The sequence below is a fragment of the Curvibacter sp. Hmag1.1 genome, assembly GCF_059769165.1.
In genome coordinates this window covers 451,530-563,404 of sequence record NZ_JBMBGX010000002.1, presented here as the reverse complement: position 1 = coordinate 563,404, position 111,875 = coordinate 451,530, and the positions used below count along the sequence as shown (strand labels likewise).

102 protein-coding genes and 2 pseudogenes (2 of these 104 cut by a window edge) are annotated in these 111,875 nt (G+C 61.7%); 49 read left to right on the top strand and 55 right to left on the bottom strand.

The genetic code is table 11. The annotated features are described in order from the left end of the window. Nucleotides 1–2,286, top strand: partial view of an aconitate hydratase AcnA gene (gene acnA / locus ACOAP0_RS03080; protein ID WP_498375635.1) — the 3' portion only. 576 nt of this gene lie to the left of the window's left edge; only the last 2,286 of its 2,862 coding nucleotides appear in the window; its start codon lies beyond the left edge, outside the window; its stop codon occupies nucleotides 2,284–2,286. A gap of 18 nt (nucleotides 2,287–2,304) precedes the next feature. On the opposite strand, the gene ACOAP0_RS03075 is transcribed toward acnA, so the two are convergent. Then, a complete protein-coding gene (locus tag ACOAP0_RS03075) occupies nucleotides 2,305–3,192 on the bottom strand; it encodes an SDR family oxidoreductase (protein ID WP_498375636.1) in 888 nt (295 codons plus the stop codon). A 197-nt stretch (nucleotides 3,193–3,389) separates the two neighbouring features. Between ACOAP0_RS03075 and ACOAP0_RS03070 the strand changes: the two genes are divergently transcribed. Then, the gene (locus ACOAP0_RS03070; protein WP_498375637.1) at nucleotides 3,390–3,776 is read left to right on the top strand and encodes a winged helix-turn-helix transcriptional regulator; all 387 of its coding nucleotides are present in this window, start codon (nucleotides 3,390–3,392) and stop codon (nucleotides 3,774–3,776) included. On the opposite strand, the gene ACOAP0_RS03065 is transcribed toward ACOAP0_RS03070, so the two are convergent. After that, complete coding sequence (locus ACOAP0_RS03065; RefSeq protein ID WP_498375638.1) at nucleotides 3,773–4,390, bottom strand: cation efflux transmembrane domain-containing protein; 618 nt, start codon at nucleotides 4,388–4,390, stop codon at nucleotides 3,773–3,775. The genes ACOAP0_RS03070 and ACOAP0_RS03065 overlap by 4 nt on opposite strands. A gap of 89 nt (nucleotides 4,391–4,479) precedes the next feature. On the opposite strand from ACOAP0_RS03065, the gene cadR reads away from it, so the two are divergent. Continuing rightward, complete coding sequence (gene cadR, locus ACOAP0_RS03060; protein WP_498375639.1) at nucleotides 4,480–4,938, top strand: Cd(II)/Pb(II)-responsive transcriptional regulator; 459 nt, start codon at nucleotides 4,480–4,482, stop codon at nucleotides 4,936–4,938. Here cadR and ACOAP0_RS03055 read toward each other — a convergent pair. Continuing rightward, entirely contained in the window at nucleotides 4,935–6,389 is a 1,455-nt protein-coding gene (locus ACOAP0_RS03055; protein ID WP_498375640.1) for a sensor domain-containing diguanylate cyclase, read from the bottom strand. The two genes, cadR and ACOAP0_RS03055, sit on opposite strands and share 4 nt — an antisense overlap. A gap of 112 nt (nucleotides 6,390–6,501) precedes the next feature. On the opposite strand from ACOAP0_RS03055, the gene ACOAP0_RS03050 reads away from it, so the two are divergent. Further along, nucleotides 6,502–7,701, top strand: coding sequence for an FAD-dependent monooxygenase (locus ACOAP0_RS03050; RefSeq protein ID WP_498376107.1), 1,200 nt, complete (start codon nucleotides 6,502–6,504; stop codon nucleotides 7,699–7,701). Nucleotides 7,702–7,740: 39 nt separating this feature from the next. Then, nucleotides 7,741–7,881, top strand: coding sequence for a hypothetical protein (locus tag ACOAP0_RS03045; protein ID WP_157673055.1), 141 nt, complete (start codon nucleotides 7,741–7,743; stop codon nucleotides 7,879–7,881). 4 nt (nucleotides 7,882–7,885) lie between these two features. On the opposite strand, the gene ACOAP0_RS03040 is transcribed toward ACOAP0_RS03045, so the two are convergent. The 5 genes from ACOAP0_RS03040 to hutC are packed head-to-tail and all read right to left on the bottom strand — an operon-like array spanning nucleotide 7,886 to nucleotide 12,627. Next, nucleotides 7,886–9,265, bottom strand: coding sequence for a formimidoylglutamate deiminase (locus ACOAP0_RS03040; RefSeq protein WP_498375641.1), 1,380 nt, complete (start codon nucleotides 9,263–9,265; stop codon nucleotides 7,886–7,888). Next, nucleotides 9,262–10,083, bottom strand: a complete 822-nt coding sequence (gene hutG, locus ACOAP0_RS03035) for an N-formylglutamate deformylase (RefSeq protein WP_498375642.1) — start codon at nucleotides 10,081–10,083, stop codon at nucleotides 9,262–9,264. The genes ACOAP0_RS03040 and hutG overlap by 4 nt, the downstream gene beginning before the upstream one ends. After that, entirely contained in the window at nucleotides 10,080–11,309 is a 1,230-nt protein-coding gene (gene hutI, locus ACOAP0_RS03030; protein WP_498375643.1) for an imidazolonepropionase, read from the bottom strand. Before hutI ends, hutG begins: the two co-directional genes overlap by 4 nt. Continuing rightward, nucleotides 11,306–11,902 (bottom strand): HutD/Ves family protein, encoded by a 597-nt coding sequence (locus ACOAP0_RS03025; protein ID WP_498375644.1) that lies wholly within the window; start codon nucleotides 11,900–11,902, stop codon nucleotides 11,306–11,308. Before ACOAP0_RS03025 ends, hutI begins: the two co-directional genes overlap by 4 nt. After that, nucleotides 11,899–12,627, bottom strand: a complete 729-nt coding sequence (gene hutC, locus ACOAP0_RS03020) for a histidine utilization transcriptional repressor HutC (RefSeq protein WP_498375645.1) — start codon at nucleotides 12,625–12,627, stop codon at nucleotides 11,899–11,901. Before hutC ends, ACOAP0_RS03025 begins: the two co-directional genes overlap by 4 nt. A gap of 79 nt (nucleotides 12,628–12,706) precedes the next feature. Here hutC and hutU point away from each other — a divergent pair, with 79 nt between their 5' ends. The 6 genes from hutU to ACOAP0_RS02990 all read left to right on the top strand — a co-directional run bounded on the left by hutU (nucleotide 12,707) and on the right by ACOAP0_RS02990 (nucleotide 18,906). After that, entirely contained in the window at nucleotides 12,707–14,392 is a 1,686-nt protein-coding gene (hutU, locus tag ACOAP0_RS03015) for a urocanate hydratase (protein ID WP_498375646.1), read from the top strand. A 16-nt stretch (nucleotides 14,393–14,408) separates the two neighbouring features. Beyond that, nucleotides 14,409–15,956 carry a histidine ammonia-lyase gene (gene hutH, locus ACOAP0_RS03010; RefSeq protein ID WP_498375647.1) on the top strand — a complete coding sequence of 516 codons (1,548 nt, stop codon included), beginning with the start codon at nucleotides 14,409–14,411 and terminating at the stop codon, nucleotides 15,954–15,956. A gap of 43 nt (nucleotides 15,957–15,999) precedes the next feature. After that, nucleotides 16,000–17,658, top strand: coding sequence for a hypothetical protein (locus ACOAP0_RS03005; protein WP_498375648.1), 1,659 nt, complete (start codon nucleotides 16,000–16,002; stop codon nucleotides 17,656–17,658). A 156-nt stretch (nucleotides 17,659–17,814) separates the two neighbouring features. Continuing rightward, nucleotides 17,815–18,228 carry a hypothetical protein gene (locus tag ACOAP0_RS03000; protein WP_498375649.1) on the top strand — a complete coding sequence of 138 codons (414 nt, stop codon included), beginning with the start codon at nucleotides 17,815–17,817 and terminating at the stop codon, nucleotides 18,226–18,228. A 106-nt stretch (nucleotides 18,229–18,334) separates the two neighbouring features. Beyond that, complete coding sequence (locus ACOAP0_RS02995; protein WP_498375650.1) at nucleotides 18,335–18,568, top strand: BLUF domain-containing protein; 234 nt, start codon at nucleotides 18,335–18,337, stop codon at nucleotides 18,566–18,568. After that, entirely contained in the window at nucleotides 18,568–18,906 is a 339-nt protein-coding gene (locus ACOAP0_RS02990; RefSeq protein WP_498375651.1) for an HNH endonuclease, read from the top strand. Before ACOAP0_RS02995 ends, ACOAP0_RS02990 begins: the two co-directional genes overlap by 1 nt. Nucleotides 18,907–19,037: 131 nt before the next feature. Here the strand turns inward: ACOAP0_RS02990 and ACOAP0_RS02985 are convergent, their stop codons facing one another. After that, the gene (locus ACOAP0_RS02985; protein ID WP_498375652.1) at nucleotides 19,038–21,647 is read right to left on the bottom strand and encodes a bifunctional diguanylate cyclase/phosphodiesterase; all 2,610 of its coding nucleotides are present in this window, start codon (nucleotides 21,645–21,647) and stop codon (nucleotides 19,038–19,040) included. 171 nt (nucleotides 21,648–21,818) lie between these two features. Beyond that, a complete protein-coding gene (locus ACOAP0_RS02980) occupies nucleotides 21,819–21,989 on the bottom strand; it encodes a hypothetical protein (RefSeq protein ID WP_157673054.1) in 171 nt (56 codons plus the stop codon). Nucleotides 21,990–22,091: 102 nt separating this feature from the next. Between ACOAP0_RS02980 and ACOAP0_RS02975 the strand changes: the two genes are divergently transcribed. From ACOAP0_RS02975 to ACOAP0_RS02945, 7 genes are all read left to right on the top strand, one after another. Continuing rightward, nucleotides 22,092–22,901, top strand: coding sequence for a phytanoyl-CoA dioxygenase family protein (locus ACOAP0_RS02975; RefSeq protein ID WP_498375653.1), 810 nt, complete (start codon nucleotides 22,092–22,094; stop codon nucleotides 22,899–22,901). A 5-nt stretch (nucleotides 22,902–22,906) separates the two neighbouring features. After that, the gene (locus tag ACOAP0_RS02970) at nucleotides 22,907–24,118 is read left to right on the top strand and encodes a LysR family transcriptional regulator (protein ID WP_498375654.1); all 1,212 of its coding nucleotides are present in this window, start codon (nucleotides 22,907–22,909) and stop codon (nucleotides 24,116–24,118) included. A 135-nt stretch (nucleotides 24,119–24,253) separates the two neighbouring features. Further along, nucleotides 24,254–25,426: an ABC transporter substrate-binding protein gene (locus tag ACOAP0_RS02965; protein WP_498375655.1), complete on the top strand. Its 1,173-nt coding sequence runs from the start codon at nucleotides 24,254–24,256 to the stop codon at nucleotides 25,424–25,426. Continuing rightward, a complete protein-coding gene (locus ACOAP0_RS02960; protein WP_498375656.1) occupies nucleotides 25,423–26,160 on the top strand; it encodes an alpha/beta fold hydrolase in 738 nt (245 codons plus the stop codon). Before ACOAP0_RS02965 ends, ACOAP0_RS02960 begins: the two co-directional genes overlap by 4 nt. Continuing rightward, nucleotides 26,157–26,600 carry an SgcJ/EcaC family oxidoreductase gene (locus ACOAP0_RS02955; RefSeq protein WP_498375657.1) on the top strand — a complete coding sequence of 148 codons (444 nt, stop codon included), beginning with the start codon at nucleotides 26,157–26,159 and terminating at the stop codon, nucleotides 26,598–26,600. Before ACOAP0_RS02960 ends, ACOAP0_RS02955 begins: the two co-directional genes overlap by 4 nt. A gap of 159 nt (nucleotides 26,601–26,759) precedes the next feature. Beyond that, nucleotides 26,760–28,055: an acetyl-CoA hydrolase/transferase family protein gene (locus ACOAP0_RS02950; RefSeq protein ID WP_498375658.1), complete on the top strand. Its 1,296-nt coding sequence runs from the start codon at nucleotides 26,760–26,762 to the stop codon at nucleotides 28,053–28,055. 69 nt (nucleotides 28,056–28,124) lie between these two features. After that, a complete protein-coding gene (locus tag ACOAP0_RS02945) occupies nucleotides 28,125–28,457 on the top strand; it encodes a FlxA-like family protein (RefSeq protein WP_498375659.1) in 333 nt (110 codons plus the stop codon). A 27-nt stretch (nucleotides 28,458–28,484) separates the two neighbouring features. On the opposite strand, the gene ACOAP0_RS02940 is transcribed toward ACOAP0_RS02945, so the two are convergent. Next, entirely contained in the window at nucleotides 28,485–29,525 is a 1,041-nt protein-coding gene (locus ACOAP0_RS02940) for a zinc-dependent alcohol dehydrogenase family protein (RefSeq protein WP_498375660.1), read from the bottom strand. Nucleotides 29,526–29,675: 150 nt separating this feature from the next. Here ACOAP0_RS02940 and ACOAP0_RS02935 point away from each other — a divergent pair, with 150 nt between their 5' ends. Together ACOAP0_RS02935 and ACOAP0_RS02930 are read left to right on the top strand one after the other, a co-directional pair. After that, on the top strand, nucleotides 29,676–30,149 hold the full coding sequence (locus ACOAP0_RS02935; RefSeq protein ID WP_313877668.1) for an Lrp/AsnC family transcriptional regulator: 474 nt from the start codon (nucleotides 29,676–29,678) through the stop codon (nucleotides 30,147–30,149). Nucleotides 30,150–30,187: 38 nt separating this feature from the next. Further along, nucleotides 30,188–30,694 (top strand): DinB family protein, encoded by a 507-nt coding sequence (locus ACOAP0_RS02930; RefSeq protein WP_498375661.1) that lies wholly within the window; start codon nucleotides 30,188–30,190, stop codon nucleotides 30,692–30,694. 81 nt (nucleotides 30,695–30,775) lie between these two features. On the opposite strand, the gene kynA is transcribed toward ACOAP0_RS02930, so the two are convergent. Together kynA and kynU are read right to left on the bottom strand one after the other, a co-directional pair. After that, a complete protein-coding gene (gene kynA / locus ACOAP0_RS02925) occupies nucleotides 30,776–31,615 on the bottom strand; it encodes a tryptophan 2,3-dioxygenase (RefSeq protein ID WP_498375662.1) in 840 nt (279 codons plus the stop codon). Nucleotides 31,616–31,730: 115 nt separating this feature from the next. Continuing rightward, on the bottom strand, nucleotides 31,731–33,038 hold the full coding sequence (gene kynU / locus ACOAP0_RS02920; RefSeq protein WP_498375663.1) for a kynureninase: 1,308 nt from the start codon (nucleotides 33,036–33,038) through the stop codon (nucleotides 31,731–31,733). A 122-nt stretch (nucleotides 33,039–33,160) separates the two neighbouring features. Here kynU and ACOAP0_RS02915 point away from each other — a divergent pair, with 122 nt between their 5' ends. Beyond that, on the top strand, nucleotides 33,161–33,637 hold the full coding sequence (locus ACOAP0_RS02915) for an Lrp/AsnC family transcriptional regulator (protein WP_313873466.1): 477 nt from the start codon (nucleotides 33,161–33,163) through the stop codon (nucleotides 33,635–33,637). Nucleotides 33,638–33,691: 54 nt separating this feature from the next. Then, nucleotides 33,692–34,183, top strand: coding sequence for a hypothetical protein (locus ACOAP0_RS02910; RefSeq protein WP_498375664.1), 492 nt, complete (start codon nucleotides 33,692–33,694; stop codon nucleotides 34,181–34,183). 51 nt (nucleotides 34,184–34,234) lie between these two features. On the opposite strand, the gene argF is transcribed toward ACOAP0_RS02910, so the two are convergent. Then, nucleotides 34,235–35,206 carry an ornithine carbamoyltransferase gene (gene argF / locus ACOAP0_RS02905; RefSeq protein ID WP_498375665.1) on the bottom strand — a complete coding sequence of 324 codons (972 nt, stop codon included), beginning with the start codon at nucleotides 35,204–35,206 and terminating at the stop codon, nucleotides 34,235–34,237. Beyond that, on the bottom strand, nucleotides 35,203–36,420 hold the full coding sequence (locus ACOAP0_RS02900; RefSeq protein ID WP_498375666.1) for an aspartate aminotransferase family protein: 1,218 nt from the start codon (nucleotides 36,418–36,420) through the stop codon (nucleotides 35,203–35,205). The genes argF and ACOAP0_RS02900 overlap by 4 nt, the downstream gene beginning before the upstream one ends. Before the next feature lie 243 nt (nucleotides 36,421–36,663). On the opposite strand from ACOAP0_RS02900, the gene ACOAP0_RS02895 reads away from it, so the two are divergent. After that, nucleotides 36,664–37,002, top strand: a complete 339-nt coding sequence (locus tag ACOAP0_RS02895) for a DUF3579 domain-containing protein (RefSeq protein ID WP_138514965.1) — start codon at nucleotides 36,664–36,666, stop codon at nucleotides 37,000–37,002. Nucleotides 37,003–37,125: 123 nt separating this feature from the next. Here ACOAP0_RS02895 and rpsT read toward each other — a convergent pair whose 3' ends face one another. Then, nucleotides 37,126–37,425, bottom strand: coding sequence for a 30S ribosomal protein S20 (gene rpsT, locus ACOAP0_RS02890; protein ID WP_087494412.1), 300 nt, complete (start codon nucleotides 37,423–37,425; stop codon nucleotides 37,126–37,128). 130 nt (nucleotides 37,426–37,555) lie between these two features. Here rpsT and murJ point away from each other — a divergent pair, with 130 nt between their 5' ends. Next, nucleotides 37,556–39,121, top strand: coding sequence for a murein biosynthesis integral membrane protein MurJ (gene murJ, locus ACOAP0_RS02885; protein WP_498391309.1), 1,566 nt, complete (start codon nucleotides 37,556–37,558; stop codon nucleotides 39,119–39,121). A 15-nt stretch (nucleotides 39,122–39,136) separates the two neighbouring features. Further along, complete coding sequence (locus tag ACOAP0_RS02880; protein WP_498375669.1) at nucleotides 39,137–39,991, top strand: SirB1 family protein; 855 nt, start codon at nucleotides 39,137–39,139, stop codon at nucleotides 39,989–39,991. Nucleotides 39,992–40,017: 26 nt separating this feature from the next. On the opposite strand, the gene ACOAP0_RS02875 is transcribed toward ACOAP0_RS02880, so the two are convergent. Next, entirely contained in the window at nucleotides 40,018–40,884 is an 867-nt protein-coding gene (locus ACOAP0_RS02875; protein ID WP_498375670.1) for a ParA family protein, read from the bottom strand. A 143-nt stretch (nucleotides 40,885–41,027) separates the two neighbouring features. Beyond that, entirely contained in the window at nucleotides 41,028–42,077 is a 1,050-nt protein-coding gene (gene purM / locus ACOAP0_RS02870) for a phosphoribosylformylglycinamidine cyclo-ligase (protein ID WP_498375671.1), read from the bottom strand. Nucleotides 42,078–42,161: 84 nt separating this feature from the next. Here purM and ACOAP0_RS02865 point away from each other — a divergent pair, with 84 nt between their 5' ends. From ACOAP0_RS02865 to ACOAP0_RS02840, 6 genes are all read left to right on the top strand, one after another. Continuing rightward, a complete protein-coding gene (locus ACOAP0_RS02865) occupies nucleotides 42,162–43,244 on the top strand; it encodes an AI-2E family transporter (protein WP_498375672.1) in 1,083 nt (360 codons plus the stop codon). 10 nt (nucleotides 43,245–43,254) lie between these two features. Further along, the gene (hda, locus tag ACOAP0_RS02860) at nucleotides 43,255–43,938 is read left to right on the top strand and encodes a DnaA regulatory inactivator Hda (protein ID WP_481872869.1); all 684 of its coding nucleotides are present in this window, start codon (nucleotides 43,255–43,257) and stop codon (nucleotides 43,936–43,938) included. Beyond that, the gene (locus ACOAP0_RS02855; RefSeq protein WP_498375673.1) at nucleotides 43,935–44,621 is read left to right on the top strand and encodes an HAD family hydrolase; all 687 of its coding nucleotides are present in this window, start codon (nucleotides 43,935–43,937) and stop codon (nucleotides 44,619–44,621) included. Before hda ends, ACOAP0_RS02855 begins: the two co-directional genes overlap by 4 nt. Nucleotides 44,622–44,651: 30 nt before the next feature. Further along, nucleotides 44,652–46,247, top strand: coding sequence for a polynucleotide adenylyltransferase PcnB (gene pcnB / locus ACOAP0_RS02850; protein ID WP_498375674.1), 1,596 nt, complete (start codon nucleotides 44,652–44,654; stop codon nucleotides 46,245–46,247). Nucleotides 46,248–46,250: 3 nt separating this feature from the next. Further along, nucleotides 46,251–46,727 (top strand): 2-amino-4-hydroxy-6-hydroxymethyldihydropteridine diphosphokinase, encoded by a 477-nt coding sequence (gene folK, locus ACOAP0_RS02845; protein ID WP_498375675.1) that lies wholly within the window; start codon nucleotides 46,251–46,253, stop codon nucleotides 46,725–46,727. Between the two features lie 71 nt (nucleotides 46,728–46,798). Further along, the gene (locus ACOAP0_RS02840) at nucleotides 46,799–48,397 is read left to right on the top strand and encodes a methyl-accepting chemotaxis protein (protein WP_498375676.1); all 1,599 of its coding nucleotides are present in this window, start codon (nucleotides 46,799–46,801) and stop codon (nucleotides 48,395–48,397) included. A gap of 87 nt (nucleotides 48,398–48,484) precedes the next feature. Here ACOAP0_RS02840 and ACOAP0_RS02835 read toward each other — a convergent pair whose 3' ends face one another. From ACOAP0_RS02835 to ACOAP0_RS02825, 3 genes are all read right to left on the bottom strand, one after another. After that, a complete protein-coding gene (locus ACOAP0_RS02835) occupies nucleotides 48,485–48,943 on the bottom strand; it encodes a RidA family protein (protein ID WP_313867043.1) in 459 nt (152 codons plus the stop codon). Between the two features lie 101 nt (nucleotides 48,944–49,044). Next, the gene (locus tag ACOAP0_RS02830; protein ID WP_498375677.1) at nucleotides 49,045–50,040 is read right to left on the bottom strand and encodes a transglutaminase family protein; all 996 of its coding nucleotides are present in this window, start codon (nucleotides 50,038–50,040) and stop codon (nucleotides 49,045–49,047) included. Then, a complete protein-coding gene (locus ACOAP0_RS02825) occupies nucleotides 50,040–52,661 on the bottom strand; it encodes a circularly permuted type 2 ATP-grasp protein (RefSeq protein ID WP_498375678.1) in 2,622 nt (873 codons plus the stop codon). The genes ACOAP0_RS02830 and ACOAP0_RS02825 overlap by 1 nt, the downstream gene beginning before the upstream one ends. 97 nt (nucleotides 52,662–52,758) lie before the next feature. Here ACOAP0_RS02825 and ACOAP0_RS02820 point away from each other — a divergent pair, with 97 nt between their 5' ends. After that, nucleotides 52,759–53,379 carry a flavin reductase family protein gene (locus ACOAP0_RS02820; protein WP_498375679.1) on the top strand — a complete coding sequence of 207 codons (621 nt, stop codon included), beginning with the start codon at nucleotides 52,759–52,761 and terminating at the stop codon, nucleotides 53,377–53,379. Between the two features lie 62 nt (nucleotides 53,380–53,441). Here the strand turns inward: ACOAP0_RS02820 and ACOAP0_RS02815 are convergent, their stop codons facing one another. The 4 genes from ACOAP0_RS02815 to ACOAP0_RS02800 all read right to left on the bottom strand — a co-directional run bounded on the left by ACOAP0_RS02815 (nucleotide 53,442) and on the right by ACOAP0_RS02800 (nucleotide 59,308). Continuing rightward, on the bottom strand, nucleotides 53,442–53,747 hold the full coding sequence (locus ACOAP0_RS02815; protein WP_087494398.1) for a high-potential iron-sulfur protein: 306 nt from the start codon (nucleotides 53,745–53,747) through the stop codon (nucleotides 53,442–53,444). Between the two features lie 140 nt (nucleotides 53,748–53,887). Then, nucleotides 53,888–54,595, bottom strand: coding sequence for a P-loop NTPase family protein (locus tag ACOAP0_RS02810; protein WP_498375680.1), 708 nt, complete (start codon nucleotides 54,593–54,595; stop codon nucleotides 53,888–53,890). 34 nt (nucleotides 54,596–54,629) lie between these two features. After that, on the bottom strand, nucleotides 54,630–55,721 hold the full coding sequence (locus ACOAP0_RS02805) for an AbrB family transcriptional regulator (RefSeq protein WP_498391308.1): 1,092 nt from the start codon (nucleotides 55,719–55,721) through the stop codon (nucleotides 54,630–54,632). A gap of 35 nt (nucleotides 55,722–55,756) precedes the next feature. Next, a complete protein-coding gene (locus ACOAP0_RS02800; protein WP_498375682.1) occupies nucleotides 55,757–59,308 on the bottom strand; it encodes a transglutaminase family protein in 3,552 nt (1,183 codons plus the stop codon). Between the two features lie 157 nt (nucleotides 59,309–59,465). On the opposite strand from ACOAP0_RS02800, the gene ACOAP0_RS02795 reads away from it, so the two are divergent. From ACOAP0_RS02795 to ACOAP0_RS02780, 4 genes are all read left to right on the top strand, one after another. After that, the gene (locus tag ACOAP0_RS02795) at nucleotides 59,466–61,970 is read left to right on the top strand and encodes a DNA internalization-related competence protein ComEC/Rec2 (RefSeq protein ID WP_498375683.1); all 2,505 of its coding nucleotides are present in this window, start codon (nucleotides 59,466–59,468) and stop codon (nucleotides 61,968–61,970) included. 59 nt (nucleotides 61,971–62,029) lie between these two features. Then, nucleotides 62,030–63,538, top strand: a complete 1,509-nt coding sequence (locus tag ACOAP0_RS02790; protein WP_498391307.1) for a circularly permuted type 2 ATP-grasp protein — start codon at nucleotides 62,030–62,032, stop codon at nucleotides 63,536–63,538. An 18-nt stretch (nucleotides 63,539–63,556) separates the two neighbouring features. Next, on the top strand, nucleotides 63,557–64,513 hold the full coding sequence (locus tag ACOAP0_RS02785) for an alpha-E domain-containing protein (protein WP_087494393.1): 957 nt from the start codon (nucleotides 63,557–63,559) through the stop codon (nucleotides 64,511–64,513). Nucleotides 64,514–64,603: 90 nt separating this feature from the next. Next, on the top strand, nucleotides 64,604–65,473 hold the full coding sequence (locus ACOAP0_RS02780) for an HDOD domain-containing protein (RefSeq protein WP_087494392.1): 870 nt from the start codon (nucleotides 64,604–64,606) through the stop codon (nucleotides 65,471–65,473). 24 nt (nucleotides 65,474–65,497) lie between these two features. Here the strand turns inward: ACOAP0_RS02780 and ACOAP0_RS02775 are convergent, their stop codons facing one another. Then, nucleotides 65,498–66,907 carry an SPOR domain-containing protein gene (locus ACOAP0_RS02775; RefSeq protein ID WP_498375685.1) on the bottom strand — a complete coding sequence of 470 codons (1,410 nt, stop codon included), beginning with the start codon at nucleotides 66,905–66,907 and terminating at the stop codon, nucleotides 65,498–65,500. A 3-nt stretch (nucleotides 66,908–66,910) separates the two neighbouring features. Then, a pseudogene (gene mltB, locus ACOAP0_RS02770) lies at nucleotides 66,911–67,860 on the bottom strand (lytic murein transglycosylase B). Nucleotides 67,861–68,190: 330 nt separating this feature from the next. Between mltB and ACOAP0_RS02765 the strand changes: the two are divergent. Further along, nucleotides 68,191–69,549 carry a DUF945 family protein gene (locus tag ACOAP0_RS02765; protein ID WP_498375686.1) on the top strand — a complete coding sequence of 453 codons (1,359 nt, stop codon included), beginning with the start codon at nucleotides 68,191–68,193 and terminating at the stop codon, nucleotides 69,547–69,549. 4 nt (nucleotides 69,550–69,553) lie between these two features. Here the strand turns inward: ACOAP0_RS02765 and ACOAP0_RS02760 are convergent. The 3 genes and pseudogenes from ACOAP0_RS02760 to ACOAP0_RS02750 form a co-directional block, all read right to left on the bottom strand. Continuing rightward, nucleotides 69,554–71,561, bottom strand: a pseudogene (locus tag ACOAP0_RS02760) (transglutaminase TgpA family protein). A 24-nt stretch (nucleotides 71,562–71,585) separates the two neighbouring features. Beyond that, nucleotides 71,586–72,554, bottom strand: a complete 969-nt coding sequence (locus tag ACOAP0_RS02755) for a DUF58 domain-containing protein (RefSeq protein ID WP_498391306.1) — start codon at nucleotides 72,552–72,554, stop codon at nucleotides 71,586–71,588. Nucleotides 72,555–72,654: 100 nt separating this feature from the next. Then, nucleotides 72,655–73,575: an AAA family ATPase gene (locus ACOAP0_RS02750; RefSeq protein ID WP_313877702.1), complete on the bottom strand. Its 921-nt coding sequence runs from the start codon at nucleotides 73,573–73,575 to the stop codon at nucleotides 72,655–72,657. A gap of 40 nt (nucleotides 73,576–73,615) precedes the next feature. Here ACOAP0_RS02750 and ACOAP0_RS02745 point away from each other — a divergent pair, with 40 nt between their 5' ends. The 6 genes from ACOAP0_RS02745 to ACOAP0_RS02720 all read left to right on the top strand — a co-directional run bounded on the left by ACOAP0_RS02745 (nucleotide 73,616) and on the right by ACOAP0_RS02720 (nucleotide 80,747). After that, nucleotides 73,616–74,569: a histone deacetylase family protein gene (locus ACOAP0_RS02745; protein ID WP_498375688.1), complete on the top strand. Its 954-nt coding sequence runs from the start codon at nucleotides 73,616–73,618 to the stop codon at nucleotides 74,567–74,569. Nucleotides 74,570–74,588: 19 nt separating this feature from the next. Next, nucleotides 74,589–75,875, top strand: coding sequence for a mechanosensitive ion channel family protein (locus tag ACOAP0_RS02740; protein ID WP_498375689.1), 1,287 nt, complete (start codon nucleotides 74,589–74,591; stop codon nucleotides 75,873–75,875). Between the two features lie 217 nt (nucleotides 75,876–76,092). Continuing rightward, nucleotides 76,093–76,842, top strand: a complete 750-nt coding sequence (locus ACOAP0_RS02735) for an electron transfer flavoprotein subunit beta/FixA family protein (protein ID WP_498375690.1) — start codon at nucleotides 76,093–76,095, stop codon at nucleotides 76,840–76,842. A gap of 2 nt (nucleotides 76,843–76,844) precedes the next feature. Continuing rightward, complete coding sequence (locus tag ACOAP0_RS02730) at nucleotides 76,845–77,777, top strand: electron transfer flavoprotein subunit alpha/FixB family protein (RefSeq protein ID WP_498375691.1); 933 nt, start codon at nucleotides 76,845–76,847, stop codon at nucleotides 77,775–77,777. 99 nt (nucleotides 77,778–77,876) lie between these two features. After that, nucleotides 77,877–79,667: an acyl-CoA dehydrogenase gene (locus tag ACOAP0_RS02725; RefSeq protein ID WP_498375692.1), complete on the top strand. Its 1,791-nt coding sequence runs from the start codon at nucleotides 77,877–77,879 to the stop codon at nucleotides 79,665–79,667. A 114-nt stretch (nucleotides 79,668–79,781) separates the two neighbouring features. Then, nucleotides 79,782–80,747, top strand: coding sequence for an NAD(P)H-dependent flavin oxidoreductase (locus ACOAP0_RS02720; RefSeq protein WP_498375693.1), 966 nt, complete (start codon nucleotides 79,782–79,784; stop codon nucleotides 80,745–80,747). A 98-nt stretch (nucleotides 80,748–80,845) separates the two neighbouring features. Here ACOAP0_RS02720 and ACOAP0_RS02715 read toward each other — a convergent pair whose 3' ends face one another. The 8 genes from ACOAP0_RS02715 to ACOAP0_RS02680 form a co-directional block, all read right to left on the bottom strand. Further along, nucleotides 80,846–83,245: a DUF1631 family protein gene (locus ACOAP0_RS02715; protein ID WP_498375694.1), complete on the bottom strand. Its 2,400-nt coding sequence runs from the start codon at nucleotides 83,243–83,245 to the stop codon at nucleotides 80,846–80,848. A 190-nt stretch (nucleotides 83,246–83,435) separates the two neighbouring features. Further along, complete coding sequence (locus tag ACOAP0_RS02710; protein WP_498375695.1) at nucleotides 83,436–84,086, bottom strand: glutathione S-transferase; 651 nt, start codon at nucleotides 84,084–84,086, stop codon at nucleotides 83,436–83,438. Nucleotides 84,087–84,104: 18 nt separating this feature from the next. Continuing rightward, the gene (trhO, locus tag ACOAP0_RS02705; protein WP_498375696.1) at nucleotides 84,105–85,046 is read right to left on the bottom strand and encodes an oxygen-dependent tRNA uridine(34) hydroxylase TrhO; all 942 of its coding nucleotides are present in this window, start codon (nucleotides 85,044–85,046) and stop codon (nucleotides 84,105–84,107) included. A gap of 108 nt (nucleotides 85,047–85,154) precedes the next feature. Then, a complete protein-coding gene (dnaJ, locus tag ACOAP0_RS02700; protein WP_498375697.1) occupies nucleotides 85,155–86,285 on the bottom strand; it encodes a molecular chaperone DnaJ in 1,131 nt (376 codons plus the stop codon). Between the two features lie 91 nt (nucleotides 86,286–86,376). Then, a complete protein-coding gene (gene dnaK, locus ACOAP0_RS02695) occupies nucleotides 86,377–88,323 on the bottom strand; it encodes a molecular chaperone DnaK (RefSeq protein ID WP_087494375.1) in 1,947 nt (648 codons plus the stop codon). 123 nt (nucleotides 88,324–88,446) lie between these two features. Further along, entirely contained in the window at nucleotides 88,447–89,007 is a 561-nt protein-coding gene (gene grpE / locus ACOAP0_RS02690; protein WP_498375698.1) for a nucleotide exchange factor GrpE, read from the bottom strand. Between the two features lie 128 nt (nucleotides 89,008–89,135). Beyond that, complete coding sequence (locus ACOAP0_RS02685) at nucleotides 89,136–89,495, bottom strand: FKBP-type peptidyl-prolyl cis-trans isomerase (RefSeq protein ID WP_087494373.1); 360 nt, start codon at nucleotides 89,493–89,495, stop codon at nucleotides 89,136–89,138. A 145-nt stretch (nucleotides 89,496–89,640) separates the two neighbouring features. After that, entirely contained in the window at nucleotides 89,641–89,952 is a 312-nt protein-coding gene (locus ACOAP0_RS02680) for a winged helix-turn-helix transcriptional regulator (RefSeq protein WP_087494372.1), read from the bottom strand. A 260-nt stretch (nucleotides 89,953–90,212) separates the two neighbouring features. On the opposite strand from ACOAP0_RS02680, the gene ACOAP0_RS02675 reads away from it, so the two are divergent. Then, nucleotides 90,213–90,500: a late competence development ComFB family protein gene (locus ACOAP0_RS02675; RefSeq protein WP_498375699.1), complete on the top strand. Its 288-nt coding sequence runs from the start codon at nucleotides 90,213–90,215 to the stop codon at nucleotides 90,498–90,500. 34 nt (nucleotides 90,501–90,534) lie between these two features. Here ACOAP0_RS02675 and ACOAP0_RS02670 read toward each other — a convergent pair whose 3' ends face one another. Both ACOAP0_RS02670 and rpoD read right to left on the bottom strand, forming a co-directional pair. Continuing rightward, complete coding sequence (locus ACOAP0_RS02670) at nucleotides 90,535–91,377, bottom strand: shikimate dehydrogenase (protein WP_498375700.1); 843 nt, start codon at nucleotides 91,375–91,377, stop codon at nucleotides 90,535–90,537. A 106-nt stretch (nucleotides 91,378–91,483) separates the two neighbouring features. Beyond that, nucleotides 91,484–93,787: an RNA polymerase sigma factor RpoD gene (gene rpoD, locus ACOAP0_RS02665; RefSeq protein WP_087494370.1), complete on the bottom strand. Its 2,304-nt coding sequence runs from the start codon at nucleotides 93,785–93,787 to the stop codon at nucleotides 91,484–91,486. Nucleotides 93,788–94,051: 264 nt separating this feature from the next. On the opposite strand from rpoD, the gene ACOAP0_RS02660 reads away from it, so the two are divergent. Continuing rightward, nucleotides 94,052–94,852, top strand: coding sequence for a substrate-binding periplasmic protein (locus ACOAP0_RS02660; protein WP_498375701.1), 801 nt, complete (start codon nucleotides 94,052–94,054; stop codon nucleotides 94,850–94,852). Nucleotides 94,853–94,858: 6 nt separating this feature from the next. Here the strand turns inward: ACOAP0_RS02660 and dnaG are convergent, their stop codons facing one another. The 3 genes from dnaG to ACOAP0_RS02645 form a co-directional block, all read right to left on the bottom strand. After that, entirely contained in the window at nucleotides 94,859–96,874 is a 2,016-nt protein-coding gene (gene dnaG, locus ACOAP0_RS02655; RefSeq protein ID WP_498375702.1) for a DNA primase, read from the bottom strand. A 136-nt stretch (nucleotides 96,875–97,010) separates the two neighbouring features. Beyond that, nucleotides 97,011–98,867 (bottom strand): gamma-glutamyltransferase family protein, encoded by a 1,857-nt coding sequence (locus ACOAP0_RS02650; protein WP_498375703.1) that lies wholly within the window; start codon nucleotides 98,865–98,867, stop codon nucleotides 97,011–97,013. Between the two features lie 25 nt (nucleotides 98,868–98,892). Beyond that, the gene (locus ACOAP0_RS02645; RefSeq protein WP_498375704.1) at nucleotides 98,893–99,477 is read right to left on the bottom strand and encodes a peroxidase-related enzyme; all 585 of its coding nucleotides are present in this window, start codon (nucleotides 99,475–99,477) and stop codon (nucleotides 98,893–98,895) included. Nucleotides 99,478–99,752: 275 nt separating this feature from the next. Here ACOAP0_RS02645 and pcaC point away from each other — a divergent pair, with 275 nt between their 5' ends. Continuing rightward, on the top strand, nucleotides 99,753–100,157 hold the full coding sequence (pcaC, locus tag ACOAP0_RS02640; protein ID WP_498375705.1) for a 4-carboxymuconolactone decarboxylase: 405 nt from the start codon (nucleotides 99,753–99,755) through the stop codon (nucleotides 100,155–100,157). A 22-nt stretch (nucleotides 100,158–100,179) separates the two neighbouring features. Here the strand turns inward: pcaC and ACOAP0_RS02635 are convergent, their stop codons facing one another. From ACOAP0_RS02635 to ACOAP0_RS02590, 10 genes are all read right to left on the bottom strand, one after another. Continuing rightward, nucleotides 100,180–100,482 (bottom strand): helix-turn-helix domain-containing protein, encoded by a 303-nt coding sequence (locus tag ACOAP0_RS02635; RefSeq protein ID WP_087494363.1) that lies wholly within the window; start codon nucleotides 100,480–100,482, stop codon nucleotides 100,180–100,182. Between the two features lie 79 nt (nucleotides 100,483–100,561). Continuing rightward, nucleotides 100,562–100,972, bottom strand: a complete 411-nt coding sequence (locus ACOAP0_RS02630; RefSeq protein WP_498375707.1) for a hypothetical protein — start codon at nucleotides 100,970–100,972, stop codon at nucleotides 100,562–100,564. Nucleotides 100,973–101,151: 179 nt separating this feature from the next. After that, nucleotides 101,152–102,051, bottom strand: coding sequence for a lyase family protein (locus ACOAP0_RS02625; RefSeq protein ID WP_498375708.1), 900 nt, complete (start codon nucleotides 102,049–102,051; stop codon nucleotides 101,152–101,154). Nucleotides 102,052–102,073: 22 nt separating this feature from the next. Continuing rightward, complete coding sequence (locus tag ACOAP0_RS02620; RefSeq protein WP_498375709.1) at nucleotides 102,074–102,976, bottom strand: sugar phosphate isomerase/epimerase family protein; 903 nt, start codon at nucleotides 102,974–102,976, stop codon at nucleotides 102,074–102,076. A 5-nt stretch (nucleotides 102,977–102,981) separates the two neighbouring features. After that, nucleotides 102,982–103,866: a 4-hydroxyphenylpyruvate dioxygenase gene (locus ACOAP0_RS02615; protein WP_498375710.1), complete on the bottom strand. Its 885-nt coding sequence runs from the start codon at nucleotides 103,864–103,866 to the stop codon at nucleotides 102,982–102,984. Nucleotides 103,867–103,899: 33 nt separating this feature from the next. Further along, nucleotides 103,900–104,652: an ABC transporter ATP-binding protein gene (locus tag ACOAP0_RS02610; RefSeq protein WP_498375711.1), complete on the bottom strand. Its 753-nt coding sequence runs from the start codon at nucleotides 104,650–104,652 to the stop codon at nucleotides 103,900–103,902. A gap of 3 nt (nucleotides 104,653–104,655) precedes the next feature. After that, the gene (locus tag ACOAP0_RS02605) at nucleotides 104,656–105,414 is read right to left on the bottom strand and encodes an ABC transporter ATP-binding protein (protein WP_498375712.1); all 759 of its coding nucleotides are present in this window, start codon (nucleotides 105,412–105,414) and stop codon (nucleotides 104,656–104,658) included. Further along, complete coding sequence (locus ACOAP0_RS02600) at nucleotides 105,414–106,397, bottom strand: branched-chain amino acid ABC transporter permease (protein WP_498375713.1); 984 nt, start codon at nucleotides 106,395–106,397, stop codon at nucleotides 105,414–105,416. The genes ACOAP0_RS02605 and ACOAP0_RS02600 overlap by 1 nt, the downstream gene beginning before the upstream one ends. A 19-nt stretch (nucleotides 106,398–106,416) precedes the next feature. Then, complete coding sequence (locus tag ACOAP0_RS02595) at nucleotides 106,417–107,292, bottom strand: branched-chain amino acid ABC transporter permease (protein ID WP_481872827.1); 876 nt, start codon at nucleotides 107,290–107,292, stop codon at nucleotides 106,417–106,419. Between the two features lie 119 nt (nucleotides 107,293–107,411). After that, nucleotides 107,412–108,611 (bottom strand): ABC transporter substrate-binding protein, encoded by a 1,200-nt coding sequence (locus tag ACOAP0_RS02590; RefSeq protein WP_087494354.1) that lies wholly within the window; start codon nucleotides 108,609–108,611, stop codon nucleotides 107,412–107,414. Nucleotides 108,612–108,832: 221 nt separating this feature from the next. On the opposite strand from ACOAP0_RS02590, the gene ACOAP0_RS02585 reads away from it, so the two are divergent. Then, nucleotides 108,833–109,639: an IclR family transcriptional regulator domain-containing protein gene (locus tag ACOAP0_RS02585; RefSeq protein ID WP_087494353.1), complete on the top strand. Its 807-nt coding sequence runs from the start codon at nucleotides 108,833–108,835 to the stop codon at nucleotides 109,637–109,639. On the opposite strand, the gene ACOAP0_RS02580 is transcribed toward ACOAP0_RS02585, so the two are convergent. Next, entirely contained in the window at nucleotides 109,636–109,902 is a 267-nt protein-coding gene (locus ACOAP0_RS02580) for a hypothetical protein (protein ID WP_087494352.1), read from the bottom strand. The two genes, ACOAP0_RS02585 and ACOAP0_RS02580, sit on opposite strands and share 4 nt — an antisense overlap. Nucleotides 109,903–109,971: 69 nt before the next feature. Here ACOAP0_RS02580 and ACOAP0_RS02575 point away from each other — a divergent pair, with 69 nt between their 5' ends. Both ACOAP0_RS02575 and ACOAP0_RS02570 read left to right on the top strand, forming a co-directional pair. Continuing rightward, a complete protein-coding gene (locus ACOAP0_RS02575; protein ID WP_498375714.1) occupies nucleotides 109,972–110,757 on the top strand; it encodes a substrate-binding periplasmic protein in 786 nt (261 codons plus the stop codon). Nucleotides 110,758–110,789: 32 nt separating this feature from the next. Beyond that, nucleotides 110,790–111,254, top strand: a complete 465-nt coding sequence (locus ACOAP0_RS02570; protein ID WP_498375715.1) for a hypothetical protein — start codon at nucleotides 110,790–110,792, stop codon at nucleotides 111,252–111,254. Nucleotides 111,255–111,302: 48 nt separating this feature from the next. Here ACOAP0_RS02570 and ACOAP0_RS02565 read toward each other — a convergent pair whose 3' ends face one another. Then, nucleotides 111,303–111,875: the 3' end of a methyl-accepting chemotaxis protein gene (locus tag ACOAP0_RS02565; RefSeq protein WP_498375716.1), read on the bottom strand. Its footprint extends 1,026 nt past the window's final position; the window shows 573 of its 1,599 coding nt (coding positions 1,027–1,599); the start codon falls outside the window, past its right edge; the stop codon is at nucleotides 111,303–111,305.

Here is a 111,875-nt window from a genome sequence, read left to right as displayed (position 1 = left end):
CACAAGGCCAAGCAGCCCCGCGCAGCGGACGGCAGCAAGCAAGCCGCCATCTACTACCCCGACACCCTGGTGGGCACCGACAGTCACACCACCATGATCAACGGCATCGGTGTGGTGGGCTGGGGCGTGGGCGGCATCGAAGCCGAGGCCGCCATGCTGGGCCAGCCCGTGTACTTTTTGACGCCGGATGTAGTGGGCTTTGAGCTCACCGGCGCGCTGTGCGAGGGCGTGACCGCCACCGACCTGGTGCTGCGGGTGACCGAGATGCTGCGCCGCGAAAAAGTGGTGGGCAGCTTTGTGGAGTTCTTTGGCGAAGGCACCGAAAACCTGGCCCTGCCGGACCGTGCCACCATTGCCAACATGGCGCCCGAGTACGGCGCGACCATGGGCTTCTTCCCGGTGGATGAGCGCACCCTGGATTACTTCAAGGGCACAGGCCGCACCAAGGCCGAGATAGCAGCGTTTGAAGCCTACTTCCGCGCCCAAGGGCTGTTTGGCGTGCCGGGTGGCAAGAGTGCATCTGCCGAGATGAAAGACATTGCCTACACCCGCGTCGTCAAGCTCGACCTGCGGGACGTGACCCCCAGCCTGGCCGGCCCCAAGCGCCCGCAAGACCGCATCGAGCTGGGCCATGTGGCCGACAAATTCACTGAGCTGTTCAGCCTGCCGGGCACGGCTAACGGCTTCAACAAAGACGCCGCCACCCTGCACACGCTATACCCCGCGCCTTTGGCTGTGGCTGCAGAAAAACCCGCCAAAAAAGGCAAGGCGGAGCCCACGCCGCTGCTGGTGCAAAACGGCGATGTGTTGATTGCCGCCATCACCAGCTGCACCAACACCAGTAACCCCAGCGTCTTGCTGGCCGCTGGCCTGCTCGCCAAAAAGGCGGTCAAGGCAGGGCTGACCGTGGCGCCACATATCAAGACCAGCCTGGCCCCTGGCTCGCGCATCGTGACCGAATACCTGACGGACACCGGCCTCCTGCCTTACCTGGAGAAGCTGGGTTTTTCGCTGGCGGGCTACGGCTGTACCACCTGCATCGGTAATGCCGGCGACCTGGCGCCCGAGCTCAACGCGGTGATCACCGAAAACGACCTCGTCTGCGCTGCGGTGCTGTCAGGCAACCGCAACTTCGAGGCGCGCATTCACCCTAACCTCAAGGCCAATTTCCTGGCCAGCCCGCCGCTGGTGGTGGCCTATGCGATTGCCGGCAACGTGACCCGCGACCTGATGACTCAGCCGGTGGGGCAGGGCAAAGGTGGCAAGGACGTGTACCTGGGCGACATCTGGCCCAGCAGCGACGAAATCTACAAGCTGCTCAAATTTGCGATGAACGGCAAAGCCTTCCGCGCCAACTACGCCAAGGTGAAGTCAGAGCCGGGCAAGCTGTGGGAAGAGATCAAGGGCGTGAGCGGCCAGACCTACACCTGGCCGGCCAGCACCTACATCGCCAAGCCGCCGTTCTTTGACACCTTTGCTATGGAAAAAGGAGCTGCTAGCGCAGATTCCACGGGCGCCAAGGGCTCAAAAGGCTCCAAAGTGTCTGCAGAGACGGTACAGGGCGCACGCATCATGGCGCTGTTCGGGGACTCGATCACCACCGACCATATTTCGCCTGCCGGCAACATCAAAGAGAGCTCGCCGGCCGGGCAATGGCTGGTGGCGAATGGTGTGCAGAAAGCAGACTTCAACTCCTACGGCGCGCGCCGCGGCAACCACGAGGTGATGGTGCGAGGCACCTTTGCCAATGTGCGCATCAAGAACCTGATGGTGCCGCCCAAAGAAGATGGTTCGCGTGAGGAGGGCGGTGTCACCGTGTACCAGGGCGCTGAAGGCAGCGTAGAAAAGCTCTCCATTTTCGACGCTGCCACCCGCTACCAGGCGGCCGGCATTCCCACGGTGGTGTTCGCGGGCGAAGAGTACGGCACCGGCTCCAGCCGGGACTGGGCGGCCAAGGGCACGCACTTGCTGGGCATCAAGGCGGTGGTGGCGCAGAGCTTTGAGCGCATTCACCGCTCCAACCTGGTGGGCATGGGCGTGTTGCCGCTGCAGTTCAAGGCCGGCGAGAGCTGGAAGAGCCTGGGGCTGACGGGTAACGAGACCATCAGCATCGTTCCGGATGCCGACCTCGCCCCACAAAGCGAGGCGCAGCTGCTGGTGACCCGGGCGGACGGCACCCAGACCCGCCACACCTTGCTGTTGCGCATAGACACTCCGGTGGAGGTGGACTACTACCGCGCCGGCGGCATCCTGCCCTTTGTGTTGCGGCAGTTGCTGGCGGGCTGAGTCCACCCCGTTTCCGGATTAGGCTGCGAAGGCGGCCTTGTTGGTTTCCAGCCATTGCGCAAACGGCAGGGGGGTCTTGCCGGTCAGCTTCCGGAAGTCGCTGGTCAGGTCCGCTACGCGGCCGGCCGCGGTGTTGGTGTCGAAAGACGCGAACACGGCTGCCAATGGCTCGGGGAAGCCGGCGCCCACCATGCCCTGAATCAGGCTTTCCAGAGGCACGTGCACCACTTGCAAGGCCTTGCCGGTGGCTTGGCTCACGGCAGCAGCGATGTCTTCGGTCGTGAAAGCTTGGGCGCCGCTCAGGGTGTAGGTGTTTTTGCCTTCGTCTTTCAGAAGTGCTGTGGCCGCCGCCAAGGCCAGGTCGTCACGGGCAATGTGCGCGACCTTGCCCTGGCCTGCGGCGGAGTACCACTGTCCGCTGGCCAATGCGGAAGGCAAGGACATGAACAGGTTCTCAAAGTACCAGTGGTTACGCAGAATGGTCCAACCGGCCAAGGGGCTAGCGGCAATGGCCTTTTCCGTGCCAGCGTGGTCAGGGGCGATCAAGAGGGGCGAGTTGTCCGGCAGGGGCATGGAGGTGTAGGCCAGGTGCTGCACACCGGCGCTCACTGCGGCAGACACAGCGGCTTGGTGCTGGGCTAGGCGGCGGCCGGGGCGGTCCAGCGCGTCGGTGCTGATGAGCAACACACGTTGTGCACCCGCAAACGCGGCTTGTAGGGAGGCCGCATCTTCAAAATCGGCTGCGCGAACGGTCACGCCCAAAGCCGCCAGATTCTGCAAGCTGTCCACTTTGCGGCTGGTGGCAATGATGCGTTCAGGCGCCACCTGGAGGGTGTTCAACAGATGGTGGATGACGCGCTGGCCGAGGTGTCCGGATGCGCCGGTAACGAGAAGTCTGGAGCTCATGGTTTTGTCCTTGATAACGATGGAAATTAACGAATGCACCCGAGTGACTAGGTATTTAATAAGTACCAACATTCACTTTTATCGTTGCTATTGGAATGGTACTCATGCGAAAATAGAGCACAAGTAGGGTGTGCAAAGTCACTTGGTTACTTAAAAGTAACCAACACAGCGGCTAGTGAGGCCATGAAGGAGAAACGATGTCCGTCCATAAATCCAAGGTTGACTGGGCCGAACGTTGCCCTATTCGTGATGTGCTGGAGCGCATGGGCGACCGTTGGAGCATGCTGGTGTTGCTGATGCTGAAAGATCACCAGACCATGCGTTTCAGTGTGCTCAAAAATGCTATCGGCGACATTTCCCAGCGCATGCTTTCGCAAACGCTGCGCCGGCTGGAGCAAGACGGTCTGGTGCTGCGCACGGCCCATGCGACGGTACCGCCACGGGTGGATTACTCACTGACTTCGCTGGGCGAGTCTTTCATGCAGCCCATGCGGCAGTTGCTGAATTGGGCGGATGAAAACCACCAGCTGGTGCGCGATGCCCGGGTGGCCTATGTGCCACCGCCCAAGCACGAAGCGCTTTAGCCCGCCAGTTCCCGGCGGGCCTGGCGCATCACCTGCCTGCCGCCGTGCAAGGCCAGTGCAGCCATGCCGGCGGCCACCAGCAAATCCGGCCAGCCGCTGCCGGTACCGAGTACCCCTGCCGCAGCCAGCATGACCAGCACATTGCCGATCGCGTCATTGCGTGAGCACAACCACACGCTGCGCATATTGGCGTCGCCCTCGCGGAAGGCATAGAGCATCCAGGCCACCGCCACGTTGGCCACCAGCGCCAACAGGCCGACTACCCCCATGGTGGTGGCATCGGGCACGGTGCCGGTGTACAGGCTCCAGATTGCGCGGCCCAATATCAGGGTGCCAAAGCCCATCATGCACAGCGCCTTGACCACGGCCGCGCGGGCCCGCCAAGCCAGGGCGGCAGACAGCACTGCGAGTGATACGCCGTAGTTCAGCGCATCGCCCGCAAAGTCAATCGAGTCCGCCAAAAGGGACAGCGAGCCCGAATGCCAGCCGCTGAACAGTTCCACGCCGAACATGGCCGCATTGATCCACAAGGCTGCCCACAAGACCCTTCTGTAGCGGGGCAAGTCAAGAATGCTGTGGGCAGCAGGGGTGTGGTGTTCGCAAGCGTGAGACATGGTGTTTCCTTTCAATGTTGACATTGGAAACCCTGTAGCCACTTCAGGGTCAAGCGCTACACTGCAGCAAGGTTATTGCATAGCACATCATGAAAATCGGCGATCTGGCCAAGGCCACCTCCACCCCGGTGGAAACCATCCGCTACTACGAGCGCGAGGGCTTGCTGCCCGCTGCCGCCCGCACTGATGCCAACTACCGTCACTACTCGGACGCCCACACCCGGCGCCTGCAGTTTGTCCGCCACTGCCGCAGCCTGGACATGAGTCTGGACGAGATCCGCGCACTGCTGGCGTTTCAGGATGCGCCGGGCGACAACTGCGCGGATGTGAATGCCTTGCTGGACGCCCACATCGGCCACGTGGCACAGCGTATTCGCGAGCTGCGGGCCCTGGAAAAACAGCTCAAAGGCTTGCGTGCACAGTGCCAGGGCGCACTTGATGCCGAGCATTGCGGCATTCTGGAAGGCCTCTCCATGCATGCGCCCAATCCGGCAGGGCACGGGCATATGCAAGGCACCCACCGCAAAGGGCAGGGGCGCAGCGCCTAGTTGCTGCGTCGCTCCAGCTTGGCTTCTTCGTAGAAGCGTCGCTTGGCGGCATACATGCGCTGGTCCGCCAGCTGAGCGGCTTCTTCCACCTCAGCCGCACTATGGCAACTCGCCACGCCAATGGACAGGCTGATCTTCTGGCCGGGGTAGAACTGGTTGTTCATCTCCAGCATGGAGTCAATGCGCTCTTTCAGGGCCTGGGCTGCGCGCTCGTCATGGCCTGCCATGAGGATCACAAACTCATCTCCCCCGGTGCGTGCCACACAGAGCGCCTGGCCTGCCGTGGCCTTGGAAAGTACTTCGCCCGTACGGCGCAGCATGGCGTCGCCGGCGGCGTGGCCGTGGTTGTCGTTCACATGCTTGAGCCCATTGAGGTCCATGGCCATCACGCTGAGTGGCCAGGGGCCTTTGCGGGAGATGCGGTTGAGTTCTTCGACAAAGAAAGCCCGATTGCGTAACTGGGTGAGTGCATCGTGCTTGCCCAAGTACTCCAGGTAGGCCTCAGCCTTTTTGCGGGCGGTAATGTCCACCAGCGAGACCAGCACCAGGCTCCAGTCGTGTTCATAGCCCGGAAGCACCGAGAACTGCATGTGGATGTTGATCAGCTCTCCGTTGAGCGAGTAGTTGATAACCTCGCGGGTTTGCACGGTTTTGCCGTTCCACAGGTCCAGCAACTGCTCTGCAAACGAGTGCTGCATCTCGTCCCGGAACACGCGCTCCAGTTGGCTCAGCAAGTCATGTCGGCTGCTGGCAGAAAACATCTGCAGGGTGTGCTGGTTGACATCCAGCACCCGGATGCGCTCCATACAGCGGTGCACAAACTCCTGATGCACGCTCAAAAAGGTCTTGAAATCGCTGATGCCGGAGACCCGCACCTCGTCCATCAGTGTCTTGACACCACTGAAATCCTCCACCCAGAGCGACACCGGTGAAAACTCAAACAGGTTGCGCGCATGGCGTTCGCTGCTTTCCAGCAAGCCTTGGGCCAGGGTGTGCTCGGTGATGTCTTCAATCGCCACCATGGCACGGCTCCAAGTGTCCTCGTGCCCTTCCAGGATGCGGATGCTGATGCGCACGTCCATGCGCCGGCCGTCCAGCGCGTAGTTCACAGTCACGCCGGAATACTGCAATTGCCCCTGCCAGAACGCCAGCAACTCGGGCAACATGCGAGTGTAAGTGTCCCCGCGCAGCACCTCGCCCAAGCGGTTGATCAATTCATCCTGGCTTTGGGCCGCAAATACTGACAAGGTCTGGCGATTGACGCGCAGCACCCGGTAGCAGTCTGCACAGGCTTGTACACGACGCGGGTCCGCAAACAGATGGGTTTCCAGCTCAGTGACTCCCTCAGAGCGCCACTGGTCGAACAGGTTTTTGAGCAGGCTGTAGTCTTCCAGCCAGAGAGATATGGGGGCTGAGTCGAAGAGCAACTCAAAATCGGTGTGGCTGGCCATGGTTTTTATGGATGAGTTCAACGACAACCCCACTATAGCGCTGCAAGCCGCCTGCACGTGATTTGCGCTGCCTCAGTGTTTTCGCGGGGGCAACACGGCAGAATCCATGCCCATGGAAGACAACATGGTCATCGTGGGTGGGGGCATAGGCGGCTTGGCAGCGGCGTTGGCGTGCGGCCGGCACGGGGCTTTCGGCCCACAAGGCCAAGGGCTTAGTCTCGTCGAGCAGGCTCCCGCATTCGGTGAAGTAGGCGCCGGTGTGCAGCTCGGCCCCAATGTGACCCGCATCCTCCATGGCTGGGGTCTGCAGCAGGCGGTGGCAGACGTCGCTGCTTTTCCGGACAGACTGGAAGTGCGCAGTGCCCTCAGCGGCCAATTGCTGGGTACCTTGCCCTTGGGCGAAAGGGCCTTGGCCGTCTATGGCGCACCCTACGCCACCATTGCAAGGCAGGATTTGCACGCTCTTTTGCGCGAGGCCGTGGAGTCCCTTGGAGGTATCGACATCGACCTCAACACCCGGATTGCCAGTGTGGCCCCCGTGGGCGAGCGGGTGCAGGTGCTCACCCATGACGGCCGCGAGCTGGATGCGAGCGGCGTGCTTGGTGCCGATGGCGTGTGGAGTGCACTGCGTCGCCAGCTGGTGGATGACGGTGCGCCGCGCGTCACCGGCCATCTGGCATTCCGGGCCATGGTGCCGCAGAGTGATTTACCCGCTGGTGTTCGCTCGCAGGTAGTCACTGCGTGGATGGGGCCGCACTTCCATGCCGTGCAATACCCGGTGCGCCGTGGCGAATGGCTGAACGTGGTCGTCATCGTGCACGGTTCGGTAGTGGGCGACCCATCGGTGTGGGACCACAGTGCCAACGCCGGCGAGCTGCGTGTTCGGCTGGCAAATGCCGGTGGCCCCTTGCTGGACCTGGTGCATGCGATTGACGATTGGCGCCTCTGGGCCCTGAGTGACCGTCCGCCGATGCGTAGCGCGCAAGAAATGGCGCTGGGCCGGCTCGCCCTGCTGGGGGATGCAGCGCACCCCATGCGCCCCTACCTGGCCCAGGGCGCAGGCATGGCCATTGAAGATGCGCAGCAACTCAGCTTGTCACTGCGAGCCCACGCGGGCGATGTGCCCGCAGGATTCAACCACTACGCTGCGGCGCGTTGGCAGCGCAATGCACGGGTGCAAGCCCGTGCCATCCGCAATGGCGATATTTTTCACCTTCAGGGACCCATGCGTGTAGCACGCGATGTATCGATGAAGTTGCTGGGCGACAAGCTGTTGGATGTGCCTTGGCTGTATGGCTACAACGCAGCCTGAAGACCGAAACCGCAGCTTCACTCCGTTAGCATCGCAGCCATGAAAACCAGCTTTATCTTTATTGCCATCCTGGTGTGCAGCGTTGCGGGCACACTCACCAGCAACCGCGCTGTCAAAACAGGCATGCTCGTGGTATGCGGTGCCTTGTCGCTTTACGGGATGCTGCGGTTTCTGGGCTAAGCGCTCAAGTCCCCCACAACTCCCGCATCGCGGCTTCAAAGTGTTGCGCCACGGCGCCTTGCGCGGGGTGCTGCCCTTGGCGGATCACGTGCTGGCCTGCCACATAGACATCCCGGATGGCCGGTGGGTGCGTAGCAAATACCAAAGCGTCCAGCAAGTGCGAGCCTGGCACGCCCAATAGGCCGGGGGCTAGCACATCCAGCACCAGAGCGTCGGCGCGTGCGCCAACTTGCAGGCCCCAGTTCGCATGGCCGCTGGCGGCCGCGCCTGCGTGTACGGCAGCGTCCAGCAAGCGCGCAGCGGTAGCCGGCTGATGGCCCGGCGCTGCCGCCACATTGCGCTGTTGCAGGCGCAGGCGTTGGCCGTATTCCAGCCATCGGATTTCTTCGTTCCATTGCCGGCCTACATGGCTGTCTGAGCCCAGCGCCATGGGCACGCCTGCGGCCAGCCAGCCGGGCAGGTCAGCAAAGCCGTCGCCGAGGTTGCCTTCGGTGCTGGGGCAGATCACGATGCCGGCACCGCTGCGGGCCACGGCGTCTATCTCAGTAGCCTCGGTGTGGGTGGCGTGCACCAGTTGCCAGCGGGAATCCATGGAAAAGCGTTGCGCCAGGTGAGCGATGGGGCTCTGGCCGGTGGCGGCCAGGCAGTCGCGCACCTCCTGCATTTGTTCGGCTACGTGAATGTGGATGGGCATATCTGCATCGCCCACCTGGGCCAGCAAGGCGTCAATGGATGCCGCTGACGCAGCCCGTAGCGAATGGATGGCCACGCCCGCATTCAGCAGCGGGCGGCCGCTGGCCTGGGCCTTGGCCTGCAGGCGGGCGATGAAGTCCGGGGTGCCGGCAAAACGGCGTTGGTCCGGTCGCAGATTCGGTTGTTGAAAGCCGGCCCGCTCATACAGCACGGGCAGCAGTGTCAGGCCCATGCCTGCGTCCTGTGCCGCGTCGGCCAGGGCCCAGGCCATGGTGGCCTCATCGGCGTAGGGCGCTCCGCTTTCTTGATGGTGCAGGTAATGAAACTCACACACCTGCGTGTAGCCGCCTTGCAGCAGTTCCACGTACAGCTGGGCTGCAACGGCCCGCATCTGAGCGGGGGTGATGCGCAGGGCCGCGCCATACATGCGGTCGCGCCAGGACCAGAAGTCGTCTCCCTCCGTCTCGCGCCGCTCCGCCAGGCCGGCAAAGGCACGCTGGAAAGCGTGGCTGTGCGCATTCACCAATCCCGGTAGCACCGGCCCCGGAAGCACGGTGGCGTGGGTGGGGGCTGGGGTGACGCCCGGCGTGATGGCCGCCCAGTGCCCGCGTGCGTCAACTTCCAGGCACACATCGCGCTCCCAGCGGCCATTCACCCAGGCTTGCGGGGCCCAAAAAACGTGCTCGCTCATGCGGGCCTCCAGTCGGTCAGGGTGCGCACCAGCGCGTGCAGCACGGGCAGCACGCGGGCTGCGCGGTCTGGTGCCAGGGTGTAGGGCGGTTCCTCGGCCATGTAGCAGCGCCAGCCCATTTCCAGCTGGATGGCGTGCACCTGCTCCGCTGGGCGTCCGTAGTTCCGGGTGATGTAGCCGCCTTTGAAGCGGCCGTCCACCACCTGGGTGAATTCAGATTGGTTTTGCAATACTTTTGATAGCTGCTCGCGCAGAGCTGGTGCGGCGCTGCTGCCATTCACGGTGCCTAGGTTCAGGTCCGGCAGGCGGCCTTCAAACAGCCAAGGCAGTACCGAGCAGATGCTGTGCGAATCAAACAGCACGGCGTGGCCGTGCAGCGTGCGCAGGCGCTGTAATTCGCCGTCCAGCGCGTCGTGGTACGGCCGCCAATAGTCCGTCACGCGCTGGGCGACTTCAGATTCGGTGGGCTCCTGGCCCGGCAGGTACAGCGGCTCACCACTAAAGAAGCGGCTGGGGCACAGCTCGGTGTTGTTCACGCCGGGGTACATGGGCGCGTTTTCGGGCGGGCGGTTCAGGTCCACCACATAACGTGCATGGCGCGGGACGAGGGTGCCGGCGCCCATGTCGCGCACAAAGGCGTAGAGGGCCTCCAAATGCCAGTCGGTGTCTTCCGCGGCATGGGCGCGGGGCACCAGGCGGTTGCGGATGGCGTCGGGGATGTCGGTGCCCACATGCGGAAAACTCACCAGCAGGGGGCTGCTGCCGGGCGTGAGAGTAAAGGTGGGGTGGTGAATGGGTTGGGGGTTGGCTTGTGTCACAGGGTGCGCTCCAGTCCGCCCACGATGGTGCGGCGGCAAGGGTTGTGGCCGAACCAATAGGCCAGTTCGCGGGGGTGGTCCAGGTTCCACACACAGAAGTCGGCCCGCTGGCCGGCGGCCAAGGTGCCCCGGTCGTGCAGGCCCAAGGCGCGTGCGCCGTGCACTGTGGCGCCACGCAGGGCTTCTTCGGGCGTCAGGCGGAAAAAGGTGCAGGCCATGTTGAGCATGAGCAGCATCGACAAGCCGGGCGAGGTGCCGGGGTTGTGGTCGGTGGCGATGGCCATTGGTACGCTATGGGCGCGTAGGGCCTCCATGGGGGGCAACTTGGTTTCGCGCAAGAAGTAATAGGCGCCTGGCAGCAGCACGGCCACGGTGCCAGCGGCTTGCATGGCGCGTATGCCGTTAACGCTGAGGTGCTCCAGGTGGTCGCACGAAAGGGCGCCGAACTCGGCCGCCAGCGCTGCGCCGCCCTGGTCGCTGAGCTGCTCGGCGTGCAGCTTGACGGGTAGCCCCAAGGCCCGTGCCGCTTCAAACACGCGTCGCGTTTGGGCAGGGCTGAAGCCTATGGTTTCGCAGAATGCGTCCACTGCATCGATCAACCCTTGGGAATGCAGCTCGGGCATCCAGGCGCAAACGGCATCCACATAGTCGTCGTTACGTCCGGCAAATTCGGGCGGTACGGCGTGGGCGCCCAGGTAGGTGGTTCGCACGCTCAAGGGCAGGCTCTCTCCCAAGCTGCGCGCCACGCGCAGGCAGCGTGTCTCGTCCTCCAGACTCAAGCCGTAGCCCGACTTGATCTCGATGGTGGTCACCCCCTCGGCCATCAGGCTGCGGGCGCGGCGGGTGGCGCTTGCTAGCAAGGTGGCTTCGCTGGCGGCACGGGTGGCGGCCACGCTGGAGCGTATGCCGCCGCCGGCCTGTGCAATTTGCTCGTAGCTGGCGCCTTGCAAGCGCATTTCAAACTCTGCTGCGCGGTCGTCACCATAAACCAGGTGGGTGTGGCAATCCACCAGGCCCGGAGTGACCAAGGCACCATCCAAATCTATCTCTTGCGTGATGCTTTGCTTGTGTTCGACAGGCAGCTCGGAGCGCGGGCCACACCAGAGGATGTGTTCTCCACGGGTCAGCATGGCGCCGTCTTCCAGCCACCCCCAGGGTTCGCTGCCATGCAGGCTGGCGATGCGGGCGTGGTGCCACAGCGTGGTGGCGGTGTGGGTAAGGCTCATGGTGTAGCTCCCTCAGTTGTGTCCGGGGTGAAGACCAGCCAGTACGCCGGTGCGCCCTTAATGGGCTCTGCGCTGGCGTCTGGCGTAAACGTCCACGGGGCGGTGCCAGGCGTCTCGTCCCACAGCAGGGTGTGGGCGCTGATATGTATTTGGCGTGCGCCGTCGCTCCATGTGCCGGCGCCGGTGCTGTACAGGCCGCGCATGGCCAGCGGAATGTGCGACGGTTGTCCCGCAATGGCTGCCTGCATGTAGCCTTGGCCTTGGCGCGCCATCAGGTTCAGGTCTTGGGTGGGGCCGTCCAGCAGGCGGCAGTCGGGCGCAGCGGTACCGTCAAATTCCAGCGGCGCATCGCCGGCACGTAATGTCTGCGGCATGGGCAACGCCAATTCCACCCCCGCGCCTCGCAATACGGCAAACCAGCGTTGCACACCGGGGAAAGCAGAGAAGGGGCCGTCCGCCGCAATGTCAGCCCGGCTGATGCGCAGCTGCCACTCGCCCATGGGGGGCCACACCAGCAACTCGCGGGTCTGGCCGCCGCCGTTGCGCCAGGGCTGGGGAGCACAGTCCTGCGCGTGGATGAGGCGGAGCGTCATGGCTTGAACTGCCCTTGAATCTGGTAGCGGGTGCCGGGGTGCACCAGGCGCGCCAGGGTGATGGGCACATCGCGGTTCATGGTGCGGCGCACGATGATGAGGCAGGGGTCCTGCGGCGTGATGCCCAGCAGCTCGGCCTCCTGGGGGCTGGGTGGGCCAGCCTCAATGGAGTACTGGGCCTCCCACAGGGGGGCGACTTCCAGCAGGTAGTGGGTGGGCGTGGTCTGGCTGAAGTCCACGCTCAAATAGTCGGGCGCGCAGGCGGGGTTCACGTAGCGGTCTTCGCACTGCAGCGGCACGCCATTCTCGGAGTGCACGATCAGGGTGTGAAACACCGGCGCCCCCAGCGGCAGGCCCAGCTGTTGGGCCAGGCCCTCCACCGCCAGCTCCTCGCGTGACAGCACGACCCGTGCCTGGTGCTGGTGGCCACGGGCTGCAATTTCTTCGTGCAAGTCTTTGATAGTCAGGGTGGACGACACCCGCGCCAGATGCGCCGCAAAGGTGCCCACGCCCTGTACCCGGGTCACAAAGCCTTCGGCCTGCAACTCGCGGATAGCGCGGCCCACCGTCATGCGGCTGACCTTGAACTGTTGCACCAGCTCGGACTCGGAGGGCATCTGGCTGCCCGGCGTCCAGCGGCCCTGCGACAGGCCTTCCATCAAAAAGTGTTTGACGTGGGTGTAGGGCGCCGCAGCGCCTGAGGGGGTAGGTGTGGTGGAAACCATCAGCAAATTGTAGTTGCATAGGCATGTCTAGACAAGTAGACTCCGCGACATTGCATTTTTGTTGAAAGCGAGTTTGAAGATGTCTGCACCCTCCCAAGCCCGGCCCGTGCGCGCACCCCATGGCACCACCCTGCATTGCAAGAACTGGCTTATTGAGGCCGCCTACCGCATGCTGCAAAACAACCTGGACCCTGAAGTGGCAGAAGACCCGGATGCGCTGGTGGTGTACGGCGGTATCGGCAAGGCCGCGCGCAACTGGGAGTGTTTCGATGCCATCCTCGAGAGCCTGCGCAACTTGAATGAAGACGAAACCCTGCTGGTGCAAAGCGGAAAGCCGGTGGGCGTGTTCCGTAGCCATGCCGACGCGCCCCGGGTGCTGATTGCCAACTCCAACCTGGTGCCCAAGTGGGCGACCTGGGAGCACTTTCACGAGCTGGATAAAAAGGGCCTGATGATGTATGGCCAAATGACGGCCGGCAGCTGGATCTACATCGGCAGCCAGGGCATTGTGCAAGGCACTTACGAGACGTTTGTGGAAGCCGGCAAGCAGCACTTTGGTGGCAGCTTGCAAGGCAAATGGATTTTGACGGCCGGCCTCGGCGGCATGGGGGGCGCGCAGCCGCTGGCGGCCAGCTTTGCCGGAGCCTCGTCTCTGAATATCGAGTGCCAGCAAAGCCGCATCGACTTCCGACTCAAGACCCGCTATGTGGACGAGCAAGCCACGGATCTGGACGACGCGCTGCAGCGCATGGCCCGTTATGCGGCTGAAGGCAAGGCGGTGTCGGTGGCCTTGCTGGGCAATGCCGCCGAGCTGCTGCCCGAGATGGTGCGCCGCGCCCGCGCCGGTGGCCCGCGCCCCGATATGGTCACCGACCAGACCTCCGCACACGACCTGGTGCACGGCTACCTGCCACCCGGCTGGTCGGTAGAGCAGTGGCGCGCAGCGCAGGCGGACGACACCCAACACGCTGCGCTGCGCCAGGCAGCTGCACAAGGCTGCGCAGTGCATGTGCAGGCCATGTTGGACTTTCAGGCCATGGACATTCCTACGGTGGACTACGGCAACAACATCCGCCAGGTGGCACTGGACCAGGGCGTGAAGAACGCGTTTGACTTCCCCGGTTTTGTGCCCGCCTATGTGCGCCCCTTGTTCTGCCGTGGCAAGGGTCCGTTTCGCTGGGTGGCCTTGAGTGGCGACCCGGAAGACATCCGCAAGACGGACGCGAAGATGAAAGAGTTGTTCCCTGAAGACGCGCACCTGCACCGCTGGCTGGACATGGCGGGCGAGCGCATTGCCTTCCAGGGTCTGCCGGCACGCATTTGCTGGATCGGCCTGGGCGAGCGCCACCGCGCCGGCTTGGCCTTCAACGAAATGGTGAAGAACGGCGAGCTCAAAGCCCCCATCGTCATTGGCCGTGACCATCTGGACAGTGGCTCGGTGGCATCACCCAACCGCGAGACTGAAAGCATGCAAGACGGCTCGGACGCAGTGAGCGACTGGCCTTTGTTGAACGCACTGCTCAACACCGCTGGTGGCGCCACCTGGGTGAGCCTGCACCATGGCGGTGGCGTGGGGATGGGTTACAGCCAACACAGCGGCGTGGTCATCGTGGCCGACGGCACAGACGCTGCTGCCAAGCGCCTGGAGCGCGTGCTCTGGAACGATCCCGGCACCGGCGTGATGCGCCACGCAGATGCGGGCTACGACATCGCCAAGCAATGCGCCCGCGAGCAAGGTATGAACCTGCCCATGTTGACGAAATAACCAGAAAGACGACGGAATGACTTCTCTCATCCTTAACCCCGGCAAGATCACGCTGGACGAACTCGGCCTCATCCACGCCGGCGTGTGCCAGCTGAGCCTGCCCGAATCCGCCCGCGTCAACATCCGCGCCGCCCATGCACTGGTCAAGGCCGCCGCTGATGGCGACGCGCCGGTCTATGGCGTGAACACCGGCTTCGGCAAGCTGGCCAACAAGCGCATCGACAAAGACGAGCTCGACACCTTGCAGCGCAACCTGATCCGCAGCCACAGCGTGGGCGTGGGCGAGCCGCTGGCGGCCCCCATCATGCGGCTGATGATGGCTACCAAGGCCGCTAGTCTGGCGCGCGGCTACTCGGGCTGCCGCGAGGTGGTGGTGGACACCATTTTGGCGGTGCACAACGCGGGCCTGGTGCCCTGCGTGCCCTCGCAAGGATCGGTGGGCGCCTCGGGCGATTTGGCGCCGCTCTCGCACATGACCCTGGCGCTGATGGGCGAGGGCGACATGCTGGTGGATGGCAAGCGCGTGCCCGCACTGCAGGCCCTGCAAGCCGCCGGCATTGCGCCGTTGACGCTGGAAGCCAAAGAAGGGCTGGCCCTGATCAACGGCACCCAAACCTCAACCGCGCTGGCCTTGCACGGCTTGCTGGCCTTCGAGCCGGTGCTGGAGGCCGCGCTGGTGATTGGCGCGCTCACGCTGGATGCCGCCCGTGGCAGCGACGGCCCGTTTGACCCGCGTATCCACGCCGTGCGCGGTCAGCCCGGCCAGATCGACGTGGCCCAGTACTACCGTGAACTCCTCAAGGGCAGCGCCATCCGCGCCAGCCACGCCGAGGGCGACGACCGCGTGCAAGACCCGTATTGCCTGCGCTGCCAGCCGCAGGTGGTGGGCGCCTGCGTGGACCAACTGCGCCACGCGGCCCGCGTGCTGCTGATAGAGGCGAATGCGGTCACCGACAACCCGCTCGTCTTCCCCGAAGACGGCGCCATGATTTCCGGTGGCAACTTCCACGCCGAGCCGGTGGCCCTGGCGGCGGACGGCATGGCCCTGGCCATTGCCGAAGTGGGCGCGATTGCCGAGCGCCGCATTGCCATGCTGATCGACAGCAGCGTGTCGCGCCTGCCGCCTTTCCTGACGGCCGATGCAGGCCTGAACAGCGGCTTCATGATCGCGCACGTCACCGCTGCCGCGCTGGCGTCTGAGAACAAATCGCTGGCGCACCCCGCCAGTGTGGACAGTCTGCCCACCAGCGCCAACCAGGAAGACCATGTGTCCATGGCCACATTTGCCGCGCGACGTTTGCAAAACATGATCCACAACACCGCGCACATCCTCGGGATTGAGTTGCTGGCGGCGGCGCAAGGCATCGAGTTTTTGCGCCCGCTGACCAGTTCGCCCATCCTGGAAGAGGTGCAAGCATTGCTGCGCAAGGACATCGCCGCCCACCATGTGGACCGCTACCTGGCGCCTGACATTGCGCATGCGACCCAACTGGTACAGGGCGGCGCGGTGGCCCGGCTGTTGAAGCCTTTGGGCGGCTTGCCGGCCCTCTGGATTCCGGGTTAAAGCCCGATTTTCAATGCGAGCGGCCAGTGCGATACTGGCCGCCATGCACACGCCTGAAGCCCCCCACTGCGTTCGCCATTTCGGTCAAATTTTGCTGTGGCCTCTGCGGCTGATGCCGGTAAGGGGGGCTGAGGCCCGGCATTCCAAGCCCTGGGAAATCTTGTCCGCCATGGGGGACGCCACGCCCTGGCGAGAAGTGGTGGACGAATACACCGGCGACGCCTGCAACTTTCATGAGCGGCACTACAACGAGTTCGTGACCTTCCTGCCGTATGTGCAGCGCTTTCTTTACGGCGAGGGCCATGTAAAAGGTGGAGGGCAGGTTCACGGCTCGCCCATGCGGGTGTTCCGCCGGCACGACGTGAGCGCGGTGCGCGTGGTGTTGCGCCCCGGAATGGAGGCCATCACCCTGAGCGTGGTGCACGTGGACCTGTATTTCTTTTTGGATCTGGACCTGGTGCTGCTCAATGTGGAGGTGGCGGGGGACAATTTGCCGCTCACGCATGCGCAAGAGTTGCTATACCGCTTCGGCCGCGGCTACCCCTCGGGCTGGGATGCGCAGGGGCAGGCACAGCATTGCTTGCACCAGGCCGAGTGGCTGGGCGCACAGGGCCAGGTGCTGGCGCAGTCCGACGCGGGGCAGCCCGATCTGTTCATGTCGCATGTGGCCCGCCACCGCGCACCCCGTATTGCTGCCCATTGGGATTGGCTGCTGCAACCCTTGGTGAGCGACCACTCCGATCAGGTGGGTGCACTGCGCTACCGGCAGATCGAGTACTACCGCATGCCCTTGCTGGGCTATTTGGCCGTAGACGACCCCCAGACCTTGAGTCGCAGTGACTTTGTGCGCCTCGGTTTGGTCACCGGTGCGGGCCGTGCCGATGGCGAAGCGGCGCTGCCTTTCGCCAACGACCACCTGCAAGACTTTGAGGAGCGCTATTGCTACGACCGGTTCTGGTCCGCCGGTGGCGCCGCGCCCCACACCCGCTACCTCTGCACCGGCCACTCGCTGGTGGTGGTGGGCGATGCCAAGAGCCCGTTTTATTCCTGCCGCGACCGGGGTGTGCTGGCGCAGTTCCGGCACCAGCATTTCCTGCTCTTTTTGATTGCGCACTTTCAGAAGGCTGCGCTCTTGATGTTTTCAGACCGGTTGGCCGAAACCCTGCGCAACCTCAACATCAGCGACCCCGGCAGCGTGCGTACCTTCAAGCGCAGCATCCGCAGCAGCTTTGCCAGCTTTTTGCGCTTTACCCATCGCTACTGGTTTCACGAAATCTCGGAGCAGGCCCAAACCCGCGCGCTGTTTGCCAAGAGCGCCCAGCACCTCGGGCTGGACCCGCTGTACGCCGAGGTGAAAGAGCGCATTGCCGACATGAACAATTACCTGGAGGCCGACAGCCTGCGTCGCCAGGCCAACACGGTGGTGCGCCTGACGGTGGTCACCATCCTGGGGCTGATCGGCACCATTACCACCGGCTTTTTGGGCATGAACCTGCTGTCCGAGGCAGACGCCCCCATGTCCCGCAAGGTACTGGTGTTTGCCGTGGTGTTTGTGGTCACCATTGCGCTCACCGTGTACACCATGGCCAAGTCCAAGCGCTTGTCAGATTTTCTGGATGTGCTGTCAGAAGAGCGCGTAAGCCCGTGGACCAAGCTGAAGGCCTTTGCTGCCATCTGGGCGCGCGATCGGGACCGCGACTGAGTGGCTTGGACAGACGTTTTGCTATCAAAATAGAAGCTGCTCCCGCATATTCCACGTGCGCTGGAGGCCTATTTGATACCGAAGGTGCCTGTGGAAGGCGGTAGCGGGTCACTACAGGCGGCAGAATGCGGCCCATGGATTCACAAGGAAAACGACATGTTGCTAACTGATATCGCCGTCGAGCACACGCTGGCGCCCCCCAAAGGAGGCCTCCGTGTGACCTTGGTGGTGCATCCCTTTACGAATACGCAGCGGGACTCGCTGGGAAAGTTCGAGATCGTTCGCAGCGTCCGTGAGCCGAACGGAAAAGACGTGAAGCGTTCCACCTTTGTGTCGTTTCAGCAATTGGCAGAGCTGTATGCCAAAGGGGTGCTTGAGGAATTCGGATTTGGTGTGCGCATGTGCCCCGCCGATAGCAAGCACCCCAATGTGACTCCCGTCAAAAAACTGCTCCCTGCCTGCATCAAGCCGGGCTCACCATTCGACCTCGCGGTGCAGGGCGTGGATGTTTCAATTCCAGCCACCCGCGAGTTGCGGACCGCATTGCTGCGCACGAGCGTCAAGGTGTAAGGGCCTGACGGGCCGGTCCGCAAGCACCTTCAGAGGTCACTCGGGTGTGACGGGCAAGAAGTGGAGTGTCTGGCTATCATGAATTGAACCAAGGACGCCAACACCCATGCTCATCCAGCGCACCTACGCAAGCCGCACTGCCGCCATCCTCGGCCCGGGCGATGTCAAAGACATCTTGCTGATTTCTGCCCGCAACAACCAGGCTGCGGGCATCACGGGCGCACTGTGCTTGTCCAATGGCATCTTCCTGCAGCAGCTGGAGGGGGACCGGACCGCCGTGAATGCGCTGGACCACCGTATCCTGAAAGACTCCCGGCACAAAGACCCTGCCATTCTGTAATGGGCCGGATCAGGCGCCTGCTTCAGCAAGAGCGGGTTCAGGAAGTGCCAGTGGATTTCAGGTGCCCGCTGTGTGAACGCAAGATTCCTCCGGCTCAGCGCGACGCACATCATTTGATTCCGAAGTCCAAGGGCGGCAGGCACACTGAATACCTGCACCGGATATGCCACCGCCAGATTCACGCGCTATTCACGGAAACCGAGTTGGCCAGACAGTTCAACTCGGTGGAAGCCTTGCTGGCTCACCCGGACATGGCGTCTTTTGTGGCCTGGGTCAGAACCAGGCCCGATGACTTCATGGAGCGCACGCGAAAAAGCCAACGCATCCGTAGCAAGTAAGGGGGCGGTTTATGCCTTGGGGGTCTATGCCTTCGGGGTGCCTGCAGCTGCAGGCTTATTAAGCTTGAACCTGGCTGCTGCAGCTGCCTTGTAGACGATTCGTTGTTGACGTGAATTGGTTGCCGAAAGCCTCACGCCAAAGGGCGCGATTCCAACAAACTGAGGGGAACAATGGATGAACGGAAGTTCTCAGCCGGTAAAGGGCGACCGTACAAGTAACCTTGAGCAAAATCGCATTGATTTCTGAGTAGCCAATCTGCCTGCTCATTAGTTTCAACACCTTCTGCGATCACAGGCAAGCCCAGACTATGGGCCATGGAAATAATGGCCAGGACCAAAGACTGGTCTTCCTTGTTCTCCGACTCGCCGGCGACCCCCCATACAAAGCTCTTGTCGATCTTCAGAGCAGCCGCTTGGAGGTGCTTGAGGTAGCTGAGTGACGAATATCCTGTACCGAAATCATCGATCATCAGTCGTATACCGAGGTTGCGGACTCCGCTGAGCCACTCTGCAACTGTGCCGGAGCCGTCCAGAAGTACAGACTCCGTGATCTCAAAACTGACCTGCGATCCATCAAGTCCGTAACGACTCAGTGTTTCCGTAATGCAGGCCAAAGAAAGCCCTCGGGGTACTTGCCTGCCTGATACATTGATGGCAACACCGACATGGGCGTCCAGTCCTGCCTTATGCCAAGCAGCCAATTGCCGGCAACTTTCCTCCAATACCCAAACACCCATTTCCACAATCAGACCAGTTTCTTCTGCCAAAGGGATAAACGTGTCCGGACTGATCAAGCCTTTTTGAGGATCGCGCCAACGCAAAAGTGCCTCGACATGCGAAACGGCGGCTGAACCCATAGTCACAATGGGCTGGTAGAAAAGCTCCAGTTCATTTTGGGCCAGTGCCCGTCTCAGGTCCACTTCCAAAGTTCTTCGGCTCTGAGTGTCTACATCCAATTCCGCAGAGTAGAAGGAAAACTCATCTTTTCCGAGGCTCTTCGCCTTGTACATGGCCATCTCGGCACGCCGTAGCAGGTCATTTGGAGTGCTTCCATCTGTGGGGAAAACTGATATTCCGATACTCGCACCGGCCCAGACGACATGCCCCAGAACGTTGAAACTCTCTGAAAACGCGTTCAACACTTTTTGCGCAATTTCTGCGGCTTCTGCCTGGTTTTTGCAGCCCCCAAGGCAGACAGCAAACTCATCGTTTCCAAAACGCGCCACCATGTTGGCCGGGCCGACGGTTGCGACGAGGCGTTCGTAGGCATATTTCAGCAACAAATCGCCCGTATCGTGCCCCATGGAGTCGTTGATCTTTTTGAAACCCTCAATATCGACCAGCATGAGGGAACCACTTTGATCACTGCCCATCACCATTAAGCAGTTGCCGACGTATTCGGCAAAGTAGTTCCTGTTGGGCGCGCCTGTGAGGGTATCGAAGTTGGCTTTCAGGTACAGCTGATCTTCAAAAAATTTACGCTCACTGATATCGCGGATACCAATGACACCGCCTCTGATCTTGTCGTTATAGCGAACGACCGTGCAGGAGACCTCTGCTGGGAACCGTCTACCGTTTGAATCAATCAAAGTCGACGATAGGCTGCTCCATCGCTGTCCGCTGTTCAATGAAGCCAATAAGGGACCGCTGTACTCCAACGGCAGCAGATCTTTGATTTCCAAGGTAAGGATGTCATCACTGGTCAGAAGCAGCAAGTTGGAGGCAGAAGGGTTCGCAAAGGTCACAGTACCGTTCAGGTCAATGCCAAGGATGGCGTCGTCCACTGCATTCAGAACGGATCGATTCCGCTCAGCCAGGGAAACTCGTTGGCGGGAGTCTTCCAGGATCTGTTTCATCAGCTTCTGAGCATGCAACCCCGCATAAATCACTGCCATCAAAGCCAGTATCAGCAGTCCCCCAACCCAGGGAAGGATGTCTTGAATCGGCTTTTGGGAGTGAGCCCGAGGTTGCCAGACCACGAAACCGAAACGAGTCGAATCCGCCAACGGAATGGGGACATCGGTAAATCCGGCGGGCACCTCTTGAACAATTTCAAGCCCCGGGAGACCCATGACGTCGGCAGTGATGGGGAGTACAGATTCGGCCACAGACTTTCCGAAGACCAATAGTGCATCCGGCTCCGGATTGGCCGGAGAGGTACTGGTTTCGGGTCGGAAGCGCACCGCAGCAACCGCATAAAGCTGGCCATTCAGTTGCACGAAGCCGGTGGCTGAAACGGTGGTGGCAGCACCCTCCAGCGGGCGAGACCTGGCTTGCGAGAGAACTTTCTTGAACGCATCACTTTTGCTCAATTGCTCAAGGTCAATGTCTCTGTCACTTTGCTTTGCGTCGAAAAGAATGCGGTTGTTGGCATCGAAGACCACACTGAATGCGAGTTCGAAAGTCGAAATCGCGTATTCGCCTGCATTTTTGCTCCACCACGCTCTATCTTCTCTCACGAGCAGGGCGGCTATGGACTCATCCCAATTGGAATAGTCCAGAGCTTGAACGGAGAGTTGACGGGATTGCAACTCCAACAAACTGGCGAACTGTCGGCGCGAGTCTTCGGCGGACAGGCGCGACTGGCTGCTTCCCATGTGCATCAGCAGCGCAATGACCGCAGAAACGCAAACAAGGATGACGACCCCGACGACGAGCGAAACTCGCTTCAAGGTGTCCGATGCATCCAGTTTTCCCGAGTGTGGAAAACGTTGTAATTTTCCAGATTCGAATTTGCTCACTGGCTGCGGGGAAGGGGGTGAGTCAATGAGCATTCAATTCCGAATAGGTTGTTTGCCAACTTGCTGAGACAGTACCACTTCCATTTTCGATTGAAAAGTGCGACGCCGAATACCCTTCCGGCAGAAAAAAATTCTATTCCAAGGCAGCGGCTACTGAGACGCTTAGTATGTTCAAGCCTTGGGGGTCTCTGCCTTCGGGGTGCTTGCAGCTGCAGGCTTCTTGAGCTTGAACCGGGCTGCGGCAGCTTCCTTGTTGCGGGCTCGCTCAGCCATGATGCGGTCCAGCTCCTCCCGGCTACCTTTTCGCTTCATGTTGGGGTCTTTGCCAAATACGCCGGCCATAGTGATGTTTCCTTTAGCCCAGTCTAACTGACGGTAGATTCGTTCCGGCAACGAAGGGTGGCAGATAAACTGCTTTCCATTCATCATTCGCCTCTGCATCCCATGCGCTACACCCTGCCGCCCGACACCGTTCACGATTACGCACGCTACGGCGCAGTGGTGCTTCGCGGTGTGCTCACGCCCACTGAAGTGGCGCAGCTGGAGCGTGGCATCGAGCACAACCTGGCGCACCTGAGCCCGCTGGCCTTGGTGGCCAGCCAGCCGGACGACCCGGGCCGCTTTGTCGAAGACTTTTGCACCTGGCAGCACAACCCGGACTACACCGCCGTCATGCAGCACAGTGCCTTGCCCTTGGTCGCCGCGCAGCTGATGCAAAGCGACACGGTGCGCATCTACCACGACCACCTTCTGGTCAAAGAGCCGGGCACCCGCCAACCCACCCCCTGGCACCAGGACCAGCCCTACTACAACGTGGCCGGCCGGCAGAACGTGAGCTTCTGGATACCCGTGGACCCTGTGCCCCTGGAGAGCACGCTTCGCTTTGTGGCTGGCTCGCACGCGGGCACCTGGTACATGCCGCGCACCTTCCGCGACCAGCAGGCCAAGTGGTTTCCTGAAGGCACGCTGGCCGAGCTGCCTGCCATCGATGCACACCCTGAAAAGTTTGAGCAACTCGCCTGGGCCTTGGAGCCCGGCGATGCCGTCGCTTTCCACATGCTGGCCCTGCACGCCAGCAGCGGGGTAGGGCCGGGGACGCGGCGCCGCGTGTTCTCTGCCCGCTATCTGGGCGACGATGCCCGCCACGCTGTGCGCAGCTGGCGCACCTCGCCCCCGTTTGCCGGGCTGGCAGATCGTTTGCCGGATGGCGCGGTGATGGACGATGCGCTGTTTCCCTTGCTAAACCTCGGCTAACGCTCATGGACTTGCTGCCCCACTGGCGTCTGCTGCGCGCGCTGGCTGCTGTGGTGGAGACCGGCAGCACCCAGCGGGCCGGCGCCCTGTTGCATGTGGCGCAGTCCTCGGTGGCCCGAGCTGTGCAGCAGCTGGAGGCGGTGGCCGGTACCGCCTTGTTCGAGCGGGCTGGTCGCGGCATGCTGCCCACGGCGGCGGGCCAACAACTCGCTCTGCGTGCGGCGCGAGCTTTGCAGCTCTTTGCGGAAGCGGACAAGCACCGGACCCGGCATGCAACGACGCGCTGGCACGAGAGCCCACTGGCCCTCGGGGTAGCGGCCCGCCATGTGGAGGTATTGCTTGCGGTAGCTGCGGGTGCCAGCGAGGCACGCGCGGCCCAGCAGCTCGGGGTCAGCCAGCCTGCAGTGCACCAAAGCCTGCAACAGCTGGCCCACTTGAGTGCGGCCACCTTGTTCGTTCGCACCCGTACCGGTTTGCGCTTGGAGGACGCGGGCGACGCCCTGGTGCGCGCCTGTCGCCTGGCTCTGGCCGAACTGCGGCAAGCCGCGGAAGAGTGGCCGCGCGCCGGTGCGACCCTGCAGGGGCGTCTGGTGGTGGGCACGCTCCCGTTCTCCACGACCATGCTGTTGGCACCGGCGGTAGAGCAGCTGTTGCACCGGGAGCCCGGTGTGGAGCTGGTGTTGATCGATGGCACCTTCGACGCCCTGGTCGCCCAATTGCGCAACGCCGAGTTGGACTGCATCGTCGGCGCCTTGCGCCATGCGCCGCCCCATGCGGATCTGCAGCAGGAGTGCCTTTTTGATGACAGGCTGGCAGTGGTGGCACGGGCAGGGCATCCGTTTGCGACAAGAAAACGCATAGCCTGGAGCGCGCTGCACAAGGCGCAGTGGGTGATGCCCATGCCCGACACCCCGGCCCAGAGGGCGTTTGACCACATGGTCCACGCCACCGGCTTGCCCGTACCCACTGCCCAGCTGCGCGCCAATAGCGCGATGCTGATGCAGGCGCTTTTGCAAGACAGCGACCGGCTTGCTTTGATGTCACCCCGCCAGATGGCCCGCGAAATCGCAGCCGGACTCCTGGTAGAGCTGCCACTGGCAGTGCCACAGGACGCACGCCATATCGGGGTACTGTGGCGCGCAGGCTACCTGCCAACCCCTGCCGCCGCTCAGTGGCAAGGCCTGCTGCGCGAAGTCGGGCGCAGTTTGGGGTCATAGTGCGGACATAAGCAAAATGCATAGGTCGGCAAGACTTTGCATTGGACGCAACCTACTCCGGATTGCACACTGCAGTGGCACCCCGCCTCTCAGGGGGTATGGCCACGCTACCCACAAAAATCCGGAGACATCACCATGCAAAAGCGTTCCTTCATCCGCGCTGCGGCGCTCACCACACTGGCCCTGAGTCTGGGCACTGCCTGGGCGCAGGACAACACTTTCAAAATCGGGTTGCTGTTGCCCCTGACCGGGCCCTTTGCATCTACCGGCAAGCAACTCGAAAACGCAGCGCGGCTTTACATCGCGCAAAACGGCGACACGGTAGCCGGCAAGAAAGTGCAGCTCATCATCAAGGACGACACCGGTGTGCCCGATGTGAGCAAGCGGCTGGCGCAAGAGCTGGTGGTCAACGACAAAGTGCAGGTGTTGGCCGGCTTCGGGCTGACCCCTTTGGCCATGGCCAGCGCGCCCATTGCTACCCAGTCCAAAACCCCCATGGTGGTGATGGCGGCAGCCACTTCCAGCATTAGCGAGGCATCGCCCTATATCGTGCGCACCAGCTTCACGGTGCCGCAGGTGGTCACCATCCTTGCGGATTGGGCTATCAAGAACGATGTGCGCAAGGTGGTCACACTGGTAACCGACTACGCACCCGGTGTCGATTCCGAGACCTGGTTCAACCAGCGCTTTGTGGCGCAGGGCGGTGTGGTGGTAGAGGCGCTGCGGGTGCCCCTGCGCAGTCCGGACTTTGCGCCTTTCCTGCAGAAGGTGCGTGACGCCAAGCCGGATGCGCTGTTCACCTTTGTACCGGCGGGTGTGGGCACGGCGCTGATGAAGCAGTTTTCTGAACGTGGCCTGGACAAAGCCGGTATCCGCGTCATTGCAGAAGGCAGCGTGACGGACGATGACATTCTGGAAGCCATGGGCGACGTGGCGGTAGGCATTGTTACCGCGCACCACTATTCTGCTGCGCACAACTCGGCCCTGAACAAGCGCTTTGTGGAAGCCTATGGCAAGGCCAATAACGGCTTGCGCCCCAACTTCATGGCCGTAGGTGCTTATGACGGCATGCGCGTGATTTACGAGGCCGCCAAGGCCACGCAAGCTGCGGGGGGTGAAGTGCTCTTGCAGGCGATGAAAGGCCAGTCATTTGAAAGCCCGCGCGGCCCGGTGCTGATTGACCCTCAAACCCGCGATGTGGTGCACAACATTTACGTGCGCAAGGTGGAAAAAACCGGTGGCCAACTCTGGAACACCGAGGTCCAGACCTTCACTGCGGTGAAAGACCCCGCCAAGGCGACCAAGTGAGCATTGCGGCCCGCACGCTGGTGCTGCTGCCCGGCTTGATGTGCGATGCAGCAGTATGGGCGCCATCGCTCTCCGGCCTGCCCGCCGGCTGGGAACCGTGGGTGGCGGATTACGGGCTCTGCAACAGTCTGCAGGCTATGGCCGGGGCGGTGTTGGCTGGAGCACCGCAGGGGCCCTTCGCGTTGGCCGGTCATTCGATGGGCGGCCGGGTGGCGCTGGAAGTGGTGCGGTTGGCCCCGCAGCGGGTCAGCCACCTGGCTTTGCTGGATACCGGTCATACGCCACGGGCTGCAGGCGGGTCTGGGGACGAGGAGGCCCGCAAACGCTACGCCTTGCTGGAGATGGCCCGCACACAGGGCGTGCGCAGCATGGCGCAAACCTGGGTGCAGGGTATGGTGGCCCCTGATCGGCTGATGGATGCAGAGTTGATAGAGGGCATTGTGGCCATGTTCGCGCGCAAAAGTGCCGAGGTGTTTGAGGCCCAGATCCAAGCTTTGCTGCACCGGCCGGATGCCGGCGAGGTGCTGCGCAGCGTAGCCGTGCCGACCTTGCTGCAATGTGGCGCGCAAGACGCGTGGTCCCCGCCTGCGCAGCACGAAGCCATGCGCGTTTTTGTGCCGCACGCGGCCTTGGACTTGATTGAACACGCCGGCCACATGGCACCCATGGAGCAGCCGCATGCAGTGGCGGCCAGCCTGTCACGCTGGCTGATGCAAACCGGGGAGGGCCCATGAACGCCATGGAACGCTACGCCGCAGAGGCCGATTGCCGTGCGCTGGTGCTGCAAGCGGCAGACGCGGTGGACCGTGCAGATGCAAATGCGTTCGCCGCACTCTTTGTGGCTGATGGCACCTTGGTGCGCCCGGATGGCAGCCTGTTGCAAGGCCGGGCCGCCATCGCAGCAGCCTATGCCGCCCGCGATCCGGACCGGCTGACCCAGCACCTGGTGTGTAACCAGTTGGTGAGGCTGCAGCCGGATGGCGCTGCGGCCTTGGTCCGCAGCAAGGTGCTGCTTTGGTCCGGCAGCCATAGCGCGCCGCTCACGCCCCAAGGGCGGGCGGCCGATGCGCTCAGTCAGGTGGGCGAGTTTGTGGATGCGATGGAGTTCAGTGCAGAAGGGTGGCGCATCCGCCGGCGGGAAGCGCACTTTGTCTTGTTCCGGCGTGAAGTTTGATGCTATCAATTAAGTAGCTGCTTGCGCATATTCCACAGGCGCCAACCACCTATTTGTCTTGCAACTGGTTGGTGTGATGTACCAAGGGCAAGCACTGTGTCAGTTACAGGGCCAAGAATGGGTAGATTCTAAAAATTCAACCCATTCGCAGGCCCCCCCATGACGCACCAGCAGTCTTACGAACACAAGCGCACATCTGCCGACCAAGCCATCCGGCAGGTGCGTGATGGCGACACCATCATCGTCCCTACCGGTGTGGGCGAGCCCCCCAGTTTGCTGACCGCGCTGTCAGAGCAGCGGCGCAGCTTTCGCGATGTGAAGGTGTGCCAGATTCTGGCCATGCGCAAGTACGGCTACATCGACCCCGCCACCACCGAACACGTGCGCCACGTCGCCTTCTTTTTTGGCGGGGCCACACGGGCTGGCGGGCAAGAGGGGTGGATTGACTTCATCCCCAATTACTTCTCGGAAATTCCGGCGCAAATCGAGCGTGGGCAGATGCCGGCAGACGTGGTGTTTGCCATGGCGTCGCCCATGGACGAGCACGGCTTTTTTGCTCTGAGCCTGGGTGCGGACTACACCATGGCGGCCGTCAAAAAAGCCCGCGCCGTGGTGTTGGAGGTCAACCCCAACGTGCCATTTGCCTTTGGCAACTGCCATGTGCACATCTCGCAAGTGGCGGCGCTGGTGGAGAGCGATGCGCCGGTCATGGAGGTGGGCCTGCCGAAGATCGGGCCGGTGCAGCAGGCCATCGGCAAGTACGTGGCTGATTTGATTGACGATGGCTCTACCCTGCAGATCGGCTACGGCGGCATCCCCGACGCGGTGGTGATGCAGCTCACCGGCAAAAAGGATTTGGGCATCCACACCGAGATGATTGGCGACGGCATCATGACGCTGGTGGAGGCGGGCGCCGTGACCAACCGGCGCAAGAACTTCATGCCCGGAAAAATGGTGGCCACCTTCGGTCTGGGTTCAGCCAAGCTCTATCGCTTTATGCACCGCAACCCGGGGCTGGAGATGCACCCGGTGGAATTTACCAACGATCCGGCCATTGCCGGCCTCAACGACAACTTGGTGGCCATCAACGCCACCTTACAGATCGACTTTTTGGGCCAGTGCGGCTCCGAGAGCCTGGGCCATGCGCCGTATTCCGGCACCGGCGGGCAATCAGACTTTGTGCGCGCGGCCAACCGGTCCAAGGGGGGCAAGGCCTTTATCGTGCTGCCGTCCACCGCCAAGGACGACACCATCTCCCGCATCGTGCCCTCGCTGTCGCCGTGCACCCACGTCACCACCAGCAAGAACGACATCAACTACGTGGTCACCGAATACGGCGTGGCCCAGCTGCGCGGCAAGTCCATGAAGCAGCGAACGCAAGCGCTCATCGCCATTGCTCACCCCAAGTTCCGCGACGAGCTGACCGCGCAGGCCAAGCAACTGAAGATTTTGTGAAACTGCAAACGGGGGAACGTGAGGCGAGGTAAATCTTCATTTCTTCGTCCAGCGGTCGATAGAGACCGTATGCAAGTTTCTGCCTCGTCTTCATCCAGCACCGCCTCCTCCAGCGCGGGTGCCAGTGATATTGCCAAGCTGCAGAAGCAGCTGCGCTCGCTGACCGAAGAGCTCAAGAGCGTAGCCACGTCCAACCTGGACGCCAAGGCCAAGAAGGAGAAGGTCAAACTGCTGCAGGCCCAGATCCAGATGGTGCAGGCGCAGATCGCTGCCATTCAGCGCGCGCGGCAACAGGAGCAGCAGGAGGCCCAGACGCGCAAGGCGGAGGACGCCAGCATCCAACGCAGCAAAACCCAACGCGGGATCTCGACGCTGGGCAGTCGGCTCGATACCTTCGCCTGATCGGTTCGATCAGTGGCCTTCTGGACGTCAGAACTCGGTGATCACGGTCACGCCGGCCACCTCGAACTTGTCCATGTTCATCAGCGCATCGATGGACTGTTGGAGGTTGATCTTTTTGCCCACCAGTTTTTCAGGCGCCAGCTTGCCGGTGCGCACCATGTCCAGCATGGCGCCGTAGCGGTGGGCCTGCATGCCGTGGCTGCCCAAAATCTCCAGCTCATGGGCGATGACCTTGGCCATGGGAATGGCCGGCGTGCTGTTCTCGGCCAGCATCAACCCCACCTGAATGTGTTTGCCCCGTCGGCGCAGGTTGCTGATGGAGTTGAAGCAGGTGGTGGGGTGGCCCAGCGCATCCAGCGACACATGCGCTCCGCCTTGCGTGATCTCCATCACCGCCTCGACCACGTTGGCCACCTGGGTGGCGTTCACGGTAGCCACCGCACCCATGGCACGCGCCATGGCGAGCTTGTCTTCCGAGATGTCGATGGCCACCACATTGGCGCCCACCGCGTGGGCAATCATGATGGCCGAGAGGCCCACGCCGCCACAGCCGTGCACGGCCACCCATTGGCCTGCAGAGGTTTTGCCCTGGTCGACCACCGCACGGAATGAGGTCACAAAGCGGCAGCCCAGGCTGGCGGCGGTGGCAAAGTCCAGCGTTTCGGGCAGGGCCACAAGGTTCAGGTCTGCCTTGTGAATGGACACGTATTGCGCGAACGAACCCCAGTGCGTGAAGCCGGGCTGGAACTGCTTTTCGCACACCTGCTGGTTGCCGGAGTGGCACTCCGGGCAGCTGCCGCAGCCGCCCACAAAAGGCACCGTGACGCGGTCGCCCACCTTCCAGCGGGTGACATCCTTGCCCACAGCTTCCACCGTGCCCGCCAGCTCGTGGCCGGGCACGTGGGGCAGCACGATGTCGGTGTCATGCCCCACCCAGCCATGCCAGTCGCTGCGGCACACGCCGGTGGCCTGCACCTTGACGACCACGCCATGCGTCTCCGGCGTCGGGTCCGGCACGGTTTGCAGACGGGGTGGGGCGGAGAAGGCTTCGTAGACAACGGCTTGCATGGGGGGTCCTTGTGGGGATTGACGTGAAAGAAAAAGACAAAAAATTATGGGCGCATCCGGCTGGAATTACTTTTCCTTGTTTGCTATGGTTAGGGCACATTTGATGGCGAACATTTCGCCAAAAATGAAATTTTGAAAGAATCCCCTCCAGTGAGTGACTTAGATAAAACGGATGCCGCCATTCTGGATTGCCTGCAGCGCGATGGACGGCTCTCCAACGCCAAACTGGCCGAACACCTCTCGCTCAGCGAAACGCCGTGCTGGCGGCGCGTGAAGCGCCTGGAAGAGCAGGGCGTGATTGAGGGCTACCAGGTCATGCTCAACCGCCGCAAACTCGGCCTGGGGGTGATGGCGTTTGTGCAGCTGTCCTTCACCCAGCACACCACCGAGGCCACCGCCGCCTTCGAGCGCATCATCCAAGCCAGCCCGAACGTGCTCGCCTGCCACAACACTACCGGCGATGCCGACTTCTTGCTGCAAGTGGTGGCACGGGACCTTGATGACTACAGCCGCTTTGTGGAAGAGGTGCTGCGCAAACTTCCCTTTGTGTCCAGCATCCGCTCCAACCTGTCGCTGCGGGAAATGAAGGCCTCGAACCGTTTGCCGGTGACGGATATTTTGTAGATTTGCAAGTCCCCCAAACACCTATCCCGGAGCCCCTCATGTCCCTCGCCATTCTCAAAACCCTGTTCGCCCAGAAGACGTGGGCCAATGCCGAGTTGTTTGATGCCATGCATCTGGTGGACGCGGTGCAGCATGCCGAGCCGCTGCACATTGCCACGCGCACGCTAAACCACATCTACGTGGTGGACCGCATCTTTCGCGCTCATTTGCTGGGCGAGGCGCATGGCTACACACAGACCAATACCGACGACACGCCCGCGTTAGGTGACTTGCATTTCGCCGCTGCCGAGACGGACCACTGGTTTGAAACTTATGTGGCGGGGCTGGGTGAAGCTGCACTGGCCGAGAACCTGAGCTTTCAGTTCACCGATGGAGACGCCGGCCGCATGACGCGCGAGGAGATGCTCTTCCACGTGTTGGCGCACGGCTCGTACCACCGTGGCAATGTGGGGCAGGTGCTCAAGGGCATAGGCATGGCGCCGCCGCGCGACTTGCTCACCAAGTTTTTGCACCAGCGCGAGCCGGCACGGCGCCAGCCCGCTTGATCATCCATGGATCGCTATTGATTTGATAGCTGCTGGCGCATATTCCACGTGCGCTAGCAGCCCATTTGGCTTGTAACTGGCCTAGAGTGCCGTGCGCAGCGTCCAGATCTCGGGGAACAGCACTACGTCCAGCATCTTGCGCAGGTAGCTCACGCCGCCGGTGCCGCCCGTGCCGCGCTTGAAGCCGATGACGCGCTCCACCGTGGTGACGTGGCGGAAGCGCCAGAGGCGGAAAGCGTCTTCTAGGTCGGTCAGCTCCTCGGCCAGTTGGTACAGGTCCCAGTGGGCCTTGGGGTCGCGGTAGACCTGCAGCCAGGCGGCTTCCACCTCGGGGCTGGCAGCGTAGGGCTGGGTCCAGTCGCGCTCTAGGTGGCTGGCGGGCACGTCAATGCCGCGGCGGGCCATGAGCTTGAGCGATTCGTCGTACAAAGACGGCGCTTCATATGCTGCTTGCACCAGCGCCAGCCGCTCAGGTGCATGGGCGTGGGGCTTGAGCATGGCGGCATTTTTGTTGCCCAGCGAGAACTCGATGCAGCGGTACTGAAAACTTTGGAACCCACTGCTCTGGCCCAGGTAGGGCCGCATGGCGGTGTACTCGGGCGGCGTCATAGTGGCCAGCACGTCCCAGGCGTGCACCAGCTGCTCCATGATTTTGCTCACGCGCGCCAGCATCTTGAAAGCGGGTGGAAGGTCGTCCTGGGCGATGTGCGCGATAGCAGCGGTGAGCTCATGCAGCATGAGCTTCATCCACAGCTCGCTGGTCTGGTGCTGGATGATGAAGAGCAGCTCGTCGTGCGTGGGCGACAAGGTGTGCTGCGCCGCCAGGATGGTGTCGATCTGCAGGTAGTCGCCATAGCTCATGGACTTGCTGAAGTCGAGCTGGGCCTTTTCTTCGGCGACGATTTTTTCGGTGTTGTTCATAAGTGATCCAAGAGGTGGACGGGCGGCGCAGGTTGGGGCCGATTTGCTGACCCTGAGGGTCTGATGAGGCCCCGGCCTGTGCCGCCCGGCCGCCTCGTGCAAGCGCAAACCAACGTCAGGTCACCGCATGTTTGCGGTTGAACTCAGGCTTCTTCCACTCGCCACTCTCCAATACCTGACGCAGATGCTCCACCGCGTTCCACACATCTTCAAACCCGATGTACAGCGGCGTAAACCCAAAGCGCAAGATGTCTTTGTGGATGCCGCCATCGCCCGCGCGGAAGTCGCCAATCACGCCACGCGCGATCAGCGCCTGCACGATGGCAAAGGCGCCAGAGCCCAAGTCGCCGCCGGCGGTGTGCTCACGGGTCAGGCACACCTGTGAACCGCGCTGGGCGTGCTCACGCGGGGTTGCCAAACCGAGGCCATAGCCTTGGCAGCGCTCTTCCACCAGCTGGATGAACAGGTCGGTCAACGCCAGTGACTTGGCGCGCAGGGCCGTCATGCCACCCAGCTTCTCCGCCGCCTCAAAGCCCTCCAGACCGCAGCCCAAGAGCGACATGCTGACGATGGGCTGGGTGCCGCACAGGTAGCGGGTGATGCCGGGGGCGGGTTGGTAATCGGGTGTGAAGGCAAAGGGTGCCGCGTGGCCCCACCAGCCGGCCAGGGGCTGCCAGAAGCGGTCGGCGTGCTTGGGGTGCACCCACACAAAGGCCGGCGCGCCGGGGCCGCCGTTCAGGTACTTGTAGCCGCAGCCCACCGAGAAGTCGGCGCCCGAGGCTTTGAGGGTTACCGGCACGGCCCCCGCGCTGTGCGCCAGGTCCCAGATCATCAGCGCGCCTGCTGCGTGGGCCGCGGCGGTCAGGGCGGGCATGTCGTGCATGGCGCCGGTGCGGTAGTTCACGTGGGTGAGCATCAGCACGGCCACGTCGGCGGTGAGTGCGGCGGCAATCTCTTCGGGCTCTACCAGCTTAAGGGTGTAGCCGCGCTCTTTGCACAGGCCTTCGGCGATGTAGAGGTCGGTGGGGAAGTTGCTGCGCTCGCTCACGATGAGCTTTCGCTTAGGCGCGTCCTGCGCGGCGATCGATAAGGCAGCAGACAAGACCTTGAACAGGTTGATGGACGTGCTGTCGGTGGCCACCACCTCATCCGCGTCGGCACCAATCAGCGGGGCAATGCGGTTGCCCAGGCGCTGCGGCAGGCTGAACCAGCCGGCCGTGTTCCAGGAGCGGATCAGGCCTTGGCCCCATTCTTGAGTGACGACTTCAGCCGCACGGGCAGCGGCCGTTTTGGGCATCACGCCCAGCGAGTTGCCGTCGAGGTAGATCACGCCTTCGGGAATGTCAAACTGGTCGCGCAGCGGGCGCAGGGTGTCGGCCGCATCACGGGCGCGGCAGTCGTTCAGGGTGAGGGGAGTGGTCATGGGGTCTCAAGGAGAGTAGTTTGCGAAATTATGTGTTGAGATCCTTTGTGTGATAAGTTTTAATCGCTGAGTTCAAGAAATTAGACTAACTTAGTCTTTTGGGTTAAGAAATTGGAAAATTCATGCAGCAAGTGACAGACAAAGCCGACCGGCTCCTCTTACGGGCCTTGCAAGACAACGCGCGCCTGACCTCCGGTGAGCTGGCGCAGGTGGCCAATTTGTCGCAGTCGCCCACCTGGCGGCGCGTCAAGCAGCTGGAAGATGCAGGCACCATCAAGGGCTACCACGCCGCGCTGGACCGGCGGGCGCTGGGCTACAGCGTGCTGGCGTTTGTGTTGATCGGCATTGACCACCAGAACGAAGCTTCGTCACAGGCCTTTGTGCAGGCGGTGTCCGAGATTCCGGAGGTGGTGCAGTTCCACGCCATCTCGGGGCAGGCTGATTTTTTGGTGGGGCTGGTGGCACGCGACCTGGACCATTATTCCGAGTTGTTGCAACGCAAGCTGCACCGCCTGCCAGGCGTGCGGCAGGTGCAGTCGCATTTTTCGCTGCAAGAGTTCAAGGGGCAGATGGCGGATCTGCCGGTTCCGCTGGACTGAGCGCTGGATTTCAAACGGTTCACAATGCAGCAGCCCTTAACAACCGGACTCGCCATGAAACTACGCCATCTTTCTTTTCCGCTGCATGGACGTGCACTCGTATGTGGAGTGGCTTGTTTGCTGCTGAGTGGCGCGGCTTTGGCCAACAAGCCCGACTGGGCGGGCAAGGGCAAAAACAAGCACTCGGAGGAGTCACACGCCCAAGCGCAAGGTGGCTCGGTAGAAATCCGGGTGGGCAGCTACTTTGGTGATGACCAACGTCGCACCGCGCAGGACTACTACGGCGCCCAACAGGCCAAGGGCAACTGCCCGCCCGGCCTGGCCAAAAAGAACAATGGATGCCAGCCACCTGGCCAGGCCAAGAAGTGGTCGCGTGGCCAGCCGCTCCCGAGGGATGTGGTGTTCTATCCGCTGCCGCGTGATATCTCGGTGCGCATCGGCTTGCCGCCGGCAGGCTACAAATACGTTCGGGTGGCCAACGATATTCTGCTGATCGCCATTGGCACCAGCATCGTGGTCGATGCGATTGAAGACCTGATGCGTTAATGCCTCACAGCGGCGGCGTGCACCCGCAAAGGTGCACGCCGTCGTGGGGGGTTAGAGCTTGCCGAGCAGCAGGTACTCCATGAGCGCCTTCTGCACGTGCATGCGGTTTTCAGCTTCGTCCCAGACCACGCTTTGCGGGCCGTCGATGACTTCGGCTTCCACCTCTTCGCCACGGTGGGCGGGCAGGCAGTGCATGAAGATGGCGTTGGGCGCGGCCACCGCCATCATCTTGCGGTCCACACACCAGGCGGCAAAGGCCTTGCGGCGGACTTCGTTTTCGGCCTCGAAGCCCATGCTGGTCCACACATCGGTGGTGATCAGGTCGGCGCCTTGGCAGGCTTCCATCGGATCGCTATAGGTTTTATAGCTGCCCGCGCCCATTCCACCGGCGCTGGCGGCCAATGTCTCATTAACTTCATAGCCGCTGGGTGTGGATACGCGCAAGTGGAAGCCCAGCTTGGCGGCGGCCTGCAGCCAGGTGTTGGCCATGTTGTTGCCGTCACCCACCCAGGTCACGGTCTTGCCCTGGATAGGGCCGCGGTGCTCGATGTAGGTGAAGATGTCCGCCAGGATCTGGCAGGGGTGGAATTCGTTGGTCAGGCCGTTGATGACGGGCACCCGCGAGTTGGCGGCAAAAGCTTGCAGCTTGGTTTGCTCGTAGGTGCGGATCATCACGATGTCCGTCATGCGGCTGATGACCTTGGCGCTGTCCTCAATCGGCTCGGAACGGCCGAGCTGGCTGTCGCCGGTGGTCAGGTGCACCACGCTGCCGCCCAACTGGTACATGCCGGCTTCAAAGCTTACGCGCGTGCGGGTGGAAGCCTTCTCGAAGATCATGGCCAGCGTGCGGTCGACCAGGGTGTGGTGGCGCTCAAAGGTCTTGAACTTGCGCTTGATGAAGGCTGCGCGCTCCAGCAGGTAGGCGTATTCGTCGGCGCTGAAGTCGTCGAACTGCAGGTAGTGCCGCACTGGCGGCGCGCCTTGGGGCAGGGTGCTGGGGACGGCGTTGCTGGAGAGGCTCATGCGGTTTCTTTCAAAAAGGCAGCAATCAGGGGCGCGAGGATGGCGACGATCTCGTCGGCCTCGGCCGCGCTCAAAATCAGTGGGGGCACCAGGCGGACCACGCTGTCAGCCGTCACGCTGATCAGCAAACCTGCATCGGCAGCCCGTTGCACCAGGGCGCCGCAGGGCTTGGACAGGTCCACGCCCATCATCAGGCCCTGGCCGCGGACTTCTTTCACCCCGCCATTGGCAATCTCGGCTTTCAAGGCGGCTTCCAGACCGGCTTTCAGGTGGGCGCCCACCTTCTCGGCATTGGCCAGCAGACCTTCCGCTTCCATGATGCGGATGGTTTCGACCCCGGCGCGCATGGACAGCGGGTTGCCGCCGAAGGTGGAGCCGTGGTTGCCGGGTTGGAAGATGGTGGCGGCTTTGGGGCCCACCACCACAGCGCCCACCGGCACGCCGGAGCCCAGGCCCTTGGCCAGGGGCATCACGTCGGGCTGGATGCCTGCCCACTGGTGGGCAAACCACTTGCCGGTGCGGCCCATGCCGCACTGCACTTCGTCAATCATCAAGAGCCAGTCGCGCTGGTCGCACAGGGCACGCACGTCGCGCAGGTAGTCCATGTGCATGGGGTTCACACCGCCTTCGCCCTGGATGGCTTCAAAGAATACGGCCACGACATTCGGGTTGCCTTCGGTAGCTGCTTTGAGTGCGCCAATGTTGTTCACCGGCACGCGGATAAAGCCTTCCACCAGCGGGCCGAAGCCGGCTTGCACCTTGGGGTTGCCGGTGGCGCTCAGGGTGGCGATGGAGCGGCCGTGGAACGCTTTTTCGTACACCACCACTTCGGGGCGGGCTATGCCCTTGTCGTGGCCGAACTTGCGGGCCAGCTTCAGGGCGGCTTCGTTGGCTTCCAGGCCGGTGGAGCAGAAGAACACATTGCTCATGCCCGAGCGTTCCACCAGCAGTTTGGCCAGCTCTTCCTGCAGGGGGATGTGGTAGTAGTTGGAGGTGTGAATCAGCTTGGTGAGCTGGTCTTGCAGCGCGGGCACGAGCTGGGGGTGGTTGTGGCCTAGGGTGTTGACCGCGATGCCGCCCAAGGCGTCCAGGTATTCCTTGCCGTTCACGTCCCACACGCGGCAGCCTTGTCCATGGCTCAGGGCGATGGGCAGTCGGCCGTAGGTGTTCATCACATGGGGTGAAGACGGCGTGGTAACGGTGGCGGCGGTCATGTCATAACTCCGGGGTTGGCTACAAAACAGATCGGCCCGACTGCTGCAAAGGCCAGTCGGGCCGTTGAAGCCTGATTTTAGGCGCACTGGGCATGGCGGTTTCGTGACAAATCCACATCACACTGATGCGCACTCGCATAGCTGGTTTGTCATCTCCATGACAGCGGAGCGGGTAGAATTCTTGTGCGGCGCAGCACCAGCTTTTTACGGTGCAGTGTGCAACCCGAAATTTCGCACGTACTGATGGCCACCACTCCTCCAAAAGAACTCTACATCCTGGGAATCACGCGGCAAGGCAAGACCTTTCGCCCCAGTGACTGGGCAGAGCGTCTGGCCGGTGTGATGAGCCAATTCCGCCCCGGTGGCGCCACCCGTGGCAGCCACCTCGGCTATTCGCCTTGGTGCGTGCCCACCTCGATCGGACAGGTGAAATGCGTCATCGTGCACCCCGACCTGCGGGACTACGACGTCATGGCCTGGGATTTCTGCCTCAATTTCGCCCGTGACAACGAGCTGCAGGTCAGTGAGACCCGCCCTGAGGTACCTGCTGCGCCTGCCGCCCGTCCGGCAGCTCCCGAATAATTTTTTGTCCTGACGACAGAAACAAAAAAGCCGTTCAGATGAACGGCTTTTTTGCTTTTGCTGACAGCGCACCCTAACAAACGGCGAACCTTGTTGCCAAGGTCCGTGCGGTTGCCTAAGTGATTAGGCTGCGAGTGCCAAGGCTTTCACCTTGGAAGCCAAACGGCTCTTGTCGCGTGCTGCCTTGTTCTTGTGGAAGATGCCCTTGTCAGCCACGGTGTCCACCACGGCTTGCATCTTGGCAAACAATTCTGCGGCTTTGGTCTTGTCACCGGCCACAACTGCCTTTTCCACGTTCTTCACCGCGGTGCGGTACTTGGAACGCAAAGAAGTGTTTGCTGCATTGATCTTGATGTCCTGACGGACGCGTTTACGGCCCGACGCCAGGCGCGGGTTCTTTTTCTTGGGTTTACCAGATGCCATGATTAATATTCCTTGTGTTGGAGGATGTTGTCAGCAAAGCCGATGATTATATACCGCGCCGTCCCGGGTGACCAGTCGCCGCGTTGGGACGGCAGTTGATGGGCAGCGGATGGCGGCTACACTCCCGCCGGTGAGCCTTATCAAATCAGTATCTACCGTGTCCCTGTGGACACTGGCCTCCCGGGTGACCGGCCTGGCACGTGAGTTGTTGGTGGCTGCCGCCTTCGGCGCCAGCGCCATGACGGACGCATTCAACGTCGCATTCCGTATTCCCAACTTGTTTCGCCGGCTGTTTGCTGAAGGGGCTTTCAGCCAGGCCTTTGTGCCGGTGCTGGCGGCCAGCAAAGCCCGCCATGGGGAAGAAGCGACAAAGCTTTTGGTGGACAAGGTTGCCTCGCTTCTAGCGCTTGCTCTGGTGCTTACTTGCATCGTCGGGGTAGCCGCAGCCCCCTTGCTGGTTTGGGCCATGGCCAGTGGCTTGCAAAAAGACCCCGCCGGATACGACGCTGCGGTGTTCATGACGCGCTTCATGTTCCCCTACATCGGCTTTATGTCGCTAGTGGCCTTGTCGTCCGGCGTGCTCAATACTTGGAAGCGCTTTGCAGTTCCCGCCGCAACGCCGGTACTGCTCAATATCAGTTCCATCGCGGCTGCCTGGCTGCTGGTGCCCTGGTTCCGGGAGCAAGGCATTCAACCGATTTACGCGATGGCGGTTGGTGTCATGGTGGGTGGGTTGCTCCAGCTGCTGGTACAGATTCCGGCCCTGAACCGTATCGGCATGTTGCCGCGCTTCGGGCTAACCTGGGCCGCGTTGCGGGAAGCCGCGGCCGATCCTGAGACTAGACGCATCGGCAAGCTCATGCTGCCGGCCCTGTTGGGGGTGAGCGTGGCCCAGATTTCCTTGCTGATCAACACCCAGATTGCCTCCCACTTGCCCACGGGCAGTGTGAGCTGGTTGACCTACGCAGACCGCTTGATGGAGTTCCCCACCGCCATGCTGGGTGTGGCACTGGGCGTGGTGCTGATGCCGCAGCTGGCCGGTGCCCGCGCCAAGGACGATGCTGCCGGCTATTCCGCCTTGCTCGACTGGGGCCTGCGGATTGTGGTGCTGTTGGCTGTGCCGTGTTCCATTGGCTTGCTGACATTTTCCAAGCCCATCGTGTCGGTGCTGTACCACTATGGTGCGTTTTCGGCCACCGATGTACAGCAAACGACTTGGGCACTGATGGGTTGGGGCGCTGGCTTGGTGGGCATTGTGGCCATCAAAGTGTTGGCCCCCGGCTATTACGCAAGCCAGGATATCAAAACCCCTGTCCGGATTGCCGTGGTGGTGCTCATTGCCACCCAGCTGATGAATCTGGCACTGGTACCCATCTTTAAACAGGCCGGCTTGTCTTTGTCTATCAGCTTGGGTGCCATGCTGAATGCAGGTTGGTTATTGGTAGGCTTGATGCGTCGGGGCAGTTTTCAGCCGCTGGCAGGTTGGGGACGGTTTTTGCTTCAGGTGCTTGCCGCGGCTGCGGTCCTGGTGGTGTACTTGTTGTGGGCCGCAGGCCTGGTGGACTGGGTGGCGCTTCGCGCCCAGCCATGGCTGCGTATCGGCTGGTTGACTTTGTTGATGGGTGGTGCCGGGGTGGTGTATTTCGGCGCCTTGTGGGCAGCGGGTCTGAATGTGCGCCAGTTTTTGCGGCGCTGAACCGGGAGGTGAGCCATGAAGCTGGATATGTCCCTACCTTCTCCGCTGGAGTACTTCGCCAGCCTGGTGCAGGACGACGACGATTTTGCGTTGTTTGAAGCCGCGCTCTCGCTGGCGCAGGATGAATACCCCGATCTCGATATGCAAGCCAGCATGGGCGAGGTGGATCAATTGCTGGCCCGCGTGCGCCGGCGCTTGGCAGACGATGCATCTGCCCTCCAGCGCGTTAGGGTGCTGAACCAGTTTTTCTTTACCGATCTGGGGTTTGCAGGCAACGTCAACAACTATTACGACCCGGACAACAGTTTTGTGCCGGTCATGCTGCGTACCCGCCGGGGCATTCCGATTTCTTTGGCTGTGCTGTGGATGGAGCTGGCCCAGGGCCTGAATCTGGACGCGCACGGAGTGAGCTTTCCCGGACATTTCATGGTGAAGGTCAGCCTGCCCATGGGGCAGGCGGTGATTGACCCTATGTCCGGCCGGTCACTCAGCCGGGAAGAGTTGTCTGAGTTGCTGGAGCCCTACCGCCGTCGTAGCGGGTTGGTGGATGAGTTTGAAGCACCTTTGGGCTTGTACCTGCAATCTGCCACTCCGCGGGATATCGTGGCCCGCATGCTGCGCAATCTCAAGGAAATTTACCGGTCCCAGCAGGACTGGCAGCGCTTGTTGGCGGTGCAAGAGCGCTTGGTCGTGCTGCTGCCGGAGTCCTGGTCTGAGTACCGGGATCGCGGCCTGGCCCATGCGGAGCTCGGGCACCACCGCGAAGCCTTGGCGGACCTGGAACTCTATTTGGAGCATGCCGACAAAGTCGTCGATGTGGACCAGGTGGTCGATCAGGTTAAAGCCATCCGGACACAAACCGGTCTTTGAGAGTCCCTGCCTGAGGGCAGAGATGTTCAGGCGGCAGGTTGGCGCAGCAGGTATTGCGGCAAGGCTTGGGAGCCCGCCGCACGCACTGGAGATGCCGGCGGGTGGTCCTCATTCGCCGGCTTGGGGCTGTGAGCAAAAACGGTCAGGCGGCTGCCGTGCACCATGGACTCCTGGGCAGGCATCAGGCTGGGCGCGCGTGGCGCAGCAATAGTGCGCTTTTCGGCAGGCACCGGCGCTACTTCTTGAGTAAGGGTCGATGGCGCTGCAATTTTATTCATCGTCCAGTTCAGAATAGGTTCCCACTGCGCAATATCGGCCGTTTGCAAGGGCTTGTGCGGATCGAAGATCGTGAAGCCGCTCTCCAGGCTGCGCACATACACCTGGGTTTCACGCAGGACCCCCACAAACTCCACCGCATGTGCCTCAGCCCAGGCGCGCAGCGTTTCGGCGCCTTTGGTGCGGGCATCCAGCCGCATGCCTACCACCCCCACACGGCAACGGCCGGAGGCGATGCGGGGCAGGGCACGCAGTTCCTGCAGGCAGGCGCTGGCGGATTCGCGATCGAAGAGGGAGTTGCACACCGGCATCAGCACAGTATCGGTCGACATGATCACCTTGGCGAGCTCAAAGCCGTGCATGCCGCCGGGGGTATCCAGCACCACATGGGTGATGCCGGCAGGTGCCTTGAGGGTGTTTTTCTGGTCTACAGCCCAACCCGCAATGGGAGCGAGCTGCGGAGGTCGCCGCTTGAGCCAGGTGCGGGTGGATTGCTGCCGGTCCACATCGCCCAGCATGACGGCAATTTTCTGGTTGGAAAGCCACGCGGCCAAATGGGTGGCCATGGTGCTTTTTCCACTGCCACCTTTGCGGTTGATGACTGCAATAACCGGCATACACACTACCCCGGAGCCAACGATGCCTCCAGTTTGAGCCTAAAAAGCCCAAAAGTCCACAGCTGCTGTGCGCGAGCAGCTATAAATTTACTAGCAGATAGAGGATTCGGAGCCTCTGCCGGCGACTCCGGATGGCACCAGGATCAGGCGACGACGACTTGTTCGCCTGCGCCTTGGGCTGCAATCACGCCCACGGTGTACACGGTTTCGCCGCTGGCGCGCAGGGTCGCTGCAGTGGCTTCTGCGTTGGCTGCGTCTAACACAACAACCATGCCGATGCCGTTGTTGAAGGTGCGGTTCATCTCGATATCGTCAATACCGGCGGTTTTCTGCAACCAGGCAAACAACTCAGTCTGGGGCCAGCTGCCCTTGACCAGATGCGCCGCCAAGCCTTCGGGCAGCACACGGGGAATGTTTTCCAGCAGACCGCCACCGGTGATGTGGGCCAGCGCCTTGATGGGGTGCTTAGCCAAGGCAGCCAATACGTTCAGCACATACAAACGGGTGGGCTCCATGACGGCTTGCTTGAAGGGCTTGCCGTCCAGCGTGGCAGGGACGGTGCCTGCGGCTTCAGCGCGCTCGATGCATTTGCGCACCAGGCTGAATCCATTGGAGTGCACGCCGGCAGAGGCCAGACCCAGCACCACGTCACCGGCTTTCACGTCTGCGCCGGTCAGGATCTTGGATTTTTCAACCGCGCCCACGGCAAAACCCGCCAGGTCGTATTCCCCCGCGGGGTACATGCCGGGCATTTCAGCGGTTTCACCACCGATCAGTGCGCAGCCAGAGAGCTCACAGCCTTTTGCAATGCCGCCCACTACAGCGGCAGCGGTGTCCACGTCCAGCTTGCCGCAGGCAAAGTAGTCCAGAAAGAACAGGGGCTCAGCGCCTTGCACCAGCACGTCGTTCACGCTCATGGCCACCAGGTCGATGCCCACGGTGTCGTGCATGTTCCACTCAAAGGCCAGTTTCAGCTTGGTGCCTACGCCGTCGGTGCCGCTCACCAGCACGGGTTCCTTGTAGCGCTTGGGCACTTCAAACAGGGCACCGAAACCGCCGATACCGGCCAGCACGCCTTCGCGCATGGTCTTTTTCGCCAACGGCTTGATGCGTTCAACCAGCGCGTCACCGGCAACGATATCGACACCGGCGTCTTTGTAAGAAAGGGGAGTGGAAGCAGAAGATTGGGTCATGGGAAGTAGCTTTTGGGGTGGAGCAGAGGCAGACCCCGATAGAATTTGCCTAGATTTTAAGGGTTTGCCCCTTCTCTTTCCCGAATGCAATTCACCCCCACCCAAAAAAGATTCCTCGCCTGGGCCCTCATTGCGCTGTTTGCCGTGCTTGCGCTGTGGCTGCTGGCGCCTGTGTTGGCACCCTTCGCGGTGGCGGCCGTGCTGGCTTATGCGCTCACGCCGGTGGTCGATTGGATTGACGATGTGGGCCTGGGGCGTATCCCCCGCGTAGTGGCGGTGGTGCTCGTCGAGGTGCTGTTCCTGGTCGCGTTGCTGAGTGTGTTGCTCTTGATCGTGCCCATTCTGGCCAAAGAGCTGCCACTCATGCGCGAGCAGTTCCCGGTGCTGCTGGACAGTCTGAACGAAGCCCTCAAACCTTTGCTGGCTCAATGGGGCATCAAGCTCAACCTCGATGTGGCCAGTATCAAGGGCTTTGTCATGAAGTACCTGAACGCCAATGTGGAAGACGCGTTCGGCTCAGTGCTGGCGTCCGTCAAGCTGGGCGGCAGCGTCGCGTTTGCGCTTATTGGCAACGCCATCCTGATCCCGGTGGCCTTGTTTTACATGCTGATGGACTGGAGCCGGTTCATGGGCCAGTTGCGCCAGATGGTTCCACCCCGCCTGCGGGGGCCCACGGACAGTTTTCTGCGGGAGTCCGACGAGGTGTTGGGCCAGTACCTGCGCGGCCAGTTGCTCGTGATGGTGATTCTGGCTGCGGCCTACAGCATCGGTCTTGCACTCTTCGGCTTGGACCTGGCATTGCCCATCGGCATCTTCACGGGCCTGGCGATTTTTGTGCCTTATCTGGGCTTCGGCGTAGGGCTGGTGCTGGCCTTGTTTGCGGGACTGCTGGAGTTTTCGTCTTCTCACGGCATCGGCTACCCCCTGGTCATGGTGGCCGTGGTGTATGGCCTGGGGCAAGTCGTCGAGAGCTTTTTGCTCACGCCGCGCCTGGTGGGTGAGCGCATCGGATTGCACCCTCTGGCCGTGATTTTTGCCTTGCTGGCATTCGGCCAGCTGTTCGGCTTTGTGGGTGTGTTGGTGGCCTTGCCCGCCAGCGCAGTGCTGCTGGTAGCAATACGTCGCGTCCGTGCGGGTTACCTGGCCAGCCGCTTGTACCTTGGTTGATTTTTTGCGTATGAAACAGATCGCGTTGGACATCGGCTTGTCCACCGGCCCCACGGTGGCCAATTTTTTTGCCGGCCCCAACGAAGCAGCCCTCAAGCATCTGGTGCTCTGGATCGGAGATAAAAGCAGTGCCTCCAGCCGCTCGCCGGTACCCACCTATCTGTGGGGCCCGGAGGGGAGTGGCAAAACCCATTTGCTCAAAGCCGCCCGTGAAGGCCTGCGTGAGCAGGGCGCCCGCGTCGGCTGGCTGGGTGCCAATGATGAGCCCTCAGAGTTTGACGACACCTGGGCCGCTGTGGTGCTGGATGATGTGCATCTGTTCACGGCGGAACAACAACACGCGGCATTCAACTGGTTTGTGAACGCCCAGACGCACCACAAGCCGGTGTTGGCGGCCGGGGAGTTCGCCCCGGTGGAGCTCAAGCTGCGCGATGACTTGCGCACCCGCCTGGGCTGGGGTCATATCTTCGGCTTGCAGCTCCTGAGCGAACCCGAGCGTCGCAGCGTGTTGCGGCAAGCGGCGGATGCACGCGGTGTTTTTCTGGGCGATGAAGTCATGGACTTCATGCTCAACCGGTTCAGCCGCGATCTGGGCAGCCTCATGGAGCTGCTGGACCTGATGGACGGCTATGCCCTGCAGACCCAGCGTGCCATCACCATCCCACTGATTAAATCCATGCTGGAAAACACATGACCGTCAAAAAGATTGCCCTGTTCGATCTGGATCACACCCTGATCCCGCTGGACTCCGACTACGCCTGGGGCGAGTTCACCACCGCGCTGGGTTGGACCGATGCCGAACTCTTCAAGCAGAAGAACCAGGAGTTTTATGAGCACTACAAGGCTGGCACGCTCGATATTCACGCATACATCCGGTTTGCCACGGCGGCGGTCATCCGTGAGGGTGCTACTAAATCGATAGCTGCTCACGCAGATTTCATGAGCGACATCATTCAAAAAGCCATTCAACCCCAAGCCCTGAAGCTGGTGAGGGACCACCAGGCTGCGGGAGATGCGGTGGTCATGGTCACCGCAACCAACGCCTTTGTGACCCGCCCGATCGCCACTGCATTCGGTGTGGAAGAGCTTATTGCGGTGGATCTGGTGAAAGACGATGCCCCCGGCGGCACCGGCTGGTACACCGGCGAGATTGCCGGCGTACCCTCGTTCCGCGAGGGCAAAGTCACCCGGGTGAACCAGTGGCTCACCGAACGGGGCTGGAGCTGGGAGACGGTGCACACCACCTTTTATTCAGACTCCATCAACGACGTTCCTCTCATGGAAAAAGCCGATGTGGCGGTCGCCACCAACCCCGACCCGCGCTTGCGCGCACTGGCCGAGCAGCGTGGATGGCGCATACTCGAGCTCTTCTCCTGACCCTCGGGCAGGACCGCTAGGAACAAGAACTTGATCAAAAAATTTATCGACAAACTGCTGGGCAAGAGCCCCGCAGGCACCAGCAAAAAGCCGCAGTTCGGCAAACGGGTGGAGATTCCCGTGTCGGTGCACGGCATAGACCCCAGCCTGGTGGACGAGCGCGCCATCAATGTGGTGCGTACGCTTAAGCAGGCCGGTTTCGAGGCCTATGTGGTGGGTGGTGCGGTGCGTGACCTGCTGGTCGGTTTGCGCCCCAAAGACTTTGATGTGGCGACCAACGCCACCCCTGAGCAGGTCAAGGGCCTGTTCCGCCGTGCATTCATCATTGGGCGGCGATTCCGCATCGTGCACGTGGTGTATGGCCGCGGGCGCGAGCATGAGGTGATTGAAGTCTCGACCTTCCGCGCGTATCTGGATAACGCCGCCGCTGAGCAAGTGGCCGGGAATGAGCGCACCAGCAAGAGTGAACTGGCCGGCATGAAGCACGCGGTAGACAGCACTGGCCGGGTGCTTCGCGACAACGTCTGGGGCCCCCAGGAAGAAGACGCGGTGCGCCGCGACTTCACCATCAACGCCATGTACTACGACCCTGAAACCCAGATCGTGGTCGATTATCACAATGGCCTGAAAGACTCCAAGAGCCGCACCCTTCGCATGATTGGCGACGCGGCCACCCGCTACCGGGAAGACCCGGTGCGCATCATCCGCGCCGTGCGTTTTGCCGCCAAGCTGAGCCCTCTGGGTTTCAAGCTGGAGCCCAAAACTGCAGGCCCCCTGGTCAAGAGCCAGAAGCTCTTGAACGACGTGCCGCAGAGCCGCTTGTTCGACGAAATGCTCAAACTGCTGCAAACCGGCCACGCGTTGGCCTCCATCGAGCAGCTCAAGGTCCTGGGTTTGGCGACCGGCATCTACCCGCTGTTGGATGTAGTGGTCGAGCGGGGCGAGCAGCCTTTTGTGGCCGCAGCCCTCAAAGATACCGACCGCCGCGTGGGCGAGGGCAAGCCGGTGGCGCCGAGTTTCCTGCTGGCCTGTGTGTTGTGGGCTGATGTGCGCGACGGTTGGGCTCAGCGCCTCAAGAGCGGTCAGCACAGCCATCCGGCTTTGCAGGACGCAATTGAAGACGTGTTCAATGCCCGCATCGGGGACGTGTCCGGCCGCGGCAAGCTGGCCGGCGACATGCGCGAGATCTGGTTGATGCAACCCCGCTTTGACAAGCGTGTGGGCAGCACACCTTTTGGCATGGTGGAGCAACCCCGCTTCCGCGCCTCCTTCGACTTCATGCGCTTGCGTGCAGATGCGGGGGAGATTGACGAAACCTTGGCCGACTGGTGGCAAGAGTTCAGCATGGCCAGTGACGAAGTGCGCCAGGACATGGTGGACCAGGTGCGCGCGGAACAACAGCAACAGCGCAAGCAGGCCCCCAAAGGCCCGCGTGCGGCCAAGCCGGCGCGTGACCCGCGGCCGATCCCGACTGGCAGCCAGTCCGGTGACGAGTCATCCGGGCCGGAGTTTCCGGAATCTGCTGCTGACTCGACCGGGGATGCGCCGCGCAAGCGTCGCCGCCGTCGCCGCGGTGGCGCGGCCCGTGGCGCGGGTGAGGGCGGATCAGCCCCCTCGGCCGAGTAAGCCATGATCCTGCGCGATCCGGTCCGCGCCTACATCGGCCTGGGAGCCAATCTGGGTGACCCCATGGTTGCTTTGCGCACCGCGCTGGTAGGGCTGGAGCGCCTGCCCGCCACCCGCCTGGTGCGTGCCTCCGGTTTTTTTGGCAGCACGCCGGTGGATTCCACCGGGCCGGACTATGTGAACGCGGTGGCTGAGATTAGCACCTGCCTGAGCGCGCCGGACCTTTTGTCTGCGCTGCAAAAGCAAGAATTGCAAGCCGGGCGTGAGCGCCCCTACCGCAATGCCCCGCGCACCCTGGACCTGGACATCTTGCTTTACGGTAGTGCACGCATAGCCAGTCCCGCATTGACCGTTCCGCACCCCCGCATGAGGGAACGCGCCTTTGTGTTGATGCCTTTGGCCGAGCTCGATCCAGAGCGGGTTAAGCCCGCCGAACTGGACGCCGTGCGCGACCAGGGCATCTGGAGGTTGGCAGGGTAAATCCGGTCTTTTCTCCATTCTGTAACCGGGTACGGCGTGTTTAAATTACAGAATAATTAAAGGAGATTGGAATGCAGTTCAACCGGATGCGGCTGGCCACCAAGCTGTGGTCTGCCATGGTGCTGATGGTGGTGTCGTTGGGAATCATCATCGCGCTGACCGCCTGGCAATCCCGCAAGTCCCGGGAGGCTTATGGCGCGCTGAATACCGCCTTGGCGACCCAAATCAAGCAAGCCAATCAGTGGGCCGCCCTCGAAGACGTGAACGCCACCCGGGCTTATGCGGTGGTCGTGTCCATAGACCCCGGCGTGGCCAATGCGTTCAAGGACGAAATCGCAGCCAGCAATAGCCGGATTGAAGAGTTTCAAAAACTGATCGAATCCGCCAGCCCGACAGAGCAGGACCGGCAACAAATCACCAAGATCACGGACCTGCGCAAAAAGCTGCAAGACCTGACCAGCCAGACCGCGCTGCTCAAAGTCACCAAGCCCGGTGACATGCCGGCTTTTGTGGAAACGCAATACCGCCCTGCCGTGCTGGCACTGCAACAGGCCCATGCCGAGTTTGTAGCCATGCAGGACACCGAAAGCGAGCAGGCCCGCCAGAGCTTTGAGGCGGAGGGGCGCAAGCTCATCATGCTGTCCACCAGCGGGCTGGTGCTGGTGATTTGCGGCATTCTGGTAGGGGCTGCATTTTTGATCCGCTCCATCAAGCGCCCTCTGGTGCAGGCCAACCAGTTGGCATCCCGGATTGCCGAAGGCGACCTGACCAGTGTGGTGGATGAGTCCCGATCCGACGAGTTCGGCGACCTGATGCGCTCACTGGGCGCCATGAACCGGGCGCTATCGCTGATGGTGGCGCAGGTCCGGCACAGCACGGACAGCATTGCGACTGCCAGCACGGAGATTGCCACCGGCAACAACGATCTGGCTCATCGTACCGAGGAAACCTCCAGCAATCTCGCCTCCACGGCATCGAGCATGGACAGCCTCACCCAGGCGGTACGTTTGAGTTCAGAGAACGCCCATCAGGCGGGCACCCTGGCGGCCAATGCCTCAAGCGTCGCCCAGCGCGGTGGCGAGGTCGTAACGCAGGTGGTGCGCACCATGCAGGAGATTGATGCCAGCAGCAAAAAGATTGCCGACATCATCAGCGTGATTGATGGCATTGCCTTCCAGACCAACATCCTCGCCTTGAATGCAGCGGTGGAAGCCGCCCGCGCCGGCGAGCAGGGCCGGGGCTTTGCGGTGGTGGCGTCTGAAGTGCGTTCGCTCGCCGGCCGCAGTGCGGAGGCCGCCAAAGAAATCAAGGCGCTCATCGGCACCTCGGTCGACAAGGTGGAGTCCGGCACCCAGCTGGTGACCCATGCGGGCTCTACGATGCAAGAGATTGTGCAGAGCGTGCGCCGCGTGGTGGATGTGATCAACGAAATCACCGCCGCTTCCAGTGAACAAAGTGGCGGCATTGCCGATGTGAACCACGCCATTTCCAATCTCGACCAGATGACCCAGCAAAATGCGGCTCTGGTCGAACAGAGCGCCGCAGCAGCGGAAAGCCTGCGCGACCAGGCCGCACAGCTGGCGCAAGCCGTCTCGGTGTTCAAGGTGGACGCGTCGGCATCTGCAGCACGCCAGTTGCAGGGTCACCAAGCGCCGTTGATGTTGCGCTGAGCGGAGTTTCGGGTGGTTTTCGTGACCCGTTGACCCATAAAAAAAGCGCTGCCCGGCAGCGCTTTTTTGTTGGCTGATGAAGAAGCCTCAGGCGACTTCGGCGATCAGCTCGATTTCCACGCAGGCACCCATGGGGATCTGTGCCACGCCGAAGGCGCTGCGGGCATGGGCGCCCACTTGAGGGCCGAAGACCTGGCCGAACAATTCGCTTGCGCCGTTGGTCACCAGGTGTTGTTCGGTGAAGTCGCCGGTGGAGTTCACCAGGGACATGACCTTCACGATGCGCTTGACCTTGTTCAGGTCACCCACGGCGGCGTGCAGGGTACCCATCAGGTCGATGGCGATGGCACGGGCAGCTGCCTTGCCTTCTTCGGTGCTGATGTTTTTGCCCAGCTGGCCGGCCCAGACGGCGCCATCTTTTTTGGCGATATGACCGCTCAAAAACACCAGGTTGCCGGTCTGCACAAAAGGCACATAGGCTGCAGCAGGGATGGCCACAGGGGGCAGGGTGATCTGGAGTTCAGCGAGTTTGTCGTAAATGCTCATGGCGTCGATCTCAAAGGTTTATAGGTAAAAAGTGCTGCTGGCGCCCATGGAATATGCGCGAGAAGCTATGAAAATAATAGCAAATGGCCGCTCGCCCGGACTCAGCCCGACTGGGACTGCGATTGGCTTTGCGTTGCCACAGGGGCGGCTTCCATCCGCACTGGTACGTCATTATGGTCAGGCACCGGCGCGACCTGTGCTTCCATGCCGATTTCTTCCACTGTCACGCCCACGGTCAAGGTGTGCCGCGAGCCTCCATGGATCACACCACGCAGGGGCGAGACATCGCCAAAATCCCGGCCGGTGGCCACCGTCACGTAGTCCACCCCCGGCGCATGCCAACCCCAGCGATTGTTGGTGGGGTCAAAGTCGACCCAGCGTTCGCCCTCCGGCAGGTCAGGCACGTAAACGCTGACCCAGGCGTGGGAAGCGTCGCTCCCGATCAGCTTGACCTGGCCCGGTGGCGGACGGGTCAGCAGGTAGCCACTCACATACCGTGCGGGCAAGCCCATGCTGCGCCAGCAGGCCAGCATGATGTGGGCAAAGTCCTGGCACACGCCCTTGCGCTGTTCCAGCGCTTGCAGGGCCGGGGTGTTGATCTGGGTGCTGTTGGTCTCGTAGGTGAAATCGGTGTGGATGCGCTCCATCAAGTCGCGGGCCACGCTCAGCACATCGGTTCCGGCCACAAAACTGGGGCGCGCATAGCCTGCAAACTCCAGCTGGCGGGGCACAAAGGCGCTGGCAAACACAAACTCGGCGGCTGGCTCATAGACGGTTCCGGCCTGATAGCGCAAGCGGTCGCGCAGGGTTTCCCATGGCAGGCTGCTGGCCGGCTTTTCGGCCTCGCGGGTGGACACCAGGCTGCAGGCTCGCACCTGCAAAATGCCATGGGGCACCTGCAAGGAAAAGAAGCAGCGGTGGTTGCCGAACACATCGGGTGCACTTCGCTGTTGGGCGGGTTGCGGGTTGATCAGCAGGCTGTGGCTCAGCACGTTCTGGCTGCCGTGGGCGCGGGGCTCCAAGTAGGCCACATGCTGGGCGGTTTCTACGGCGGGTTGGTAGTCGTACCGCGTTTCGTGGGTCACTTGCAACAGCATCAGGTGCCTACGCTTTGCTTGGTTTCCCCGGAGTGGGTGAAATAGGTGGTGCTGATGTCTTCGGACACCGTGTACGCCGCCGTGCACAGCGATGCGAGCAGGTTGCGCAGCGGCTGCATCACCGGCTCGCCGGCAGGGCTCTCGCACAGGGCAGCCAGGTCCCAGCTGTCGGGGGCGGGCACTTGCAGGCTCATGGGGCTCAGCTCGTTGGCAGGGCTCAGGGCCAGTTTCGCCAGGCGACCGCGCAGCGTGTGCGCCACCCAAGCCAGGGAGCGGGGGTTGTCGCGGTCCAGCACCAGCAGGTCAATCAGCGCAGCTACATCGCGGCTTTGCTGGTACTGGGCATGGAAGGTAATGGTGCTGTCGAAGAGGCCCAGCAAGGCTTCAAATCCGCCGTCGGTGTCCACGGCGCCCGTGTCAAAGCACTGGTCCAACGCAGTGGCCAAAAAGTTTAGCCGCTCCACGTGGCGGCCAATGCTCAGCAGGCGCCAGCCATCGTCGCGGGTCATGCGGTCGGTCTGGGCACCGGTAATCGCGGCCAGGTGGTCACTGGCGTCTTTGAGGATGCGCAGGGCCTGGTTGGGCGCGTAGTCGCCCTGGGCGGCCATCTGGGCGCAGCGCTGGAACATCTCTTCTTCTGCCCGGACGATGGTGCTCCAGTGTTCTTGCGACAGGCGCTCGCGCACGGTGGCAGCCGCCATCTTGAGGGCCCGCATGTTGTAGCCCACGCTGGTGGCCCCGTCTGGCGAGGCCAGGCTGGCGATGATGGAGCGCTCGAAGACCCGCCGCGCCTGCACAGCGGATGGCACGCCGGGGAGCACCAGGGTGTTAATCTGGGCCAGCTGCGTGAGCCATTGCAGCAAGGGCGCGCTGGACTGTTCTTCACCACCCAGGTATTCCAGCGCCAAGCGGGCCAGTCGGATGGTGTTGTCAGCGCGCTCGGTGTAGCGGCCCAGCCAGTACAGGTTTTCTGCGGCACGGCTGGTGACCAGGCGTTTGCGTTGGGCCAGCACGGCCGGCGTCAGCGTGGTGGGCAGCAAGGTGGTGGTGTCCACTTCCCCGCGGGTGAGGGCCCAGACGTCAGCGCTGCTGCCGCCGCGCTGCATGGATGCGATGTCTGCGCTGGCACCTGCCACGCGCGCCAGGCCGCCAGGGAGCACTTGCCATTGGGGTTGCCCGGCAGCGTCACGCCCGTCCGACACGGCGAACACCCGCAACATGACGGAGCGGGCTTCCATGGCAGCGTTGCCCTTGCCGTCTGCATCGCTGCGCCACGTTGGCATTTGCGACAGGGGCATATAGGCCTGCACCGTGTGCTCTTCGCTCTGGCGCACAATGCGCCCGGCCAGGCGGTCCAGGGCGCTTTGTTGCATGGTGTGGCCCAGCACCGCCTCAAAGCTGGGGTGGATGCTGGAGCCGGGATAGGTGGGTTTGATGGTGCGCTCGCCCAGCAGTGGCAACGCTGCTTCCATGGCGCTGCGCTCACCGCACCACCAGGTCGGCAGGGCCGGCAGGCTCAGACTCTCACCGAGCAATGCCTGGGCAATGGCCGGTAGAAAGCCGAGCAGTGCGGGAGACTCCAGAAACGCCGAGCCCGGGGTGTTGGCCACCAGCACGTTGCCGGCGCGGATGGCTTGCAACAAGCCGGGCACGCCCAGCGTGGAGTCCGGCCGCAGCTCCAGCGGGTCCAGGTACTGGTCATCCACCCGCTTGAGCAGCCCGTGTACCGGCACCAGGCCTCGCAGGGTCTTAAGGAACAGGCGCTCATCACGCACGATGAGGTCGCTGCCCTCTACCAGCGTGAGGCCGAGGTAGCGCGCGAGGTAAGCGTGCTCGAAATAGGTTTCGTTGTACGGGCCGGGCGTGAGCAGGGCAATGTGCGCCTGGGCACCGGCCGGGCTGGCTGTTTTGAGGCTGTCCATCAGCGCCCGGTAGGTACTGGCCAAGCGCTGCACCTTGAGAGCCTGAAATGCCTGAGGGAACTGCCGGGACACCGCCAGCCGGTTTTCCAGCAGGTAGCCCAAGCCGCTGGGTGCCTGGCAGCGCTGGCCGACCACCCACCAGTTGCCATCCGGCCCACGGGCCAGGTCAAAGGCGGCCACATGCAGGTGTACGCCCCCCACCGGTTGCACGCCCGCCATGGGACGCAGGTAGCCGGGGTGACCCTGCACCAAGGCAGGCGGAAGCAGGCCGCGGCGCAACAGATCCTGGGGACCGTAAACATCCGCCATGACGGCGTCCAGCAAGCGCATGCGCTGCTGCACGCCCGCTTCGATGTGGGCCCAATCGGGGGCGTCCACAATCAGCGGGAACAGGTCCAGCGACCAGGGGCGCTGCGGCCCTTCCGCATCGGCATACACGTTGTAGGTGACGCCGTTGTCACGGATTTGTCGCTGGAGGCTGGCAACATGCTGTTCGAGGGCCGCTTCGCTGCCGCCTTCCATGTTGTTAAAGAATTGGCGCCAAACGCCCGTCAGATATGCGTCGGCAGCTTCGGAATTGATAGCGCCCCGCAACTCGTCAAAGTGGCTGCTGGCCGCAGCGCAGGCGCGCGCGTAGCGCAGCACATCTGCGGCAGCTTCTTCCGGGCGGTCAGGGGGGGATTCGTCGGCTTGTGTCACTGAATGAGAGTATGCCAGCCCGAGGACGGGCTGTATGTGCGCAAGCAATCGCCGTGCCGGTAATACTAGAGGCCTCTCCGCACTGAAGGCCGGCACCATGTCCCCCACGCAGCATTTTTATGAACCTCGGCTGGGTCACGGCCTGGCGCACGACCCCTTTAACGCGATCGTGGGCCCCCGACCCATAGGCTGGATTTCCACCCGAAACGCCCAAGGCGCGCTCAACCTTGCGCCCTACAGCTTTTTCAACGCCTTTAATTACGTGCCGCCTATCGTGGGCTTTTCCAGCATCGGATGCAAGGACACGGTGCGCAATGTGGAGGCGACCGGCGAGTTTGTCTGGAATCTGGTGACCCGGCCTCTGGCCGAAGCCATGAACGAGACCTGCGCTGCGGTGGGGCCTGAAGTTGATGAGTTTGCCTTGGCCGGTCTGACGCCGGTGGCTTCCAGGCTGGTGGCTCCGCCCCGGGTGCTGGAGAGCCCTGTCAGTTTCGAATGCCGTTGTACCCAGATCGTGCAATTGCAGACGGCAGCGGGTTCCACGGTGCCCAGTTGGTTGGTACTGGGCGAGGTTGTCGGGGTGCATATCGACACCTCTTTGCTGGTGGACGGTGTGTATGACACCGCTGCTGCCAGCCATGTGCTGCGCGGTGGCGGGCCGGGTGACTACTTCACCATCGGGCCTGAGCAACTGTTCCGGCTATTCCGCCCCCAATAAAAAAAGCCACCGGCAGCGGCTGCTGCGGTGGCTTTTTGCGTGGGGCTAGCGCCCCATGGTCATCAGGCCTTCTTGGCGTAGGCGCTGCACCAGCCTTTGCCGGCCACTTGTTTGCCGGCAAACAGGGGGCAGCCGCCGGCGGCGTCTGCAGCTTTGCCCTGGTAGAGCGCGCAGTTGGAACATGCCTGGCCTGCGGCGTACTTGGGGAACTTGGTCTTGTCCACCTTGGTGGCATCTGCCTTGTAGCCCAGAGCACCCGCTTGTGGGTCTTTTTCGTCGACCATGGGGGCGGCGGCGTGTACCTGGCTTGCCAGCAGCGCAGTGCTGCCGAGCGCGACTTGAAGCATGAATGTGCGACGTTGTGTCATGGCTTGGTTTCCTAAGGTGAAAATCGAGCCCGCAGGATAGCGGGTTTGGTAAGCATTGTTATGAAAAGACCGCCGGAGCCCCTTGATCCTGATCAATACCCGGCTAAAGCACTCCAGTGTTGTGCCGGCCGGGTCAGCGCTTAGCCCAAGTGCAGCGCATCCAGCGCGGCGTAACAGCTCTTGAGCCAGGTTTTGACCCGCTGCCGCTCCAGCATGCCCAGGGCATCTGCGCCTTCCTTGTGGTTTACCGCAGCCCAGAAGCTGGCGTTCTGGCGGTCGATTTTGCGCATGCTGGCTTCATGCAACTGGGGAAGGCTGATGACATGGCCGCCCAGTGCCACGGCTTTCTTGAGTGCGGCAGAGTCTTCCAGCTGCGAAAAGTCGCTGCCCCGGCCCAGGTTTTTCACCACGATGTAGTTGGGGCCGGCGCCATAAGTGGCCACCAGGCGGTCCAGCAGATCCACCGAGTCTTTGCCCGCATCGGCCACATGCCAGAAATTCACTGTGATGCCCATGCTGGCCATCAGTGAGACAAGGTCGGAGTCCTTCACCCAACGGGCCAGCGGCGCGGCGGTCTGGGCTGCCAGATCGACGATGACGTTGGGAAGAGGGCCTTCTGCAGGCTCTTCCTCAAACACCGCAGCAATCAGGTCCAGGCCCTCGTAGGTGTCTACCACCACGGGGGAGGCGTAGTCGGCATAAAAGCGGGTGAAAGAGGTGTGCGAGCGGTCGGTGTCAAAGCCGGTAAAAGCGCGCCCCTTGTCAATGAAGTGCTGGGCCAGCAGACGGGCAACCACTGATTTGCCGACGCCGCCTTTTTCGCCGCCGATGAAGTTGATAGAGGGCATAAATATCCTGTTTGAGTTGAAAAGAAGAAAGGCTTCAGGCCGCATTGCGCCCTGACAGACGTTGCACCAGCCAGCGCGAGAGGCGCGGACCCAGCAACAACACCATGAAAAAACGGACCATCTGCATGGCCATGACAAAACCCGCATCCACCGCGCTGCCGACGGCAATCACTGCCACCGAGTCCGCACCTCCGGGGCTGGTGGCCAAGTAGGCGGTGAGGGGGGCTACACCCGCAAACCCCATCAGGCAGCCGGCAATCACCAAACCGAGCACGATCAGCGCTGCGATGGCGACCAGCACCCGTGGCAACACGCGCCAGGCGTGTTCCAGAATCGCGCGGTTAAAGCGCAGACCTATACCCCAACCCAGCGCGGCATACGCCAGTGCCAGCAGCGGGCCCGGCAGCTCCAGCTTCCAGGGGCTGAGGTTGTCCATGGCCAGTGCCAACACCATGGGGATCAACAATGGGCCGCCTGGGAAGGTGAGGGTGCGGCCCAACCAGGCGGCGGCCAGCACCAGCGTAAGAGTCAGGCCGGCATGCAAGGGGCTCTGTAGGTGCAACCAATGGACCAGCTGGACATCCCAAGCGGCTGCGGCGTGCCCAGGGGAAGCGCCTGCTGCAAAGTGAGCCACCAGCGAAGCAATCGCCGTGACCAGGGCGACCCGCAGGTACTGCATGAATGCCACCAGCCGGGTGTCTGCACCGAAATCGCCCGCCATGAGCACCATGGCAGAGGCCGCGCCCGGTGCCAGGCCCCAGATGGCGGTGCTGCCCGGCAGCAAACCGCTGCGCATCAGCCAGTAACCTAGCAGCGCACTGGCCGCCATGACGGAAAACGCAATCCCCAGAAACAGCGGCCATTCGCCGGCCACGCGTTGCAGCACCTCGAAATGCAGGCTATGCGCCATCAGGCAGGCGATGACCGACTGGCCAATGGCAAACAGCGGGGCGGGTACCTGCACGTTTATGTCCTGCGTGGCAAGCAGGACACCGGCCAGCATGCAACCCAGCAACATGCCCGCGGGCACGCCCATGAGTAAAAAGGCTGCACTGGCCAAGGCACTGCAGAGCAGTAGCGCCGGCCCGTGCAGCCGGGGCTGCTGGCTAAGGAATGACATTCGCATCAGCAGATTAGATGCGAACCGTGTGACGCTTCAGATCAGTTCCTGCGCATGTCTTTGGTGAACGGGAATTCTTTGCTGCCCGGCACATGGATGGTGGCGGGTGGCACCACCAGCATGCCCGGGGTGTGGCCCAAGGGACTGAATCGCGAGAGGCGGCGGCTTTCGGCCTCGTAGCTGTTCACCGGGAAGGTGTCGTAATTGCGGCCGCCGGGGTGGGCCACAAAGTACTGGCAACCGCCCAGCGAGCGCTTCATCCAGGTATCCACAATGTCAAAGGTCAGCGGGGCATGTACACCGATGGTGGGGTGCAGGCTGCTGGGCGGGTTCCAGGCCTTGTAGCGCACGGCGGCTACGAATTCACCCACGGTGCCGGTGCTGGTCATGGGCAGGGCTTCGCCATTGCAGGTAACCACGTAGCGGCTCTCATTCAGCCCGGTGACTCGCACTTCCAGGCGCTCCAGGCTGGAGTCCACATAGCGGGCGGTGCCGCCGGCGGAGCTTTCTTCGCCCATCACATGCCAAGGCTCCAAGGCGTTGCGCAGGGTCATCTCCACGCCCATGCTCTTGACCGAGCCCACCATCGGGAAGCGGAACTCGTAGTGCGGGGCGAACCAGCTGGTGTCGAACGCGTAGCCGGCCATGTTCATGTCAGCGATCACGTCATCAAAGTCCATTTTGATGAAGGTAGGCAGCATGTAGCGGTCGTGCAGTTCGGTGCCCCAGCGGGTTACAGGTGCCTTGTACGGCGACTTCCAGAAGCGTGCCACCAGCGCGCGCAGCAAGAGCTGCTGCACGCTGCTCATGTGCGGGTGGGGCGGCATCTCGAAGGCACGCAGCTCCAGCAGGCCCAAACGACCCGTGGACGAGTCCGGCGAGTACATCTTGTCGATGGAGAACTCGCTGCGGTGGGTGTTGCCTGTCACGTCAATCAGGATGTTGCGCAGCGTGCGGTCCACCAACCAGGGCGGCATGCTCTGGCCGTAGAGTTCGCGGTTTTTGTAGATCTGCTCGATGGCGATTTCCAGCTCATAAAGCTGGTCGTTGCGGGCTTCGTCCACGCGCGGGGCCTGGCTGGTCGGGCCCACAAACATGCCGCTGAACAGGTAGCTCAAGGACGGGTGGTTGTGCCAGTACAGCAGCAGGCTGGCCAGCAGCTCGGGTTTGCGCAGGAACGGGCTGTCGGCCGGGGTGGCGCCGCCCATCACAAAGTGGTTGCCACCACCGGTGCCGGTGTGGCGGCCATCGGTCATGAACTTCTCGGCACTCAGGCGCGACTCGAACGCTGCGTTGTACAAAAACTCGGTGTTGTAGACCAGCTCGCGCCAGTTGGTGACCGGGTGCACGTTCACCTCGATCACGCCCGGATCGGGGGTGACTTGCAGGAGCTTGAGGCGTGGATCGCGGGGAGGCGGGTAGCCTTCCAGCACCACTTGCATTTTGAGCTCGGTGGCTGTCGCCTCGATGGCAGCCAGCAGGTCCAGGTAGTCTTCCAGTCGCTCCAAGGGGGGCATGAAGATGTACATGACACCCGATTTGGAGCCCACAGCCTCGGCTTTGGGGCCACTGGCGCGGCGCGGGTCGCGTACTTCCACGCACAGGGCGGTGCGGGTGATCCAGTGGGCGGACTCAAAGCGGTTCGGAGCCTGTGCGTACATCGCCGGCTCAGGCTGCATGGCGCTTTGGGCGTTGGTGGCAATGCTGGTGTCGCCGGTACCCTTGGCAGTTTGCATCTTGCGACCGGCTTCCGGCACGGCGAGGTTGCCGGCCAGGTAGGGCACGCCGTTGGCGGCTACTGACCCTGCACTTGCGACCCCGGTGGCGCCTGCATGGGCGGTCGTCGCGACTGTGGTCGCGTTGGGCGCATAGCGCTGTGCAAAGGCTGCGTGTGGAGGCAGTGCGCCGCGGTCTACGGTCGGGTCCCGTTCCACCAGGTACGGGTAATCGCCCTGGCTCACCCAAGGCAGGGAATCCAGCGGCAGTCGCAGGCCCATGGGCGAGTCGCCTGGCATGAGGTACATGCGTTCATCGCGGAAGAACCAGGGGCCGGTGGTCCAGCTCGGGCCGGTCAGGCGCGGGCCGTCGCCCACCTTGAGCGGCAGCACATAGCCCACCACCGAGTCCAGCTTCTGCTCGAAGACGCGGCGCAGGCGGGCGCGCTCCATTTCGTCATCGAGCTTGCTGTTGAAGGGGTCCACATTGACCGGCAGGCGGCGCTCGCGCCACAGGTAGTACCAGGTGTCTTCATAGCCGGCCTGCACGTACTTGTCGGTCAGGCCCAGCTTGCCCGCCAGGGTGCGGATGAAGTAACCCGCGTCTTCTGCGGTGTAGTGGGTGGGCTTGCGCTCATCGGTGAACAGGGCGGGGTTGTTCCACACCTTTTGTTTGTCGGCACGCCAGTAGATGTTGAGCGCCCAGCGCGGCAGTTGCTCGCCGGGATACCACTTGCCCTGGCCGAAGTGCAGAAAGCCGCCCTGGCCGTATTCGTCGCGCAGTTTGTGCACCAGCTCGGTGGCGAAGCCGCGCTTGGTAGGGCCCAAGGCGTCGGTGTTCCACTCGGGCGCGTCGCGGTCGTTCACCGCCACAAAGGTGGGCTCGCCACCCATGGTCAGGCGCACATCGCCGGCCACGAGTTCGGCGTCTACCGCGTCGCCCAGGGTCATGACTTCGGCCCACTGCTCGGGCGTGTAAGGCTTGGTGACGCGGGGGGACTCGTACATGCGGGTGACTTGCATGTGGTGGGCAAATTCCACCTCGCACTTGTCCACGCCGCCTTCGATCGGGGCTGCGCCGCTGGGCTGCGGGGTGCAGGCCAGCGGGATGTGGCCCTCGCCGGCCAGCAAGCCGCTGGTCGCGTCCAGCCCGATCCAGCCTGCGCCAGGCAGATAGACCTCGCACCAGGCGTGCAGATCGGTGAAGTCGACTTCGGTTCCGCTGGGGCCGTCCAGGGATTTGACGTCCGGTGCCAGCTGAATCAGGTAGCCAGAGACAAAGCGCGCTGCCAGCCCGCAATGCCGAAGCAGTTGCACCAGCAGCCACCCGGAGTCGCGACACGAGCCGCTGGCCAGCGTCAGGGTTTCTTCCGGCGTTTGCACACCGGGCTCCATGCGGATGGTGTAGCTGACGGCGTTGTGCACCAGCTGGTTGATGTAGACCAGAAAGTCGATGGTGCGGCGTTCTTTGAGGTCAATGGCAGCGAGGAACTTTTTGAATTCCGGTGTCAACGGCTCGGCCACCAAATAAGGAGCGAGCTCCTGGCCCAGCAGCTTGTCGTACTTGAACGGGAAGTTCTCGGCCGTGGGTTCCAGGAAGAAGTCAAAGGGGTTGTACACCGCCATTTCGACCACCAGGTCGACCGTGACTTTGAACTCCTTGGTTTTTTCGGGGAACACCAGGCGGGCCTGGTAATTGGCAAACGGATCCTGCTGCCAATTGATGAAGTGGGTGCTGGGCTCGACCTTGAGCGAGTAGGAAATGATTTTGCTGCGGCAGTGCGGGGCAGGACGCAGGCGGATGACTTGGGGACCGAGGTTGACCAAACGGTCGTACGAATAATGGGTAACGTGGTTCAGCGCTGCGTGAATGGACATGGGCCGGTCTCGGTAGATCTCACAGGGGACGCCGTGCAGCGGTTGCCGCACGGCCCCCATACTAACAATCGGGTTTGACAGGCTTTCCAAGCAAGGTCCGCGCCATGGGTCTTGTGTGTGCTTCACACCACAATGTGGCTGGCGTTAGCATGAAGGCATGTATGCAGCGGCACCCCGACTGGCTGGAGGGTCCCGCACCGGCCTGGCGCTCGGTGTGGGCTTGTTGGCCGGCATCGCTTTGCAGCTGCAGCAGGCCGCATTGGCAGCATGGTGGGTTTACGCAGCATTTATGCTGCTGGCGCCCGTTCTCTATGCGCGGGTAGCTACCAAAAGAGTAGCAAGTGCACGGGTGCAATGGTTGGTGTTGATCGCCGGGCTTGCGTTTGCCTGGGGCCTCACCGGTTTGCGGGCGGTGGTGTTTGTGAGCCAGGCCCTGAACCCGGCGCTTGAAGGGCGCGAAGTGTGGGTGACCGGGGTGGTGGCCGACATGCCGCAGGCCACCGAGGCGGGGGTGCGCTTCCGCTTCGCCCCTGAAGAAGCCACTTTGGATGGTCAGCCCGTGCGCCTTCCGGCCTTGCTGGATCTGGGCTGGTACACCAGTGCCTACAACGCGCAAGCCCAGCTTCCTGAGCTGCAGCGCCCGCCGGCGGACGTGCGGGCCGGCCAGCGCTGGCGCCTGCAACTGCGCCTGAAAGCGCCACACGGCAGCGCCAACCCCCATGGGTTTGACTACGAGCTGTACCTGTGGGAGCAGGGCGTGCAGGCCACCGGCTATGTGCGCGCCACTGCCAGCGCGCCGGTGCCGCAGTTGCTGGGGCAGACCTGGCAGGCGCCGGTCGCACTGGCCCGCCAATGGACGCGGGAGCGCATCCTCACCCATGTGGCGGATGCCCGCTCGGCCGGCTTGCTGGCCGCGCTGGTGGTGGGCGACCAGCGGGCCATAGACCGCAATGACTGGGATGTGTTCCGGGCTACCGGGGTGTCGCACCTGGTCAGTATTTCGGGCATGCACATCACCATGTTTGCGTGGGCGGCTACCCTGCTGGCAGGCCGTTGGTGGCGGCGCTCCGCGTGGCTGTGCAACCGGCTGCCGGCAGCGAATGCCGGCTGGCTGCTGGGGGTGACCTTGGCTTGCGCCTACGCGCTGTTTTCGGGCTGGGGTGTGCCGGCGCAGCGCACGTGTCTGATGCTGGCCATGGTGGTTTTCCTGCGTGTATTGGGCGTGCGCTGGCCGTGGCCGTGGGTTGCGCTGTGGACGGCGGTGGTGGTGCTGATGTGGGACCCGTGGGCGATGTTGCAGGCCGGTTTCTGGTTGAGTTTTGTGGCGGTAGGCATCTTGTTCGTCAGCTCTGTTGCTACGAATTCAGGAGCTGCTCGCGCAGATCCCACGGGCGCCAGAGGTCAAAATGGCCAAGAATCCGGAATGGCAGCCCCGCAGAGGGCGTGGGCCCGATTCCTGCACTTCGTTTGCGGAATGTGGCGCGAGCAGTGGGTGATCACCCTCGCGCTGGCGCCTCTGGTCTTGCTGTGGTTCGGGCAGGTGTCCTTGGTAGGGCTGGTGGCGAATGCATTTGCCATTCCCTGGGTGACGTTGGTGATCACACCTTTGTCGCTGGCCGGCGTGTTGTGGCCGGAGGTGTGGACAGCCGCCACCGGCGCGGTAGCGCTGCTGTATGCGGCGCTCGATGGATTGGCCGCCTTGCCGTGGGCCACGCTCAATCTGCCCCTGCCGCCCCTCGCATTGGGTATCTGGGCGGTGGCGGGCGGCGTGCTGCTGGTGTTGCCCCTGCCTTGGGCGGTACGTGCCATGGGGGTGATGCCGGTGCTGGCCTGCCTGCTCTGGCGGCCGCCGCTGCCGGCGGAGGGCGAGTTTTCGCTGTTGGCGGCGGATATCGGGCAGGGCAACGCGGTCTTGGTGCAAACCGCCAGGCATGCCTTGCTGTTCGATGCCGGCCCGCGCTACAGCCTGGAGAGTGATGCGGGTAACCGCGTGCTGCTGCCCTTGCTCAAGGCGCTGGATGTGCAGCTGGATACCGTGGTGCTCAGCCACCGCGATACCGACCATGTGGGTGGCGCTGCCGCCGTGCTGATGATGCAGCCGCAAGCTGCCCTGCTGAGCTCCATCGACCCGCAGCATGCCTTGCAGCAACTGCGCCAGTCCAGCCGTTGTGAAGCGGGCCAACGCTGGGTGTGGGATGGGGTGGACTTCGAGGTGCTGCAGCCGCCGGCCGGTGCGTATGAACAGCAACCGGCACTCAAGGCCAATGCCCTGTCCTGCGTGCTGCGCATCAGCAACGGCAGGCAGACGGCCTTGCTCACCGGAGACATTGAGGCACCCCAGGAGCTCCAGATGTTGGGCGACCCATACACGGCTTCCAAGCTGCGAGCCGATGTGCTGTTGGTGCCACACCACGGCAGCAAAACATCAAGCACGCCCGAGTTCCTGCAGGCGGTGCAGCCACGCCATGCGCTGGTGCAGGCGGGCTATCGCAACCGCTACGGCCACCCGGCCGCGCCGGTGCTGGACCGCTATGTGGCTTTGGGCACTCATTTGGTGTTATCGCCCCGTTGTGGTGCGGCGCGCTGGCGCTCTGCAGAGCCCCAAAATGTGGCGTGTATGCGGGAAGACGAGCGGCATTATTGGGCTCATGATGTGCCATAGTGGTGCATCGGCGCTGTGGCCCGAAGTTTGCATAAGAGGTAATCAGAGAGGTCTTTTACATGCAGAAATTCGACGAGATGTACACCCAGCTCCCTTATGAATTTTTCAGCAAGGGCAGCCAGATAAGAGACCACTACAAGATTTACGACGAATGGCTCGCTCGCCAGCCCGGCGACATGATGGCCAAACGCCGTGAAGAAGCGGAGATGATCTTCCGCCGTGTGGGCATTACCTTCGCCGTCTACGGCGAAAAAGACGAGGACGGCTCCGGCACCGAGCGCCTGATCCCGTTTGACCTCATTCCCCGCATCATTCCGGCCCACGAGTGGTCCAGCATGGAAAAAGGCTTGGTGCAGCGTGTCAATGCGCTTAACCGCTTCATCCACGACATCTACCACGACCAGGAAATTCTGAAGGCAGGCGTCGTGCCGCGTGACCAGATTGAGGGTAACGCCCAGTTCCGCCCCGAGATGGTGGGTGTGGATGTGCCGCACCAGATTTACTCTCACATTTCCGGCATCGACATCGTGCGTGCGCCGGACGCCAAGGGCAACGGCGAGTACTACGTGCTCGAAGACAACCTGCGCGTACCCAGCGGCGTGAGCTATATGCTGGAAGACCGCAAGATGATGATGCGGTTGTTCCCCGACCTGTTCAGCGCGCACCGCGTGGCGCCTGTGGCCCATTACCCCGACTTGCTGCTGGAGACCCTTCGACAGAGCAGCCCGGCCACCACCGCTGAACCCACCGTGGTGGTGCTCACCCCCGGCATGTACAACAGCGCCTACTTTGAGCACGCCTTCCTGGCCCAGCAGATGGGTGTGGAGCTGGTCGAGGGGCAGGACCTCTTTGTCAAAGACAACTTTGTCTACATGCGCACGACCCGCGGCCCACGCCGTGTGGATGTGATCTACCGCCGTGTGGATGACGACTTCCTGGACCCCACTGTGTTCCGCCCCAGCTCTACGCTGGGTTGCGCCGGCCTCATCAATGCCTACCGCGCTGGCAATGTGACCATCTGCAACGCGGTGGGTACCGGCATTGCGGACGACAAGTCCATTTACCCCTACGTTCCCAAGATGATCGAGTTTTACCTCGGTGAGAAACCCATCCTGAACAACGTGCCCACCTACATGTGCCGCAACAAGGATGATCTTGCTTACACCTTGGCCAACCTGAAAGACCTGGTGGTGAAAGAAGTGCACGGTGCCGGTGGCTACGGCATGTTGGTGGGGCCTGCTGCCACCAAGGCCGAGATTGAAGACTTCCGCAAGGCCGTGCTGGCTAACCCCGCAGGCTATATCGCCCAGCCCACACTCAGTCTGTCGAGCTGCCCCACATTTGTGGAGAGCGGCATCGCACCGCGCCACATCGATTTGCGCCCCTATGTGCTTTCGGGCAAGACCGTGCAAATGGTGCCCGGTGGCCTGACCCGCGTAGCGCTGAAAGAAGGCTCGCTGGTCGTCAACAGCAGCCAGGGTGGCGGCACCAAAGACACCTGGATTCTGGAAGAAGACGTGCCTGCAGCCACTGCAGCCGCTACACAGACGCAAACACAGTCAGCCTAAGGACGAGGAAACCTTTCTATGTTGTCACGCACCGCTGACCACCTTTTCTGGATGTCCCGCTATACCGAGCGGGCCGAAAACACTGCGCGCATGCTGGATGTGAACTACCAGACATCGCTGCTGCCCCAATCACAAGCCGTGGCCCAGATGGGTTGGCAAGGCTTGCTGTCCATCAGTGAATTGCTCTACTCCTACAAAGAGCGGCATGGCGAAATTCAGGCCCGCGAAGTGATGGACTTCATGGTCAAGGACGAGAGCAATCCGTCTTCCATCATGTCTTGCCTGAGCGCTGCGCGCGAGAACGCCCGTGCGGTGCGCGGAGCGCTGACCACCGAGGTGTGGGAAACGCAAAACACCACCTGGCTCGAAGTCAAACGCATGATCAAGAGCGGAGACTTTGAAAAAGACCCTTCGCAGTTTTTTGAGTGGGTGAAGTTCCGCTCCCACCTCTCTCGCGGCGTCACGGTGGGCACCATGCTGATGGACGAGTCCCTGCATTTCATGCGATTGGGCACCTTCCTGGAGCGGGCCGACAACACCGCGCGTTTGGTCGATGTGAAGTTCCATGCCGTGCAAAGTGATTTTTTCGGTGCTGCCAGCGAGAAGGACCAAGAGTACGACTTCTACCACTGGAGCGCCATCTTGCGCAGCGTGTCGGCGTTTGAGATCTACCGCAAGGTGTACCGCGATGTCATCAAGCCTGAGCGCGTGGCGGAGTTGCTGATTCTCAAATCCGATATGCCCCGCTCCTTGCACGCCAGCCTGAATGAAGTGGTGGGTAACCTTGCCCTCGTGGCCAGCAACCCGGCGAGCGAAACCTTGCGTCGAGCCGGCAAGCTGCGCTCTGAGTTGCAATACGGCCGCATCGACGAAATTCTGGCGACCGGCCTGCATGCTTACCTGACCCAGTTCCTGGACCGGGTCAATGACCTCGGCGCGCATATCAGCCGCGAGTTTCTGGTTCCAGTGACCTGAAGCAATAGGACAAACCCATAGAAAAAACGGCCCGCGAGGGCCGTTTTTTATGGGGTGTCCTGAGCATAATGTTCAGACCAAGGAGCACCTATGCGCGTAGCCGATATTGACCGCGAAATTGAGACAGCGCGGGCCGAAGGGCCCCTGAAGGACATCGTCATCCAGCCCTGCCCGGCGCTGCTGTCCGACTTGCGGGTCGAGGTGAACCGTGAGGACCCGGAGCCCGCCACGATTGCCCGCATTGCTTCGCGCGATGTGGCGATGGCGGCAGCGCTCATCAAAGTGGCCAATAGCCCCATTTATGCCCGGTCCCGCCCGGCCGCCACTGTGGCCGAAGCAGTGGCGCTTTTAGGGATTTCGCAGACGGTGTCCATCCTGACGGGCTTTCTGTTGCGCGAGACCATACGGGTCAAGTCGCCCTTGCTCGAACACTTTTGGGAAACGTCGACCCGGCGGGCCTATGCCATGGGCTACATCGCGAGGCAGATGTACGGTGTGAATGCTGACATCGCCCACACCTGCGGATTGTTTTGCAATGTGGGTATCCCGGTGATGCTGCAAGGCATCAAGGGCTACGAGGCCACGCTGGCCCATGCCCTGGCACAGACGGAGAAAACCGGAACCGAGGTGGAGAACGAAGCGCACCGTACAGACCACGCGGTGGTGGGGGCCATCGTCGCCAAGACTTGGCGCCTCTCTCCCGATGTGGCACACGCCGTGAGACTGCACCACGACTTCACGGTACTCAAAGACGACAACATTCCATCCACGGTCCGCACCCTCGTTGCGATGGCCTTGCTCGCGGAACATCTGGTAGCCCTGCATGAAGGGTCCCGGGAAAACCGCGAGTGGGAGCTGCACGGGGCGGAGTGTCTGGCCTTCCTGCACGTCAGCGACGAAGAAATCGAGCACTGGTCGGATGCTCTGCATGAGCAGTTCACCGGCCCTGCCGGTTTCTGAAATCCCGGGACTCTGCCTGTGAGCTCAGGGCAGGGGGGCGACGCGGGCTTCCAGCTCCAAAGCGCGTACCTTGTCGGCCGCAGCGTCGGCCTCAGCCAAAGTATCAAACGGACCCACCTGGACGCGGGTGCGGTTGCCTTTGGGGAAGCGGATCTCTTTGCTCACCACCGGCAGCTCCGCATCCATAAGTTTGACCAGCGCATTGCGTGCGTTGTTGGCATCGCCAAACAGCCCCACATTCACCACGAAGCGACCCGCAGCCGGCGTTTCTGCAGGCGCGATCACAGCAGGGCGTGGTGTGGCTGGTGCCACTGGAGCTGACTGTCCCAGGGATGCCGCCACTTCGCGCGCGGCGGACTCCGCAGCGGCAGAGCGCAAAGCCACCGGTGCCGGCCCGGGTGGTTTGGGGGCAGCTTTTTCACCAGAGGACTTGGCTGGCGTCGGGGCCGGGGCAGATGCTGCGGCGGTTGGAGCAGGGCGTAATGGATTCACGGCACTCGCGGAGGCCGCAGGCTTGTTCGCGACAGCAGGCGCAGCTGCGGATACCGGGGCTTTTGCGGCTGTTGCAGAGGCTGCGGCAGCGGGCAATCTGGCCGGGGTCGATGCGGCGGGGGCGGGCGCACTGGCTGCAGTCTGCCCGGGCTTGGCTGCGGGTGAAGAAGCTGCTACGGTGGGCGGCTTCGCGGCAATGGCAGCGGCGCTAGTCCCAGGGGCTGCAGGAGTTGCGGTTGAGCTGGCCGGCGCCGCTGCCGATGACGCCACCGAAGGTGCCGAAGCAGGGGTCTTGGCGCTGTCCGCCGCCGTGGCGTCTACCGCCCGGCCACTCGCCACATTGCGCCCTTCAGGCGCTGCACTTACCGCCACGGGCGTGCCCGCCGGCAGAGGCTCAAAGCCGGAAAACATGGCATACGACTGGGCAGCGATGGCGGCTACTGCCACGTTGCACGCGGCAATGATGATCAAACCTTTGCGGGTACTGGCCTGTTTGCTGAGTTGGGCGCAGGCCTCCGGCACGGTCTGATTTTTGGTAAGGGCGTTTTGCACCCGTTGGCGGGTGGCCAGGTAGTAAAGCGCGTTGCCACCCAAGCCGGGCACTGCAAAGGCCAAGCCCACCAAAGCTGCCAGCAGGCCCCACTGGGTGCCTTCCGAAAACTGGAACACCAGCTTGCCGATGCCGAACAACAACAGGGCCAATGCCACGATGCTGCCGCTGTACACCAGGGCTGCATGCCAGAGCTGGCGGAACATCAGCCAGTTCAGGGTATTGAGCGCAGCAGCCCAGTTCCAACTCAGCCCCGGTCGGTCTGCCGCCTCGAACCGCGTAAAGCGGGGCAAGTAATAGCCGTTGCTGATGTCACCGATGGCCGCACGGTAGAGCGCGGTGGTGGAGTGCTCGTCCGTGTTGTCCAGTGCGGTGGTGGGGGCGGTGGCCATGGCTTATTTTGGCATGCCTGTCTGGGCTTGTACCGCTTGGGCCACGGCCTGTCCGAGATCAATGACCGCCATGGCGTAGTAGCTGCTCCAGTTGTAGCGGGTAATGACGTAAAAGTTCTCGGTGCCTGCCACATAGGTCGGGGGCTCGGCCCCGTTTTGCAGCTCGATCAGGGCCAGCAAGCCGGGGTGCGCCTGGCCTGCGGCATCCAGCACCACACCTTTGTCCTGCATGGTGGGGGGGGGCTGAAGGTCGGCACGATGTCCGGGGCCATCAAGGCCGCCTGGTCCAGGCGTGCCATGTCGAACTGCACCGGGTAGTGGGTGGGCATGCCCCGTTGCCACTTGAATGCCTGGAAGTAATTGGCCACTGAGCCGATTACATCGGCCTGGCTGTGGAACAGGTCTACCCGGCTGTCCGCGTCAAAGTCGATACCGTACTTGGCCCAACTCGAGGGCATGAACTGTGGCCAGCCCATGGCGCCGGCGTAGCTGCCGCGCAGGGCCATGGGGTCGGTGCCAGTGCGTTGGGTGAGGCTGAGGTAGGCCTCGAGTTCGGTCAAAAAGTAGGCAGCCCGTGCAGCCTTGCGCGGGTGCGCGTCCGGAAAATCAAAACTCAGGGTGGTCAATGCGTCAATGACGCGGTAGTTGCCGAGTTGCTGGCCGTAAATGGTCTCGACACCGATGATGCCGACGATGATGCTGGCCGGTACACCGGTCTGGGCTTCGGCGCGGGCCAGCGTTTCCTGGTTGGCGAGCCAGAATTTGACCCCTGCCCTGATGCGGATGGGCTCCACAAAACGGCTGCGGTAAAGGGCCCAGTTTTTCGGGGTGCCTACCGCCGGTGGCGTGATCGCCCGCACCACGGAAGGAACCATACGGGCGTTGGACAAGGTGGCGCGGACCCAGGCGGGGTCCAAGTTGCGGCGCTGGGCGATGTCGTCTGCCATGCGCATGACGTCTTCCCGGTCGCCATAGGGTGTCCCTTCGGTAGATGCCGCTGAGGCCTTGGTTGCGGCTTTGGATTTAGCGTGTTTTTTGCCGGTAGCGCCTATGGAATGTGCGCAAGCTGCTATCAAAACGAGAGTAAACAGGGTTTTTTTCAGGGACACAACAGAGTCTTGCAAAGGGTGGGTGCCGGTTATCAGGCACGTGCGGGCACATGGCTGGCAGTGTAGCCAGTCACAAGATGCGTCGAGTCTTTCAGCCCCGCTGCAATGGCGGGTATGATTTTGCTTAATTTGTGCAAAACGCACATTATTTGTTTTAAATAATCAAATTAACTCATGAGCTTATCGCCCCGAATCCGTATTGCCCTGGCGGGCAGTGCCCTTGTTATCACTGCAGGCGCTCTGGCGGTCCCGTGGTACAGCTCGCGCATGTTGGCGGCCGGCTTGCAGGAGCTGGCGCTCGAGCACTCCAAGGGCGACTTGCGCATCCGTAATCTTGCGCACGAGGCCGGTTGGCTGAATTCTTCCGGAGCACTGGATCTGGAATGGCATAACCAATGTGCCGAAGACGCCGAGGGGCCGACCGTAGTGCATCTGGAATACCGCGCCCGCCATGTGCCGGACTTGAAGGGCCTGACGCGCTTTGACTGGTCTGCAGCGCCGGCGGGCGAGGCAGCTACCGGTGTGCAACAACTGCTGCGCGGGGGCAAGCTCACGGGAACCGGTCACGCGGGCTTCGATGGCACTTTCAGTACCGAGATGCAGCTGCCTGAGCTGGGCATGGTGGCCAACGGCGAAACTCTGCAGGTGACGCCCTCCGGCGGGCGCATGGAGCTTGGGAAAACGGCCTTGCGCTTTGACTGGGTCTTTGAACGCATGGCAATGCGCGGCAATGGCAATGCCCTGGAGGCCAAACACATCGCTCTGACCCTGGATCTGAAAAACCGGACGGTAGGTACGGGCCGCGCGGCTTTGGACATTGAAAGCATGAGTACCACGGACGTGACCCTGCAAGGCCTTCGCGTCAGCAGCGAAACGACCGAGCGCGGTGACCGGCTGGACTCCAGGGTTACCGAGTCGGTGCGCAGTGCGCAGTTTCTGGGGCAAAACCTCAAAGACCTGGTGCTGGAGGCCGAAGTCAAAGGCTTGCATACCGCCAGCGTGCAGACGCTGAGCAAAGTGTTCAGTGAGAGTTGCGGCCTGCAAAACGCGACGGCCGACGAGAAGCTGCAAATGCGCACTGCCCTGAAGAAGCTGCTGCTCGCCGGGTTCAGTGTGGGCATCCCCAAGCTGCAGGGCAGCGGCAACGAAGGCGGTCTGGATGGCAATCTGGTGCTGACCCTGGCCCCCGCGCAGGGCGACGAAGTGTTGCTCGCCAGCCAGCTCTCCAGCAGCGGGCAAATCAATATCAAGGGCAAGCTCATGCAGCCTGAGCAAAAGGCATTCGCCTTGTCCACCGGGTACGTGAATGAAGTACCTGATGGGGTGCAAGCCGGCTTTGAGTACGGCGGCGGCATCCTGAAAGTCAGCGGCAAAACGCTGGATGGCGCCATGGTGCAACTGGGTCTCCAGAAGCTGGATGCCTGGATCAAAACGTTTCTGGCGGGTGAGAGTTTGGCACTGCCCGAGGAGGAGCTGCCCGCAGTGGCGCCTTCAGAAGCGCCTGCGGGTCCCCCCGCCGCACCGGCCTCCTGAGCCCTCAGGCCTGGAGCCAGCGCAGGGTGTTCAGTTCGCCGCGCAAGTTGCGCAAATCCGCGGCGTTGCCGTTCTGTTTGGCATAGCGCCAGGCTTCCAAGCGCATGAGCCAAGCGATAGCCTCGGGCGTGGCCCGCGCGTCACCCTGAAGCAAGTTCGCCAGTGCGCGTGGCGTCCCATCGTCCGGAACCGGCAGGCCCAGTGCACGCAGGCGCTGCCTCGCACCTTGTAGCAAACGCAGCCAGGGGTCCTGGCGTTGCCGCTCCCACCAGTTCCAGCCAGCGCCCGCCAGGCTGGCCGTGACGATCAGGCCGATCAGCACGGTGCTCAGGTCCTGCCAATCCGGCGCGCTGAAGCCGATGTTGCGCAACAAATCCATTTGCTTGGCCTGGCTGTAATTCAGCACCCACTGGTTCCAACGGTTGTTGGTGGCTTCCCAGATCGCGCGCAGGTTCACCGAGAAGCCGGGGCTCACGGTGTTGAGGGCTTGGGTAAACACATTGGGTTGGGGCTGCAGGCGGGTGTAGGTGCCTATACCCACCCGGCCCGGCGAGACGGCCGATGTCGGGTCCACTCGCACCCAGCCGCGGCCGGCCATCCAGACTTCAGCCCAGGCGTGGGCATCGCTTTGCCGTACGGTCCAGAAACCATCCACGGTGTTGACTTGCCCACCCTGATAACCGGTGACGACACGGGCAGGTACGTCCAGCGCGCGCATCAACAGTACAAAGCTGGAAGCAATGTGTTCGCAAAAACCGGCCTTGCGGTCAAACCAGAACTCGTCGGCCGTATGGGTGCCATAGACGCCCGGTTCCAGGGTGTATTCGTAGCCTCCGGTACGCAGCTTGTTCATCACGGCATCGACCAGGGTTTGGGCTCCGGCGGTTGCCAGTTCCGGCTGGCGGCGCAAGTCAGCGGCGAGCTGCAAGGTACGTGGGTTGAAGCCCGGGGGGCAGGTCGACGTAATCCTGCAGGCCCACGGCCAAGCGGCTGGGGCCATGCCGGAAGTCAGGGTAGCTGGTAGCGCGGTAGCGCACCAGATCAGCAATCGGCTGGTCGGCTTGCCATTGCAGGTCGGGCCCCATGCTCACGCTGAAGCCCACGATCTCGGGCGCCTGTGGAGTGGCATCCAACACCATGAGCCAAGGGCGGTTGTTGGCTGCCAGGGTGACTTGGTAGCTCACGGGGTTGCCGCGCACCGCGAGTTCAGGCTGCAGCTGGACGCGGGAGGGGAAAGCCGAGCGCAGCGGTTTCCATTCGCGTCCGTCAAAGGTGGAGAACACCGGGCCGCGGAAATACATTTGATCCTGGGGCGGCGGCGGGCCGTCAAACTTGATGCGCATGGCAATGCTGTCGTCCAATGCGAGGCTGGCAATCGTGCCTACCTGCATTTGGCCGGATAGGCCGCTGCGCCCGCTCATCGCGTCGCCCGGCAAGCCCCATAGCGGAGCGATGCGGGGGAACAGCATGAACAGTGCCGCCATGATCGGGGCGCCGGCCAGCGCCATCCACCCCGCCATGCGTGCGGCCTGCATCAGGGGCGGGCGGCCGACCGGCATGTGGCTGTTGACCAGCGCCGTCAGCAGGCCCAGCAGGGCGATCACCATGGCCCCCGCAGTCAGCAGGCTTTGCGAGAAAAAGAAGTTGCTGAGCATCGTGAAAAAGCCCAGAAAGAAGATGACGAAGGCATCGCGCCTTGCCCGCATCTCCAGGGTTTTGAGTGCCAGCAGCACCACGATGAAGGTGACCCCGGCATCCCGCCCGAGCAGGGTGCGGTAGCTAAACCAGGTGCCGGCCGTGGCCAGCGCCAGCAAGGCCAACAGCCACCATCGCGAAGGCAGGGGGCGGCTGCCCCAAGCCAGCACGCCGCGCCACAGCAGCACTGCGCCTGCCATTGCACTGCACCACCAAGGCAGACGGTCCAGTTGCGGCAGGATGACCCAGGCAATCACCCCCAGCAGAAACAGGGTGTCACGGGCTTCACGGGGCAGGGTTTGAAGGCGTTGCAGCATGGCGGTGGTCGGGGTTCGGTGGGCTCAGGCCAGCGCCAGGGCTTGCAAGCAGTTCTTCTGGTGGGCCGGTCCGCTATCGGGCGCCAACTCGTGCGAGCCCAAACGCAAACCGTAGCGCAGGCCGCGGGTTTCGGCTTGCAGCACCCAGGCACACAGGCGAGAGAGGGCCAGCTCTCGCACGCCACTAGCAGCGCGGCTGCGGAGCTGGTTTTCCACAGCGCCCAAGTCCAGCCACAGCTCCAGTCGCTGGGCTTGTTGGGCGTCACGGCTGACCAGTTCGTCGCTCTTGGCGGCCTTCTTCCAGACCACGAGTTTGAGCGGGTCGCCCCGGCGGTAGGCGCGCACGCCATCGAACTCGCCGGTGGTGTGGCGCTGCGCGGTTTGGGCGCCGCTGCTGCGGGGCTCGCCCGGCGGCAGAGGGGGCGGATTCAACTCCGGCGCGGGGTACACCAGCACCTTGGAGGCCGGGCGCCACACGGTCCAGACCCGGAAGGTACCCAGCGGAAAGCGGGTTTCTGAGGTCAGGGCCGGCAGGGGCTGCAGCCCACGCAACGTGGCGGGAAAGCTGATCTGCACCTTGGCGCTGCCTTGCGGGCCCACGTCGGTCCAGCTCCAGTGTCCGCTGCCCAGAACAGCCAGGCCGATGCCGTAACGGTTGCGTTTGGACGGGTTGTTGAGTTGTATGCCCAATGGCACGCTGGCGCCCGCGAAATGTGCGTCAGGCGCTATCAAATGCATAGTAAGGCCGCTGAGCGTCCCGTGGCACACATGCACGCCGATGATGGCCGCCCCGGTCAGCATGAAGGTCAGCAGATAACCCAGATTGAGCTGGTAGTTGATGCTGGCCACCAGCAGCACCAGCAGCGTGAGACCCAGCATGAAACCCGGCCGCGTGGGCAGGATGTACACATTGCGCTGGGTGAGGGTGGTGCTGTCCTTGAGTGGCAAGCGCGCTTGCCACCAGGCTTGAAAGAGCTGGCGCACCAACGCCACTGGATTCCACCAGTGGGCACCCGGTGGACCGGCGGAGCCGGTCCACCGGGTGCGCCCCCCTGGGGGGGGGAGGCGCCATTGGCGCTACGGGGGGGGGCCATCAGGGTAACGGAACCGCTTGCAACATCGCCCGCACCTGCTCTTCGGCACCACGCCCCGCGTCACCCACCGGAATCAGGCGGTGCGCAATGGTTTGCGGCAGCACGGCCTGCACATCGTCGGGTGCCACATAGTCACGGCCGCTGATCAGGGCCTGGGCTTTGGCGGCTCGAAGCAACGCAATACCGGCGCGGGGCGACAGGCCTTGCAGGAACCAGCGGCCGCTGCGGGTCGCCGTGATCAGGTCTTGCACATAGTCCAGCAGCGGGTCGGCGGCATGCACGGCTTGCACCGCCTGTTGCAGGCGATCGAGTTCATCACCTTGCAGCAGGCTGGGCAGGTGGTCCACCATGGCGCGACGGTCCTCGCCTGCGAGCAAGGCGCGCTCAGCCGCGCGGTCCGGGTAGCCCAGGGAGATGCGCATCAGAAAGCGGTCCAGCTGGGATTCGGGCAGCGCGTAGGTGCCGAGTTGGTCTAGTGGGTTTTGGGTGGCGATGACGAAGAAAGGGCGGGGCAGGGCGCGGGTTTCACCTTCGACGGTGACCTGCTTTTCTTCCATGGCTTCGAGCAAGGCACTTTGGGTCTTGGGGCTGGCGCGGTTGATTTCATCGGCCAGCAGCACCTGGGCAAACAAGGGGCCGGGGTGGAATACAAAAGCTTCTTTGCCGCGCTCGTACACCGACACGCCGGTCAGATCGCTGGGCATCAGGTCGGAGGTGAACTGCACCCGCGAAAACTGCAGGCCGAAGGTGCGCGACAGCGCGTGGGCCAAGGTCGTTTTACCCACGCCGGGTACGTCGTCAATCAGCAGGTGACCACCGGCCAAGAGGCAGGCCACGCAGTCGCGGATCTGATCGGGTTTGCCCACAATCACCGTGTTAAGCTGGTTGAGCAGGGATCTGAGTTTGTCTTGGATGTCCATAAAGAGACCTTACCCGAAAATCAAAAAAGCCGAGATACAGGTGAAGAAGACCGGATACTTTACGCACCGCGATTGCCACTTGCACGAGATGGGCCGCGGCCATCCGGAATGCCCCGAACGCTTGAGTGCGATCGACGACCGCTTATTGGCCGGCGGCGTGCTGGATGCGCTGGATCGGCGGGAGCCGCCACTGGCGCTGCTGGCAGATTTGGAGTTGGCCCACAGCCGCATGTATGTGGCCTCCGTGCGCGGCCTCACCGATGCCCTGCGGGACGATGTTGCGGCGGGTGGTCCGACCCATGCCCAGGTGGACCCCGATACCTCCATGAATATCCACACATGGGATGCGGCTTTGCGCGCGGCAGGCGCCGCATTAGCCGCCACTGACGCGGTCATAGCGGGGGAATTGGAGAATGCGTTTTGCTCGGTGCGTCCACCAGGACACCATGCCTGCAAAAGCGAAGGTATGGGCTTTTGCATTTTCAACAATGTGGCAGTGGCTGCGCGTTACGCGCTGGAGCGTCACGGTCTGCAGCGCGTGGCCATCGTGGACTTTGATGTGCACCACGGCAATGGCACAGAAAACATCGTCGCCGGCGACCAGCGCATATTGATGCTGGGTTTTTTCCAGCATCCCTTTTACCCTTATGGGGGCGCCCAGTCGCATGCCAGCAATCTGTTGAATGTGCCCGTGCCTGCCTATACCCGGGGCGATGTCATTCGGGACTTGGTGAAGGAACAGTGGCTGCCGCGCCTCGAGGCGTATCGCCCTGAGATGATTTTTGTCAGCGCCGGTTTCGATGCCCATCGGGATGACGACCTCGGCCAGATGGGGTTGCTGGAAGACGACTATGCGTGGATGACGCGACAGATCAAGGCCGTGGCTGACCGGCATGCGCAGGGACGCATCGTTTCCTGCCTGGAGGGCGGGTATAACCTCGACGCCTTGGCGCGTAGCGTGGAAGCCCATGTGCGTGTGCTGGCAGATTTGTAATTGATATTTTGTGAAACCGATGGCTTCTTTGAAACACATTCCCGCACCTCAGCCGATAGATGACTTTGCCGGCTGGCTGGATGCATTTACCCAAGCGACAGTTTTGCTGGAGTTGGCGGCATTGGGCGTGAGCGTGCTTGCCGCCTGGGGGCTGGTGGCCGCTTTGCGCAAAGCGCTGGGGCAGCAGGAAGAAAAATCAATCTGGTTCGGCCGGCGGGTGATCGACGGGGTTTTGTTCCCCTTGGTGCTTTTGTGCCTGGGCTATGTGGCGCTGGAATTGCTGAGCCACTTTGTAATCATCGCGGTATTCCGGGTCGTGATACCGGTGTTGATCTCGCTGGTGGTGATCCGGGTGGGGGTCAAGGTCTTGCAGGCGACGTTTGCGGAGTCGCGCTGGATCAAGCCTTTGGAACAGACTATTTCATGGGTCGCCTGGATGGCCATGGTGCTGTGGGTGAGCGGCTTGTTGCCTGTCATTCTCAATGAGCTGGACTTGATCACCTGGAAGGTGGGCGGAACCACGCTGTCGGTGCGCAACATTCTCGAAGGCATGGTGACCGCGGGCGCGGTGCTCATCATCACGCTGTGGATATCGGCCGGCATTGAATCCCGCTTGCTGCGCTCAGCCACCGGCGGCGAACTCTCGCTGCGCAAGGCGGCCAGCAATGCCGTTCGCGCAGTGCTGATGTTCGTGGGTTTAATGATGGCGCTCTCAGCCGTGGGCATTGATCTCACCGCTCTCTCGGTGCTGGGCGGGGCAGTGGGCGTGGGTATCGGTCTGGGCTTGCAGAAGCTGGCGGCCAACTATGTATCCGGCTTTGTGATTCTGACGGAGCGCAGCATGCGCATTGGTGATGTGGTGCGGGTCGACGGGTTTGAGGGGCAGATCACCCAGATCAACGCCCGCTACACCGTGGTGCGCAGCCAGACCGGGCGCGAGTCCATCGTGCCGAATGAAATGCTGATTACCCAGCGCGTGGAAAACCTCTCATTGGCAGACCCCAAGGTGAATCAGAGTGTGTTGGTGACCGTGGGTTATGACAGTCAAGTCGAGCAGGTTATGGCCTTGCTGCTGGAGGCCGCATTGAGTCAGCCGCGCGTGTTGCGGGAGCCGGCGCCGGCGGTGCAATTGGCCAACTTCGGGGCAGATGGGTTGGAGTTTTCTGTGGCTTACTGGATTGACGATCTGGAAAACGGGCAAGGCAATCTGCGTTCAGAAATCAACCTCGCCATTCTCAAGATCCTGCGCGAGCACGGCATTGACATTCCCTACCCCCAACGGGTCGTGCACACCAAGGCGCATTGACGGTTTCTGAGTCCCCGCCCTAAAAGTTAGCGGGACAAGTCTGCACAGACCGGCGAGCCCCGCTATAATCACAAAAAAGCACGGTCGTTCTATTTTATCTATTTCGGCTTGCCGGTTCCCGCATTTCGCAGGGAGCAGGCAGTCCGGCATAGAATCTGATGATTGACGTGCACGTCAACTAAAACGACCAAATTTCTAACTATCTGGAGTCGCAGCAATGAAAGTCCTGGTACCCGTCAAACGTGTGGTGGACTACAACGTGAAGGTTCGCGTCAAGTCGGACAACACGGGTGTAGACATCGCCAACGTCAAGATGAGCATGAACCCCTTTGACGAGATCGCCGTGGAAGAAGCCGTGCGCCTCAAGGAAAAGGGCGTGGTCACGGAAGTGATCGCGGTGTCCTGCGGCGTGGCCCAGTGCCAGGAAACCCTGCGTACTGCCATGGCCATTGGTGCCGACCGCGGCATCCTGGTGGAAACCACCGAAGAGCTGCAACCCTTGGCCGTGGCCAAACTGCTCAAGGCGCTGGTCGACAAAGAGCAGCCCGGCCTCGTGATCCTGGGCAAGCAAGCCATTGACGACGATTGCAACCAGACCGGCCAGATGCTGGCAGCCCTGGCTGATCTGCCTCAGGCCACGTTTGCTTCCAAGGTGGAAGTGGTGGACGGCAAGGCCCACGTGACCCGTGAAGTGGATGGCGGTCTGGAAACCCTGGCCGTGAGCCTGCCGGCCATCATTACCACTGACCTGCGCCTGAACGAGCCCCGCTACGTCACCTTGCCCAACATCATGAAGGCCAAGAAGAAGCAGCTCGACACTTTCAAGCCCGAAGATCTCGGTGTCAACGTGGCTCCCCGCATCAAGACCCTGAGCGTGGCTGAACCTGCCAAGCGCAGCGCTGGTATCAAGGTGCCTGATGTGGCGACCCTGGTGGACAAACTGAAGAATGTTGCAAAGGTAATCTGATCATGACCGCTCTTGTTATCGCCGAACACGACAACGCATCCATCAAGGGTGCCACCCTGAACACCGTGACTGCTGCCGCTCAAGCGGGTGGCGATGTGCACGTATTGGTTGCCGGCAGCAATGCGGGTGCCGCTGCTGCTGCTGCTGCGCAAATCGCCGGTGTGTCCAAAGTGATCCATGCCGACAGCGCAGCTTTCGAACATGGATTGGCCGAGAACGTGGCAGCCCAGGTGTTGGCTATCGCCGGTGCCTACAGCCACATCGTTTTCCCGGCCACTGCCTCCGGCAAGAACATCGCCCCCCGTGTGGCGGCCAAGCTGGACGTGGGCCAAGTGTCTGACATCACCAAAGTGGTGAGCGCTGACACCTTCGAGCGCCCCATTTATGCCGGCAACGCCATCGCCACTGTGCAAGCCACTGACGCCGTGAAAGTGTTGACCGTGCGCACCACCGGTTTCGACCCCGCAGTGGCCACAGGTGGCAGTGCAGCGGTAGAGACCGTGACAGCTTCAGCCACCAGCGCTGCCGTGACTTTTGTGGGCTCCGAAATTGCCAAGAACGACCGCCCTGAGCTGACAGCTGCCAAGATCATCGTTTCCGGTGGTCGTGCGCTGGGCTCTTCTGAAAAGTTCACTGAGGTCATGACGCCCCTGGCAGACAAGCTGGGTGCTGCCTTGGGTGCATCCCGCGCCGCAGTGGACGCGGGTTACGCGCCCAACGACTGGCAAGTGGGCCAGACCGGCAAGATCGTGGCACCCCAGCTGTATGTGGCTTGCGGTATCAGCGGTGCCATCCAGCACTTGGCCGGCATGAAGGATTCCAAGGTCATCGTCGCCATCAACAAGGACCCTGAAGCCCCCATTTTCAGCGTGGCGGATTTCGGTCTGGAAGCCGACCTCTTCACTGCGGTGCCGGAACTGATTGCGGCACTCTGATGCCGGTCCGAAAAAGGGGCATCGCGCGCGGTGCCCTTTTTTTTGGTCCAGCCCGTTACCTACCCTGTCTGTAACCCCCACAATAACTGGAGACTCACCATGAGTTACGTCGCCCCCGTCAAGGACATGCTGTTCAATATTCAGCACCTGGCCAACATCGAACAGATCGCCCAACTGCCCGGCTTTGAGGATGCCGGCCTCGACACCGCCCAGGCCGTGCTGGAAGAGTCCGCCAAGTTCACCGAAGGCGTATTGGCGCCCTTGAACTGGGAAGGTGACAAAAACCCCTCCAGCCTGAAAGACGGCGTGGTCACCGCCACTCCGGGTTTCAAGGATGCGTTCAAGCAATTCACCGACGGTGGCTGGCAAGGCCTGCAGCACCCCACTGACTTCGGCGGTCAGGGCCTGCCCAAAACCATTGGCGCCGCCTGCGGCGAAATGGTCAACAGCGCCAACATGAGCTTTGCCTTGTGCCCTCTGTTGTCGGACGGTGCCATCGAGGCTTTGCTGACAGCCGGGTCTGATGAACTCAAAGCCACCTACCTCGAAAACCTGGTGAGCGGCAAATGGACAGGCACCATGAATCTGACCGAGCCTCAAGCAGGTTCTGATCTGGCCCTGGTTCGCAGCCGCGCTGAGCCCCAGCCGGACGGCACTTACAAAGTCTTCGGTACCAAAATCTTCATCACCTGGGGTGAGCACGATATGGCCGAGAACATCGTCCACCTGGTGCTGGCCCGTGTGAGCGGCGCGCCTGAGGGCGTCAAAGGCATCAGCCTGTTTGTGGTGCCCAAATTCATGGTGAACAAAGACGGGTCTTTGGGCGCCCGCAACGATGTGCATTGCGTCTCCATCGAGCACAAGATGGGCATCAAAGCCAGCCCGACTGCAGTGCTGCAGTACGGCGACAACGGTGGTGCCATTGGCTACCTCGTGGGACAGGAAAACCGGGGGCTGGAGTACATGTTCATCATGATGAACGCGGCCCGCTATGGCGTGGGTGTGCAGGGCATTGCGATTGCCGAGCGCGCTTACCAAAAGGCGGTGCAATTCTCCAAAGACCGCGTGCAAAGCCGCCCGGTGGATGGATCTACACCCGGCAGCGCCCCCATCATTCACCACCCTGATGTGCGCCGCATGTTGATGACCATGCGCGCTTACACCGAAGGCTGCCGAGCGTTGGCCAGCGTAGCTGCCAGCGCCTACGACGCAGCGCACCACCACACTGATGCAGAAGCCCGCAAGCAGAACCAGGCCTTCTATGAGTTCATGGTGCCGCTGGTCAAAGGCTACAGCACCGAGATGAGCCTGGAAGTCACTTCGCTGGGGGTACAGGTGCACGGTGGCATGGGTTTCATCGAAGAAACCGGCGCGGCCCAGTACTACCGTGATGCCAAGATCCTCACCATTTACGAGGGCACCACTGCCATTCAGGCCAATGACCTCGTGGGGCGCAAGACCTCCCGCGACGGTGGCCAGATTGCCAAGGGTATTGCCGGCCAAGTGGAGGCGACCGAAGCCGATTTGCTGGCCAGTGGCTCCGCGCATGCGTTGGCCGTTGCCAAGCGCCTGAAGGCTGCCCGTTTGGCGTTTATTGACGTGGTCGAATTCGTGGCTGGCAACACCAAAGCCAGCCCCAATGCCGTGTTCGCCGGTAGCGTGCCGTACCTCATGCTTGCAGGCAACTTGATGGCCGGCTGGCAATTGGCCCGCTCGCTGCTGGTGGCTGAAAAGGCAATTGCCGCTGGGGACGATGTAGCGTTCATGCAAGCCAAGATCACTACCGCGCGGTTCTATGCTGACCACTTGTTGAGCAAGGCCGGTGGCCTGCGCGACAGCATTGTGGAAGGTGCCGACAGCGTCACCGCCTTGCCGCTCGACGCTTTCTGATGGGCTTGCCGGCGATGCCGGCAAAGTTGATGCTACAGATTTGGTAGCTGCTTGCGCTTATGCCGCGGGCGCTACCAGTCGATATCTCACATAAATAGTACCCGAGGAGACCCCATGTCCAAACTGCCTGCACCGCTGGATAAGCTGCCATTTCCGGTGATCGGCTCTCCCTTGTTCATCATCAGCAACCCGAAGCTGGTGATTGCCCAATGCATTGCGGGTGTAGTGGGCTCCATGCCGGCGCTCAATGCGCGTCCGGCCGAGTTGCTGGAGGACTGGCTGAAAGAGATCACCGAGGCTTTGGCGGCCCACAACGCGGCCCATCCGGACAGGCCCGCCGCGCCTTTTGCCATCAATCAGATCGTGCACAAGAGCAACGACCGCCTGGAGCACGACATGGCTCTGTGCGTGAAGTACAAGGTGCCGATCATCATCACCTCGCTGGGCGCGCGCGAAGACATCAATGCCGCAGCTCACTCCTACGGCGGTGTGGTGTTGCATGACATCATCAACAACAAGCACGCGCACAAAGCGATTGAAAAAGGCGCGGACGGCCTGATCGCCGTGGCCGCAGGTGCGGGTGGTCATGCGGGTGTGAAGAGCCCGTTTGCCCTGGTGCAGGAAATCCGCCAGTGGTTCGATGGCCCATTGGCCTTGTCCGGCTCCATTGCCACGGGTGCCTCGGTGCTGGCGGCGCAAGCCATGGGGGCAGACTTCGCTTACATCGGCTCGGCCTTTATTGCGACCGAAGAAGCCCGCGCTGCGCAGGAATACAAGCAGGCCATCGTGGACAACAACTCGGATGAGATTGTGTATAGCAACCTCTTCACCGGTGTGCACGGCAACTACCTGGCGCCCAGCATCCGCGCGGCGGGCCTGGACCCTGCCAGTCTGCCGGAGAGCGACCCGAGCAAGATGAACTTTGGTGGCGCATCGGCCAAAGCCTGGAAAGATATCTGGGGCTGCGGGCAGGGCATCGGCGCCGTCGACAAGATTCAACCTGCATGCGAGTTTGTGGCCCAGCTCAAGCGGGAGTACGCAGCCGCCAAGGTAGAGCTGCTGGCACGCAATTACGTCTGATTTTTGGAACGTTTGGCCCGGTAGCGCCCGTGCTCTCTGCGCGAGGCGCTATTTTTTTGATAGTGCGGAACGTCGGGCCTGGCAATGCCCCATGACGCTCAGGCTTGCAGACGCAGCTCGGGCTCGTTGTCTGCCATGAGCCGGTTCAATGCGCGTTCCACGATAGGCGCCTGATCGAGCATCTGCAGCTCCTGGCGGCGCAGCATGGCCGCGACTTCCCGCTCGGACAGCACGAAGGCGTCGAAGCCTTCGCGGTTGGTGAACAAAAAGCGCGTACGCATCGGGCTGACCCAGCTCAGGCGGCAGCGGAAGGGCGGGGTGTCAGGAGACACCTTTTCAAACCACACGCCACGGGTCAGCAACTGCGCGTTGGCATCGAACTCATCCATCTGGCTCTGGTCCTGCTCCGCCAGCTTGATGGCGCGCCGCTCATCCAGCGCCTGCATGGCTTCCTCGCCCGCACTTTCTTCCAGTGCCGCACCTTGGGTGTCCAGGGGCGCAGCGGCCTTCATGCGGATGGCCAGCATGTGGGTGGCGATCAAGCGGCGTGTGAAGTTGCCACGGTCTTCGCCATCCCAGTGGATGCTGTCCAGCTCCGTGTTCAGGGTACGGACCAGCTCAGGCAGCAGGGCGACGAGTTTCTGCCGCTCCTCGCTGGTGGTTTTGGGCTGCGTGCTCCAGATCAGCTGGTCCATGATGTCCAGTGTGTGGTTCCAGTGGCCCGCATGGCTGTCTTCGGTCATCCAGGCCAGAGCAATCACTTGCCGCCACTGCATGGCAAGGAAAGGCTTGAGAAAGGGCGCCAATGGCAAATGGGCCGGCAGGGCAGTAATGCGTGCATGCACGATCTCGTCGGCATGGGCCAGCGCTGCGTTGAGCTGTTCCTGGTTGTTTTCTTTCTGTGTGACGGGCTCAATGTGCACATCCACCTGCTGTTCGCACTCGAACAGGAATTCGGTGAACTCCGCCAGCAGCACGGTAAAGAGTGCCAAGTCGTCATCAAACTCGTGCAACACCCGCTGAACGGTGCCTTCAATCCGCAGGTAGAGAGGATCCTGTTCGCCTTTTTCAGGTGTCCAAGTGACAGAGGCTGACGCCAAGGTGTCCACCAGTTTGCGGGCCGGGTGTTCAGTGCTCAAGAAGAAGTCGCGGTCCATCATGGCTGCGCGCAGCACCGGAATCTGCAGGCGCCCGATGATGACTTTGAGCTCTGCCGGAATAGCCCCATCCGCAAACACGTAGTCAAACACCTCGGCCAGTGCATCCACGGTGCCGCGGTCCAGCTCCTGGGCGTCCTGAAAAGCGGGTTGGGCCCGGAGTTGGCGCAACACGTTGCGGTGCGGAGCTGGTTCGCCTTCTGGCTGGTCGTCCTGCAAAAACTGGAACTGCGAGCCACGTCCTGCACCTGCTTGCATGGCGCCCAGGTATTGCAGCAAAGCGGGGTCCGCCGGAATGGCGATGCTCGAACCATGACCCGGTGCATCGCCGTCCTCGCCGGACATTTCAAACCCTTCCGAGCCGGCCGCAGGGGAGCGGCCTACACCCAAGCGCTGCAGGAAGTTGCGTACTTGTTGAACGATCTGCTGCCCTGTGGGCGCCAACGCGGCCCAAGCGGGGCGGTTGCCGGAATTTGGAGGCGCAACGGCCCCAGCTCCGGACCCGGCCGATGGTCCGGCTGCGACTGGGCTGCCGTTTTCTTGTGTTCCGGTCGGAGTTGCCTGATGGGCCGCTCCCAAGGGTGCGGGCGCAGACAAAGGGGCGAAATTGGAAGGTGAACTTGGCGCCTTGCGGATGCGGTGCACGGTGGTGGCTTGCACACCCGCCTGGGTCAGCATGGAATTCAGGTCGGCGTACAGCGGCTCGAGGTCGATGAAGTGACCGGGCTCCAGCGCGTCAACAAGATGTTCCGTGACTTGGGGATCCAACTCGCTCTTCTCCCATCCCAGCATGAATCCCTTGAGCAGTACCAGGGGGCGGAACGGGTTCTCGGACAAGGACACGGTTTCATTCCCGACCAGGGCAGCCAGCTTGGTGCTCAGCGCGGTCAAAAGGGGTTCAAACCGGTTGTTAAAGCGCTGAGCCACCCGGTCCAGCAACAAGATGCGGTGGACTTCATCCACATCAATGAGGCTGAGCGACATGCCGTCCAGAGTTTGACCTTGCGCCTGCACTGGGGCGGAAAGCTGGGACATGCCCGGCCACACCTGGGATATGTCTTCATGCAAGGACCGTTGCAACTCAAGGCGGTAGTTCTTGAGGAAGCGATCGGATTGGCGGTCCAGCAGCATGGAAGCAGCGCGCAAGTTCTGCCCGTGCATCATGGGCACTTTGCCATCCGCCAGATCCAGCAGATGTCCGCGCAGATGCTTGATTTGCTCCGCGTCGCGTTCTTCAAAATATCCCAGCGTTTTGCCGACCATGGCGCGCACCAGACGTTGCGCCCGGGCGCGTGTCTCGGGCGTGCTGTTGCCGGTATGTAATGACTGGAAGGCGCTCATGGACCAACGTTGGCGCGGGGGTAACGGAACCGACCCCCACGCACATTTATCTGGGTTTTGTCTGAGTGGGAATGATCGCACGGACCTGCCGTGTAGGGCAGGGGGCGGCCGGCGGTTTGAGGTCCTCCGGCCTTGCCGGACCACGATTTCTGGTAACCAGTTGTAATTGCTTACCGCTTTGCGGAAAAGCTCAGCTGGCGGGGAACCAGGTCAGCGCATCTCCATCTTTCCAGGCAGGCATTTTGTGCATGCAGCGGGCAAAGGTTTCAGACGCCTCAAAGGCCTGCAACCAGCCTTGAAGGGCGCTCCAAGGTTGCGCGGAAAACCAAACTGCATCGGTATGTGCGAATTGCCGCACGAAGGGAGCAATGGCAGCATCTGCCAAGCCCCAATGCGGTCCATGCAAGAAATCCTGCACGCTAAGTACCTCATTGATTGCTATTAAAAATATAGCGCCTTGCGCACGATTTTCATGCCCGTCAGGCAGATTGAAACGATGCGGGTATTTGTAGCGGTCAAGGTGTGGTTTGAACTCCCCATCGCAACGGGCGATGAGATTCAGGCTGCGCGCCAGTGCGTCCTCTGTGGCGGGCAGCCACATCAAAGGGTCATGGTCACGCAATACTTTGAGCATGATGTTCAGGCTCTGGTCTATGACTTCACCCCCTGCCAACACCATGACCGGTACGGTGCCCTTAGGGGACGCGGCCAGCAGGGCTGCAGGCTTGTCCTTGAGTACCACTTCCCGCAACTGGACGCGCGTGCCGCTGGCCAACAGGGCCAAGCGAGCGCGCATGGCGTAGGGGCAGCGGCGGAAAGAATATAGAACCGGCTCAGTCATGGCTTCATGCCGGCAGCGTCAGTCCGCGTGGGGCATGACGGCGCCGATATGCACCTGTTGCCGTGCCTTGGCCAGTTCCCATTGGCGCTGGCGTTCGCGTGCGCTGGCCTTTTGCGTGTCGGTGGTGTGCCCGTGGCAGCGGGGGCAGCTGACACCGGCTTCATACAGCGGGGAATCGGTGGCACCTGCCTCCAGAGGGTAGCGGCACGAACGGCACAGGCCATGCGGCCCCGGAACCAGCCCATGTCCTACCGAGACGCGCTCGTCAAACACAAAGCACTCGCCTTGCCAGAGGCTTTGTTCCGGGGGAATGGTTTCAAGGTACTTGAGGATGCCACCCTCGAGGTGATAGACCTCGTCATAGCCTTGCTCGCGCATGTAGGCGGTGGACTTTTCGCAGCGGATACCGCCCGTGCAAAACATGGCCACTTTGGGCTTCTTGCCGGAGCGCCCCAGCAGCTCGGATTGCTCGACCCACGCGGGCAATTCTGCAAAGCTCTTGATGCGGGGATCAATGGCGCCCGTAAAGGTGCCGATCTCCACCTCGTAGTCGTTGCGGGTGTCCACGACCACGACATCGGGGTCGGAGATCAAGGCGTTCCAGTCTTCCGGCTTGACATAGGTGCCGGCCATTTTGGTGGGGCTGATGCCGGGCACCTGCATGGTGACAATCTCTTTTTTCAAGCGCACTTTCATCCGGTAGAAGGGGGCTTTTTCAGAGAAAGATTCTTTGTGCTGAAGATCGGCCAGCAGTGGGTCCGCACGCAGGTAAGCCAAGACGGCATGGACATCGTCCGGCATGCCTGCAATCGTGCTGTTGATGCCTTCACGGGCCAGCAGAATCATGCCTTTGACCTTGCGGCTTTCACAAAACGCCAGCAGGGCCGCCTTGCGCTCGGCGTAGTCTGGCAGGTCAACAAACTTGTAAAAAGCGGCGGTCAGGTAAACGGGTTGGGACATGTCGTCATTGTGCCTTCAGAGGCGATCTCACCATAACAAAAGCCGCCGGACTGGGGAGTGCCGGCGGCTTGATTTCAGGCTGGGGGGCAAGCCCTCCGGACTTGAGAATCAGCTGAAAAAGCTCTTCAAACGATCGGTCCAGCTGTCACCGGACGGCGAGTGTTTGCTGCCGCCTTTTTTGAACGATTCATCCAGCTCCTTGAGCAGCTTGCGCTGATGCTCCGTGAGCTTGACCGGTGTTTCCACGGTGATGTGGCAATAGAGGTCGCCGGGGTAGCTGGAGTGCACACCCTTGATACCCTTGCCGCGCAGTCGGAACTGCTTGCCGGTCTGGGTGCCTTCGGGGATGTCGATCGCTGCTTTGCCCGCCAGCGTCGGCACATCGATTTCGCCACCCAAAGCAGCGGTGATGAAGCTGATGGGCACCGAGCAATGGATGTCATCGCCATCGCGCTCAAAAATGTCGTGCTTCTTGAGCCGGATCTCGATGTACAGGTCGCCGGGCGGGCCACCATTGGTGCCGGGTTCGCCGTTGCCCGCGCTGCGGATGCGCATGCCGCCGTCGATACCCGCCGGGATTTTGACTTCCAGGGTTTTCTGGCGCTTGATCTTGCCCTGGCCACTGCATGCATTGCAGGGGTCGGGGATGACCTTGCCGTTTCCACGGCAGGTGGGGCAGGTCTGCTGCACGCTGAAGAAGCCTTGGCGCATCTGCACGGAGCCGGCACCGTTGCAGGTGCCACAGGTCTTGACCTGGGTGCCGGGCTTGGCGCCGGTGCCTTTGCAGGTGTCGCAGTTGTCCCAGCTGGGGATGCGGATTTGGGCGTCTTTGCCGCGTGCCGCTTCTTCCAGCGTGACTTCCATGGCATAGCTCAAGTCGCTGCCACGGTAGACCTGACGTCCACCCCTTGCACCGCCGCGCTGCTGGCCGAACATGTCGCCGAAGATGTCTCCGAAGGCTTCAGCAAAACCGCCATAGCCCTCACCGCCGCCGCCACCCCGGTTGGGATCCACGCCGGCGTGGCCATACTGGTCATAGGCTGCGCGCTTCTGGGCGTCAGAGAGCATCTCGTAGGCCTCTTTGGCCTCTTTGAATTTCTCTTCAGCGGCTTTGGCGGCATCGCCCTGATTGCGGTCAGGGTGGTGTTTCATCGCCAGTTTGCGATAGGCCTTTTTGATCTCTTCTTCCGTGGCAGTCTTTCCGACGCCCAGAATTTCGTAATAGTCGCGTTTGGCCATGTGTCTCTTTTGCCTGGTTACAACAGAAAAGCCGCGTTGAACCCCGATTGGCGTTCAACGCGGCATCTTTGTGCTGCGCTAATGTGCCAGCTTAGCCTTTTTTCACTTCTTTGACTTCAGCGTCCACGATGTTGTCATCGTCCGCCGGTTTGGATCCCTGTGCGCTTTGTTCCGCGGCAGCAGGCTGCTCACCGCCTTCAGCGGCTTGCTTGGCTTGCATGTCAGCGTACATCTTCTCGCCCAGCTTCTGGCTTGCTGCCATCAGCGCTTCGCTTTTGGCTTTGATGGCGTCCTTGTCGTCGGACTTCAGGCTGTCTTCCACGTCCTTGATGGCCGCTTCGATCTTTTCCTTCTCGCCGGCGTCAAGCTTGTCGCCGTATTCGCCCAGGCTCTTCTTCACGCTGTGGGCGTTGGCTTCAGCTTCGTTACGGGCTTGTACCAGTTCAAGCTTCTTCTTGTCGTCAGCGGCGTTCAGCTCGGCGTCCTTCACCATTTGCTGAATTTCTTCTTCCGACAAGCCGGAGTTGGCCTTGATGGTGATCTTGTTTTCCTTGCCGGTGCCCTTGTCCTTGGCGCCCACGTGCAAGATGCCGTTGGCGTCAATGTCAAAAGACACTTCGATCTGGGGAGTGCCCCGTGCTGCGGGTGGGATGCCTTCGAGGTTGAATTCGCCCAGCATCTTGTTCACCGCCGCGATTTCGCGCTCACCCTGGAACACCTTGATGGTCACGGCAGGCTGGTTGTCTTCTGCTGTCGAGAAGGTTTGCGCGAACTTGGTCGGGATGGTGGTGTTCTTGGTGATCATCTTGGTCATGACACCGCCCAGGGTTTCGATACCCAGGGACAGGGGAGTCACGTCCAACAGCAGCACGTCCTTGCGGTCGCCAGACAAAACTTGACCCTGGATGGCAGCACCCACAGCCACGGCTTCATCCGGGTTCACGTCCTTGCGAGGCTCTTTGCCAAACAATTCCTTGACCTTTTCTTGTACCTTGGGCATGCGGGTCATGCCGCCGACCAGAATCACGTCGTGGATGTCGGATGCAGATACGCCAGCGTCCTTCAGGGCGGTGCGGATAGGCGCAATGGTGCGCTCGATCAGCTCTTCCACCAGGGACTCCAGCTTGGCGCGGGTCAGCTTGATGTTCAGGTGCTTGGGACCGGACGCATCTGCGGTGATGTAGGGCAGGTTGATGTCGGTTTGCGAGCTGCTGGAGAGTTCGATCTTGGCCTTTTCAGCGGCTTCCTTCAGGCGTTGCAGGGCCAGCACGTCCTTGGACAGGTCGACGCCTTGTTCTTTCTTGAACTCGGTGATGATGAAGTCGATCACGCGCTGGTCAAAGTCTTCACCGCCCAGGAAGGTGTCGCCGTTGGTGGACAACACTTCGAACTGCTTTTCACCATCGACGTCTGCGATTTCGATGATGGACACGTCAAACGTGCCGCCACCCAAGTCGTACACGGCGATCTTGCGGTCGCCCTTTTCATTCTTGTCCATACCGAATGCCAATGCAGCCGCGGTAGGCTCGTTGATGATGCGCTTGACGTCCAGACCGGCAATGCGGCCAGCATCCTTGGTGGCTTGGCGCTGTGCGTCGTTGAAGTACGCAGGCACAGTGATCACGGCCTCGGTGACTTCTTCGCCGAGGTAGTCTTCGGCGGTCTTCTTCATCTTGCGCAGCACGTCAGCGCTGACTTGCTGGGGCGCCAGCTTGTTGCCACGTACTTCCACCCATGCGTCGCCGTTATCGGCAGCGGCAATGGTGTAGGGCATCAGGTCGATGTCTTTCTGGACTTCTTTTTCAGTGAACTTGCGGCCGATCAGGCGCTTCACCGCGTACAGGGTATTTTTGGGGTTGGTCACGGCCTGGCGCTTGGCGGATGCGCCCACCAATACTTCACCGTCTTCCTGGTACGCAATGATGGACGGGGTGGTACGTGCGCCTTCGGCGTTTTCGATCACTTTGGGCGTGTTGCCTTCCATCACAGCGACGCAGCTGTTGGTGGTTCCCAAGTCAATGCCGATGATTCTTCCCATGGTGTACTCCTAAAACTCTAAAAATTCAGATGTGGATAAGGTGTGGGCTACTCAAAACGTTTCAAGGGCCCACAAGCTCAAAAAATACGATCAATCCGGTCAGCTGGTTGTGCGCTGTCGCACTTACTTGGGTGCAGACACGGTGACCAAGGCCGGGCGCAACACGCGGTCGGCGATGGAATATCCCTTTTGCAGCACATTGACCACGGTGTTGGCTTCCTGCTCGGAAGGCACCACGCTGATAGCCTGGTGCTGATGCGGGTCGAACTTGGTGCCGGCAGCTGGTGCAATGGCGATCACTTTGTTGCGCTCAAGAGCCGCGACCAATTGGCGCAGGGTGGCTTGGGCGCCTTCGCGGATCTGCTCGGGGCTAGCGTCTTTGATTACCAGACCGGCTTCCAGGCTGTCAGCCACGGGCAGCATGCTCTCAGCAAAGCTTTCCACGGCAAACTTGCGGGCTTTGGAGATTTCGTCCTCTGCGCGGCGGCGGGCGTTTTCGGCTTCGGCTTTGGCGCGCAAGAACTGGTCGGCCAGTTCGGCGCTCTTGGCTTTCAGGGTAGCCAGCTCAGCCTGCGCGGCGGTCAGCGCGTCGACTTCGTTGGCAGCCGCAGCCGCCAGAATTTCTTCGGGGCTTTGGGGGGCGTCTGTGGCCGGGGTGCTGGGGGTGCTTGGGGTATCTGACATACGGTTCAATCCGGTTGAATGCGATTGCGCCCTAAATGGCGACGCATAACCATGTTTTCAAGGGGGTCTAGCCGGATATCTTTGCGATATCCGGTCAAATTCACTGAAGCAGGCAGAAGTTGGCGGGATTAGCCGCGAACGCCCAGCAACTCCACATCGAATTTCAGGGTGGCATTGGGAGGGATCACGCCACCTGCGCCCCGGGAGCCGTAGCCCAATGCTGCGGGGATGATCAGGGTGCGGGCACCGCCGACCTTCATGCCGGCCACGCCTTCGTCCCAACCGCGGATCACCATGCCGGCGCCCAGGTGGAACACGAACGGATCGTTGCGGTCTTTGCTGGAGTCGAACTTGGCACCTTGAACGCCATCGTTGTACAGCCAACCGGTGTAGTGCACGGTCACGCTTTGGCCTTTTTTAGCTTCGTCGCCGGTACCTTCAATCGTGTCTTCAAACTGGAGTCCGCTGGCAGTAGTAGGCATAGTCACATCCTTTTGCTATAAAAATAGGAGCTGGCCGCGCATGCGCGATGGGCGCCGGCGGCCGGAAAAACCCTAAATTATGCCCCACGCAAAAAAAAGACAGGCATAGCCTGTCCTGTGGTGCACAGGCCGCGATGCGGCCGGGCGGGGTTTATTTGGTCTTTTTGGCTTGTGCGGTCGACCACTTCACGGCAAACGCCTGCAGGTCGCCCAAACGCTTGAGCAAGTCAGCGCCTGCGGCGGTGACCACGTAGCCATCGGAGCCGTGGGTGAGGAGGCCTGCTTCGCGCAGTTCCTTGATACGGGTGTTCAGGGTGTTGGGGGTGATGCCGCCAACGCTGTCCTGCAAAAGGCGGAAGGTCTGGGCATGGCCGTCGCGCAAGGCCCACAAAACGCGTATCGCATAACGGGATTCCAGCAATTCCAACAGTTGTCCCACTGCGACCGTTTCTTTTGCACTCATTACCTTGCCCTTTGTTGTTGGTACTTTTGGTTCCGTCGGTTCGGCGGCGTCGGGCCACCAAATCGAAATCGAGGGGAAACTATAGCGCAGTTTTTCGGCTGCTACAAGTTTCATAGCTGTTAACGCATGTAAACAGGGCGTCACCCCTACAAATTGCCGAAGTGGCGTTTATGTCGTGTCTGTACTTGTCACTCATCGACTCGGGTGCTATGGTTGCCGGTTAGCATCGCGTGATCGACTTTTCCGGAGGCAGCCGCACCATGACTTTCAACTTTGAACAGGTTCACAACTACTACGAGCGGCTGGTGTTTGAAGAGGTGGTGCAGCGTGCAGCCCTGTACCCGGAGTTCACCAATGACATGCTGGCCGACGTGTCTTGTGTTGCCTTGAACCGCCTGCCGGCCCGATATGTCCGTCACGATGTGGACATGATGTTCTACCTGACTGAACAGGAGCGCCAGGCGATCGAGCTGTCCCTCGAAGAAGTGCTTTCTTTTGCGTTTCGCTTCGTGGGCGAGCGCAGCGCCAAGACGGCACCTGAGGCGTAAATTCCGAGGGCAAGGCTGGCGCCTTGCCCTCATCCTAGAAAGTCGCCAGCACTTTTTGCAGCAGCGCGGCGCTCACCGAGGGTAACTGGCCGAACCAAGCCTCAAAGGCCGGGCGTGCCTGGTGCAAAAGCATCCCCAAGCCACTCACCGTGGGGTTACCTCTCGCAGCAGCGGCTGCCAGCAGCGGGGTCTCCAGCGGCACATACACAATGTCTGATACGAGCGCAGACTCGGGCAAAGCGTCCAAACGCAGGTCCAGCGCCGGTTGACCATGCATGCCCTGGTTGGTGGTGTTCACCAACAGGGCTGTACCGGCCAAAGCATCGTGTCGTTCAGACCACGGTACGGCTGCCACGCGGGGGCCGAACTCTTGTGCCATGTCCACCGCTTTGTGGTCGCTGCGGTTGGTCAGGCGAATGACCGGCACACCTTCATCCAGCAGGCCGACGATCACGGCGCGTGCAGCACCACCGGCGCCCACCACGCAAGCGGGCCCATCAGCCGGCTTCCAACTGCTGCCGGCCTCGTACAGACTCTGGATAAAGCCAAACGCGTCGGTGTTACGCCCGCTCAAGCTGCCGTCCGCGTTCACCACGATGGTGTTTACCGCTCCGATTCGCTGCCCCAAAGCATCCACGTGGTCGACGATGTTCATCGCGTCCACTTTGTGGGGGATGGTCAGGTTGCATCCCGCAATACCGAGAACGGGCAGGGCGCGTAGGGCTTGCTCCAGCTTCTCGGGTTGCACGGGCAGGAGCACGTAGGCACCGCGCAGGCCGTGTTCAGCGATCCAGTGGCTGTGAATGACGGGTGAGCGGGAGTGGGCCACAGGCCAGCCCATGACACCGGCAAGCCGGTACGGTTGATCGTTAGCCATAACAGGTCGGATAAACGGGAAGTGAAATCGGTACTATCAAAAAAATAGCGCCCCGCGCACATCGCATGTGGGCTGGGGCGCTAAATGGCTTGAAAGCCGCAGAGCTTTACAGCGTGTCGGTGAAGCTGCGCAGCTTGTCCGAACGACTGGGGTGCTTGAGCTTGCGCAGCGCCTTGGCTTCGATCTGGCGGATGCGCTCGCGGGTCACGTCGAACTGCTTGCCCACTTCTTCCAGGGTGTGGTCGGATGTCATTTCAATACCGAAACGCATGCGCAGCACTTTGGCTTCACGCGGGGTGAGACTGTCCAGAATGTCCTTGACCACATCGCGCAGGCCGGCTTGCATCGCAGCTTCCATGGGCGCGGTGTTGGCGCTGTCTTCGATGAAGTCGCCCAAGTGGCTGTCGTCGTCGTCACCGATCGGCGTTTCCATGGAAATCGGCTCTTTGGCGATCTTCATGATCTTGCGAATCTTGTCTTCCGGGATCTCCATCTTCTCAGCCAAGACAGACGCATCGGGTTCGAAACCGAACTCCTGCAAGTGCTGGCGACTGATTCGGTTCATCTTGTTGATGGTTTCGATCATGTGCACCGGAATGCGGATGGTGCGCGCCTGGTCCGCAATAGAGCGGGTGATGGCCTGACGGATCCACCAAGTGGCATAAGTCGAGAACTTGTAGCCGCGGCGGTATTCGAATTTGTCCACTGCCTTCATCAAACCGATGTTGCCTTCCTGGATCAAGTCCAGGAACTGCAGACCGCGGTTGGTGTACTTCTTGGCAATCGAAATCACCAAACGCAAGTTGGCCTCGATCATTTCCTTCTTGGCTGCGCGGGAAGCGTATTCGCCTTCGTTCATGCGCTTGTTGATGTCTTTGAGCTGGTCCAAAGGCACCACCACTTGCGCTTGCAGGTCGATCAGCTTTTGCTGCAGGTCCTGTACCGGTGGAATATTGCGGCCCATGACGGCTGCCCAAGACTTTCCGGACGCTGCCTGCTTCTCGATCCACTTCAGGTTCAAGAGGTTGGATGCCACCTTGTTGCCGGCCTTGTCGCGGCCGCTGAAGTCGGCAATGAAGTTTTCCTGCGGGTAACCGCACTTGTCCACGATGATGCGGCGCAGTTCGCGTTCCTTCTTGCGCACGTCATCCACCTGGGCGCGCACCATGTCGCACAGCTTTTCAATCGCCTTGGCGGTGAAGCGGATGGTCATCAGCTCGTCGCTCAGGGCCTTTTGTGCTTTCACGTAGGCTGGAGTGCCGTAGCCTTCCTTGTCGTAGACCTTGTGCACCTTCTCAAAGAGCTCGCGCATCTTGTCGAAGCGCTCGAGCGCCTGCTTCTTCAGCTCTTCCAGCTTCTTGGTCAGCGCCTTGGAGCCGCCCTTGCCGTCGTCATCGTCGGCTTCGTCGAATTCGTCGAAGTCTTCTTCGGCCACATAGTCGTCGGCTTCGTTGGGGTTGGAAAAACCGTCCACGATGGTGGTGATGACGACCTTGCCTTCTCGGATTTCCTCGCCCAGGCGCAGGATCTCGGCGATGGTGGCGGGCGATGCGGAGATCGCCTCCATCATGTCCATCAAGCCGCCTTCGATGCGCTTGGCAATTTCAATTTCGCCTTCGCGGGTCAGCAGTTCCACGGTACCCATTTCGCGCATGTACATGCGCACGGGGTCGGTAGTGCGGCCGAATTCCGAGTCCACGGTGGACAGAGCAGCTTCGGCTTCTTCTTCTGCTTCTTCCACTGTTGCGGCGGTGGAGACGTTGTTGTTCAGCAGCAGGGTTTCCGCATCCGGGGTCTGCTCGTACACCGCCACGCCCATGTCGTTCAACATGGAGATCACGACTTCCAGGGTTTCGGCATCCACCAACTTGTCGGGCAAGTGGTCGGAGATTTCGCCGTGGGTCAGGTAGCCACGGGTCTTGCCCAAGGTAATCAGGGCCTTCAGGCGCGCACGGCGCTTGGCCATGTCTTCTTCGGACAAGACGGTCTCGTCCAGACCGAATTCCTTCATCAAGGCGCGTTCTTTCGCCTTGCTGATCTTCATCCGCAGGGGCTTGACCTTTTCGCCGGGCGCCGCTGCGGGTTCAGGCTCACCCACCAAATCCGCTTCAATATCCGACATGTCCATGTCGTCACCGCTGGGCTCGGCAGCCGCTGCCTTGGGCTTGCGGCCGCGCTTGGCGCCGGTAGTGGCTTTGGCAGGAGCGGCAGATTCGTCTGCGGCTGCTTTGGCCGGCCGGCCGGCTTTCTTTTTGGCGGGCGCTTCTGCTGCGGCGAGCAGCGCGTCTGCGGCTTCTTTCAATTGGGCGGCTTTGGATTTCGGTGCGGTCACTGCGGGAGCTTTCTTTTCGGTTTTGGCGGCGGCCTTGCTGGCAGACTGAACAGGCTTGGCGGATTTTGAAGCGGGCATGCAGAAACCTCAGGTCAACAAAAAACTAACAAACGACAGGACAGGTGCCGGCTACGTTACGCACAAGATGCGAAGTAGTGGCAAGGCAGGGAATCAGATTCCCCGTTGGCAAGATGGGAGGGCGATCATTTGGAGTGCAGTCCTTGCGGTAAGGTGGCCGTTTGTGAGTGGAGTTTCACGGTGGCCTGGCCCGGAGGTGCTGCTGTCGCTCTTGCCGAAACAATCTGACATTATAGTTGTGATTCAAAAATAAAGAGTCGTTGGATGAAAAACAGATGGACCCAATGCCTACGCGGCGCCTTGTTGGCCTGCCTGGTGGGCGTGGCCGGTTGGGTGCAATCTGCAGGTCCGCCGGTGGAGCTGACGGCGCTCACCGAGCAATTGCCGCCACTGAATATGGAAGTGGACGGCAAGGTCACGGGTTTTTCCAGTGAGTTGCTGGACATGATTGCAGCGGACGCCGGCATAACCGTTCGCAAGCAAGCCCTACCATGGGCTCGTGCCTATGACCGTGCCCTGCGGCAGAGTGACACTCTTATCTACTCCATGGTCCGCACACCCGAACGGGAGAGTTTGTTCCGGTGGGTGGGGCCCATCAGTCCGCGCCGCATCGTGCTGTACCGCTGGGCAGACCGCAGTGACATCGTGCTCAAAACATTGGATGATGCGCGGCCCTACCGGATTGGCTCCACCCTTGAGTCTGCGGCCACCAAGTTGCTGGAAAAGCAGGGTTTTGCGCCCATTCCCGCCACGGATGCGGCCGGCGGTGGATTGGAACTGGGCGTGAATGACGAGGCGAACATGCGCAAGTTCATTGCCAAACGGTTTGATTTGCTGGTGTCGCTGGACTGGGCTGCGGCGCACAACGCCAAAAACGCCGGCATGGACCCCGCCTTGCTGGTACCTGCGTTGGTGCTGGATGATTCGGCTGCCTATTGGTTCGGTTTGAATCCCGGTATTTCGCCGGAGATTGCCAAGCGCCTGGATCAGGCCTTGCTCAAGTCCAAGGCGGACGGGCGCTACAACCAGCTGCGCCAGAAATACCTGCCGAAAAACACCCGCTAGCGCTGCCTAGCTGTCCGCAGCGGTGGGTTGCAGTAGCTTGACCAGTTCCTTTTTGCGGTCCATGAGCACCCGCAACTGCCCCAGATTGACCGGGTCGGTGGCGAGGGTCCGCATCTGGGCATCCAGGCGGTCCAGCAGCATGCGGTTGAGCAGGTCACGCAACTCGGGGCCGGACTCACTCAGGGGCTCCGAGGCCAGCACGGGGCCGGCGGTGAGGCGCTGCACCAGGTCTTCGGCCGGGTGCCCCACGATTTCTTCTTTCAAGGTACCGCGCGACACCGGCCCGTGCTCATGCAACTGGCTTTCCAGCCAAGTGAAAAGCTCGCCATGGGGTGCCGGCAGCTCGCAGAGCAGGCCGTGGTCTTCGCTGGAAAGAATGTCCCACAACTCGCTGTGGTTGAGCAGAATGCGGGCGGCCAGGTCCGGCCGGCTGTCCAGCTTGGCCAGCGGGCCAGCGGGGCGCGCTTCGCGGTTGCCGAACTTGCTCCCTTTACCGGACCACTTGCCTTCCCATTTACCGTCGCCCTTGCCACGGGGTGTCCAGCCTTCTTTTTTCCACTCGGTTTTCTTTTTCCATTCGTCCTGCGGAATCCAGGGCTCTGAGAACTCTGCCGGCTCTTCATAAGCAAAGTGCTCGCCGTCCGGGTCGAACTCCGCTGCGGGGGCGGCTTCGCGTTTGCGCCGTGGCGCTTCCGCAGGCGCGGGCTTGGCTGTACCGTGGGCCCACAGCGTACCCAGCTCGGTGCTGCCCAGTTGTACCAGTTGGGCGATCTCACTTAGCAACTGGAGCTTGAGGGCGCCATCAGGCAGCTGGTTCCACAGAGGCTTGGCGTTGCTGGCCATACGGGCCCGGCCTTCGGCAGTGCTCAGATCGCAGGCGTCCTGAGCCGACTCCACGAGAAATCGGCTCAGCGGCGTAGCCTTGGCCACATAGTCAGCAAAGGCCTCTTTGCCGTAGGCGCGGATGAAGCTGTCCGGGTCGTGCTCGGCAGGCAGGAACAAAAACTTGATGCTGCGCACATCGGACGCAAAGGGCAGCGCGCCATCCAGCGCCTTGCGGGCAGCGCGTCGACCTGCGGCGTCTCCATCAAAGCTGAACACCACAGCGTCTGTGAAGCGAAACAGCTTTTGCACATGGTCGTTGGTGCACGCCGTGCCCAGCGTTGCCACGGCATTCGGAAAGCCCAGTTGGGCCAGCGCCACCACGTCCATGTAGCCCTCGGTCACCAGCACATAGCCGTGCTCGCGCAAGGAGCTGCGTGCTTCAAACAAACCGTAGAGCTCACGCCCTTTGCTGAAGACCGGGGTCTCGGGGGAGTTGAGGTACTTGGGCTTTTCATCGCCCAGCACGCGCCCGCCAAAGCCTATGCACTCGCCCTTGATGTTGCGTATGGGGAACATCACGCGGTCCCGGAAGCGGTCGTAGCGTTTCTCGTCGGCACCGTTTTCCGCTTCGTGAAGGATGACCAGGCCGCTTTCCACCAACAGCGGGTCGGTGTACTCGGGGAAGATGCTCGCCAGATTGCGCCAGCCTTCGGGGGCATAGCCCAGCCCGAACTGCTTGGCCACTTCGCCGGAAAGGCCGCGGCCCTTGAAATACTCAATCGCCCTGGGCGACTCCTTGAGGCCACGTTTGTAGGCGTCACAGGCTTTTTCCAGCACGCTGGTCAGGGTGTTCTGCTTCTCGCGCTGGGCCTGGGCGCGGGCGCGGTCCTGGGGGCTGCCTTCTTCTTCGGGCACCACCATGCCGAATTGGCCGGCGAGGTCTTTGACCGCTTCGATGAAGGTCATGCCGGCGTGGTCCATCAGGAAGCCGATGGCATTGCCGTTCTTGCCGCAACCGAAGCAGTGGTAGAACTGTTTGGCCGGGCTCACCGTGAACGAGGGTGACTTTTCCCCGTGAAACGGGCACAGGCCCATGAAGTTGGCACCGCCCTTTTTGAGCTGTACATAGCGGCCCACGATCTCCACCACGTCTGCACGCGCGAGCAGTTCCTGGATGAAGCTTTGGGGGATGGCCATGGAGCGATTGTAGGGAGGTACGCAATGTCGGCGCCTCGTCCCGGGTGTGTTAGACCGACGTTTTTGCTATCAATTCAGAAGCTGCTCGCGCATATTCCACGAGCGCCAGAGCCTGATTTCATAGGGGATTGAAGGCTCAGTCACCCAACACAATTCCTTCACGCCTCGGGTCGGCCCCGCCGAAATAGCCCTCGGCGGTGCGTTCAATAGCCTGCAGGCCGCTGGGCATGGGCACCTCCAGCACCGTGTGGCCGCGGGTTTTCAGGGCTTGCACCGTGGCGGCATCAAAGCGGCCTGCCTCCAGCAGGGTGGGGCCGTTGAGCGAGCCGAAGTTGGGCAGGTCTATGGCCTGCTGGGCGTTCAGGCCCCAATGGAGCTTGGCATACAAGGTTTTGGCTGTGAAGTGGATGATGAGCGCGCCGCCCGGGCTGCCGCCGCTCATCAGCAGCTTGCCGCTGGCTTTGTCGAACACCAAGGTGGGCGACATGCTGGAGCGTGGCCGCTTGCCCGGCTCTACCCGGTTCGCCACGGGCCGGCCGTCGGTACCTGTGGGGCTGAAACTGAAGTCGGTTAGCTGGTTGTTGAGCAGGAACCCGCCGGCAAGACCTACCCGGCGGTTGACCATCTGGCGAGAACCCCAAGCATCTTCAATCGTGGTGGTCATGGCCACGGCGTTGCCGTAAGCATCCACCACCGAGATGTGCGATGTGCCGTATTCGATCTGGTCCGGCATGGGGGCGTAGCTCAGCGGGGTACCCGCGGGCTGGCCGGGCAGAGCCATTTGCATGCTCTTGCCTTGCGGGCTGCTGTCGATCAGTGCAGCGCGGTTGCGCAGATAAGCGGGGTTCAGCAAGCTGGTCCAAGTGCCACCCGGAGCTTGCACAAAGGCGGGGTCGCCCAGGTACTGCGCACGATCGGCAAAGGCCAGGCGCGCAGCTTCGGTGTAGAGGTGCAGCCAATCCGCCGTGGGCAGCCCTTGGGCCAGTGGCAAGCTGGAGGCGGGGGTGCTGTCCAGCATGCGCAGGATCTGGCCGATCGCAATGGCGCCCGAGCTGGGTGGCGGCATGCCGCAGATACGCACCTCGCGCCCCGGCGCTGTGGCATTTGTTGCGCGGTAGTCAAAACACAGCGGTTCGCGCACCACCGGGCGGTAGCCGGCCAGGTCTTGTGTAGTCATGCTGCCCGGGTTGGAGGGGTGGCCTTGCACTTTGGTGGCGATGGCTTGGCCTACCTCGCCCTGCATCAGGGCAGACGGGCCGCGGTCCGCAATGCCTTGTAGCACCGCAGCCAGCTCCGGGTTGCGCAGCACATGCCCCGCAGGCCAGGGTTTGCCGGCCGCGTCATAGAAGTAGGCCGCGGCCACCGGGTCTTTTTTCAGATGCGGTTCCACAGCCAGCAAAGCCGCCATGCGCGGGCTGACCGCAAAGCCTTGCGTGGCCAGGGTGATGGCCGGCTGGAACAGGCTGGCCCAAGGCAGCTTGCCGTGTTGTGCGTGGGCCTGTGCCAGCATGGCTACTGCACCGGGCACGCCCACCGAGCGGCCGCCCACTACTGCGTCCGTGAACTTCAGCGGTTGACCCTTATCGTCCAGAAACAGGGCGGGCGTTGCGGCCGCGGGGGCGGTCTCTCGGCCATCGAAGGCCTGGGTGGTTTTGCCGTCGAAGTGCAGCAGGAACGCACCGCCCCCGATGCCACTGCTTTGTGGCTCCACCAGCGCCAGCACCATTTGCACGGCAATGGCCGCATCCACCGCGCTGCCGCCTGCGGCCAACACCTGGCGGCCCGCGTCGGTGGCCAAAGGGTTGGCGGCGGCAACCGCATAGTTGCGCGTGGCCCAGCCCGGCTTGGTGCTGCTGCCGGTAGCCGCTTCCGGCTGAGCCGACGGGGCGATGTAGTTCAGAGGGACAGGTGTCGGACCGGTTGCACAGGCGGCAAGCAGCGCGGCCGCTACCAGAGAGGCAAGCGTGCTGAGAGTTTGGTGGCGAGTGGGCATAGGGCCTCTGGCGGAGCAAGACAAGTTATTTGGCCTTGGGTACGCGACCCAGCAGGTAAAACTCCGGGTTGGGCAGCATGCCGGTCACATTGGCCATGCGGTTGGACAGGCCAAAGAAGGCGGTAATGCCTGCAATGTCCCAGATGTCTTCATCGTCAAAGCCATGCGCGTGCAGGGCGGTGAAGTCTGAGTCTTCCACGGCATGGCTCTCCAGACAGACCTTCATCGCAAAGTCCAGCATGGCGCGCTGGCGGGGCGTGATGTCGGCCTTGCGGTAGTTGACGGCGACCTGGTCGGCAACCAGCGGTTTCTTTTCATAAATTCGCAGGATGGCGCCGTGCGCCACCACGCAGTAGAGGCAGTGGTTGGCCGCGCTGGTGGTGGTGATGATCATCTCGCGCTCGCCCTTGGTGAGGCTGCTGCCCTCGCGCAGCATGAGGGCATCGTGGTAGGCAAAGAAGGCGCGCCATTCGGCAGGGCGTCGGGCGAAGGCCAGGAACACATTGGGGATGAAGCCGGACTTTTCCTGCACCTCCAGAATTTTGACCTTCAAGTCCTCAGGCAGGGTGTTGAGGTCGGGCAAGGGGTAGCGTGTGGAGGGGCTGGTCATGGGTCGTCCCGGGTCGGTTTTTGATTGTGGCTATGGCCATCATGCTTTTTATTGCTTTTACAGCAGCGTAGCGGCTCCGTACCATTCATCCTACTGCGGCAGGCGACTGTTCACCACCGCAGAAACCTTGAACCCGAACTCAGGAGTGAACCCTCATGAAACACCTCAAAACCAGTGCCGGCATCGTCATCAATGGAATGGGCTTGATCGTGCTCTTGTCGCACCTGGGACAGTGGCACGCGGGCTAACATGGGGCTTTTCCCTGAGAGCCCGCCATGAACGAACCAAACCAAGCCGTTGAGTCCAGCAACCCGGAAGCCTTTGCCCGTGGCTTGGCCACGCGGCGGGAGGTGATGGGGGATGCGTTTGTGGATGCTGCTTTTGCCGGGGCGAATGCCTTTACGGCACCGCTTCAAGAGCACATTACCCGTGCGGCATGGGGCGATGTGTGGCAACGCCCGGGGCTGGACCGCAAGACGCGCAGCCTCATTACCGTGGCCATGCTCACAGCACTAGGCAAGCAGAACGAACTCAAAGGCCATGTGCGCGGCGCACTGAACAACGGTGCCACGGTGGAAGAAATTCAGGAAGTGCTCTTGCACGCCACGGTGTACTGCGGTGTGCCTGCTGCAGTGGAGGCGTTCCGCTCCGCAAATGAAGTGGTGAGCGTGCAGAAATAAGCCGCGCCAGCCGTAGAAAGCTTTAGTCGTTGGACAGTAGCTCTGCGGGCTGAACGCCCAGCGAGTCGGCGAGTGCTACTAAAACCAGCAGGGTGGGGTTGGCAGAGCCGGATTCGATACGGCTCAGATAGGTACGGTAAATCCCGCATCGCTCCGACAGAATCTCCTGAGACAACTCAGCTTCCTGCCTTAACCCCTTGATACGTTGCCCGACGATGCGTTTGTAATTGATCTTATTTTTTGTCACCGACGCAGTGTCCGAGGAATGCGTTTTCTTGCAAACACATTCATTCGCACAAGCGACGACGGTGGGGGCGCGGGACATGGTGGAGGAGCAATTGCTTCCAAAGACACCATCGTCTTTCCCTCGTGCAAGCCCGTCAGTACGCTGGCGCGCCCCGTGGCTAAATAAAACCGAGCAACAAATCGCGCGCTGCGCCGGGCTCCGTCCTCTGGCAGATTTCCTCTTCGCAGAGGTTGAACACTTGCACATTCGGAGGCAAATGTTCAGAGATCAAATCGACATACCTGCTCAAACCGACGGAGACCGTCTTGGTCGCAGGAACCTCAATCGGTTCATGCAGCAGGGGTTCCATGCCGAATAGCTTGCTCATGTCGCGCAGCTTGCGCGCCGCCGTTTGCAGCGCGGTGTTATCCCCCTCCAGCATTTGCATCACATGCCCGTTGGCAAACAGTGTGATTCCGTACAAGTCCTCTCCATAACCCGATCCATACGCTGCCTGCACCACCGGGGGCAGGGCCATCCCATATTCATCCACCAACGAACCTTTGAAAATCCAACGGGCATATGCCATTCACGTGTACCTCATTCTTGTCTTTCGGAATAGCTATGAGGGCACTGTAGAAAACAGGGATCGTCACCGGAACACACTCATTCGTACACGCTTTGCCTTTGCCCAGGCAAGTGGGGGGGCACTGGTAGCCGGATTTTGGTGAAATGTGGCTCTGGCGCCTACAGAGCATGCGCGAGTAGCTACTTTTTTTGTAGCGTTTGTGCCATGCCCCAAGAGGCGGCGTGGGCTGCCATCAGCAGCTGTGTCCAGTCGCTCTGGTCCGCCTGCCAGAAACCCAGGCCACGTTCATGGGCGTGGGGCATGGAGGTCAATAGCCCCGCTGCACGTTGGGGTGCGCGTCGTGCCATGGCCAGCGCCACCAGGCAGCCTGCGGCGGGTTCCTCTTGCTCAGCGTCCCGCACCATGGTGCGGGCCAGAGTGCCCAGACTGCCGACCAACAGCGCCACATCACAACCCAGGGCCAGCCAGGCATCGCGTTGGGTATCCCAGGGGAAGGCGGGTACGCCGAGTTCCAGGGTCTTGGCCACTTGGTTCTGGATGGCAGCGCCCGGCGTACCCAGGCTGGCCATGGTGCCGCCCAGTTGCACTGCCAGAGCGTCTGCACTGCTGTGTGCCAAGCGCTGCAAGGCCCGTTTTAAGGGCGCAGCTGCAGTGGGCTTGTTGGCTTTGCGTTCGAGATGGTCTACGCAGTCCTGTACATAGCCTCGGGTGACAGCTAGCACCTGGCGGGTCATGAGCGCCATGGTGGTGTCCACCAGGTCTTGCTTGGTGCAGCCGAAATGCACAAAAGGCACCGCCGCCGGGTTAAACAGGCCCACGGTTTCGCGCAGGCTCTTTACCAAGGGCTGGGCCAGGCTGCCGGTGGCGGCGCTGTCGCGCACAATCTTCGGAGCGTCAAACAGCTCCACTTTGCAAGTGCCGACGATAGAGACGGCGGCCTCGGCAGGAATCAAACCTTGGTCGGCCTGGGCCTGCGCCAAAGCAGCTTCTACCCGCAGCATGGCCGCCACAAAGCGCTGTGCCCCGAAGGAATCCAGCACTTCGGGGGCATACAGAAAGTCGTCAAACACACTGCTCATGGCGGGCGGGCTCTTCTTGGTATCAGGCGCGAGCCTGGCGCAGGCGCATCTGGTTGGGCAGGGGGACCGAGCGGCGCAGCACATCTTCGCCCAGCCACAGGGCAGCGCGACGCGCGCGGGCAGCCACGGTTTCCAGCGGCATTTGCTGGTAGTCGTCGTTGAATACCTCAAAGCTGTAGTCACCGCGGTAGCCCAGCTGGTGCAGCTTGAGCACGAGTTCCGCCAGAGCCTCGCTGTGCACGCCTTCGCCGGGGAACACGCGGAAGGTGCGCGCCGTGGTGATGCGCTCCTCGACCGTTTTGATTTCGTTCCACATGAAGTCAGCCAGCTGCACCAGAAAGATCTTGCTGGGGTCCAGGATCTCCAGCTCGTCCAATGGGGTCTTGGTGGCAAACAGGTGGAAGGAGTCAAAGCCCAGACCCAAATTGGGCATGTCGGCTTGGCTAATGAGGTCCCACGCTTGGGGAAACTCATTCACGTTGCGGCCCCAGGACAGGGCCTCGAACGCGATTTTGATGTTCATCGGAATTGCCAGCATGGCCAGCTTGCGCAGGTCCTGCACCAGTTTGTCGGTGTCACCGGTGGCGTGGGTGGAGGTGCTGGAGCAGGCCAGCATGACGCGGCAGTCCAGGGCCGCGCACATCTCCATCATGCTTTTGGCGATGTCGACCTTGTAGTCATGCAGGTGGCCGGAGAGGCCCTCAAAGTCGCGCAGCACCTGAAAGCCGGTCACGCGCAGGCCGCTGTCCTTGACCTCTTGCACCGCGGCGCGCCAGCCCTCGGGGTGGCTTACCAGGTCACGGGCCAGCAGCATCACCTGGGTAAAGCCGGCCGCCTTCATGGCGTCCAGCTTGGCCTTCAGGGGCCCGGCCAGCGTGATGGTGTCCATCCCGAAGTCGTCAAATTTGCCTTCAAATTGGCTCATGGTGTTCAGCCCCGAGTGTGGTGAACCAGCTCAAACATGGCATTGCCCATGGTGGGGCGGGTGAGCGCGCCCTTGCTGTCTTGCGCCGGGTCTTTGCTGGGCACAAAGTCCACACCGCGCTGGCGCAAGGCTGCCACGGTAGCTTTCACATCCGGAGTGCCCAGGCCCACGCGCTGGAAGCACTCGTCGTCTTCCACATCCAACACACCGGGCTCCGGCTCGATGAGTTGGAGGTAAAAGGTCTTGCAAGGGCTTTGCAGAATGCGCCCCTTGGGCAGGATGCCGAAGCGGGTTTCTGGCTCCAGGGCGGTAAAGCCGAAGAGGGCGCTGTAAAACTCGGTCCAGTCGTCGCTGCGATCGTTGCCGATGTACTGCACCACGCCGAAGAAGTGCAGGCCGGTGATGGCCGGCGGGTTCTTGTCGACTGCGGGTACGGGCGTGAAGTCCACGTCGTAAATCGAGAATTCGCGGTGGCGGTCCACAAAGTAAATGCGGCTGTTGCCCACGCCATGCACCGCGGGAATATGCAGCTCCATCACTTCGACCTGCACTGGCACAGCCCAGGCGCCGCGTGCCAATGCGCGCTTGTAAGCTGCAGACGCATCTTGCACCCGCAGGGCGATGGCGGCGATCACCGGCTTTTCGGTCAGCGCAGCACCCCGGCCGTGGGCGTTGACGATGACGTTGATATCGCCCTGGCGGTAGAGCAGCACTTCACGCGAGCGGTGGCGGGCGATGGGACGGAATCCCATGGCTTCCAGCACCTGGCCCAGCGCCTGTGGCTTGGAGGTGGCGTACTCGATGAACTCAATGCCTTCCAGACCCAAGGGGTTGGGGCCTTCGTCAATGTGTTCGCGGTCTGCGCCGCTGGGGCGTGGGGTGTTGGCCATGGGATCTCCCGGTCGTCAAATGGTGAAGTAAAGCTAAACGGTGGCAGTTGTCGGCGCGGCACTGGTATGCGCACCGCCCAAAAACAAACGTTCAATATGCGGGTCCGCCAGCAACTCTGATGCCGGCTTTTGCAGCACCAGACGACCGGATTCGAGGGCAATGGCTTCGTCTGAAATCTTGAGCGCACTTTTCACGTTTTGCTCCACCATCAGCACTGTGGTGCCCTGGTCGGCGAGCTTGCGCAAGAGCTTGAACACGTCTGCCACCACCATGGGTGAGAGGCCGATAGAGGGCTCGTCAATCAATATGACCTTGGGGCGCAAGAGCAGGGCGCGGCCGATTTCCAGCTGCTTTTGCTCCCCGCCTGAGAGTGCGGAAGCCGGTGAATGCAGGCGCTGGCTCACCCGGGGAAAGAACTCGAGCACTTCAGGAATGCGCTCGTGGGTCGTCCTCATGCCCAAGGTAATGCCGCCCAGCTCCAGGTTCTCAAACACGCTGAGCTGACCGAAAAGGTTGCGGCCCTGGGGCACAAAAGCAATGCCTTGTGCGAGCAGTTGCTTTTGGCTTGCGCCCGCCACGCTCACGCCGTCGAGCAGGATGTCGCCCTGGCGTGGTTTGAGCAAACCAAACAGTGCTTTGAGTACCGTGGATTTGCCCGCGCCGTTGGGCCCGAGTAACAGGGTGATGGTGCCGCGCTTGGCCTTGAAGGACAGGTCGTTCAGGATCATGAAATCCTTGTAGCCGGCCACCACGTCTTTGAATTCAATGCAGGTGTCTGTGGTCATGCGTCAGCTCCCGAGGTAAGCGTCAAGGACTTGTTTGTTGTTGCGGATTTCTTCGGGGGTGCCGATGGCCAGCACCTGGCCCTCCACCATCACCATGATGCGGTGGCACAGGTCCATCACAAAGTCCATGTTGTGCTCGATGACGACGAACGAGCTCTTCTTGCCGAATTTGGGGTTCTGGTTGAGCTCCTTGAGCAGGGTGCTGATGCCACCTACCAGGCTGGGGTTCACGCCGGCGCAAGGTTCGTCCAGCAGCACCAGATCGGGCTCGCTCATGAATGCCATGGCAATGTCCACCAGCTTTTGCTGGCCGTAGGACAGTTCGCCCGCCTTTTTGTCGGCCACATGGCGGATGCGGAACTGGTCGATCAGCGCATCGGCCTTGGCGCCCAAACCGGAGTCGGACGGGGCGAACATGCGGCTGAGCATGGAGCCTTGGTGCTCTTGGGCGGCGACGATCAGGTTGTCGCGCACGGTCATCTTGCCGAAGACCTGCAAGGTCTGGAAGGTGCGGCCCACACCGCGGCGGTTAAGTTCCAGCGGACCGGAGTGGGAAACGTCCTGGCCGTTGAGTTCGATCTTGCCTTCGTCCGGCGTGATCTGGCCCAGCATGCTGTTGAACAGTGTGGTCTTGCCCGAGCCGTTCGGGCCAATGACCCCGAAGATTTCTCCGGGCATGACTTCGAAGGACACACCGCCAACGGCCTGAATGGCGCCGTAGGCCTTTTTGATGTTGGTAACTTTAAGCACGGGTTGGCTCATCATCGGGCTCCCTGTTGTTGGGCGGCAGCGGCACGGGCGGCGCTGGCTTCACGGGCCTGGCGTTTGGCCTTGATGCGGTCGGGAATGCTCAGCAGTCCATCGGGCAACCAGATCATCAGCAACACCACCGCAGAGCCAAACACAAAGAGGTACCAGGCCTGCGCAAAGCGCAGCCATTCGGGCAGGATGACGCCGACGGCAGAACCCAGCAGCGGGCCCAAGAAATAGCCGGGACCACCGACCACCACCATCAGGTACATCATGATGGAGGCACCCACGGTGAAAGGCGCCGGTTCAATGAACTGCACCAGGGACGCAAACAAAGCGCCTGCCACACCGGCGTAGACGGCGCCTATGGCAAAGCTCAGCAGCGTGTAGCTGCGGGTGTTGATACCCAGGCTTTCGGCGCGTATGGGGTTGTCCCGCAACGCGGTAAATGCCTTGCCCCAGGGGCTGCGCAGCAGGCCCCATTGCAGGGCACCCAGAACGACGGCGGTGCCCAGCACAAAGTAGTAGTACGCGAGGTTGCCTTCCAGGGAATAGCCGAAAAGAGAAGGTCGGGCGATGTTGTTGATGCCGAAAGTGCCGCCGGTCAGCCATTCTTCGTTGCGCATCACCAGCCAGACGGCCGTGTTGAAGCCCAGCGTGGCAAAGGCGAGGTAAATCGTCTGCACCCGCAATGCCGGAAAGCCCAGTGCGATGCCCACAAAAAAGCAAATCAGCGCAGCAGCAGGCAAGCCCAGCCAGAAGCTGAAGCCCGCTTTCATCAGAATGGCCACGGTGTAGGCGCCTATGCCGAAGAAAGCCGCATGCCCCAGTGACTTCTGGCCCGCGTAACCCACGGTGAGGTTCAGGCCCATGGTGGCGATGACAAACACCAGCCAGTAAGACAGCAGGTAGATGCCGTAATTTTTAAGAAAAGGCGGTGCAGCGAGCAGCAGGATTGCGCAAGCAGCTATCAAAATGAGAGTAATTTTTTTCATGAGGGTGTTCCGGTGGTACTCAGACTTTGCGTTCCACTTTTTTGCCCAGCAGCCCTTGCGGCTTGAACAAAATCACGACCATGAAGATCACCAACGCCACCGCGTCTTTGTAGGCGGGGGAGATGTAGGCGGCAGCCAGGTTCTCGCACACGCCGACGATGAGCCCGCCCAACAGCGCGCCCCGTGAGTTGTTGAAGCCGCCAATGATGGCTGCGAAGAAAGCCTTGTTGCCCAGCGATTCACCCATGTCGAACTTGGCAAGGTAGGTGGGCGTGACCAGCAATGCGGCCGCGACAGCCAGCACGGCATTGATGGCAAAGGCGTAAAAAATCATGCGGGGCACGTTGATGCCCAGCACCGACGCGCTTTCGGTGTTTTGCGCCACCGCCTGCATGGCCCGGCCGGTGACCGTCTTGGTCATGAAGGCTTGCACCACAAAGACGAGGATCAGCGCTACCGCAAAGGTGCCCACATCCGCCAAGGTAATGGTCACACCGGCGATGTTGAAGAGCTTGTCTGCAAACAGGCTGGGGAAGGGGTGGGCTTCGGCGCTGTAGCCGGCGCGCAGCCCGTTGCGCATGGCAATGGACAGGCCGATGGTGGCCACCACGATGGGCATCATGCCGAACTTGAACAAGGGGTCGACCAAGCCGCGTTTGAACACCCAGCCCAGCAGGAACACGGCCAACACGACCGTCATGGCGAAGCTCACCGCCAGGGGTGCGCCAATACTCATGAAGCCCAGCATCATGAAAGCGGGCAGCATCACGAACTCGCCCTGGGCGAAGTTGATGGTGCCGCTGGCCTGCCACAACAACGTAAAGCCGAGGGCTGCCAGTGAATAGATGGCGCCGGTGGCCATTCCACTGAAGAAGAGTTGAAGAAAGTCGGTCATTCGGAGTCCTTGGTGCGCGGTGCCAGCCGGGGAACTGGTGGTTCGCCAGCCCCCTGAAGAGAAAGCCCGCCTGGTCCGCTCGGGTGGCTGTGCCAGAGCGAGCAGGGGGCTTCAGGCCATTACTTCTTGGCCGGTGCAGCGGGCTTGGCAGCGGCTGCGGGTTTGTTGACAACGATGGGGTTCAGCGGGGGCAGGGTCGCTACCACCACTTGCTGGCCGTTTTTCACCTCCACCAGGAAGCTTTCGCGGTCCAGATCGCCGTTCTGGTCAAAGGCCACGTTCATCAGGATGCCGGGTTCTTTGTCGGTGGTCACCACCAGGCTGTGCAGCGCGTTGGCTACGGCCTTGCGGTCCAGCTTGCCGACCTTCTCAATCGCGGCCTTCAGGGTGTAAATGCCGGAGTAGCCCTTCATGCCGTTGTGGTCGGAGATGTATTTGTACTCACGTTCGAACTTGGCGCGGAAGGCACGCACGGCGGGGATGGGGGCGTCCACCGTCAGGCCCACGTGAGCGACGGCGCCGTTGGCGGCTTCGCCGGCCAGTTCAATGACCTTCTGGCCGGTGAGGGTGGTTTCACCGACGATGGGCTTGTTCCAGCCTTGCTTGCGCAGTTCGCGCAAGGCACGGGCGGACTCTTCTTCGTTGGTGTACACAAACACGCCGTCGGCATTGCTCTGCTTGGCCTTGAGCACGGCGGCAGAGAAGTCCACTTGGCCGGCATCGGTCGAGATTTCGGCTGCGATCTTGGTGCTGGAGTTGGCCAGCGCCTTTTTGATCATGTCCAGGCCGCCTTTGCCGAAATCGTTGTTCACGTAAATGATGGCAATGTTCTTGAGCTTGGCCTGATCGCTCATGTAACGGGCCACTTTGGGCATGGCAGTCGCTTGGGTGAAGCTGGTGCGGAAGATGTAGGGGTTGCCTTGGGTGGTGATGCTGGCTGCCTCGCCACCGGTGAAGTTGGGGATCTCCGCTTTGCGGCTTTCGGCCATGGACACCATGATGGAGCCGGAGAACACGGGGCCGAAGATGGCGAACACGTCATCGTCCACTGCCTTCTGTGTCAGGCCCTTGGCCACACCGGGGTTGGACTGGGTGTCAGAGGTGATGGTCTGGATCTTCTTGCCCAGGATGCCGCCGGAGGCGTTGATCTCTTTCACGGCCAGTTCCACACCATTTTTGAAGTTGGTGCCGGCGGATGCGCCACCACCAGACAGCTCGACGATATTGGCGATCTTGATCACTTCCTGGCTGAAAGCGCTGCTAGCGCCCATCAGCATTGCGCAGGCAGCTATCAATTTGAGAGTGTTCCGTTTTTGCATGGTGTCTGTCTCCTGTTATGGCGTTCGGGTGGGGGTAGACCGTCTGTTCGCTAGTCGTACGAATGGTGCGGTTCGAAGCGGACTTTAGCTATTCGCTTGTGTGAATGAAAGCGAAGAATCGCCAGATCGAGCGTTTGTCGTACTGCAAAGATCGATAATCGTTCGTTTTGCGGGTAAGCACTAGGCTGACACCGTTTTCCAGACCTCCAGAATCAGCGCCCATGACTACCGAACTTGCCCTGCGCCCGCCTGTTGTGGGGATTGACGCACCCGCCCTGGACAAAAAGGATTGGATTGCCGGTCTGGAAAAAGGCTTGGGCCTGATTGAGGCCTTCGATGACGCCCACCAACGCATGACGGCCAGCCAGGCCGGTGAGCGCTGTGGCATGACCCGCACCGCCGCCCGGCGCTATCTGCTGACCTTGCAGTACCTGGGCTATGTGGCGAGTGACGGCAAGTTGTTCTGGCTGACGCCGCGGGTGCTACGTATCGGTCAGTCTTACCTGGAGTCGGCCCGTTTGCCCCGCGTGGTGCAACCCTTCTTGCAGAGGGTGACTGCGGGTACGCAGGAGATAGCGTATGTGAGCGTGCTTGACGGGGACGAGATCGTCTACATCGCCCGCAACGGCAGCAACCGCCCCATGAGTACCGGCTATGTGTTGGGTTCGCGGGTGCAGGCGCAGGTGACGTCTGCGGGCATGCTGATTCTTGCGATGCGCGATCCGGCTTGGCTGGAGGACTGGTTGCAAACCCGGCAGTTCAAGGCCTACACCTCGCACACCATTGCCAGCAAAGATCGCATGCGCGTGGAGCTGGCCCGCATACGGCAGCAGGGCTGGGCTGTCTCAGAGCAGCAACTCGAAATGAACTACCGCGGCGTGGCGGTGCCTTTGATTGACCGACACGGCGCCCTGATGGGCGCGCTCAACGTCACCATGCCCATGGGCAACGAGAGTACGGATGATGCGGTGCGCCGTGTCCTGCCGGTATTGCAAGAAACCGCTCGCGCCATGCGCAACCTGATTTAAGCTGCGCCGGGCGTTTGTAGCTGGGCCTGCATGTCCGGCACGTACTGGGTGCTGACCCACTCAGAAATGACCTGGGTGGTCATGGACTCCGGGTGGCCGGCTTCTTCACTGACCCGCGCTACTTCCTCGGCGGAAGTGACCACGCTGATGAACATTTGCAGCAAGGCCTGCATACCACCGGTGGACACTGCGGTGTCTCCCAGTTGCTTCAGGGCGGTCCACGCGTCGGTTTCAAAAGGGGCTGGGGTGAATCGGGTGGTCATGGTGTGCCTTTATTGATGCAGTGAAGTCTAGCTTCCCTCCAGGAGCGTTCTGGTGGGTAATATGACTTCATGAACCAACGAAGGCTCCCTTGGCTGACCGCTGTGTTGCTGGGTCTGTCGGCCCTTGCATCTGCTCAGGATCGTGTCAAACCGGAAGGGTCAGGCAAACCTATGTTGGCAGATGTCATCGACATCGCGCCTTGGGGGCATATAGGGCCAGAGGGGCAACCGGTGGGTGTGTATGTGAGCCTTTTCAAACGCTTGTCTGATCTGAGTGCCTGCCCATTAGAACCAAGATTGACGCCCATCCCCCGTGCAGTGACAGAAGTCACTCGCAACGTAGCGCAGGCGACCATCATGCTGGATCGCGCGGACTTGAACGCGGGTGCGGTGGAGTTGGGTGAAGTAACCCGACTGCAAATAGAAGTGTGGCTTCCCAATGGTAGCAAGCTGCGCAGCTTGGACGACCTGGTCGGCAAAACTGTCGGAGTGCTGCGGGGCCCGACTTACCACGAAGCTTTTGATCGCGACCCGCGGATCAAGAAAATCCCTGTTACCAGCCCCATCAACCAATTGGAGATGCTGTCCAAAGGCCGCTTGGATGCAGCCATTGGTGTGCGCGAGAACTTCATTTCAGCGATGGGTTCCGCCAGTCTAAGGTTTGAAACATTTGCTTCACCTATTGTTCTTGAGCAACGTAAGGTCAAGCTGTGGGTGTCTCCCAGTATGAGGGACACACCTTGCGCGGTCCGATTAGCCAAGGCTTTAACGGAGGTACGGCGCAATGGCGAAGTGGACAAAATGTTAAGAGACATCATCAGCTATAGCCCCGGCGAAAGCCTGAAGGCGAAGTAAGCTCAGCGTGTTAACTGCCGTTTTGTATTTTCATGACTTCGTCCATCTTTCTTCCAAGCACCGATAAGGCCAATCCGCGTACCGAAGCTGCATTGGCGCGCCTACGCAAGGCAATGGCAGAGATTGAGGCCGATATAGCAAGCCACCAGGGCGTGTACCCCTTCAACCACGGCAGAGTGACCCAAAGTGAGTTGTGTCGCCGGGCGGATGTCAAAAAGGCCACTCTACAGACGCCGCTGCATAAAGACACCACCCGGGTCCAGATTCTTGCGTGGCTTGATAGCGTGACTGCAGGTCTGACTGTCACCCGTGATGCCACCCGAGAAAAGGTCACTGCGGCTGCAGACACGCTAGCCGCTGAAGTGCATCGGTTGGAAGCCGAGCTTCAGGCGGCTTTGTTGCAGCTGGGGCTGGCCGAACAACGGATTAAGGTGTTGGAGGTGGAGAGGGCGGAGTTGATGTCACGCCAGCTAGATCAGCGTATCGGGTCAACCTGAATGCTTATGCCAAGCCAACGATTCGTTGGTTTGGCTAGGTGTTTTCCTTTAAACCACCTGCGCGTCTTCGACCAGCAGTCTTGCCTTGAAGGTGCCCTTATGAATGCGGAATGCTGCGACGCTTTGGACCAGTTCCTGGGCGCGTGCCCGCAGACTGGCCGCTGCTGCAGACATTTCTTCTACCAAGGCAGCGTTTTGCTGGGTGGTTTGGTCCATATGAACGACGGCCTCTCCAATCTGGGACACCCCGGAGGCCTGTTCCGAGCTGGCCGCACTGATGGAGTCCATCAGATCGGCTACCTGTTGAATGGCCTGCACCACGTCATGCATGGTGGTTCCAGCTTGTTGCGCCTGGTCGCTGCCGGTGGATACCCGGTCCACACTGGCTGAGATCAAGCCCTTGATTTCCTTGGCAGCTTCGGCGCTGCGTCCTGCAAGCGAGCGTACTTCACTGGCCACCACGGCAAAGCCGCGACCTTGTTCCCCTGCGCGGGCCGCCTCCACAGCTGCATTGAGGGCCAGGATATTGGTCTGGAAAGCGATGCCGTCAATGACACCGATGATGTCTGCAATGCGCTGCGACGACTGGTCTATGCCTTGCATGGTCTGCACGACTTGCGC

What these genes read in the sequence shown, in the direction of transcription:
- ACOAP0_RS03075 (WP_498375636.1), bottom strand. Translation starts at nt 3,192, where the DNA reads ATGAGCTCCAGACTTCTCGTTACCGGCGCATCCGGACACCTCGGCCAG.
- ACOAP0_RS03070 (WP_498375637.1), top strand. Translation starts at nt 3,390, where the DNA reads ATGTCCGTCCATAAATCCAAGGTTGACTGGGCCGAACGTTGCCCTATT.
- ACOAP0_RS03065 (WP_498375638.1), bottom strand. Translation starts at nt 4,390, where the DNA reads ATGTCTCACGCTTGCGAACACCACACCCCTGCTGCCCACAGCATTCTT.
- cadR (WP_498375639.1), top strand. Translation starts at nt 4,480, where the DNA reads ATGAAAATCGGCGATCTGGCCAAGGCCACCTCCACCCCGGTGGAAACC.
- ACOAP0_RS03055 (WP_498375640.1), bottom strand. Translation starts at nt 6,389, where the DNA reads ATGGCCAGCCACACCGATTTTGAGTTGCTCTTCGACTCAGCCCCCATA.
- ACOAP0_RS03050 (WP_498376107.1), top strand. Translation starts at nt 6,502, where the DNA reads ATGGAAGACAACATGGTCATCGTGGGTGGGGGCATAGGCGGCTTGGCA.
- ACOAP0_RS03045 (WP_157673055.1), top strand. Translation starts at nt 7,741, where the DNA reads ATGAAAACCAGCTTTATCTTTATTGCCATCCTGGTGTGCAGCGTTGCG.
- ACOAP0_RS03040 (WP_498375641.1), bottom strand. Translation starts at nt 9,265, where the DNA reads ATGAGCGAGCACGTTTTTTGGGCCCCGCAAGCCTGGGTGAATGGCCGC.
- hutI (WP_498375643.1), bottom strand. Translation starts at nt 11,309, where the DNA reads ATGAGCCTTACCCACACCGCCACCACGCTGTGGCACCACGCCCGCATC.
- ACOAP0_RS03025 (WP_498375644.1), bottom strand. Translation starts at nt 11,902, where the DNA reads ATGACGCTCCGCCTCATCCACGCGCAGGACTGTGCTCCCCAGCCCTGG.
- hutC (WP_498375645.1), bottom strand. Translation starts at nt 12,627, where the DNA reads ATGGTTTCCACCACACCTACCCCCTCAGGCGCTGCGGCGCCCTACACC.
- hutU (WP_498375646.1), top strand. Translation starts at nt 12,707, where the DNA reads ATGTCTGCACCCTCCCAAGCCCGGCCCGTGCGCGCACCCCATGGCACC.
- hutH (WP_498375647.1), top strand. Translation starts at nt 14,409, where the DNA reads ATGACTTCTCTCATCCTTAACCCCGGCAAGATCACGCTGGACGAACTC.
- ACOAP0_RS03005 (WP_498375648.1), top strand. Translation starts at nt 16,000, where the DNA reads ATGCACACGCCTGAAGCCCCCCACTGCGTTCGCCATTTCGGTCAAATT.
- ACOAP0_RS03000 (WP_498375649.1), top strand. Translation starts at nt 17,815, where the DNA reads ATGTTGCTAACTGATATCGCCGTCGAGCACACGCTGGCGCCCCCCAAA.
- ACOAP0_RS02995 (WP_498375650.1), top strand. Translation starts at nt 18,335, where the DNA reads ATGCTCATCCAGCGCACCTACGCAAGCCGCACTGCCGCCATCCTCGGC.
- ACOAP0_RS02990 (WP_498375651.1), top strand. Translation starts at nt 18,568, where the DNA reads ATGGGCCGGATCAGGCGCCTGCTTCAGCAAGAGCGGGTTCAGGAAGTG.
- ACOAP0_RS02980 (WP_157673054.1), bottom strand. Translation starts at nt 21,989, where the DNA reads ATGGCCGGCGTATTTGGCAAAGACCCCAACATGAAGCGAAAAGGTAGC.
- ACOAP0_RS02975 (WP_498375653.1), top strand. Translation starts at nt 22,092, where the DNA reads ATGCGCTACACCCTGCCGCCCGACACCGTTCACGATTACGCACGCTAC.
- ACOAP0_RS02970 (WP_498375654.1), top strand. Translation starts at nt 22,907, where the DNA reads ATGGACTTGCTGCCCCACTGGCGTCTGCTGCGCGCGCTGGCTGCTGTG.
- ACOAP0_RS02965 (WP_498375655.1), top strand. Translation starts at nt 24,254, where the DNA reads ATGCAAAAGCGTTCCTTCATCCGCGCTGCGGCGCTCACCACACTGGCC.
- ACOAP0_RS02955 (WP_498375657.1), top strand. Translation starts at nt 26,157, where the DNA reads ATGAACGCCATGGAACGCTACGCCGCAGAGGCCGATTGCCGTGCGCTG.
- ACOAP0_RS02950 (WP_498375658.1), top strand. Translation starts at nt 26,760, where the DNA reads ATGACGCACCAGCAGTCTTACGAACACAAGCGCACATCTGCCGACCAA.
- ACOAP0_RS02945 (WP_498375659.1), top strand. Translation starts at nt 28,125, where the DNA reads ATGCAAGTTTCTGCCTCGTCTTCATCCAGCACCGCCTCCTCCAGCGCG.
- ACOAP0_RS02940 (WP_498375660.1), bottom strand. Translation starts at nt 29,525, where the DNA reads ATGCAAGCCGTTGTCTACGAAGCCTTCTCCGCCCCACCCCGTCTGCAA.
- ACOAP0_RS02930 (WP_498375661.1), top strand. Translation starts at nt 30,188, where the DNA reads ATGTCCCTCGCCATTCTCAAAACCCTGTTCGCCCAGAAGACGTGGGCC.
- kynA (WP_498375662.1), bottom strand. Translation starts at nt 31,615, where the DNA reads ATGAACAACACCGAAAAAATCGTCGCCGAAGAAAAGGCCCAGCTCGAC.
- kynU (WP_498375663.1), bottom strand. Translation starts at nt 33,038, where the DNA reads ATGACCACTCCCCTCACCCTGAACGACTGCCGCGCCCGTGATGCGGCC.
- ACOAP0_RS02915 (WP_313873466.1), top strand. Translation starts at nt 33,161, where the DNA reads ATGCAGCAAGTGACAGACAAAGCCGACCGGCTCCTCTTACGGGCCTTG.
- ACOAP0_RS02910 (WP_498375664.1), top strand. Translation starts at nt 33,692, where the DNA reads ATGAAACTACGCCATCTTTCTTTTCCGCTGCATGGACGTGCACTCGTA.
- argF (WP_498375665.1), bottom strand. Translation starts at nt 35,206, where the DNA reads ATGAGCCTCTCCAGCAACGCCGTCCCCAGCACCCTGCCCCAAGGCGCG.
- ACOAP0_RS02900 (WP_498375666.1), bottom strand. Translation starts at nt 36,420, where the DNA reads ATGACCGCCGCCACCGTTACCACGCCGTCTTCACCCCATGTGATGAAC.
- ACOAP0_RS02895 (WP_138514965.1), top strand. Translation starts at nt 36,664, where the DNA reads ATGGCCACCACTCCTCCAAAAGAACTCTACATCCTGGGAATCACGCGG.
- rpsT (WP_087494412.1), bottom strand. Translation starts at nt 37,425, where the DNA reads ATGGCATCTGGTAAACCCAAGAAAAAGAACCCGCGCCTGGCGTCGGGC.
- ACOAP0_RS02880 (WP_498375669.1), top strand. Translation starts at nt 39,137, where the DNA reads ATGAAGCTGGATATGTCCCTACCTTCTCCGCTGGAGTACTTCGCCAGC.
- ACOAP0_RS02875 (WP_498375670.1), bottom strand. Translation starts at nt 40,884, where the DNA reads ATGCCGGTTATTGCAGTCATCAACCGCAAAGGTGGCAGTGGAAAAAGC.
- purM (WP_498375671.1), bottom strand. Translation starts at nt 42,077, where the DNA reads ATGACCCAATCTTCTGCTTCCACTCCCCTTTCTTACAAAGACGCCGGT.
- ACOAP0_RS02865 (WP_498375672.1), top strand. Translation starts at nt 42,162, where the DNA reads ATGCAATTCACCCCCACCCAAAAAAGATTCCTCGCCTGGGCCCTCATT.
- hda (WP_481872869.1), top strand. Translation starts at nt 43,255, where the DNA reads ATGAAACAGATCGCGTTGGACATCGGCTTGTCCACCGGCCCCACGGTG.
- ACOAP0_RS02855 (WP_498375673.1), top strand. Translation starts at nt 43,935, where the DNA reads ATGACCGTCAAAAAGATTGCCCTGTTCGATCTGGATCACACCCTGATC.
- folK (WP_498375675.1), top strand. Translation starts at nt 46,251, where the DNA reads ATGATCCTGCGCGATCCGGTCCGCGCCTACATCGGCCTGGGAGCCAAT.
- ACOAP0_RS02840 (WP_498375676.1), top strand. Translation starts at nt 46,799, where the DNA reads ATGCAGTTCAACCGGATGCGGCTGGCCACCAAGCTGTGGTCTGCCATG.
- ACOAP0_RS02835 (WP_313867043.1), bottom strand. Translation starts at nt 48,943, where the DNA reads ATGAGCATTTACGACAAACTCGCTGAACTCCAGATCACCCTGCCCCCT.
- ACOAP0_RS02830 (WP_498375677.1), bottom strand. Translation starts at nt 50,040, where the DNA reads ATGCTGTTGCAAGTGACCCACGAAACGCGGTACGACTACCAACCCGCC.
- ACOAP0_RS02820 (WP_498375679.1), top strand. Translation starts at nt 52,759, where the DNA reads ATGTCCCCCACGCAGCATTTTTATGAACCTCGGCTGGGTCACGGCCTG.
- ACOAP0_RS02815 (WP_087494398.1), bottom strand. Translation starts at nt 53,747, where the DNA reads ATGACACAACGTCGCACATTCATGCTTCAAGTCGCGCTCGGCAGCACT.
- ACOAP0_RS02810 (WP_498375680.1), bottom strand. Translation starts at nt 54,595, where the DNA reads ATGCCCTCTATCAACTTCATCGGCGGCGAAAAAGGCGGCGTCGGCAAA.
- ACOAP0_RS02805 (WP_498391308.1), bottom strand. Translation starts at nt 55,721, where the DNA reads ATGCGAATGTCATTCCTTAGCCAGCAGCCCCGGCTGCACGGGCCGGCG.
- ACOAP0_RS02800 (WP_498375682.1), bottom strand. Translation starts at nt 59,308, where the DNA reads ATGTCCATTCACGCAGCGCTGAACCACGTTACCCATTATTCGTACGAC.
- ACOAP0_RS02795 (WP_498375683.1), top strand. Translation starts at nt 59,466, where the DNA reads ATGTATGCAGCGGCACCCCGACTGGCTGGAGGGTCCCGCACCGGCCTG.
- ACOAP0_RS02790 (WP_498391307.1), top strand. Translation starts at nt 62,030, where the DNA reads ATGCAGAAATTCGACGAGATGTACACCCAGCTCCCTTATGAATTTTTC.
- ACOAP0_RS02785 (WP_087494393.1), top strand. Translation starts at nt 63,557, where the DNA reads ATGTTGTCACGCACCGCTGACCACCTTTTCTGGATGTCCCGCTATACC.
- ACOAP0_RS02780 (WP_087494392.1), top strand. Translation starts at nt 64,604, where the DNA reads ATGCGCGTAGCCGATATTGACCGCGAAATTGAGACAGCGCGGGCCGAA.
- ACOAP0_RS02775 (WP_498375685.1), bottom strand. Translation starts at nt 66,907, where the DNA reads ATGGCCACCGCCCCCACCACCGCACTGGACAACACGGACGAGCACTCC.
- ACOAP0_RS02765 (WP_498375686.1), top strand. Translation starts at nt 68,191, where the DNA reads ATGAGCTTATCGCCCCGAATCCGTATTGCCCTGGCGGGCAGTGCCCTT.
- ACOAP0_RS02750 (WP_313877702.1), bottom strand. Translation starts at nt 73,575, where the DNA reads ATGGACATCCAAGACAAACTCAGATCCCTGCTCAACCAGCTTAACACG.
- ACOAP0_RS02740 (WP_498375689.1), top strand. Translation starts at nt 74,589, where the DNA reads ATGGCTTCTTTGAAACACATTCCCGCACCTCAGCCGATAGATGACTTT.
- ACOAP0_RS02735 (WP_498375690.1), top strand. Translation starts at nt 76,093, where the DNA reads ATGAAAGTCCTGGTACCCGTCAAACGTGTGGTGGACTACAACGTGAAG.
- ACOAP0_RS02730 (WP_498375691.1), top strand. Translation starts at nt 76,845, where the DNA reads ATGACCGCTCTTGTTATCGCCGAACACGACAACGCATCCATCAAGGGT.
- ACOAP0_RS02725 (WP_498375692.1), top strand. Translation starts at nt 77,877, where the DNA reads ATGAGTTACGTCGCCCCCGTCAAGGACATGCTGTTCAATATTCAGCAC.
- ACOAP0_RS02720 (WP_498375693.1), top strand. Translation starts at nt 79,782, where the DNA reads ATGTCCAAACTGCCTGCACCGCTGGATAAGCTGCCATTTCCGGTGATC.
- ACOAP0_RS02715 (WP_498375694.1), bottom strand. Translation starts at nt 83,245, where the DNA reads ATGAGCGCCTTCCAGTCATTACATACCGGCAACAGCACGCCCGAGACA.
- ACOAP0_RS02710 (WP_498375695.1), bottom strand. Translation starts at nt 84,086, where the DNA reads ATGACTGAGCCGGTTCTATATTCTTTCCGCCGCTGCCCCTACGCCATG.
- trhO (WP_498375696.1), bottom strand. Translation starts at nt 85,046, where the DNA reads ATGTCCCAACCCGTTTACCTGACCGCCGCTTTTTACAAGTTTGTTGAC.
- dnaJ (WP_498375697.1), bottom strand. Translation starts at nt 86,285, where the DNA reads ATGGCCAAACGCGACTATTACGAAATTCTGGGCGTCGGAAAGACTGCC.
- dnaK (WP_087494375.1), bottom strand. Translation starts at nt 88,323, where the DNA reads ATGGGAAGAATCATCGGCATTGACTTGGGAACCACCAACAGCTGCGTC.
- grpE (WP_498375698.1), bottom strand. Translation starts at nt 89,007, where the DNA reads ATGTCAGATACCCCAAGCACCCCCAGCACCCCGGCCACAGACGCCCCC.
- ACOAP0_RS02680 (WP_087494372.1), bottom strand. Translation starts at nt 89,952, where the DNA reads ATGAGTGCAAAAGAAACGGTCGCAGTGGGACAACTGTTGGAATTGCTG.
- ACOAP0_RS02675 (WP_498375699.1), top strand. Translation starts at nt 90,213, where the DNA reads ATGACTTTCAACTTTGAACAGGTTCACAACTACTACGAGCGGCTGGTG.
- ACOAP0_RS02670 (WP_498375700.1), bottom strand. Translation starts at nt 91,377, where the DNA reads ATGGCTAACGATCAACCGTACCGGCTTGCCGGTGTCATGGGCTGGCCT.
- rpoD (WP_087494370.1), bottom strand. Translation starts at nt 93,787, where the DNA reads ATGCCCGCTTCAAAATCCGCCAAGCCTGTTCAGTCTGCCAGCAAGGCC.
- ACOAP0_RS02660 (WP_498375701.1), top strand. Translation starts at nt 94,052, where the DNA reads ATGAAAAACAGATGGACCCAATGCCTACGCGGCGCCTTGTTGGCCTGC.
- dnaG (WP_498375702.1), bottom strand. Translation starts at nt 96,874, where the DNA reads ATGGCCATCCCCCAAAGCTTCATCCAGGAACTGCTCGCGCGTGCAGAC.
- ACOAP0_RS02650 (WP_498375703.1), bottom strand. Translation starts at nt 98,867, where the DNA reads ATGCCCACTCGCCACCAAACTCTCAGCACGCTTGCCTCTCTGGTAGCG.
- ACOAP0_RS02645 (WP_498375704.1), bottom strand. Translation starts at nt 99,477, where the DNA reads ATGACCAGCCCCTCCACACGCTACCCCTTGCCCGACCTCAACACCCTG.
- pcaC (WP_498375705.1), top strand. Translation starts at nt 99,753, where the DNA reads ATGAACGAACCAAACCAAGCCGTTGAGTCCAGCAACCCGGAAGCCTTT.
- ACOAP0_RS02635 (WP_087494363.1), bottom strand. Translation starts at nt 100,482, where the DNA reads ATGTCCCGCGCCCCCACCGTCGTCGCTTGTGCGAATGAATGTGTTTGC.
- ACOAP0_RS02630 (WP_498375707.1), bottom strand. Translation starts at nt 100,972, where the DNA reads ATGGCATATGCCCGTTGGATTTTCAAAGGTTCGTTGGTGGATGAATAT.
- ACOAP0_RS02625 (WP_498375708.1), bottom strand. Translation starts at nt 102,051, where the DNA reads ATGAGCAGTGTGTTTGACGACTTTCTGTATGCCCCCGAAGTGCTGGAT.
- ACOAP0_RS02620 (WP_498375709.1), bottom strand. Translation starts at nt 102,976, where the DNA reads ATGAGCCAATTTGAAGGCAAATTTGACGACTTCGGGATGGACACCATC.
- ACOAP0_RS02615 (WP_498375710.1), bottom strand. Translation starts at nt 103,866, where the DNA reads ATGGCCAACACCCCACGCCCCAGCGGCGCAGACCGCGAACACATTGAC.
- ACOAP0_RS02610 (WP_498375711.1), bottom strand. Translation starts at nt 104,652, where the DNA reads ATGACCACAGACACCTGCATTGAATTCAAAGACGTGGTGGCCGGCTAC.
- ACOAP0_RS02605 (WP_498375712.1), bottom strand. Translation starts at nt 105,414, where the DNA reads ATGAGCCAACCCGTGCTTAAAGTTACCAACATCAAAAAGGCCTACGGC.
- ACOAP0_RS02600 (WP_498375713.1), bottom strand. Translation starts at nt 106,397, where the DNA reads ATGAAAAAAATTACTCTCATTTTGATAGCTGCTTGCGCAATCCTGCTG.
- ACOAP0_RS02595 (WP_481872827.1), bottom strand. Translation starts at nt 107,292, where the DNA reads ATGACCGACTTTCTTCAACTCTTCTTCAGTGGAATGGCCACCGGCGCC.
- ACOAP0_RS02590 (WP_087494354.1), bottom strand. Translation starts at nt 108,611, where the DNA reads ATGCAAAAACGGAACACTCTCAAATTGATAGCTGCCTGCGCAATGCTG.
- ACOAP0_RS02585 (WP_087494353.1), top strand. Translation starts at nt 108,833, where the DNA reads ATGACTACCGAACTTGCCCTGCGCCCGCCTGTTGTGGGGATTGACGCA.
- ACOAP0_RS02580 (WP_087494352.1), bottom strand. Translation starts at nt 109,902, where the DNA reads ATGACCACCCGATTCACCCCAGCCCCTTTTGAAACCGACGCGTGGACC.
- ACOAP0_RS02575 (WP_498375714.1), top strand. Translation starts at nt 109,972, where the DNA reads ATGAACCAACGAAGGCTCCCTTGGCTGACCGCTGTGTTGCTGGGTCTG.
- ACOAP0_RS02570 (WP_498375715.1), top strand. Translation starts at nt 110,790, where the DNA reads ATGACTTCGTCCATCTTTCTTCCAAGCACCGATAAGGCCAATCCGCGT.